General features: G+C 59.3%; 104 protein-coding genes, 7 pseudogenes and 1 other annotated feature (1 of these 112 running past the window's edge). Of the genes and pseudogenes, 74 read left to right on the top strand and 37 right to left on the bottom strand.

Translation table 11 applies throughout. The features are described from left to right. From YUU_RS49755 to YUU_RS0100550, 7 genes are all read left to right on the top strand, one after another. Window positions 1-833 carry the 3' portion of an ABC transporter substrate-binding protein gene (locus YUU_RS49755; protein ID WP_198031669.1) on the top strand. 67 nt of this gene lie to the left of the window's left edge, so the window shows 833 of its 900 coding nt (coding positions 68-900); the start codon falls outside the window, past its left edge; its stop codon occupies window positions 831-833. Between the two features lie 14 nt (window positions 834-847). Next, window positions 848-1,666 (top strand): amino acid ABC transporter ATP-binding protein, encoded by an 819-nt coding sequence (locus YUU_RS49750; RefSeq protein ID WP_051389554.1) that lies wholly within the window; start codon window positions 848-850, stop codon window positions 1,664-1,666. Further along, complete coding sequence (locus YUU_RS0100570; protein WP_051389553.1) at window positions 1,663-2,337, top strand: amino acid ABC transporter permease; 675 nt, start codon at window positions 1,663-1,665, stop codon at window positions 2,335-2,337. The genes YUU_RS49750 and YUU_RS0100570 overlap by 4 nt, the downstream gene beginning before the upstream one ends. Next, a complete protein-coding gene (locus YUU_RS0100565; RefSeq protein WP_027520593.1) occupies window positions 2,334-2,999 on the top strand; it encodes an amino acid ABC transporter permease in 666 nt (221 codons plus the stop codon). Before YUU_RS0100570 ends, YUU_RS0100565 begins: the two co-directional genes overlap by 4 nt. Window positions 3,000-3,001: 2 nt before the next feature. Continuing rightward, window positions 3,002-4,255: an FAD-binding oxidoreductase gene (locus YUU_RS49745; RefSeq protein WP_051389552.1), complete on the top strand. Its 1,254-nt coding sequence runs from the start codon at window positions 3,002-3,004 to the stop codon at window positions 4,253-4,255. A gap of 102 nt (window positions 4,256-4,357) precedes the next feature. Then, entirely contained in the window at window positions 4,358-5,629 is a 1,272-nt protein-coding gene (locus tag YUU_RS0100555; RefSeq protein WP_035660696.1) for an amino acid deaminase, read from the top strand. 12 nt (window positions 5,630-5,641) lie between these two features. After that, window positions 5,642-6,412 (top strand): hypothetical protein, encoded by a 771-nt coding sequence (locus YUU_RS0100550; protein WP_035660693.1) that lies wholly within the window; start codon window positions 5,642-5,644, stop codon window positions 6,410-6,412. A gap of 229 nt (window positions 6,413-6,641) precedes the next feature. Here the strand turns inward: YUU_RS0100550 and YUU_RS0100545 are convergent, their stop codons facing one another. Beyond that, window positions 6,642-7,427 carry an IclR family transcriptional regulator C-terminal domain-containing protein gene (locus YUU_RS0100545; RefSeq protein ID WP_027520590.1) on the bottom strand — a complete coding sequence of 262 codons (786 nt, stop codon included), beginning with the start codon at window positions 7,425-7,427 and terminating at the stop codon, window positions 6,642-6,644. Window positions 7,428-7,543: 116 nt separating this feature from the next. Between YUU_RS0100545 and YUU_RS0100540 the strand changes: the two genes are divergently transcribed. From YUU_RS0100540 to YUU_RS49735, 9 genes are all read left to right on the top strand, one after another. Next, a complete protein-coding gene (locus tag YUU_RS0100540) occupies window positions 7,544-8,773 on the top strand; it encodes an ABC transporter substrate-binding protein (RefSeq protein ID WP_027520589.1) in 1,230 nt (409 codons plus the stop codon). 51 nt (window positions 8,774-8,824) lie between these two features. Next, complete coding sequence (locus tag YUU_RS0100535; RefSeq protein ID WP_027520588.1) at window positions 8,825-9,775, top strand: 3-carboxyethylcatechol 2,3-dioxygenase; 951 nt, start codon at window positions 8,825-8,827, stop codon at window positions 9,773-9,775. 44 nt (window positions 9,776-9,819) lie between these two features. Continuing rightward, a complete protein-coding gene (locus YUU_RS0100530) occupies window positions 9,820-11,631 on the top strand; it encodes an FAD-dependent monooxygenase (RefSeq protein WP_027520587.1) in 1,812 nt (603 codons plus the stop codon). Window positions 11,632-11,653: 22 nt separating this feature from the next. Then, entirely contained in the window at window positions 11,654-12,538 is an 885-nt protein-coding gene (locus tag YUU_RS0100525; RefSeq protein ID WP_027520586.1) for an alpha/beta fold hydrolase, read from the top strand. 1 nt (window position 12,539) lies between these two features. Further along, window positions 12,540-13,325 (top strand): 2-keto-4-pentenoate hydratase, encoded by a 786-nt coding sequence (locus YUU_RS0100520; RefSeq protein WP_027520585.1) that lies wholly within the window; start codon window positions 12,540-12,542, stop codon window positions 13,323-13,325. Window positions 13,326-13,343: 18 nt separating this feature from the next. Further along, window positions 13,344-14,213, top strand: coding sequence for a fumarylacetoacetate hydrolase family protein (locus YUU_RS49740; RefSeq protein ID WP_035660690.1), 870 nt, complete (start codon window positions 13,344-13,346; stop codon window positions 14,211-14,213). Then, entirely contained in the window at window positions 14,183-14,962 is a 780-nt protein-coding gene (locus tag YUU_RS0100510) for an SDR family NAD(P)-dependent oxidoreductase (RefSeq protein WP_245287912.1), read from the top strand. Before YUU_RS49740 ends, YUU_RS0100510 begins: the two co-directional genes overlap by 31 nt. Window positions 14,963-15,251: 289 nt before the next feature. Beyond that, window positions 15,252-16,361, top strand: a complete 1,110-nt coding sequence (locus tag YUU_RS0100505) for an alcohol dehydrogenase catalytic domain-containing protein (protein ID WP_027520583.1) — start codon at window positions 15,252-15,254, stop codon at window positions 16,359-16,361. Window positions 16,362-16,483: 122 nt separating this feature from the next. Then, window positions 16,484-16,912 (top strand): cupin domain-containing protein, encoded by a 429-nt coding sequence (locus tag YUU_RS49735; protein WP_245287910.1) that lies wholly within the window; start codon window positions 16,484-16,486, stop codon window positions 16,910-16,912. A gap of 291 nt (window positions 16,913-17,203) precedes the next feature. Here YUU_RS49735 and YUU_RS0100495 read toward each other — a convergent pair whose 3' ends face one another. Beyond that, window positions 17,204-18,142: a LysR family transcriptional regulator gene (locus tag YUU_RS0100495; protein WP_027520582.1), complete on the bottom strand. Its 939-nt coding sequence runs from the start codon at window positions 18,140-18,142 to the stop codon at window positions 17,204-17,206. A 125-nt stretch (window positions 18,143-18,267) separates the two neighbouring features. On the opposite strand from YUU_RS0100495, the gene YUU_RS49730 reads away from it, so the two are divergent. From YUU_RS49730 to YUU_RS0100480, 3 genes are all read left to right on the top strand, one after another. After that, complete coding sequence (locus YUU_RS49730) at window positions 18,268-19,308, top strand: LLM class flavin-dependent oxidoreductase (RefSeq protein WP_051389549.1); 1,041 nt, start codon at window positions 18,268-18,270, stop codon at window positions 19,306-19,308. Between the two features lie 17 nt (window positions 19,309-19,325). Beyond that, window positions 19,326-20,105, top strand: coding sequence for an alpha/beta fold hydrolase (locus tag YUU_RS0100485; RefSeq protein ID WP_156944022.1), 780 nt, complete (start codon window positions 19,326-19,328; stop codon window positions 20,103-20,105). An 84-nt stretch (window positions 20,106-20,189) separates the two neighbouring features. Beyond that, window positions 20,190-21,161 (top strand): tripartite tricarboxylate transporter substrate binding protein, encoded by a 972-nt coding sequence (locus tag YUU_RS0100480; protein ID WP_027520580.1) that lies wholly within the window; start codon window positions 20,190-20,192, stop codon window positions 21,159-21,161. 220 nt (window positions 21,162-21,381) lie between these two features. Here the strand turns inward: YUU_RS0100480 and YUU_RS49725 are convergent, their stop codons facing one another. Continuing rightward, window positions 21,382-22,047 (bottom strand): TetR/AcrR family transcriptional regulator, encoded by a 666-nt coding sequence (locus YUU_RS49725; RefSeq protein WP_051389548.1) that lies wholly within the window; start codon window positions 22,045-22,047, stop codon window positions 21,382-21,384. Between the two features lie 168 nt (window positions 22,048-22,215). Between YUU_RS49725 and YUU_RS0100465 the strand changes: the two genes are divergently transcribed. The 20 genes and pseudogenes from YUU_RS0100465 (at window position 22,216) to YUU_RS62615 (ending at window position 42,436) form a co-directional block, all read left to right on the top strand. Beyond that, a complete protein-coding gene (locus YUU_RS0100465) occupies window positions 22,216-23,412 on the top strand; it encodes an acyl-CoA dehydrogenase family protein (RefSeq protein ID WP_027520579.1) in 1,197 nt (398 codons plus the stop codon). Between the two features lie 11 nt (window positions 23,413-23,423). Continuing rightward, a complete protein-coding gene (locus YUU_RS49720) occupies window positions 23,424-23,996 on the top strand; it encodes a flavin reductase family protein (protein ID WP_051389547.1) in 573 nt (190 codons plus the stop codon). Window positions 23,997-24,033: 37 nt separating this feature from the next. Then, window positions 24,034-25,311, top strand: coding sequence for an ABC transporter substrate-binding protein (locus YUU_RS0100455; RefSeq protein ID WP_027520578.1), 1,278 nt, complete (start codon window positions 24,034-24,036; stop codon window positions 25,309-25,311). Between the two features lie 48 nt (window positions 25,312-25,359). Continuing rightward, window positions 25,360-26,079 (top strand): ABC transporter ATP-binding protein, encoded by a 720-nt coding sequence (locus YUU_RS0100450; protein WP_027520577.1) that lies wholly within the window; start codon window positions 25,360-25,362, stop codon window positions 26,077-26,079. Then, complete coding sequence (locus YUU_RS0100445; RefSeq protein ID WP_027520576.1) at window positions 26,072-26,776, top strand: ABC transporter ATP-binding protein; 705 nt, start codon at window positions 26,072-26,074, stop codon at window positions 26,774-26,776. The genes YUU_RS0100450 and YUU_RS0100445 overlap by 8 nt, the downstream gene beginning before the upstream one ends. Window positions 26,777-26,779: 3 nt before the next feature. After that, window positions 26,780-27,646 carry a branched-chain amino acid ABC transporter permease gene (locus tag YUU_RS0100440; RefSeq protein WP_027520575.1) on the top strand — a complete coding sequence of 289 codons (867 nt, stop codon included), beginning with the start codon at window positions 26,780-26,782 and terminating at the stop codon, window positions 27,644-27,646. Then, window positions 27,646-28,734, top strand: coding sequence for a branched-chain amino acid ABC transporter permease (locus YUU_RS49715; protein WP_063621644.1), 1,089 nt, complete (start codon window positions 27,646-27,648; stop codon window positions 28,732-28,734). The genes YUU_RS0100440 and YUU_RS49715 overlap by 1 nt, the downstream gene beginning before the upstream one ends. Continuing rightward, window positions 28,679-29,002, top strand: coding sequence for a Dabb family protein (locus tag YUU_RS0100430; protein ID WP_027520574.1), 324 nt, complete (start codon window positions 28,679-28,681; stop codon window positions 29,000-29,002). Before YUU_RS49715 ends, YUU_RS0100430 begins: the two co-directional genes overlap by 56 nt. A 40-nt stretch (window positions 29,003-29,042) precedes the next feature. Continuing rightward, entirely contained in the window at window positions 29,043-29,927 is an 885-nt protein-coding gene (locus YUU_RS0100425; protein WP_027520573.1) for an intradiol ring-cleavage dioxygenase, read from the top strand. Window positions 29,928-30,254: 327 nt separating this feature from the next. Continuing rightward, window positions 30,255-31,469, top strand: coding sequence for an ABC transporter substrate-binding protein (locus YUU_RS0100420; protein ID WP_027520572.1), 1,215 nt, complete (start codon window positions 30,255-30,257; stop codon window positions 31,467-31,469). 15 nt (window positions 31,470-31,484) lie between these two features. Then, entirely contained in the window at window positions 31,485-32,480 is a 996-nt protein-coding gene (locus YUU_RS0100415; protein WP_245287909.1) for a zinc-dependent alcohol dehydrogenase family protein, read from the top strand. A gap of 46 nt (window positions 32,481-32,526) precedes the next feature. Then, window positions 32,527-33,858, top strand: coding sequence for an ABC transporter substrate-binding protein (locus YUU_RS0100410; RefSeq protein WP_035660687.1), 1,332 nt, complete (start codon window positions 32,527-32,529; stop codon window positions 33,856-33,858). A 107-nt stretch (window positions 33,859-33,965) separates the two neighbouring features. Continuing rightward, window positions 33,966-35,762 carry a CocE/NonD family hydrolase gene (locus tag YUU_RS0100405; RefSeq protein ID WP_027520569.1) on the top strand — a complete coding sequence of 599 codons (1,797 nt, stop codon included), beginning with the start codon at window positions 33,966-33,968 and terminating at the stop codon, window positions 35,760-35,762. Window positions 35,763-35,832: 70 nt separating this feature from the next. Continuing rightward, window positions 35,833-36,930 (top strand): NAD(P)-dependent alcohol dehydrogenase, encoded by a 1,098-nt coding sequence (locus tag YUU_RS0100400; protein WP_027520568.1) that lies wholly within the window; start codon window positions 35,833-35,835, stop codon window positions 36,928-36,930. Between the two features lie 132 nt (window positions 36,931-37,062). Continuing rightward, the gene (locus YUU_RS0100395; RefSeq protein ID WP_371260463.1) at window positions 37,063-37,761 is read left to right on the top strand and encodes an ABC transporter ATP-binding protein; all 699 of its coding nucleotides are present in this window, start codon (window positions 37,063-37,065) and stop codon (window positions 37,759-37,761) included. Next, on the top strand, window positions 37,758-38,477 hold the full coding sequence (locus tag YUU_RS0100390; RefSeq protein WP_027520566.1) for an ABC transporter ATP-binding protein: 720 nt from the start codon (window positions 37,758-37,760) through the stop codon (window positions 38,475-38,477). Before YUU_RS0100395 ends, YUU_RS0100390 begins: the two co-directional genes overlap by 4 nt. Then, window positions 38,474-39,379: a branched-chain amino acid ABC transporter permease gene (locus YUU_RS0100385; RefSeq protein ID WP_027520565.1), complete on the top strand. Its 906-nt coding sequence runs from the start codon at window positions 38,474-38,476 to the stop codon at window positions 39,377-39,379. The genes YUU_RS0100390 and YUU_RS0100385 overlap by 4 nt, the downstream gene beginning before the upstream one ends. Further along, a complete protein-coding gene (locus tag YUU_RS49710; protein ID WP_051389546.1) occupies window positions 39,376-40,410 on the top strand; it encodes a branched-chain amino acid ABC transporter permease in 1,035 nt (344 codons plus the stop codon). The genes YUU_RS0100385 and YUU_RS49710 overlap by 4 nt, the downstream gene beginning before the upstream one ends. A gap of 106 nt (window positions 40,411-40,516) precedes the next feature. Further along, window positions 40,517-41,377, top strand: coding sequence for a fumarylacetoacetate hydrolase family protein (locus tag YUU_RS0100375; RefSeq protein WP_027520564.1), 861 nt, complete (start codon window positions 40,517-40,519; stop codon window positions 41,375-41,377). Further along, a pseudogene (locus YUU_RS62615) lies at window positions 41,316-42,436 on the top strand (Bug family tripartite tricarboxylate transporter substrate binding protein). The gene YUU_RS0100375 and the pseudogene YUU_RS62615 overlap by 62 nt, the downstream one beginning before the upstream one ends. A gap of 81 nt (window positions 42,437-42,517) precedes the next feature. Here YUU_RS62615 and YUU_RS0100365 read toward each other — a convergent pair. The 3 genes from YUU_RS0100365 to YUU_RS0100355 form a co-directional block, all read right to left on the bottom strand. Next, window positions 42,518-43,000 (bottom strand): cupin domain-containing protein, encoded by a 483-nt coding sequence (locus tag YUU_RS0100365; RefSeq protein WP_371260456.1) that lies wholly within the window; start codon window positions 42,998-43,000, stop codon window positions 42,518-42,520. A gap of 98 nt (window positions 43,001-43,098) precedes the next feature. After that, window positions 43,099-44,214 carry an alcohol dehydrogenase catalytic domain-containing protein gene (locus tag YUU_RS0100360; protein WP_027520562.1) on the bottom strand — a complete coding sequence of 372 codons (1,116 nt, stop codon included), beginning with the start codon at window positions 44,212-44,214 and terminating at the stop codon, window positions 43,099-43,101. 176 nt (window positions 44,215-44,390) lie between these two features. Then, a complete protein-coding gene (locus YUU_RS0100355) occupies window positions 44,391-45,119 on the bottom strand; it encodes a GntR family transcriptional regulator (protein WP_027520561.1) in 729 nt (242 codons plus the stop codon). Between the two features lie 255 nt (window positions 45,120-45,374). Here YUU_RS0100355 and YUU_RS0100350 point away from each other — a divergent pair, with 255 nt between their 5' ends. From YUU_RS0100350 to YUU_RS55985, 5 genes are read left to right on the top strand one after another with little or no spacing between them, the layout of a single operon-like run. Beyond that, window positions 45,375-46,277, top strand: coding sequence for a VOC family protein (locus YUU_RS0100350; RefSeq protein WP_027520560.1), 903 nt, complete (start codon window positions 45,375-45,377; stop codon window positions 46,275-46,277). Between the two features lie 59 nt (window positions 46,278-46,336). Then, window positions 46,337-47,218 (top strand): alpha/beta hydrolase, encoded by an 882-nt coding sequence (locus tag YUU_RS0100345; RefSeq protein WP_027520559.1) that lies wholly within the window; start codon window positions 46,337-46,339, stop codon window positions 47,216-47,218. A 26-nt stretch (window positions 47,219-47,244) separates the two neighbouring features. After that, the gene (locus tag YUU_RS0100340; protein WP_245287908.1) at window positions 47,245-48,270 is read left to right on the top strand and encodes an Ldh family oxidoreductase; all 1,026 of its coding nucleotides are present in this window, start codon (window positions 47,245-47,247) and stop codon (window positions 48,268-48,270) included. A gap of 58 nt (window positions 48,271-48,328) precedes the next feature. Then, window positions 48,329-49,939, top strand: a complete 1,611-nt coding sequence (locus YUU_RS55750; RefSeq protein ID WP_063621642.1) for a bifunctional 3-(3-hydroxy-phenyl)propionate/3-hydroxycinnamic acid hydroxylase — start codon at window positions 48,329-48,331, stop codon at window positions 49,937-49,939. Between the two features lie 7 nt (window positions 49,940-49,946). Next, window positions 49,947-50,186 carry a DUF1348 family protein gene (locus YUU_RS55985; RefSeq protein ID WP_084801291.1) on the top strand — a complete coding sequence of 80 codons (240 nt, stop codon included), beginning with the start codon at window positions 49,947-49,949 and terminating at the stop codon, window positions 50,184-50,186. 2,057 nt (window positions 50,187-52,243) lie between these two features. Here the strand turns inward: YUU_RS55985 and YUU_RS60960 are convergent. From YUU_RS60960 to YUU_RS0100310, 4 genes and pseudogenes are all read right to left on the bottom strand, one after another. Next, window positions 52,244-52,826 (bottom strand): annotated as a pseudogene (locus YUU_RS60960) (IS630 family transposase); the annotation flags it as partial. An 18-nt stretch (window positions 52,827-52,844) separates the two neighbouring features. Then, window positions 52,845-54,221, bottom strand: coding sequence for an IS110 family transposase (locus tag YUU_RS0100320; RefSeq protein WP_027520557.1), 1,377 nt, complete (start codon window positions 54,219-54,221; stop codon window positions 52,845-52,847). A 215-nt stretch (window positions 54,222-54,436) separates the two neighbouring features. Further along, window positions 54,437-54,802, bottom strand: a pseudogene (locus YUU_RS0100315) (IS630 transposase-related protein); the annotation flags it as partial. A 73-nt stretch (window positions 54,803-54,875) separates the two neighbouring features. Next, complete coding sequence (locus YUU_RS0100310) at window positions 54,876-55,118, bottom strand: hypothetical protein (RefSeq protein ID WP_245287907.1); 243 nt, start codon at window positions 55,116-55,118, stop codon at window positions 54,876-54,878. Window positions 55,119-55,820: 702 nt separating this feature from the next. Between YUU_RS0100310 and YUU_RS0100305 the strand changes: the two genes are divergently transcribed. From YUU_RS0100305 to YUU_RS0100300, 3 genes and pseudogenes are all read left to right on the top strand, one after another. Then, on the top strand, window positions 55,821-56,177 hold the full coding sequence (locus YUU_RS0100305; protein ID WP_027520554.1) for a hypothetical protein: 357 nt from the start codon (window positions 55,821-55,823) through the stop codon (window positions 56,175-56,177). Window positions 56,178-56,282: 105 nt separating this feature from the next. Continuing rightward, window positions 56,283-56,549: pseudogene (locus tag YUU_RS62610) on the top strand (HNH endonuclease); the annotation flags it as partial. A gap of 132 nt (window positions 56,550-56,681) precedes the next feature. Beyond that, window positions 56,682-57,086 (top strand): hypothetical protein, encoded by a 405-nt coding sequence (locus YUU_RS0100300; protein WP_156944020.1) that lies wholly within the window; start codon window positions 56,682-56,684, stop codon window positions 57,084-57,086. Window positions 57,087-57,136: 50 nt separating this feature from the next. Here the strand turns inward: YUU_RS0100300 and YUU_RS0100295 are convergent, their stop codons facing one another. Then, the gene (locus YUU_RS0100295; protein ID WP_027520552.1) at window positions 57,137-57,727 is read right to left on the bottom strand and encodes a hypothetical protein; all 591 of its coding nucleotides are present in this window, start codon (window positions 57,725-57,727) and stop codon (window positions 57,137-57,139) included. 561 nt (window positions 57,728-58,288) lie between these two features. Between YUU_RS0100295 and YUU_RS0100285 the strand changes: the two genes are divergently transcribed. Next, window positions 58,289-59,236: a restriction endonuclease gene (locus YUU_RS0100285; RefSeq protein WP_035660795.1), complete on the top strand. Its 948-nt coding sequence runs from the start codon at window positions 58,289-58,291 to the stop codon at window positions 59,234-59,236. 449 nt (window positions 59,237-59,685) lie between these two features. Here YUU_RS0100285 and YUU_RS0100280 read toward each other — a convergent pair whose 3' ends face one another. Next, window positions 59,686-59,952 (bottom strand): phage major capsid protein, encoded by a 267-nt coding sequence (locus tag YUU_RS0100280; protein ID WP_027520550.1) that lies wholly within the window; start codon window positions 59,950-59,952, stop codon window positions 59,686-59,688. A gap of 128 nt (window positions 59,953-60,080) precedes the next feature. Next, window positions 60,081-60,626, bottom strand: a complete 546-nt coding sequence (locus YUU_RS0100275; RefSeq protein ID WP_027520549.1) for a hypothetical protein — start codon at window positions 60,624-60,626, stop codon at window positions 60,081-60,083. Window positions 60,627-61,059: 433 nt separating this feature from the next. On the opposite strand from YUU_RS0100275, the gene YUU_RS58265 reads away from it, so the two are divergent. Next, complete coding sequence (locus YUU_RS58265) at window positions 61,060-61,956, top strand: hypothetical protein (protein WP_156944019.1); 897 nt, start codon at window positions 61,060-61,062, stop codon at window positions 61,954-61,956. A gap of 5 nt (window positions 61,957-61,961) precedes the next feature. Here the strand turns inward: YUU_RS58265 and YUU_RS0100260 are convergent, their stop codons facing one another. The 4 genes from YUU_RS0100260 to YUU_RS49685 all read right to left on the bottom strand — a co-directional run bounded on the left by YUU_RS0100260 (window position 61,962) and on the right by YUU_RS49685 (window position 65,047). After that, entirely contained in the window at window positions 61,962-62,570 is a 609-nt protein-coding gene (locus YUU_RS0100260; RefSeq protein ID WP_027520546.1) for a recombinase family protein, read from the bottom strand. Between the two features lie 197 nt (window positions 62,571-62,767). After that, window positions 62,768-62,968 carry a hypothetical protein gene (locus YUU_RS58260; RefSeq protein WP_156944018.1) on the bottom strand — a complete coding sequence of 67 codons (201 nt, stop codon included), beginning with the start codon at window positions 62,966-62,968 and terminating at the stop codon, window positions 62,768-62,770. Between the two features lie 106 nt (window positions 62,969-63,074). After that, the gene (locus tag YUU_RS0100255; protein ID WP_027520545.1) at window positions 63,075-63,617 is read right to left on the bottom strand and encodes a hypothetical protein; all 543 of its coding nucleotides are present in this window, start codon (window positions 63,615-63,617) and stop codon (window positions 63,075-63,077) included. Then, a complete protein-coding gene (locus tag YUU_RS49685) occupies window positions 63,614-65,047 on the bottom strand; it encodes a hypothetical protein (protein WP_051389543.1) in 1,434 nt (477 codons plus the stop codon). Before YUU_RS49685 ends, YUU_RS0100255 begins: the two co-directional genes overlap by 4 nt. Window positions 65,048-65,224: 177 nt before the next feature. Between YUU_RS49685 and YUU_RS0100245 the strand changes: the two genes are divergently transcribed. Next, window positions 65,225-65,611: a hypothetical protein gene (locus YUU_RS0100245; protein ID WP_035660683.1), complete on the top strand. Its 387-nt coding sequence runs from the start codon at window positions 65,225-65,227 to the stop codon at window positions 65,609-65,611. Beyond that, window positions 65,611-66,564 (top strand): caspase family protein, encoded by a 954-nt coding sequence (locus YUU_RS0100240; RefSeq protein ID WP_035660680.1) that lies wholly within the window; start codon window positions 65,611-65,613, stop codon window positions 66,562-66,564. Before YUU_RS0100245 ends, YUU_RS0100240 begins: the two co-directional genes overlap by 1 nt. A 64-nt stretch (window positions 66,565-66,628) precedes the next feature. On the opposite strand, the gene YUU_RS0100235 is transcribed toward YUU_RS0100240, so the two are convergent. Both YUU_RS0100235 and YUU_RS49680 read right to left on the bottom strand, forming a co-directional pair. Continuing rightward, window positions 66,629-68,911 (bottom strand): P-loop ATPase, Sll1717 family, encoded by a 2,283-nt coding sequence (locus YUU_RS0100235; protein WP_027520542.1) that lies wholly within the window; start codon window positions 68,909-68,911, stop codon window positions 66,629-66,631. Window positions 68,912-69,142: 231 nt separating this feature from the next. Continuing rightward, complete coding sequence (locus YUU_RS49680) at window positions 69,143-69,553, bottom strand: hypothetical protein (RefSeq protein ID WP_051389542.1); 411 nt, start codon at window positions 69,551-69,553, stop codon at window positions 69,143-69,145. A gap of 123 nt (window positions 69,554-69,676) precedes the next feature. Here YUU_RS49680 and YUU_RS58255 point away from each other — a divergent pair, with 123 nt between their 5' ends. From YUU_RS58255 to YUU_RS49660, 12 genes are all read left to right on the top strand, one after another. After that, window positions 69,677-69,853, top strand: coding sequence for a hypothetical protein (locus tag YUU_RS58255; protein WP_156944017.1), 177 nt, complete (start codon window positions 69,677-69,679; stop codon window positions 69,851-69,853). 164 nt (window positions 69,854-70,017) lie between these two features. Beyond that, complete coding sequence (locus tag YUU_RS55975; protein ID WP_084801290.1) at window positions 70,018-70,839, top strand: C1 family peptidase; 822 nt, start codon at window positions 70,018-70,020, stop codon at window positions 70,837-70,839. Beyond that, complete coding sequence (locus YUU_RS0100215) at window positions 70,836-71,123, top strand: protease inhibitor I42 family protein (protein WP_027520541.1); 288 nt, start codon at window positions 70,836-70,838, stop codon at window positions 71,121-71,123. Before YUU_RS55975 ends, YUU_RS0100215 begins: the two co-directional genes overlap by 4 nt. Window positions 71,124-71,154: 31 nt before the next feature. Continuing rightward, complete coding sequence (locus YUU_RS0100210; protein WP_027520540.1) at window positions 71,155-71,487, top strand: hypothetical protein; 333 nt, start codon at window positions 71,155-71,157, stop codon at window positions 71,485-71,487. Between the two features lies 1 nt (window position 71,488). Next, entirely contained in the window at window positions 71,489-72,475 is a 987-nt protein-coding gene (locus YUU_RS0100205; RefSeq protein ID WP_027520539.1) for an AAA family ATPase, read from the top strand. A 28-nt stretch (window positions 72,476-72,503) separates the two neighbouring features. Then, complete coding sequence (locus YUU_RS0100200; RefSeq protein ID WP_027520538.1) at window positions 72,504-75,005, top strand: S8 family peptidase; 2,502 nt, start codon at window positions 72,504-72,506, stop codon at window positions 75,003-75,005. Between the two features lie 374 nt (window positions 75,006-75,379). Next, the gene (locus YUU_RS54880) at window positions 75,380-77,458 is read left to right on the top strand and encodes a DNA/RNA non-specific endonuclease (RefSeq protein WP_051389540.1); all 2,079 of its coding nucleotides are present in this window, start codon (window positions 75,380-75,382) and stop codon (window positions 77,456-77,458) included. 72 nt (window positions 77,459-77,530) lie between these two features. Then, on the top strand, window positions 77,531-78,241 hold the full coding sequence (locus YUU_RS0100190; protein ID WP_156944016.1) for a hypothetical protein: 711 nt from the start codon (window positions 77,531-77,533) through the stop codon (window positions 78,239-78,241). A gap of 391 nt (window positions 78,242-78,632) precedes the next feature. After that, window positions 78,633-79,676 carry a hypothetical protein gene (locus YUU_RS0100185; protein ID WP_027520536.1) on the top strand — a complete coding sequence of 348 codons (1,044 nt, stop codon included), beginning with the start codon at window positions 78,633-78,635 and terminating at the stop codon, window positions 79,674-79,676. 4 nt (window positions 79,677-79,680) lie between these two features. Further along, window positions 79,681-82,521, top strand: coding sequence for an AAA family ATPase (locus tag YUU_RS0100180; RefSeq protein ID WP_027520535.1), 2,841 nt, complete (start codon window positions 79,681-79,683; stop codon window positions 82,519-82,521). Next, on the top strand, window positions 82,521-83,627 hold the full coding sequence (locus YUU_RS49665; RefSeq protein WP_051389539.1) for a trypsin-like peptidase domain-containing protein: 1,107 nt from the start codon (window positions 82,521-82,523) through the stop codon (window positions 83,625-83,627). The genes YUU_RS0100180 and YUU_RS49665 overlap by 1 nt, the downstream gene beginning before the upstream one ends. Before the next feature lie 45 nt (window positions 83,628-83,672). Beyond that, complete coding sequence (locus YUU_RS49660) at window positions 83,673-84,050, top strand: YidB family protein (protein WP_156944015.1); 378 nt, start codon at window positions 83,673-83,675, stop codon at window positions 84,048-84,050. Between the two features lie 570 nt (window positions 84,051-84,620). Here the strand turns inward: YUU_RS49660 and YUU_RS55970 are convergent. Further along, window positions 84,621-85,238, bottom strand: a complete 618-nt coding sequence (locus tag YUU_RS55970; RefSeq protein ID WP_245287906.1) for a CHAT domain-containing protein — start codon at window positions 85,236-85,238, stop codon at window positions 84,621-84,623. A 179-nt stretch (window positions 85,239-85,417) separates the two neighbouring features. Between YUU_RS55970 and YUU_RS0100155 the strand changes: the two are divergent. Continuing rightward, a pseudogene (locus tag YUU_RS0100155) lies at window positions 85,418-85,663 on the top strand (Ku protein); the annotation flags it as partial. On the opposite strand, the gene YUU_RS55965 reads toward YUU_RS0100155, so the two are convergent. Together YUU_RS55965 and YUU_RS49655 are read right to left on the bottom strand one after the other, a co-directional pair. After that, window positions 85,635-85,862, bottom strand: coding sequence for a hypothetical protein (locus YUU_RS55965; protein ID WP_156944014.1), 228 nt, complete (start codon window positions 85,860-85,862; stop codon window positions 85,635-85,637). The pseudogene YUU_RS0100155 and the gene YUU_RS55965 overlap by 29 nt on opposite strands. Window positions 85,863-85,985: 123 nt before the next feature. Continuing rightward, window positions 85,986-87,218: pseudogene (locus YUU_RS49655) on the bottom strand (IS3 family transposase). Then, window positions 86,818-86,934: a sequence feature (AL1L pseudoknot), on the bottom strand. It overlaps the preceding pseudogene by 117 nt. 370 nt (window positions 87,219-87,588) lie before the next feature. On the opposite strand from YUU_RS49655, the gene YUU_RS0100135 reads away from it, so the two are divergent. Next, complete coding sequence (locus YUU_RS0100135) at window positions 87,589-87,861, top strand: DUF3551 domain-containing protein (protein WP_027520530.1); 273 nt, start codon at window positions 87,589-87,591, stop codon at window positions 87,859-87,861. A 121-nt stretch (window positions 87,862-87,982) separates the two neighbouring features. Here the strand turns inward: YUU_RS0100135 and YUU_RS0100125 are convergent, their stop codons facing one another. The 3 genes and pseudogenes from YUU_RS0100125 to YUU_RS49650 form a co-directional block, all read right to left on the bottom strand. After that, window positions 87,983-88,711, bottom strand: coding sequence for an SGNH/GDSL hydrolase family protein (locus YUU_RS0100125; RefSeq protein ID WP_051389537.1), 729 nt, complete (start codon window positions 88,709-88,711; stop codon window positions 87,983-87,985). Window positions 88,712-89,562: 851 nt separating this feature from the next. Next, window positions 89,563-89,835: a hypothetical protein gene (locus tag YUU_RS0100120; protein ID WP_027520528.1), complete on the bottom strand. Its 273-nt coding sequence runs from the start codon at window positions 89,833-89,835 to the stop codon at window positions 89,563-89,565. Between the two features lie 124 nt (window positions 89,836-89,959). After that, a pseudogene (locus tag YUU_RS49650) lies at window positions 89,960-90,688 on the bottom strand (SOS response-associated peptidase). A gap of 328 nt (window positions 90,689-91,016) precedes the next feature. Here YUU_RS49650 and YUU_RS58250 point away from each other — a divergent pair. Further along, window positions 91,017-91,670 (top strand): hypothetical protein, encoded by a 654-nt coding sequence (locus tag YUU_RS58250; RefSeq protein WP_156944013.1) that lies wholly within the window; start codon window positions 91,017-91,019, stop codon window positions 91,668-91,670. 524 nt (window positions 91,671-92,194) lie between these two features. Here YUU_RS58250 and YUU_RS0100105 read toward each other — a convergent pair. From YUU_RS0100105 to YUU_RS0100090, 4 genes are all read right to left on the bottom strand, one after another. After that, window positions 92,195-93,172, bottom strand: a complete 978-nt coding sequence (locus YUU_RS0100105; protein ID WP_027520527.1) for a caspase family protein — start codon at window positions 93,170-93,172, stop codon at window positions 92,195-92,197. A 10-nt stretch (window positions 93,173-93,182) separates the two neighbouring features. Continuing rightward, window positions 93,183-93,554, bottom strand: coding sequence for a TIR domain-containing protein (locus YUU_RS0100100; protein WP_027520526.1), 372 nt, complete (start codon window positions 93,552-93,554; stop codon window positions 93,183-93,185). A 229-nt stretch (window positions 93,555-93,783) separates the two neighbouring features. Then, on the bottom strand, window positions 93,784-95,565 hold the full coding sequence (locus YUU_RS60030) for a CHAT domain-containing protein (protein ID WP_198031666.1): 1,782 nt from the start codon (window positions 95,563-95,565) through the stop codon (window positions 93,784-93,786). A 194-nt stretch (window positions 95,566-95,759) separates the two neighbouring features. Beyond that, window positions 95,760-97,193: a metallophosphoesterase gene (locus tag YUU_RS0100090; protein ID WP_027520524.1), complete on the bottom strand. Its 1,434-nt coding sequence runs from the start codon at window positions 97,191-97,193 to the stop codon at window positions 95,760-95,762. Window positions 97,194-97,398: 205 nt separating this feature from the next. Here YUU_RS0100090 and YUU_RS0100085 point away from each other — a divergent pair, with 205 nt between their 5' ends. Both YUU_RS0100085 and YUU_RS54875 read left to right on the top strand, forming a co-directional pair. Next, window positions 97,399-98,574 carry a hypothetical protein gene (locus YUU_RS0100085; protein ID WP_156944012.1) on the top strand — a complete coding sequence of 392 codons (1,176 nt, stop codon included), beginning with the start codon at window positions 97,399-97,401 and terminating at the stop codon, window positions 98,572-98,574. A 23-nt stretch (window positions 98,575-98,597) separates the two neighbouring features. Continuing rightward, on the top strand, window positions 98,598-99,962 hold the full coding sequence (locus YUU_RS54875) for a DUF2272 domain-containing protein (RefSeq protein ID WP_051389536.1): 1,365 nt from the start codon (window positions 98,598-98,600) through the stop codon (window positions 99,960-99,962). Window positions 99,963-100,246: 284 nt separating this feature from the next. Here the strand turns inward: YUU_RS54875 and YUU_RS0100075 are convergent, their stop codons facing one another. Then, window positions 100,247-100,774, bottom strand: coding sequence for a Uma2 family endonuclease (locus tag YUU_RS0100075; protein ID WP_256375261.1), 528 nt, complete (start codon window positions 100,772-100,774; stop codon window positions 100,247-100,249). Window positions 100,775-101,064: 290 nt separating this feature from the next. Between YUU_RS0100075 and YUU_RS54870 the strand changes: the two genes are divergently transcribed. From YUU_RS54870 to YUU_RS49630, 3 genes are read left to right on the top strand one after another with little or no spacing between them, the layout of a single operon-like run. After that, the gene (locus tag YUU_RS54870; protein ID WP_051389535.1) at window positions 101,065-101,691 is read left to right on the top strand and encodes an acyl-homoserine-lactone synthase; all 627 of its coding nucleotides are present in this window, start codon (window positions 101,065-101,067) and stop codon (window positions 101,689-101,691) included. 44 nt (window positions 101,692-101,735) lie between these two features. After that, window positions 101,736-101,882, top strand: coding sequence for a hypothetical protein (locus YUU_RS0100065; RefSeq protein WP_198031665.1), 147 nt, complete (start codon window positions 101,736-101,738; stop codon window positions 101,880-101,882). Window positions 101,883-101,912: 30 nt separating this feature from the next. Next, window positions 101,913-102,791: an aminotransferase class III-fold pyridoxal phosphate-dependent enzyme gene (locus YUU_RS49630; RefSeq protein WP_051389534.1), complete on the top strand. Its 879-nt coding sequence runs from the start codon at window positions 101,913-101,915 to the stop codon at window positions 102,789-102,791. Here YUU_RS49630 and YUU_RS0100055 read toward each other — a convergent pair. The 7 genes from YUU_RS0100055 to YUU_RS0100020 form a co-directional block, all read right to left on the bottom strand. Further along, entirely contained in the window at window positions 102,778-103,482 is a 705-nt protein-coding gene (locus YUU_RS0100055) for a LuxR family transcriptional regulator (RefSeq protein WP_198031664.1), read from the bottom strand. The genes YUU_RS49630 and YUU_RS0100055 overlap by 14 nt on opposite strands. Before the next feature lie 23 nt (window positions 103,483-103,505). After that, entirely contained in the window at window positions 103,506-104,240 is a 735-nt protein-coding gene (locus YUU_RS49625; RefSeq protein ID WP_198031663.1) for an alpha/beta fold hydrolase, read from the bottom strand. A 296-nt stretch (window positions 104,241-104,536) separates the two neighbouring features. Next, entirely contained in the window at window positions 104,537-105,682 is a 1,146-nt protein-coding gene (locus YUU_RS58240; RefSeq protein WP_156944010.1) for a DNA-binding protein, read from the bottom strand. A gap of 761 nt (window positions 105,683-106,443) precedes the next feature. Next, complete coding sequence (locus tag YUU_RS0100035; RefSeq protein WP_027520518.1) at window positions 106,444-108,006, bottom strand: AMP-binding protein; 1,563 nt, start codon at window positions 108,004-108,006, stop codon at window positions 106,444-106,446. Between the two features lie 75 nt (window positions 108,007-108,081). Then, window positions 108,082-109,041 carry a nitronate monooxygenase family protein gene (locus tag YUU_RS0100030; RefSeq protein ID WP_245287905.1) on the bottom strand — a complete coding sequence of 320 codons (960 nt, stop codon included), beginning with the start codon at window positions 109,039-109,041 and terminating at the stop codon, window positions 108,082-108,084. A 109-nt stretch (window positions 109,042-109,150) separates the two neighbouring features. Next, window positions 109,151-110,365 carry an ABC transporter substrate-binding protein gene (locus YUU_RS0100025; protein ID WP_027520516.1) on the bottom strand — a complete coding sequence of 405 codons (1,215 nt, stop codon included), beginning with the start codon at window positions 110,363-110,365 and terminating at the stop codon, window positions 109,151-109,153. Window positions 110,366-110,863: 498 nt separating this feature from the next. Then, window positions 110,864-112,270, bottom strand: a complete 1,407-nt coding sequence (locus tag YUU_RS0100020) for a short-chain fatty acyl-CoA regulator family protein (protein WP_027520515.1) — start codon at window positions 112,268-112,270, stop codon at window positions 110,864-110,866. Window positions 112,271-112,392: 122 nt separating this feature from the next. Here YUU_RS0100020 and YUU_RS49620 point away from each other — a divergent pair, with 122 nt between their 5' ends. The 3 genes from YUU_RS49620 to YUU_RS0100005 form a co-directional block, all read left to right on the top strand. Beyond that, window positions 112,393-112,983 (top strand): biotin transporter BioY, encoded by a 591-nt coding sequence (locus YUU_RS49620; protein ID WP_051389583.1) that lies wholly within the window; start codon window positions 112,393-112,395, stop codon window positions 112,981-112,983. Further along, window positions 112,976-114,508 carry an acyl-CoA carboxylase subunit beta gene (locus tag YUU_RS0100010; RefSeq protein WP_027520513.1) on the top strand — a complete coding sequence of 511 codons (1,533 nt, stop codon included), beginning with the start codon at window positions 112,976-112,978 and terminating at the stop codon, window positions 114,506-114,508. Before YUU_RS49620 ends, YUU_RS0100010 begins: the two co-directional genes overlap by 8 nt. Before the next feature lie 7 nt (window positions 114,509-114,515). Further along, window positions 114,516-115,343 (top strand): biotin carboxylase N-terminal domain-containing protein (locus YUU_RS0100005; RefSeq protein WP_027520512.1); only part of this gene is annotated, 828 nt, incomplete at its 3' end.

Here is a 115,343-nt window from a genome sequence, read left to right as displayed (position 1 = left end):
CGGGCGCTCTGACGATTGCCTTCAATGGCGACATGCCGATGTCGAGCCTCCAGGACGGCCAGTTGATCGGCGCGGACGGCGAGATGATCACGGCAATCGCCAAGCAGCTCGGCCTTCGCGTCGCTCCCGCGCTGATGGACTGGGCTGCCACGATCGAGTCGGTCCGAAGCGGGCGGGCAGATCTTGTTCTCGGAAACGTCGGCTGGAGCGCCGCGCGCACCCAGGTCATGCTGCTCACCGACGCGATCTACTACACCGGCAAGTTCACGCTGATGCGCCAGGATACGAAGGTCGGCGATCGGGTTTCGGTCGACGACCTGAAGGGCCGCTCGGTCGGCACCGTCGGCGGCTTCACGATCGTTCCGGAGCTGAAGAAGGTCCCCGGGACTTCGGAGGTCAAGCTGTACGATACGTCGGACGCTTGCGTTCGCGACGTCATTGCTGGACGTCTTGATTTCGCGTTCCTCGACGCGCCGACCGTCGGATACATGATCAAGCAGAATCCCAACTGGGGCCTCAAACTGGTGCCGACACAGGTCTTCCCGGGTTACAAGCTGCTCGGTCAGAAGCAGACCACCATTCTCGGCATGAATCCCGACAATCCCGACCTGTTCGACGCCGTCAATGCCGGCGTCGCCTGGCTTTGGAAAACCGGCCTCAACGGCAAATATCTCAAGGCCAATTCGATGGAGTCGGACGACTACCTGATCCCAATTCCTGCCGAGAACAACCCGCGGATCGGTGTCGATCGCGACGAAAAGGGCGGGCTCGTCGGGAAATGGGCACACACGCCAAAGGACTTCTCAAGCGCTTTTGCGGCCGCAAAGATTTGAACTGGCCTCCGGGAATGACCGCGAACGACCTTCAAGGCCTGGCCAATGCGCCGCCGCTCATCACCGTCAGCAATCTCTGCAAGAGCTTCGGTGGCCAGCCAGCGCTCGACAATGTGAGCCTGACCGTTGCCGCTGGCGAGCGGGTCGCGCTGATCGGATCGAGCGGATCCGGCAAGACGACGCTGCTGCGCTGCGTCGCGCACCTCGAAAAGCCGACCAGCGGCGAGGTGATCGTCGCCGGCCGCCACGTCGGCGATCGCATCGTGGATGGCCGGAAGATCGTGATGTTGGACCGGCAGCTCGCCGAGATCCGGACCGGGATCGGAATGGTGTTCCAGCGATTCAATCTGTTCCCGCATCTGACCGCGCTCGAAAACATCATGCTCGGGCCCCTCAAGGTCCTGCGCATGAAACGCGACGAGATCGAACCGTTCGCGCTGGAGCTCCTGAAGAAGGTCGGCCTCGCCCACAAGGCCGGCGCCTATCCGGAGCACCTTTCCGGCGGACAACAGCAACGCGTGGCGATCGCCCGATCGCTCGCGATGCGTCCCAAGCTCATGTTGTTCGATGAGGCGACATCCGCGCTCGACCCTGAATTGGTCGCCGAAGTCCTGGAAGTCATGCGGCAACTCGCCGCCGAGGGCATGACGATGCTGATCGTCACCCATGAGATGGCTTTCGCGGAGGACGTCGCTGACCGGATCGTTGTGATGGACCACGGCACGATCGTGGACCAGGGGCGGCCAGCGGACCTGATCGCCAATCCTCGTCATCCGAGAACGCTGGCATTGCTGCGGCCGAAGCGTGCGGCCAATTTGCGATCGGCCTCATGAGCGAGTGGACCCGCTCCGCATCGATGATGCCCGAGTTGCTCTCGGCGCTGCTGTCGGGCGCGCTGACGACGATCGAGATCACATTCTTCAGCTTTATCCTGGCAACGGTGATCGGCGCAGCACTCGCGATCGTCCAGTCGTTTCCAGCGACGCTGCCCCGCGCCGTCATCCGCGTCTATGTCGAGGTGATGCGCGGCACGCCGGTCCTCACGCAGCTCTTCGTGCTTTATTTCGGGCTGGCGCAGATCGGCATCAAGCTCGACCCGATTCCGGTCGCGATCCTCGGCTTCGGCATCAATGGCGGCGCGCTTCTGACAGAGGTGTTTCGTGCCGGACTTCAATCGGTCCATGTTGGCCAGAGCGAAGCAGCCTTCATGCTGGGCATGAGCCGGCTCAAAGCGTTGCGCTATGTTTTGCTCCCGCAAGCGATGCGCGTGGTCATTCCGCCGCTTGCCAATTACGGCGTCGGTCTCCTGAAAGAAACGGCCTTGGCGTCCGCCGTCGCGGCTCCGGAGCTGAGCTTCTACGCCCGCAACCTCGTCACGAAGACCTATCTAAGCGGGCCGATCTACGTGATGGCGGCGACCATCTACATCGCCATGAGTTTCCCGCTGTCGCGCCTGGCGCAGCATCTCGAACTGCGCGCGAGCCGCGGAAGGCGCGCGCCATGATCCAGTTGCTCGGGGATTGGCTGCCGCAGCTCCTGCAGGGCGTGCTTTGGACGCTACGGCTGATGGTGCTCTCCTTTGCGCTTGCCGCGGTGCTGGCACTTCCGATCGCGCTGGCGAGACTGTCTGCGAACGGGATGCTGCGCTTGCTCGCGCATCTCTATGTCGAGCTCGTCCGGGGCATGCCGTCGCTGACGCTGCTCTTCCTGATCTATTTCGGGTTGCCCAACTTGGGCATCACGTTGCGGGCGATCGACGCCGCCGTCATCGGCCTCGGCCTGAACGGCGCCGCCTATGTCTCGGAGATCTATCGCGCCGGCATCCTGGCCATCGACAGCGGGCAGCGCGAAGCAGCACAGATGATCGGCATGCGCCATCGCCAGGTGCTGCGCTTCGTCATCCTCCCTCAGGCCGTTCGCGTCGTGCTCGCGCCGCTCGGCAATTTCGCCATTGCACTGCTCAAGGACACGTCGGTCGCCTCGCTGATCTCGGCCCCCGAGATGATGCTGCAGGCCCGAGACCTCACCAGCGAATACTTCATGCCACTGCAGATCTACGTGGCGGTCGGCGTGATGTACCTCCTCATGGCGCTCCCGCTGGCGTCCCTCGTTCGATTCATGGAAAGCCGGCTCGGCGCCGGCTTGCCAAAGGAGAAGGCAGTATAATCATGGAACGGTTCGACGTTATCGTTATCGGCTCGGGTGCTCTCGGTTCGAGCACGGCGTTTCATCTTGCCAGGCTTGGCAGGAAGGTCGCGCTTTTGGACAAGTCCGACATCGCCTCGCAGACCTCTGCACGGGCGGCCGGCCTCAGCGGCCACCTGCGCCAGACCGAAGCGATGACCAAACTCTCCACCTACGCCGTCGGCAAGATCGAGCGCTTTTCCGATGAGACCGGCGAACCGATCGAGTTCTACCAGCCGGGCAGCATGTCCTGCGCCAGGCGTCCTGAGGATGCCGCGCTCATTCGCGAGCGCGTCGCGATGGGCGAGAGGCTCGGGATTTCGGCGGAACTGATTTCGCCCGAGGAGGCGCGAGCCAGGAACCCGTTCCTAGAGACCAAAGGCATCCTTGCGGTCTCTTACATGAAGCGCGACCTGTATCTGGAGCCGGTGCAGTTGCCTCGCGGATATGCCCGCGCAGCCGCCAAGCTCGGCGCGACGTTGATCGCAAATACGCGCGTGATCGAGATCGTGGTCGAGAACGGTGCCGCGACACGAGTCGTAACCGACCGCGGCGAGTTCGCGGCGGGCACGATCGTCGATGCCGCGGGCGGTTGGCTCCGCCTGGTTGCGGCTCTGGCCGGTGCGCAGGCTCCGGTCGTTCCAATGCGCCACCAATTGATGATCACGACGCCGCTCGCCGCGGTGAAGTCCAGCCAACCGGTGACGCGAATTCTCGATGCCAATGTCTATGTTCGTCCCGACAGGGGCGGCCTGATGTTTGGCGGTTATGAGCGCGACCCGATGCCGTACGATCGCGACAAGCTCGCCTCCGACTTCAAGATCGAGGATCTCGAACTTGACCTGACTGTCCTTCGCCGTTTGACCGATAGCGTGAAGGACCAGTTCCCGATCTTCCAGGAGCATCTCGACCTTCAGGTCCACCGCGGCGGCTTGCCGACCATGACGGTCGATGGCGAGCACATTGTCGGCGAGACGCCGGGCGTCCGCGGACTCTATGTGATCGGCGGCTGCAACGTCGGTGGACTGTCAGTCTCGCCGGCGCTTGGCGAGATGCTGTCGGAGTTGATCACCACGGGCGAGACCTCCCTCGATATCTCGCGGATGTCGCCATCCCGCTTTGCGGCCGGCATTCCGGAACAGGAGCTTCAGGAGCGCTGTCGCGAGCGTTACGCCAAATATTACACGTTCCGCATCGGTCAGCCGCCCGTCCGGTCCGCGGCGGCTGCGTCTGCCTGACAATCGCTGATGCAGCCGCGAAGACTTCGTCCCCGAGCTTTGCCTTCTTGCGTATCCGGGCGCCCCGAGGAGAATATCGTCTTGACCAGGAACGTCCCTCTCATGCTCGACGATTGTACCAAGGGCATCCCGGCGGGCACGCTGCCCTTTCCGATCGAGGAGATCGGTAACAAGGGATGGAACGTGCTCGCAGAGGATCTCACATTGCCAGTCGCGGTACTGAAACAGCGCGACATCGAGCACAACAGCGCCTGGATGCAAACCTTCCTGACGGCCGGCGGCGCACATATCGCGCCTCACGGCAAGACGACGATGAGCCCCGAGCTTTTCAATGTCCAGATAGCGGACGGAGCCTGGGGCATTACATTGGCCACGGCCCACCAGGTTCAGGTCGCACGCAAATTCGGCTTTCGCCGGATTTTCCTTGCGAACCAGTTGATCGGAAAGGCTGCCATCGCCGGCGTGCTCAACGAGATCGAGAACGATGCGACGTTCGAATTCTATTGCATCGCAGATTCCGTCGCGAACGTGGCGACACTTGCCCGCGCCGCCACAGAGACCGGCCTCACGCGTCCGCTCAATGTGCTTGTCGAGCTTGGCTATCAGGGCGGCCGGACCGGATGTCGGACGAGCGAGGAGGCCCTCGACGTGGCTCGCGCGATCGCCGCCGCACCCGGTCGGCTGGCGCTCGCCGGTGTCGAGGGTTTCGAAGGCCTGATGCGTGGTGACACCGCAGCCGAATCCAAGGCGATGGTCGATGCTTACCTCAGCCGATTGGTCGATCTGGCCGAAAAGTGCGAAGCGGCAGGCCTGTTTGCTGCGCGCCAGCCGATCATCAGTGCCGGCGGATCGCAATATTACGATGTCGTTGTCGATCAGCTTCGGCAGCGGGACAGGACGTCACGTTTCCTACTGCTGTTACGCAGCGGCTGCTATCTCACCCACGATTCCGGCCTCTATCGACGTGCCTTCGAGCAGCTTCGAGAGCGCAACCCTGCACTCGCGGCGACCCGGGGCGGACTGCGCTCGGCACTGGAAGTCTGGGCCTATGTTCAGTCGCGTCCGGAGGACAAGAAGGCGATCGTCAATTTCGGCAAGCGAGACGCCTCGCATGATGATCCACCGGTCGCGCTGCACTGGTATCGGCCTGGTAGCGACATGCCGGCGCCCCGGCCGATCGGCGAGGGCTACAGCGTTTTGCGCCTCAACGACCAGCACTGTCATCTCGAAATTCCGGCGGATTCGCCGCTTGCCGTCGGCGACATGATCGCCTTCGGCATCTCGCATCCCTGCCTGACCTTCGACAAGTGGCGCGCCCTCTATGTCGTCGACGAGGCCTATCAGGTCGTCTCCGCCATCAGCACCTACTTTTGATCCGAGGACTCCATGCCGTATGACGTGATCACCCGGGCCGACCGGGGCTACCGCTATCTTCCTTCAGTGTTCCAGTATTCGGCCGGCATCCAGGCCCTGGACGGCTTCATCATCCGACGCATCAACTTCGCCAGGTGGATGCCAATGGTCGAGGGCTTCGACTATATCTCGGCGTTCCTGACGTCACGGAGCCTGCCGCTGACCGCTTTTGTCGCGTGCGAGCTGCGTTCGCAGCTCCCTTTCTCGCCGGATGGCTTCAAGGCCTTCAACACGATCTACGCCGACGTGTTACGCAAATGGGGCATCTTCGAAGGCGACAACAACCCGATCGCGCGCAGCAACGTTTGTCCAGAGATTGATCCGCCGAAGGAGAGCGTCTTCTATTCGTTTTCCTATATCGAGCCGAACGACGCGACGACACCGCGGTCGCATCCTTCCTTCGTCATCAGCGGGGGCGCCGAGACGATCTCCGGGCCGGAAAAGCCTGAGGACCGGATCGTTGCTTATCGGGATCTTTCGAAAGACGGCATGAAACGCAAGGTCGTCCGCACCTTCGAAGAGATGTCTGATCGCCTTGCGTCTCTCGGCCTGACCTGGTCCGACACCACCGCAGTCCAGGCCTACACCGTGTTCGACCTTTACCCGCATTTCTTGCCCATCGTCGCCGCCGGCGGGGGCGCGCGGAACGGCTTGACATGGTATCCTTGTCGTCCACCCGTAAGGGATGTCGACTTCGAAATGGATTGCCGCGGTCTCGAAACCCAGACTCTCGTCACGCCTTAGCTTACGGTGTGTTTCGCCATGACATCTGCCGGATAGGCCGAATATTTGTAGCTGAGATCCTGAGATTTCATGTTTATCGCAGCTTAGGAATTGTCGTGGTCGTCAGCGGTGACAGCCGCGTCCGCTTTTGGACCGACGTTGCATGTTCTCTGGGGCTTTTCTCGTTGACCATCGAAAACTGACGTTGCCGGCGCGCGGGGTGCCGGTCGAACGGGTTCATGTCGGCCGGCTAGGAGATCTTTCCGCGCGCTTTATTCGCTGCCGACCACCGGCGTTCGATTTCTTTTACAGCCACCTTCATGCTGGATAGGTACTTCTTGGCAGCAATTTCGGGCGTCATCGACGACGAGAAGAAAATCAGGTTAAGACTGCCAAGAACCGGACCGCCGCCGGAGATTGCCAGTGCGATGGCGCTGATTCCGACTTCTGACCCGCCGACCGACGAGGCGTAGCCATCCCTCTTCGTCTGCAAGACGACGTCTTCGATGAAGTGGCGATCCTTCGCAAGCTCCGCATCTTCTTCGACAAGCGAAGCAGTCAGATCGAGCATCTCACGGCGCAGCGACGGAGCAGACGCGGCCAAGATTGCCTTCCCGAGTGCGCTCCGGACCAAGGACCTTCTGCGGCCGACCATCGAGCGATGAACGGAGAATGGGCTGAATGGATGAGTGCTCTCTCGTATGAGTACCGAGCCAAGTTCGAAGACCCCGAAGTCGCTTGGCCAGGACACCTCATCCAGCAGGCTAAACATTGCTGGCAGCGCAGCCTGACTCGACAGGTCGCGCGATGACACGCCTTCGCTTAGCGAGCGCACTTGGGGCGTCAAGCCAAACAGCGCGTTCGTCTCATCGAACGTCACATAGCCGTCTTCGCGCAAGGTATCGAGCAATCGATAGCACGTCGTCCTGTTGAGCGCGGTCCGTTTCGCGAGCTGGACGACGTTCGATGGTCCGCTCGCGTTAAGCTCCCTGATCAGCGCCACCCCTCGAGAAAGCGCCCTGACGCTACGGTGCATAGTTCCTCCCGCCTCATGTTCGCAGTGCGAACATTTCATAGACTCCAATGGAATCATAGTGCAAACGGCGCCATGCATCTCCCGCACGTCCAAAAAGGCGGCGACGGGAGGAAACAATGGTTCATTCAAGTTTACATTTGGCCGTGACCGCGTGTTTGGCCCTCGCAGTGTCGACGGCGGCACCGGCCGCAGCGCAGACCGCCGACGGGACGCCGAATCTCAGCGGCGGCAAGGTCAAGGTCGGTGTTCTAACCGACATCGCCGGTCCGACGTCGATGGCGAACGGGAAAGGGTCGGTAGTCGCTGCCCAGATGGCCGCAGAAGACTTTGGCGCAGGTCTGAATGTCGAGGTGATTTCAGCCGACCATTCTGGCAAGCCCGACGTCGGCTCGCAGATCGCGGCGCGCTGGTTCGATGTCGACGGCGTCGACGCGATCGCGGATATGCAGGGATCTCCGATCGGCTTCGCCGTGCAGAACATGGCCGCCCAAAAGAGCAAGATCATGCTGCTCTCCGGTTCGACCTCCTCCGATTTCAGCGGCAAGGCCTGCTCGCCGCTCACGGTCCAATGGACCGTCGATACCTACAATCTCGCAAAAGGCGCCGCCAAGTCAGTCATCGAGGCTGGTGGGACGAAGTGGTATTTCCTGACGGTTGATCAGGCCTACGGCCATGCGCTGACGCGCGACACCTCTGAACAGGTAAAGCTCAACGGCGGGCAGGTGGTGGGCAACTCGGTGTTCCCGCCGAACACCTCAGACTTCGCGTCATTCCTGCTCACCGCTTCCAGCGCCGGCGCCAACGTTATCGCGATTGCGGCCTCCAGTGGCGATACGGTCACCGCGCTGAAGCAGGCCGACGAATTCGGACTGAGCGCGAAAACGAAGATCGTTCCGCTGCAGTCGGTGCTGACCGACGTGCACGCGGTGGGCCTGAAGATCGCGCACGATGCCTATGAAGTGTCCCCGTTCTATTGGGACCGGACGCCTGAAACGCGCGCCTGGGCCGAGAAATTCTACGCCAAAGCCAAGCAGATGCCGACCGGCTTCCATGCCGGCGTCTACTCCTCGGTCGCTCACTACCTGAAGGCGGTTAAGGCGACCGGCACCGACGACGCGCCGGCAGTGATGAAGCAGATGGAAAAGGAGCGGGTGCACGACTTCTTCGCCAGCGACGGATATATCCGCGAAGACCGCAAGATGATCCACGACATGTACTTGCTGCAGGTGAAGAAGCCCGGAGAGAACAAGGGCGATTGGGATCTCTACAACGTCGTGCAGACGCTGCCCGGAGAATCCGTCAACCGCCCGCTTTCCGATAGCCCGTGCCCGCTGGTGAAGAAGTAGCCAATCGGCAGCAGTCGCTCACAGGTCAACCAGCGTCGAAGGAATCCGACCATGTCAGTTGCCATCATCTGCGCTTCCCATACTCCGTTGATGTACAAGGGGCCCGCCAGCAATGAGACCGAACAACGTGTTCGGACTGCGTTCGGACGTCTCGGAAGCTTCGTGAAGGAGTTCGCGCCGGACTACATCGTCCAGTTCGCGCCCGATCACTTCAACGGCTTCTTCTACGATCTGATGCCCTCGTTCTGCGTCGGAGCTGGGGCCGTGTCCTTGGGTGACTGGGGAGGCGGGACGGGTCCACTCGATGTTCCGGAGAAGACGGCGCTCGAACTCATCGACCAGGTGCGGGCCGAGGATTTCGACGTCGCGGTGTCCTACCGCATGCCGGTCGATCACGGCTTCGTCCAGTTGTGGGAAGCGATGCTCGGGGACTTCAAGTCGATCCCGATCTTGCCGATCTTCGTGAACGCCGCAGCGCCGCCCGTGCCGACCTATCGCCGCGCTCGCCTACTCGGCGAATCCGTCGGCCGCTTCGCGATGCGCTCCGGCAACCGGGTTCTGTTCGCCGCTTCCGGCGGCCTTTCGCACGATCCACCGCTTCCATCGATCAAGGATGCGCCGCCCGAAATCCGCGAACGGCTGATCAACGGCCGGAATCCGACGGCCGAGGCCAAGGAGGCCCGCGAGAAGCGCGTGCTCGAGGCAGGTGTTCTTGCCGAGGCCGGCAAGGGGCCATGCCAGCCGCTCAATCCGAAGTGGGACGCGGAATTCATGGAGATCCTTCGTAGCGGTCAGATCTGGCGCGCCGACGCGCTCGACACCGGCAAGGTCCGCGAAGTCGCGGGGCGCGGCGCCAACGAGGTACTCGCTTGGGTCGCCGCCTTCGGTGCCTTCTCGACGGGCGGCCACTTCAAGATGGAGCAGGAATTCTACGAAGCCATTCCAGGCTGGATCGCCGGCATGGCGATGATGGCGGCCAAGCAGGCCGACGGCGCTCATTGATCGACTAACCCCGCGCGAATGCGGAAGCATCGCGGAGCAGGCAAATGGCATACGAAACGGACGTGCTCATCATCGGCGCCGGCCCCACAGGCTCGACGACCGCCCTGGCGCTCGCCAATTGCGGCGTTCGCAGTCACATCGTGTCGCGCGGCAACTGGATGGCCGACAGCCCGCGCGCCCACATTACGAACCAGCGCGCCAACGAGGTCTTCCGCGATCTCGGGATCGCGGAAGACGTGGCCCGGTACGCGAGCCCCTGGGAGCTCATGGGCGACACGACCTTCACGACCAGCCTGGCCGGCGCCGAGTTGATCCGGATGCGGACGTGGGGGACCGGCGACGACCGCCGCGGCGATTATCTGCGCGCGAGTCCATGCGGCATGGTCGACATCATCCAGCCGCTGCTTGAGCCAATACTGTTCCAGAAGGCGGCCGAGAAAGGCGCGACCTTCGCGTTCAACACCGAGTACATCCGTCATGAGCAGGATGCGGACGGCGTAACGGCCACGCTGCGCGATCGCCTTGACGGGCGAGAGTTCACTGTCCGTGCGCGGTACATGGTCGGCGCGGACGGCGCGCGCTCGATGGTGGTGGACCATCTGGGCCTGCCGATCGAAGGCCAAATGGCGCGCGCCGGTACCGTCTACACCGTCTTCAACTGTGACCTGACCAAATACAGCAAGCACCGGCCGAGCATCCTGAACTGGATCGTGACGTCGGATGCGAGCTTCGGCGAGATCGGAATGGGACTGCTGCGGGCCGTCCATCCGTGGACCCAGTGGATCGCCGGTTGGGGCTTCGACATCAGCAAGGGCGAGCCGGACCTCTCGCCGGAAGCGATCATTCCGAAGATCAAGGTGCTGATCGGCGATCCGTCCGTCGACATCGACATCGCGCGCACGTCGATCTGGTACGTGAACCAGGCCTACGTGACCCAGTATTCGAAAGGCAGGGTGCATTGCGGCGGCGATGCGGTCCACCGGCACCCGCCGTCCAGCGGATTGGGAAACAACACCTGCGTACAGGATGGCCACAACCTCGGTTGGAAGCTCGCCTACTCGGTGAAAGGCTGGGCCGGACCGAAGCTGCTGGAAAGCTACTCGCAGGAGAGGGCGCCGGTCGGAAAGCAGATCGTGCTGCGAGCCAATCAGTCCCGACTCGACTACGCCCCACTCAACGCGTGCTTCCGCGTCCCGGGAGCCGAGAATCCGGTCGCCGCCGGTATCGCGCGCTTCCGCGACCCGGGACCGGATGGCGTCGCCGCTCGCAAGGCCGCGCAGGCGGCGCTCGATCTGAAGCAGACGGAATTCAACGCGCAGGGCACCGAGATGAACCAGCGTTACGAATCCTCCGCCGTGATTCCAGACGTCGGGGCCAAGCCGGAGGAGTGGCGGCGGGATCGCGGCCTTCACAATCAGCCGACGTCGCGCCCTGGCGCCAAGATTCCGCATGCGTGGCTCGTCGATCGCGAAGGCTTGCGCGTGTCGACCCTCGACGTGACCGGCAAGGGTCTCTTCACCGTCGTGACCGGCCTCGCCGGCGCGGCGTGGAAGGAAGCCGCGCAGCGCCTCGATCTACCATTTCTCCGGGTCGTCGTGACGGGCTCGCCGGAAGCGCAGGACCTCTACTGCGAGTGGCAGCGCATCCGCGAGATCGAAGAAACCGGCGTGCTGCTCGTCCGTCCGGACGGCGTGGTCGCCTGGCGCGACCTGGAAGGCACCGGAGACGTCGGCGAGGCCTACGACCGTCTGAGCGCGGCGATCCGCGCAGTGCTCGATCTGACCGACCTCTCGGCCGTCCCGCGTGGAAAGGCACCGCCCCCTTCGAAGCCGAACGGCACTGCGCTGTTCGCTTGATAAATCAGGAGAGAGATTCCTCATGAGCGACAAGAGACCTACCAACTTCTCCAGCGTCTGGGCCGACCTGAAGGGCGTTTCGTTCAGACAGCACTTCATCGATGCGGGTGGCGTCCGGACCCGCTGCGTCGAGTCCGGTGATCCCTCGAAGCCGCTCGTTCTGGCGCTTCACGGCGTCGGGGGGCATGCCGAGGCCTATTCGCGTAACTTCGGTCCCCACGGGGATGCCGGCTTCTGGTTCGTGGCCATCGACATGCTCGGACACGGTTGGACCGACAAGCCTCCGATCGACTACCAGGTTAAGGATTACGCCGACCACGTGCTCGCCGTCCTGAAGACTCTCGGGCGCGACAGAGCGATGATTAGCGGCGAGTCACTCGGCGGATGGGTCGCGACCTATCTCGCCGTCCATACGCCCGCCGCGGTCGAGAAGCTCGTCCTCAACACTGCCGGCGGTTGGACGGCCCACCCGCACGTGATGGAGCGGTTGAAGACCCTATCCAACGAAGCCGCCTCCGATCCGTCCTGGGAACGCATCAAGACGCGCCTTGAATTCCTGATGTGCGACAAGAGTATGGTATCGGACGATCTGATCGAGACGCGCCGCGCGATCTACGCGCAGTCGGGATTCGCCGACACGATGAAGCGGATCATGTGTCTGCAGGAGATGGAAATCCGCCGGCCCAACATGATCACCGCCGACCAATACCGGTCGATCAAGGCGCCGACCATGGTCGTGTGGACCTCGCACGATCCGACCGCGACTCCCGAGGAGGGGAAGCAGATCGCGGACATGATTCCGGGCTCGAAATTCGTGGTCATGAACCGCTGCGGCCACTGGCCTCAGTTCGAGGATGCCGACGTGTTCAATCGGATCCACATCGACTTTCTGCGAGGAAAGAATTGAAATGACGAAGTTCCCGGAAGACATCGCCGGTATCGCCGCCGCCATCCGTGCGGCCTACGTTACCGCGCCCATCGCGCCGATCCGTACTCGATTGGCTTTCCATGAAGTCGATACGGCGTACGATATTCAGGAAGCGAACACGTCGTACTGGCTGGCGGTGGGACGGCGCATCGTCGGCTGCAAGATCGGACTGACATCGCCCGCCGTTCAGAAGCAGTTGGGTGTCGATCGACCCGACTTCGGAATACTTTTCGCAGATATGCAGGTCCCGGAAGACGAAAGGATCCAGCTCGTCAGGGTCCTACAGCCGCGGATCGAAGCGGAAGTTGCTTTCGAGATCGCCAGCGACATCGACGCGACCGATCCCACTCCCGACGACATCATCCGCGCTACCGCCTTCGTCATGCCGGCCCTCGAGATTGTCGGCAGCCGCATCAAGAACTGGGACATCTCCATCGTCGACACGATCGCCGACAACGCGTCGTCAGCCTTGTTCGTGATCGGAAAGGAAAAACGGAGACTCGAAGGGCTCGATCTCTCTGAGATCACCATGCGAATGACGCGGCGAGGAGAAGTCGTTTCGCAAGGCAAGGGCTCAGCGTGTCTCGACAATCCGCTGAATGCAGTCGCTTGGCTCGCCGGCGAGCTTGGGCGGCGTGGACGCCCGCTGCGCGCCGGTGACGTCGTGCTGTCGGGTGCGCTCGGTCCGATGGTGGCGGTGAACTCGGGAGACGAGTTCGAGGCCAGCATCAGCGCTCTCGGAACTGTTTCGGCGCATTTCGCGTAACAAAAGAAGGAGCACTCAATGAAGCTTGTCCGCTTCGGCAATCTCGGCGCCGAAAAGCCGGGACTCATCGACGATCAGGGGCGCTTGCGCGATCTCTCGAACGTCGTGACCGACCTCACCCCCGCCAACCTGTCGTGTTCAGCGCTGCAAAAGATCGCTGCGATCGCTCCATCCACCCTGCCGCTCGTCGCCGGCGAGCCGCGTCTGGGCGTACCGGTCGCGGGCGTCGGCAAGTTCATCGCGATCGGCTTGAACTACGCCGATCACGCGGCCGAGGCGAATCTTCCGCTGCCGTCCGAGCCCATCGTGTTCCAGAAGGCGATCACCTCGCTCAGCGGCCCGAACGACGACGTCATCCTGCCGAAGGGTTCGAAGAAGTCGGATTGGGAAGTGGAGCTCGGGATCGTGATCGGTGCCCACGCCTCCTACGTCGAGCGCGGCGACGCGCTGGCTCACGTCGCCGGCTACTGCATCGTGAACGACGTCAGCGAGCGCGAGTACCAAATGGAACGCGGCGGCACGTGGGACAAGGGGAAGAGCTGCGACAGCTTCGGGCCCGTCGGTCCGTGGTTGGTGACGACGGACGAGATCGCCGACCCGCAGGCGTTGGAGGTCTGGCTCGACGTCAACGGGCAGCGCATGCAGGCGGGCAACACGCGGACGATGATCTTCGACTGCGCCGAGATCGTCAGCTACGTCAGCCGCTTTATGACCTTGATGCCGGGTGACGTCATCGCGACCGGCACGCCGCCGGGTGTGGGTATGGGCAAGAAGCCCGCGGCGATCTACCTCAAGGCAGGCGACGTCATGACGCTCGGCATCGAGGGGCTCGGCACGCAACGCCAGCGGACGCGCGAGTGGTCTCCTGCGGCGGGGGCGCGGCCGTGACCGTCTATAGCGGAAGGTTCCAAGGACGGACCGCCGTCGTCACCGGTGCGGCGTCCGGCATCGGCCGCGACGTGGCACGTCGCCTGACCGCCGAGGGCGCCCGCGTCTCCATGTGGGACCTGAACGGCTCTGCCCTCGACGCCGCGGCGACGGAGATTGGCGCCGCGCATACTCAAGCCGTCGACATCGCGTCGGAGGACGCGGTCGATGCGGCCATGCACGGCAGCATCGGCGACCTGGGCGGCCGGCTCGACATTCTGGTCGCCAGCGCCGGCATAACGGGGCCAAACGCGGGCGTGAAGGATTATGCGGGAAGTGACTGGCGCAAAGTCTTCGACATCAACGTCAATGGCGCCTTCTACTGCAACCGCGCCGCGGTGCGCGTGATGGAGAAGCGCGGCTACGGCCGCATCGTCAACGTCGCCTCCGTGGCCGGCAAGGAAGGCAATCCGAACGCATCGGCCTACAGCGCGTCCAAGGCGGCCGTGATCGCGCTTACCAAATCGCTAGGCAAGGAAACGGCCTCGACGGATATCCGCGTCAACTGCATTACGCCGGCGGCGATAAAGACGCCGCTCTTCGATCAAATGACTGCCGAACACATCGAGTTCATGCTGTCCAAAATTCCGCTCGGGCGGTTCGGCGCGATCGAAGAGGCGACGTCGCTCGTCTGCTGGCTGGCGAGCGAGGAGTGCTCGTTCAGCACGGGGGCCGTGTTCGATCTCTCGGGCGGGCGAGCGACCTACTAGCCGACGTTTCGGCGTGTTCGCAGCGTGAACAGATTGCGTGAATCCGTTGTGGCCCCGACTGCGTCGTTCGATAGTCATAGCAACAAAAACAAAAGCGCCGCAGAGCGCATGGAGGAAACGATGACCAACAGTAAAACTGAAACCGGTTGACGAGGGAAGCTATCGGCACAGCCGACAGCGCGCTCGAACTTCGCAATAAGAACGACGATCCAGGCGACGACCACGCTGTCGGAGCGCGACGCCCATTGTGTTCTAGCAACCGTCACAGACCATCAAGGAAGGAGACCACATGGCCACAATGAAAGCCGCTCGGCTACATCAAATCGGCACTACCTTTTCGATCGATGAGATAGCAGTTCCGAAACCGCGCCCTAACGACGTTCTGGTTAAAGTGAGAGCGTGCGGCATCATCCCGAACATGAAGAATGTCATGGCGCACTATGCTGAGTGGTTTCCCTTCCTTCCGCTTCCGCCATTGCCGGCCATCTACGGTTTGGACGCATCCGGAGAGGTCGTCGAGGTCGGCACTCAGGTGAAATCCGTCAAGGTCGGAGACCGGGTGTACGTCAATCCCGGCACGTCCTGTGGGTCTTGCCACGCTTGCCGCTGCGGGCAACCCATCAACTGCGACGCCTATACGTTCCTCGGCTATTTCGGCTTCGGTCCGCGCTCGAGCGAAGTCTTCGTCGACTATCCTTACGCGGGGTTCGCCGAATACATGACGGCGCCGGCTTCGTCGCTGGTAAAGCTTCCCTCGTCGGTGTCGTATGAGGCCGCCGCCCGCCTCGGATATCTGGGAACAGCCTACTCCGCGCTGCGCAAGGCGGACGCTCGCGCAGGAACGAGCGTCATCGTCAGCGGTGCGACCGGCACGCTCGGGCTAGGAGCGGTCGTTCTTGCGTTGGGAATGGGCGTCACAAAGATCTTCGGCGTAGCGCGGGACAAGAAGCTGCTCGAACGCTTGCGCGCAATCGCGCCCTCGCGGATCCATGTGCTGTCGGCCGGCGACCGCCCGCTGGATGAGTGGGTGCGCGAGCACACCGACGGCTTGGGAGCCGACATATTCATCGACGCCGTGGGGCCGGGCGCTCCCAGCTCCACGTCGCTCGCGGGCATCAACGCGTTGAGACGTGGCGGACGGATGGTAGACATCGGCGGGATGGCCGAGCCCCTGCCGTTGGAGATGTTCAGGCTGATGTGCTTCCAGATCAGCGTGATCGGCTCGCTCTGGTTCGACGTCGCGGAAGGCCAGGACATGGTCGAGATGGCGGCGGCCGGAACCTTGGATCTCTCCGTCTTCGAGCACGAGCGCTACCCGCTCAAGGACATCTCGAAGGCACTCGAAGCGGTCGATCGCAGGACCGGCGGCTTCAGCAATGTCGTGATCGTCCACGAATAGGGAGGGGAAATCACATGACGCGCCTGATTGTTACCTCACACCGCAATGGGAAATCTTCCGTCGGATCGGAGCAATAGATTCCCGCAAGGCCTTTCGCATCGGTGCCGGGGTTCGATACCACCTTGCTTTGGGGCACGGCCCCGAAACCATCAGTTCCCTGGGATGGAGGCAATGTCGCCGAGGGCCGCAATAGCGTGCTGCCCGACGTCGGCGAGACGCGCCTGATGAAGGTCACCTTTCCCCCGGACTCTGTGATGATGTCGTCCGACTTCGATCCCGCCGCCGCCGGTGCCGAGTACATGTCTCGTCTACCGGGGCTTGCCGAGCGGTTCGAGCCCGAAAGCCCGGGTATGCACACCACCGACAGCGTCGACTATGGCATCCTCCTGGAAGGGGAGATCTCGCTCGAACTGGACGATGGAGAAACGGTCGCACTCAAGGCAGGCGACGTTGTGGTCCAGAACGGCACGCGGCATGCCTGGCGAAATCCGGGCACGAAGCCAGCAACGCTAATCTTCGTTCTTATTGGTGCGCGCCGGTCCAACGCATAGGATTGGATTGCCGATGTGGATCACGCTGCGAGAAGGAGCAGATGGCTTGTCTCGAATCGAATGAAGTACAAAATTCCCTTCGGCGGCTGTGCGAGCGAACTTGCAGCGTCTCTCTAGACACACCGCAATGGCGCTGTGCGCTCTCAGCGTTCGGCCACGGCCGCCGGAGACGATGATATAGCTGTCATCGTCGATCGCGTAGGCGTCTCTTGGCTTGCTTAATTATCATGCCTTCAAGAGACGTCGTGGTCTGCGGAGAACTGAGAATTACTGGATGCTCCGCAAGACTTTCTATAAAATTCTCATTTGTGCCGCCGGCGTTCGATCGATTTCGGATGCAACATTGACGATGATCTCGCGTAGCCACACCACCGCAGGATCCATGTGAAACGACGCCGGCCATTGCAGGGCTTCGCGAAACGCGGGTATAGGCACCGGTGCGCGCAACAGTTTCAGCGGAAAGCTTCGTGCGAAGATCGTTGCGAGCCGGCGGTGCATCGTGGCGATGCGCTCTGTCCCGATCACCATCGCGGCCATCGCCGTGAAGTTTGGTGCAATGACCTCGATCCTACGCCTGTAGCCCAGTTGGACGAGTGCGCGCTCGTCGAAGGAGGGCCCGCGAATGGGCCTGAGCTGAGCCGCGACGTGTCCAAGCCGAAGATAGCGGCTGAGCGAGATAGAGCGCCCGATCTGTTGATTTCCAGTCCAGGCGACGCAGCAAAAATCGTCGGAAAACAGAGGTTGGCTCGGGTGTCCTTCGATCAGGCTTATATCAGGAATAACCACGAAATCGACCTCGCCGCGCTGTAGTTGGTCATCCACTCGGTCGCTGAACGGAAGAATTTCTAAGCAAATGCGGGGGGCAATACGATAGACGTGCTTCATCACGGCATGCATCAACACGATGCTCGCATAATCGGATACGACTAGTCGAAACCGCCGCTCTGAATTCGCCGGATCAAATTTCGGAGGCGAGATCAAATTGGAACGAATTCGCAGCAGGATTTCCCGCGTTGGCTTCTCCAGCGATTGCGCCAAAGGCGTCGGCACCAGCTTGCGCTGTGAGATCGTGAAGATCTCGTCGTTGAAATACTGACGCAGTCGTCCAATGGCGGCGCTCATGGCCGGCTGGCTGAGATGAAGGCGCCGGCTGGCCGCCATGACGCTGCGCTCTTCAAGGATCGCATCGAGCGCGATCAGAAGGTTGAGGTCAAGTCCCTCGAACCGCATGGGATGACATCCAAATGGTGAATATCACAGATTAATACAATCGATTTTTCAAATCTCAAAATCCCATTGAGAATGCCTCTCAAGAAGTAGCCAGCCAACAAGGCTCGCGCGCGGGAGGAACAACCTTGATCAAGCCGTGGATATTCGAGTTCATGCAGGCGCCGGCACCAGGCGAGGGGACGTCGTTGCCCGATGCCGTGAGCGCTGCGTTCAACGAAAGCTACGCGTTTTGGCTCGAGGCCGAGCGGTTGGGATTCGAGGGAATTTTCTTCAGCGAGCATCATTTCGGCCTCTCCTTGAGCCCGTCTCCCAATCTCCTGATCTCGGCAATCGCTCGTCAAACGAACCGGCTCCGTCTCGGGACCATGGGCAACGTCGTTCCCTTCTACGAGCCGTGGCGCCTGTTCGAAGAGCTGGCGATGCTCGACCACCTGACCGGCGGGCGCCTCGAGATCGGCTTCGCGGCAGGCGTACCACAGGAGCTTGCGCGGATCGGCTTGAGCGTGGAAGTGGCGCGCGAGCGATTCAACGAGGCCCTCGACATCATCGATGCGGCTTTGGTGAACCCCGTCGTTAACCACAGCGGAAAGTATTGGAAGCTCGAAAACCTGACCCTGATGCCGGGCGTCTTCCGGCAGCCGTCGCCGCCGAAATGGACGACGGTTGTCAGCACCGGCTCGGCGCAGAAGTCCGCGCAAAGAAGATCCAAAATCTGTACCGGCTTCGAGTCCGTTGCACGCGTCTCGGAAATATTCGACGCATATCGAAACGAGTGCGCCCGGCTGGGATTGCCGGCGAGCCCCGATCAACTCGCCATCCGGCGCAACATCTCGATTTCACGCGATGCCGCTGCGGCTCGGGCGGAATCGGAGGCTGCAAAGGCGATCACCCGGAAAGTTGTGGCCGGCGATCCGCGCGTCGTCGAGCGGTCGTCCTTGTTGCTCGATGTTCCGAAAGCCGGCGCCGGGTTTTCGTTGCATGACGACGACTATATCGCGGGCACACCGTCACAGGTCGCCGAACAGATCATCGAGCAGTGCCGCAGGACCGGCGCGGGTCATCTGCTCGCAATGCTGGGAAGGGCGGCCTCGCCGCAGCGCCGCGAGTTGCTGACCCTATTCAGCGAGGAAGTCATTCCGCAGATGCGCCGTGCGCAGATCGCTTGACCGGCGAGGACATCAACGTGACGTTGGAAACGATCAGGCGCGATATCGACGGCGTCGATACGGTGATCAAAGTCATCGGGCATGGTCCCGCCGTGTTGTCACTCCACGGCGCGGCAACAATCGAGGGACATGAATGGGCCCGCGGTCTGGCTGACAGGTTCCGGGTCTATCTGCCGTTTCACCCCGGCTTCGGTGAAAGCGGGCCTGCGCCTCATGTCTGTGGCATGCAGGACATGGTCGTTCACTATCTGCGGCTCATCGCAGCGCTCGACCTGGACCGGCCGCACCTCGTCGGACACTCGATGGGCGGATGGATGGCGGCGGAAATGGCTGCCGTCGCCGGTGAACGCTTCAACCGTCTGGTGCTCAATGCGCCTGCCGGCCTCAACCACCCTGATTATCCCAGTACCGACGTCAGCAAGCTCGCGCCCCAGGATGTCCCGCTGTACCTGGCTCATCGCAGCGAGATTGCCGCCAGATACTTTCCCGGAGGTTCACTTGCTCCTCCCGCGGAGCAATTCATTGCTGCGAGAGCGAAGGAGGGCGAAGCGCTCGGCAACATTCGCAAGGCTCATGGCATGGGACATCCAAATCTCCGGAGGTGGTTGAGCCGGATTCCCAACGAGACGCTCATCATCTGGGGTGACAAGGACAGGATCGCGCTGGTCGGCCAGGCCGAGCTCTGGGCGAAAGAGATGGCGCACGCGCGCATCCATATCGTGCGCGATGTCGGGCATTTCGCGATGCAGGAGGATCCGACCTGCGTCACGGCGATTGGCGACTTCCTCGCCGGCTGAGGGCGCGGCGGTCATGCGACACGGCAATCCCGGCGACAGATAGGGAGCCAGGAACCTTCCAAAAGCAAACGAGGGAGAGAAATCATGAGGGGCATTGTTATCGCGCTCGCATTTGCAGCGAGCTTGATGTCGACCGCGTTGGCGCAGACACCGCCCTGGCCAACTCGCCCGGTGCGCCTCGTCGTCAACTTTCCGCCGGGAGGCGCGGCCGACCTGCTTGCACGTTTGATCGGCCAGTCGCTCGGCGAGAGTTTTGACCAGCCGGTGATCGTCGAGAACAAGGCCGGCGCCAATGGAAATCTCGGCGGCGAAGCAGTGGCCCGGTCCACACCGGATGGCTACACCCTGCTGATGTCGTCGGGCAGCATGGTCGCGATCAATCCGCACATCTATGCCACCATGCCTTTCGACCCGGCGAAGGATATCGTCCCCGTCGCCGCCGTCGCGCGCGTCCCGTTCTATCTCGTCGTCCGCGCCGACAATCCGGCGCAGGATTTTGGCGCATTCATCGCCGACCTGAAGGCCAATCCGGGCAAGCGCAACTTCGGTTCGCCCGGTGTCGGCAGCTCGCCGCATCTTGCGACCGAACTGCTCAAGAAGATGACCGGCACGGATGCCGTTCACGTGCCCTATCGTGGCGCAGCGCCTGCGCTCAATGATTTGCTTGCCGGCCAGATCGACTTCCTGTTCGACCCCGGCATCGCCATCGAGCATGTAAAAGCCGGCAGGCTGCGCGCCATTGCCATCGGCAGCCCACAACGTGCGCCTCAACTGCCCAATGTGCCGACGTTGGAGGAGCTCGGCCTTGCCGGCTTCGATGCGGACGCGGTCTTCGGCATTTACGCGCCGGCGGGAATACCACGCGATATCGTCACGCGCCTGAACACAGAGGTGAACCGGGCGCTCGCAACTGACGCATTGCAAGAGCGCATCATGGCGGTCGGAAATATCCCCGCGTCCATGTCGTCCGAAGCGTTCGGCGAACGGGCGCGCGATGACTCCAGGCGGTTTGGGACCATCATTCGGGAGCGCGGAATCACCGCCGGCAACAACTAGAGCTGGCCGTCCCCTTCAAAGACTTTGCCGAGGATTGCATGGCCGAATACGACCTCGATGGCTGGAAAGCGCCTGATCTCACCGATCCCGGCGAGCTCAGCTATCACATATTGAAGCGGTGACCCACATGCCGGAGCAACTCACAAACTGCTCTGGCACCGCTGCTCGCGGCGACTTCCGGGACAATTCGTTTCGTCTAAGGACGCCAACTGGCCGGAAGTCACGCACCAGTACGGCGCGCAGGTGGGCGCTCTTTCGGCAAAGCCGGACGAGGACGCGCGGCGAGTTCGATGGCTTCCGCTTCTCCAATTCCGGTCGCGCACAGCAGCCGTACGACAGTCTCCTGGATCACCGACGGCGGAAGATCGCCGTGGGTCACCGCAAGACTGACGCCGACGATAGAGTAGGTCGCCATCTTCCACGTGAGTGGCCCGTCAGCGACCTTGAACCTTCCTGCTTTCGTGGCGTTCTCGAGGTCGCGAATTGCAAAGGGGCCCATGCAACGAAACATTGCGTCCGCAATGACCTCTGCACGATTGAGCAGCTGCTTCCAGCGGATGTCGCCTGTCGCCGCTTCCATGACCGTGCGAACGCCGAAGGCATAGACCTGCGCCGGGTCGGAGAACGTGTCGGTGACCGCCTCGATACGAAGCGCAAGGTTGTGCATGACGCGCTCCATCACGGCGATGGCAAGTTCGTCCTTCGATTTGAAATAGTTGTAGACGGTGCCGGCTCCGACGTCGGCGAAATCGGCGATCTCCTGCATCGTCGCGGCATCAATGCCCTTTTCCGACATGACGCGGTAGCCCGCATCCACCAGCGCTTCGCGATTGCGAAGCTGGCGCTGGGCGACGCGCCCCTTTGGCTTTTCCCTCAGCAAGTCCAAGAAAAATCTCCTTTAGACTCAAAGGAATATGGCGGTATTCCCCTCGAAAGTCAATTTCGAGCAACGTTCGAATTCGAATTTCAGACGATTAAGAGCAAGAATCATGATTGACACATGTTCAAAACTGAATGACATTCATTTTAAACATATGTCTTTGGGAGGACGATCATGAACATGCACTCGCCTGCGCGAATGGCCGAGGCTGACGTAAAGCGCATTGCCGAAGGTCTGCTTCCCGAATTACGCACACGCGCACTTCTCGCCGAGGAGATGCGAAAGGTGCCCGCCGAAAACATCGAGCTCCTCAAGAAGAGCGGTCTGCTGCAGACGATCCAGGCTGCGGTGTGCGGTGGACAAGAGCTCAGCATGCGCGCGCATGTCGACGTCATCTCCACAATTGCGCAAGGCTGTAACGCGACGGCCTGGGTGCTCGGCGTCTATCAGGCGCACAGCTGGATGCTTGGTCACTTCAACGAGCAAGCGCAGCGTGATGTCTACGGCGATACCGGCGAGCAGGCCGTTGCGGCCGTGATCGGGCCGCGCGGCAGGGCGACCCGTAAGGCTGATGGCAGCTATGTTATGAGCGGATTCTGGCCGTTCGCGTCCGGCAACGCTGCGGCGGACTGGCTGCTCCTCGGCAGCGAGATTTTCGACGACCAGGGAAACAAACTTGACGAAGGCGACCTGCTTGTCCCCAAGCGCGAACTTGAAGTGCTGGACGACTGGTTCGTTGCTGGCCTGCAGGGCACAGGAAGTTGCTCAGTCAAATGCACCAACCTTGCAATTCCATCGCATCGCTTCCTGTCATTGACCGCGCTGCTGGAAAACCAGACGACGCCCTACACCGATCCGAACGCGCCGAACGTGTTCAAGTCGCAGGCGGGGCCAGTTCTGGGCCTCTGCATTGCCAGCGGAGCGACTGGCGTTGCGAGGGCTGCGCTGGAGGAATTCCTGAAAGTCGTGCCGGGCAAGAAGGTCATGTATACGGCCCACATTTCGCACGAATGGCAACCGCTTCAGCGCGTCCTCGGCGAAGCCGCCTCGAAGATCCACGCTGCCGAGCTCGTGCTCTATCGCATTGCCGACGACATCGACGAATACGCGAAGCGCGGCGAGAAGATGCCGATGAGTGTCCGCGGCCGCATCCGCATGGACATTGCGCTCGTGCCAAAGCTTTGCCGTGACGCGATCTTTGATCTCCTCACGATCGGCGGCGCTTCGGGCCTTTCTCTGAGGAGCCCGATTCAGCGGGCAGCGCGTAATCTTCAGGCAACCTGCATGCACGGCTTCCTGCTCTATGACTCCGGTGCGGAAATCTACGGCAAGATCTTGCTGGGCCTCGATCCCGGCACCCCTGTGATCTGAAGGAAACAACCATGCCCTTGCAGCATCCCGCAGTCGACGTCCGCGAGTTGCAGCCGGTGGCCAGTCAGCACTTCGTCCAGGCGATGGGACAGCACGTCTCGTCGGTCTGCGTGATCACGACGTCGTATGGCGGACGTGACTTCGGACTCACGGCAACGGCCGTCAGCTCGGTATGCGCTTCGCCGCCGCGCCTTCTGGTTTGCGTCAACAAGACCGGCATGACGCAGGACAAGATCGCAGCTGCCGGCGTGTTTTGCGTCAATGTGCTCACCGAGGAACAGGAGCAGATCGCCAAGGGCTTCGCAGGCATGCTCGGAAAGGACTTCGACAAGTTCTCCCTCGGCGCCTGGTCGACCCTTGCGACCGGTAGCCCCGTGCTGAACGGAGCATCTGCGTCGTTTGATTGCAAACTCGTCAGCGATCTCGATCAATTTTCCCACTCCATCTTCATAGGCGAGGTGGTGGGCGTCTCCACGTATTCCGGACAGGACGCGCTGCTCTACGGCGCGCGTCGCTTCCGGGCGCTGCGGAAGGTGTTCAGCGCCGCCAATTCGGCTGATCTGGAAGGCCTTCACTTCTGGTGAAGGAAACAAAAACTGAAAAATGCGTAGGGAGGGAAAAATGACAAAACGGACCGGAATCAATCGACGTAAAGTCATCAAAGGGGCGTCGGCACTCCTGGCCATGCCGGCGCTGTTCAAAGTCACTCAGGCATCGGCGCAGACGCCGGTCTTCAAGATCGGATACGTTTCGCCGCAAACCGGTCCGCTCGCAGGCTTCGCAGAGGCGGACGGCTACATCCTGAGTGGAGTGAGAAAGGCCCTTGCCGGAATTAAGAGCAACGGCAAGCCGGTCGACGTCACGATCGTCGCGAAGGACTCTCAGTCGAGCTCGAACCGTGCGGCCGAAGTTGCAACCGAGCTGATCGAGAAGGACAAGGTCAATCTGCTGCTCGCGACCGGGGCGCCTGACAATACCAATCCGGTAGCCGATCAGGCCGAGCTGAGTGAGGTGCCGTGCGTTACCTCGATTTCTCCCTGGCAGCCCTATTTCTTTGGCCGCAATGGCGATCCCGCCAAGGGCTTCAAGTGGACGTATCACTTCTTCTGGGGCCTCGAGGACGTGATTGCGAACTATCTCGGCGTTTGGAAGCAGACCGGATTGAAGCCTGGAAAGATTGGTGGGCTCTTTCCTAACGATGCCGATGGCAACGCCTGGGGAGATAAGGAGCGCGGCTTTGCTAAGCCGCTCGCGGCTGCCGGCTATTCGATTGTCGACCCCGGTCGCTATCAGGTCATAAACAACGATTTCACGGCCCAGATCACGGCCTTCAAGGAGGCCGGATGCGAGATCGTGACCGGCAACATGATCCCGCCGGATTTCGCCACGTTCTGGTCGCAAGCAGCACAGCAGGGCTTCAAGCCGAAGGTCGTCACGATCGGCAAGGCACTTCTTTTCCCGTCCGTGATCGAATCTCTCGGCGATCGCGGCGACGGTCTGACGACCGAAATCTGGTGGTCGCCCAGCCATCCGTTCACGTCGAGCCTCACCGGAGAGTCGGCCAAGGTCATTGCCGACGGATTTACCACGGCCAGCGGCAAGCAATGGACACAGCCGATCGGCTTTAACCACGCTCTGTTCGAAGTGGCCGCTGACGTGATCAAGCGGACGGCCGACCTCTCGGACTCTAACGCGGTGCTCGACGCCATCGTCAAGACCAACCTCAATACTGTGGTCGGTCCGATCGCCTGGAAGGGGCAACCCGTCAAAAATGTCGTTCGCACCCCGCTCGTCGGTGGTCAGTGGCAGAAGATCAACGGCCGTAGCGAGCTGATCATCACCTACAACGGCGAGGCGCCCCAGATCCCTGTGGGCGGCAAGCTCAAGTTAATCGGTTAATCCTGCAAACAATGGGCGGCGGGCGAAGAGCCCGCCGGATCATCGTCGATGGCGCTGCTTTCGATCAAAAATCTCTGCAAGCGATTTGGTGCGCTGGTCGTCACCGATGACCTCTCTTTCGACGTGAACGAAGGGGAGATCATCGGTATTCTCGGTCCGAATGGGGCAGGGAAGACTACGCTCTTCAACCTGATCGCGGGGACCATCCGCTCAGACGCGGGCGAAATCCTGTTCAACGGCACAAACGTCGCCGGGACGGGCGTCGCCGAGCGTTGCAGGCTCGGCATCTCGCGATCGTTCCAGGTGCCGCATCCGTTCGCCGGCATGTCGGTCTTTGAGAACGTGCTGGTTGGGGCAACTTTCGGCCGGTCGGGCGATGACCGCTTCGAGTATGCTCTTCGAGCGCTCGACGTCGCCGGGCTGAAGCAAAAGGCCAATCTTCTGGCCGGATCGCTTCCCTTGCTTGATCGAAAGCGCCTGGAGATGGCCCGCGCGCTGGCGACTGAACCTCGCCTTCTCTTGCTGGACGAAATCGCCGGCGGCCTGACGGAGCGCGAATGTCACGAGCTTCTCTCGGCTATCCGCGACGTCCATTCGGCAGGTGTCACGATCGTCTGGATCGAACACGTCGTTCACGCCTTGCTGTCGGTTGCCGAACGGCTGGTCGTCATGAATTTCGGAAGGCTGATCGCCGACGGCAAGCCGGATGACGTGATGAAGAGCCGGGAGGTGAAGTCCATCTACCTCGGGGAGGACGTCAATGTCTGACGTCCTGCTGGAAATCAGGGATCTCGATGCTTTCTATGGCGATGCGCAAGCCCTGTTTTTGCTGTCGCTGGCATTGAAGCGAGGTGAGATGCTCGCGCTGATCGGTGCAAACGGTGCTGGAAAGAGCACCTTGCTCAAGTCGATTGCCGGTCTGGTCGCGAACAAGCGGGGCGAGATCAAGTTCCAGGGGCGGAGCATTGTGCGACGCCATGCCTTCGAAATCGTGGCGGAGGGGATCGCCTTGGTCCCCGAGGGACGAAAGCTGTTCACGTCGCTCTCGGTCGAGGAAAATCTCCGGCTCGGCGGCAAGGTGCGGCGGTCCGGAAACTGGAGCCTCGATGCGATCTACGAGTTGTTTCCGGTACTGAAAGACAAGCGGAACGTGCCGGCAACCCTGCTGTCTGGTGGCCAGCAGCAGATGGTCGCAATAGGCCGCGCATTGATGTCGAACCCGGAACTGCTGTTGATCGATGAGTTGAGCCTCGGCCTCGCGCCGCTCGTCATCAAGGACATCTACGATCTGTTGCCGAAGATCGTCCAGAACGGGCTCTCGGCAATCCTGGTCGAGCAGGACGTGACACGCGCGCTTCGTGTGGCAAGCCGGTTCATGTGCATTCTCGAAGGCCGCGTCTCGCTGGAGGGAAAGCCTGCCGACTTTAGTCGCGATCAAGTCACTGCAGCCTATTTCGGGACCTGAACGATGGATTGGGTCAACGGCATCGTGCAGGGCGTGCTCGTCGGCGGGCTGTTTGCTCTGTTCGCCACAGGGCTGTCGCTCATCTTCGGCGTGATGCGTATCGTGAACATTGCGCATGGCGATATGATCATCGCGTGCGCCTATCTCGCCTTCACGATCATACAATTGTCCGGTCTGCATCCGCTCGTCAGCCTGCTGATCGTCATCCCGATCGCGAGCCTTGTTGGCTATCTGCTGCAGACCGCCATCCTCAACCGGACGCTCGGCAAGGATATCCTGCCACCGCTGCTCGTTACGTTCGGGCTGTCGATCATCGTTCAAAACGGGCTGCTCGAGGTCTATAGCGCCGATAGCCGCAGACTCGCTGCAGGCCCGATCGAAACAGGAAGCTTCCCCTTGGCCCGCGGGATCGACATCGGATACCTGCCGCTCCTGACATTTTTGACGGCGGTCGTCGTCGTTGCCGGTCTCCAGTTCGTGTTCTACCGGACCGAGATTGGTCGGTCCTTTCGCGCAGTGTCCGACGATCCGGAGACGTCGCAGCTGATGGGTCTGGACAACCGCAAGGTCTACGGTCTTGCCATGGCACTCTGCCTCGCCGTGGTCGCGATCGCCGGCGTGTTCCTGGCGACCCGATCGAACTTCGATCCCTTCATGGGGCCCAGCCGACTGATCTTCGGTTTCGAGGCGGTGATCATCGGCGGCCTTGGAAATCTGTGGGGTACGCTGGTCGGCGGTGTCATCCTAGGTGTCGCGCAGGCGATCGGTGCGCAGATCGATCCGGGATGGCAACTGCTGGCCGGACACATCGCATTCCTCGTCATCCTCGCCATCAGGCCTGAGGGCCTGTTTCCAAGGGGGGCGCGGTGATGCAAGAGGTGACCCGCGCAACGGCGGCAAGCCGTTTCGCTCTCGCTAGTGCCATTGTGCTCGTGATGGTGCTTGCCGCCGCTCCCTATTGGGGATCGACAGCCAGCCTGCGCTTGCTCGGCGAGATCATGGTGTATCTTGCTCTCGCAAGTCTCTGGAATTTGCTCGCTGGCTTCACGGGGCTCGTCTCGATCGGACAGCAGGCCTATGTCGGCTTCGGCGGCTACATGCTGTTCACGATCTGCATCTCTCTTGGATGGAACCCGCTTTATGCAATCCCGATCGCGGCTCTCGTCGCCGCGCCGATATCTGCGCTGGTGGCCGTGCTCGTCTTTCGGCTGAACGGCGCCTATTTCGCGATCGGTACCTGGGTCGTTGCCGAGGTGTTTCGTCTGGGGTTCGCACAAATGTCGTCGCTGGGCGGAGGATCCGGGCTCAGTCTGCCGATTACGGTGATGAGGGAGATGGCGAGCACCAAAGCTGAGCGGGAGGCCCTGATCTATTGGGCTGCGCTTTTACTCGGTACCGGCTCGATTACGATCGTCTATCTCCTGCTTCGCTCCCGAATCGGACTGGCCCTCACTGCGATCCGCGACAGCGAAGTTGCGTCGTCTAGCCTCGGTGTGTCCATCACGCGCGTGAAGCTGCTGGTCTATGTCGCTGTCGCCGCCGCGACCGCGATGGTCGGCGCTCTCGTCTTTATGCAGAAATTGCGAATTGCACCTAACGCTGCGTTCAGTGTGACCGACTGGACTGCCTTCGTCATCTTCATGGTGGTCATTGGGGGTATCGGAACGATCGAGGGGCCGATCATCGGGACACTGCTCTACTTCGTCCTGCGGCAATTCTTGGCGGACTTCGGCTCCATCTACCTCATCGTGCTCGGTGGCTTGGCCATCTTGGTCATGATGGTCGCCCCACAGGGAATTTGGGGCTTCGTAGCCAATCGCTGGGGTCTATCGCTGTTCCCAGTCGGATATCGCGTGAAGTTGCAGGCCATGCCTGCATACAACAATGGGAAGGAAAACGAGTATGTCGGGCGCAATCAGGCACATCGTGATGTGGCGGCTGCGCGGCGAAACCGCTGACGAGCGGACTGCCGCGCGGACCAAAGTCAAAACCCTGTTCGAGGGTCTAAGGGGGCTTATCGACGGGCTCACCCATATTGAAGTCGGCGTTGATGTCAGCGATGTCGACTATGCCTGCGACGTCGTCCTGTTTTCTGAGTTTCGGGACAGCACCGCGCTCCAGGCGTATGCGACCCATCCCGAGCATCTGCGGGTGCGCGAGGCACTCGGTGACCTGCGCATAGGCCGCTTTCAAGTCGATTATCCAATCAAGCAAGCCGGCATCTGACCGGTTAATTTCGTGCGAGAGCAGAGTTGACGGAGGTCTCATGCGTAACTTCAACGAGAACACCATCACGGATGCCGTATTGGAGCGCATCAAAGGTGCGTCCGATCCCCGGATCAAACAGGTGAGCGAGGCGCTGGTCCGCCATCTGCACGCCTTCGTGCGTGAAATCCGCCCGACACAGAAGGAGTGGGAATTCGGTATCGAATTTCTGACCCGGACCGGCCATATGTGCGACGACAAGCGGCAGGAGTTCATTCTGTTGTCGGATACGCTTGGCGTCTCCATGCTGGTTGACGCAATCAACCATCCGACCTCGGAAGGCGCAACCGAGACGACGGTCCTGGGCCCGTTCTTCGTTCAAGCGGCGCCCGAGAAGCAGAATGGCGACGACATCTCGGGGATCATGGAGGGCGATCCTCTCCTTGTCACCGGCTCGGTCGCGACCGTCGACGGCCGGCCGCTTCCAGGTGCCGTGGTGGATGTCTGGCACTCTGACGACGACGGCTATTATGACGTTCAACAGCTCGACAAGATCGGCGACCTCGCCATGCGCGCGCGCTTCCGGGCTGACGACAAGGGGCGCTTTCACTTCTGGTCCATCAAGCCGGCGCCTTATCCGATCCCTCACGACGGCCCGGTCGGGGACATGCTGGAAGCGCAGGGGCGGCATCCCTGGCGTCCGGCCCACGTGCATTTCATGATTTCTGCTCCTGGCTTCGAGCAGCTCGTGACGCACGTTTTCGTGGCCGGCGACAAGTATCTCGACTCCGACGTGGTATTCGGCGTGAAAGACAGCTTGATCCGTACATTCGAGCGATGTCCGCCCGGCAAGGCCCAGGACGGCCGCGCGACGGACAAGGAGTACTTTCATCTCAACTATCATTTCGGGCTTAAGCAGATGCCAAATGGCGCTCGCCGTGTCTGATCAGGACGACCGACGAGAGAGAGAAGGTGAGCACCGGCAGTCGCGCTGATCGGCCTCACCAAATGCAGTCTACTCGAATATCGCTACGGATGGGCGTGACTGCTCAGCCGCGGAAGGCGCTGTCGCGCGATCAATAAGCGAATGTCCGTACGGATTTTGCGACTGGCAAAAACAGCGCTTGCAATGATTTCGTAAATATAATTAGTTTTCGAAAATCGGTCCTGGGACGATCCGTCTCGCGGACTGACTCGAGGTCGCGGTGCTGACGAGTGTCGGTCGCTGGTCGAACTGAAACCGACATCGGGAATATCGAGGGAGAAACACTTCATGCGAACGTTCGCCGCCGCGGCATTGACCGGTTTAGCTTTGGCTACCCAGATCGCTGCCGCGCACGCGCAGATTTCCGACGACGTGGTCAAGATCGGCGTCTTGACGGACATGTCGGGCGTCTATTCCGACTCCACCGGCAAGGGCTCACTGGTCGCGGTCCAGATGGCCGTCGGCGACTACGGTGGGAAGGTGGCGGGAAGGCCGATCGAAGTCATCTCGGCCGATCACCTCAACAAGCCCGATGTCGGCATGAACATCGCGCGCAATTGGTATGACAACGAGAAGGTGGATTCGATCTTCGACGTCCCAACCTCATCGGTCGCGCTACCGATCTCGGCCTTAACGCGTGAGAAGAACAGGATTCATATCAACTCCGGCGGAGGCAGTTCTGACATCACCGGTGTGGCCTGCTCTCCGAACACGGTGCACTGGACGTTCGATACCTATGCCGCCGCAAACGTCGCAGGAAAGGCGATGGTGGCGCGTGGGGAAGACACGTGGTTTTTTGTCACGGCGGACTACGCATTTGGGCAAGCGCTTGAGCGTGACACCGCCAACGTCGTGAAGTCGAGCGGGGGCAAGGTGCTCGGAGCCGTGCGGCACCCGCTCAATACGCCAGACTTCTCGTCCTTCCTGCTTCAGGCGCAAGCGTCAAAAGCTAAGGTAATTGGGCTCGCGAATGGCGGCTCCGATACCACGAACTCTCTGAAGCAGGCGGTCGAATTCGGCATTACGCAAGGTGGGCAGAAGATCATCGCGCTGTTGCAAGAGATCAACGACACCCACGCTCTCGGGGTCAAGGCCGCGCAGGGGCTCATCGTGTCGGGTGGCTTCTACTGGGACACGGATGACGGCACGCGCGCCTTCTCGAAGCGGTTCTTCGAGAAGGTCGGTCACATGCCGACCATGATGCAGGCAGGGCTCTATTCCGCGACCATGCATTACCTCAAGGCGATCGAGGCGACCGGTTCTGACGAGGCGACGAAGGTGATGGAGAAGATGCGAGCAACTCCGATCAACGACTTCTTTGCCAGGAACGGCCACATCCGCATCGACGGCCGAATGGTCCACGACATGTATCTGTACGAAGTCAAGAAGCCGAACGAATCGAAGGGCGAGTGGGATCTCTACAACGTCATTGCGACCGTTCCCGGCGACGAGGCGTTCCGTCCGTTGGCCGACGGCGGGTGCCCGCTCGTGAAGCAGAACTGAGTGCGGATGGCGCGAATGATGAAACAGGTCCTTGTTCATAAGCCAGGCGGGCCGGAAAGCCTGGACTATGTCGATGCACCAATTCCGTCGCCGGGACCGGGGCAGGTCCAGATCCGTGCAGAGGCCTACGGTGTCGGTCATCCCGACGTGCTCATTCGGACTGGCGTCTACAAATGGATGCCACCACTTCCTGCAAACCCCGGCAACGAGCTTGCCGGTAGGATCACTGCGGTCGGCGCTGGGGTAACCGAAGTCTCTGTCGGGACGAAGGTGCTGCTAACCGCGCGAGACCTCAGCATGCGCGGAGGATGCTACGCGGAATACGTCGTGGTGCCTGCGGACGCCGTGCATGTTCTTCCGGAAGATGTCGATGTCGAGACCGCCGTGTGTCTTACAAACTACCAGGCGGCGCATGCGCTGTTGCAGGAATGCCTGCATCCGAGAGCACCCAAGACCCTGCTTGTCGTCGGGGCAGCCGGTGGCGTCGGGACCGCACTCGTGCAGCTTGGCAAACGTGCCGGCATGACCGTGATCGGTACGGTAAGCACCGACGAGAAAGCGGCGTTCGCGCGGTCGAACGGCGCCGATCACGTCATCTTCTATCGCCGCGAAGACGTCGTAGCCCGCACGAAAGGGCTCGCGGGTGAGCGGGGTGTTGGGCTCGTTCTGGATCATGTCAGCGGACCCGAGTTCACGAGCTATCTGGGCGTCCTGGGCAAATGGGGCACGCTTGTTACCTACAACGCGTTTGCCGGCCTGCCCGAGGAGAACCTGATCCGCGCCATGCGAGGTCACATGGGCGTGTGTCCGTCCGTGCGGTGCTTCTCGTTTCACATCTATGACGATGACCGGGACGGTAGGCGTGCACTGATGACTGAGATGATTGGGGCGCTTGCCCGGGGCGAGATCAAGCCAGTCGTCGCGGCGAGATTTGCGCTGTCCGATGTGCGAAGCGCCCACGCTCTGCTCGACAGTGGAGGAGGGCTCGGAAAGATCATCATGAAGCCGTGAGACAGAAAGCCGAAGAACCAAAATTGTCAGGAGGGGAGAAACGTCCATGTCAGAACGATCACGTCAGAATAACTCAATCCGCAGCTCCGGAATCTCGCGGCGCAGCCTCTTGGTCGGCGCGTCGGCCGGTGCTGCGATGCTGCCGGCCGTTGGCGTGCGGAGAGCCTGGGCCGCAGATTCCGAAGCCGTGATCCGCATTGGCTTCGTAAGCCCGCGTACAGGCAATCTGGGCTTTTTCGGTCAGTGCGACGGCTATGTCCTCGACGAATGCCGGAAGGCGCTCGCATCGGGATGGAAGGTCGGTGACAAGACATATCGGGTCGAGATTATCGATCGCGATTCCCAGTCGGATCCGGCGCGTGCGGCTCAACTGGCAAAGGGGCTGATCTCGAACGAGAAAGTTGACCTGATGCTGGTGACCTCGACGCCCGAGGTGGTCAATCCCGTCGCCGATGCCTGCGAAGCAGCTGGCGTTCCGTGTCTGTCGACCGTGATGCCTTGGGAAGCCTGGTACTTCGGGCGCGGCGCAAAGCCTGGCCAGCCGTCTCCTTTCAAGTGGACGTATCACTTCAGCTTCGGCGGTGCTCAGTTCTCCGGAGCTTACATCAGCCGTTGGAAGATGATCCCGACAAACATGAAAGTCGGTGTCATGTATCCGAATGATGCGGATGGAAACGCCGTGCGGGGATTTCTGCCCGAGGCTTTTACCAAGGCCGGCTTCACCGTCATCGATCCGGGTCCGTTTGAAGACGGAACCACGGACTATTCGGCGCAGATTGCGCTGTTCAAGCGAGAGCGCTGCGAAATCATCAACGCGCTCGTACTGCCGCCGGACTTTGCGACCTTCTTGCGTCAGGCGGCCCAGCAGGGACTGACCAAGACCACCAAGATCATGGAAGCGGCCAAAGCGGCGGGCTCGCCAGTCGAGATCGAGGCGCTCGGTGCGTTGGGGATCAACGTATCGAACGTGGCGCCCTGGAATCCGGCGTTCCCGTACACGTCCCCTGTCACCAAATTGACGTCGCAGCAGATGGCGGACGGGTACGAGAAGGCGTCAAGCAAGCAGGTGACCATGCAGCTTGGCAGCAGCATGGCGGTCTTCGACGCCGGCCTGGAGGCGGTGAGATCAGCTGGAAATCCGCTCGACAAGGCCGCCCTGGCGAAGGCGATCAGCACGCTGAAGGCAACGACCACCGTTGGCGTCGTCGACTTCAACACGGGACCCATGCCGAACGTGATTGCGACGACGCCGCTCGTCGGGTCCCAGTTCCAGAAAGCCACGGCTGGCAGCAAGTTCAAGATCGCTCACGTCATCTGCGAGCACTCGAACGATCCAAACGTGCCGATCACCGGTGAGCAAATCGTCTACAACGGATGAGCATGCAGCGCTGGTGGCGCCTCAGGCGCCACCAGTCTCGCTGCGCGAAAAAAGATGACCCGTCGGGGAGTTCGCGCTCCCTGCACCAAGAAACTGAGGCATAGGCAATGACGGCCCCCGAAAAGATGTTTCCTTCCGGCAATCAGCCGCCGAGTGACTACGATCGTCCCGCGGACTTCAAGGCGCTGGTCTGCGACAAGGACGTGCAGGTCGCGATGCGCGACGGCGTCAATTTGGCGGTGGACATTTATCGGCCCGACGCGCCTGGCCCGTTTCCTGTACTGCTGGCTTTTGGAGTTCATTCAAAGGAATTCCAGGGTGATGAGTATCCCAAGACGTTTCCTCCTCAACCGTCCTGGTCGTCGCTCTGGATGGGGCACATGGAAGCCGGAGACACCGAGTATTTCGTCACGCGTGGCTACATCCACGTCGTGGCGCAGCCGCGGGGCTGGCTGAAATCCGGCGACGGTGGCTCGAGGGAATGGGACAGCTTCGATCTGATCGAATGGATCGCGAAGCAACCTTGGTGCGCCGACGGCAACGTTGGCATGATCGGAATCGGAGCCTTCGCGTCCGAGCAGTATCATGCCGCCCGCCAACAGCCGCCTCATTTGAAAGCCATCTTCCCGTATGATCCTCGCGGGGCATATGGCGTGCTGGGAGGTTTTCGCGAGGAATATCCGGGCGGCCTGATCCATTCCTTCCGATACGTCGGCGATCACGTCAGTACGATGCACACCGCTCGCGGCGCGCCAGGTCCGCTTTCGCCCGAACGCGAAGAGAACTGGCGGCTCGCGCTCCAGAATCCCGACTACAAGATGTATCCGTTCATACACAACGTGCTCGTGCAGAAGGGACAGACCTTTCCGCGATTCTTTGACACGCTGATCGATCCGTATGACTCAGAGGATGTCGTCAAGAAAGCCGAGGACGACTTCGAGAAGATCAACGTTCCGACGCATACCGGTGCTGCGTGGTACGGCTACACCTACAAGACGCACCTTTGCGGTGCCCAAACCTACTTCCAGAAGATCAAGGCGCCGAAGCGACTGACCCTGAATGGGCCAGCCCATCTCGATAGGCCGTTGCGCGCGCTCCGCGGTGATATGCTCCGTTGGTATGATCATTGGCTTCGCGACGTTGATACTGGCGTAATGGAAGAGCCTCCCGTCCGCTACTTCGTGAGCGGAGCGAACGAGTGGCGGAGCGGACAGGATTGGCCACTTCCCGAGACACAATGGACGAAGCTGTATCTCAACAGTTGGGAGCGCCTGACGGCCGAACCGTTCAAGTCGTCGAGCGTCGACGACTATATTCCGCCGGATCTCTTCGTTCAGATGCCGCCGACCCAGACGAACCGGATCGAGAAGCTCAGATTCCTTTCGGATCCGTTGCCGCATGATGTGTTGATCGCCGGGCCTAGCGTACTCAATCTGTTTGCCTCGATCGATCAGGACGACACCAACTGGATCATCAGCCTGAGAGATGTCGGCCCCGACCCGCACGTCCGAACGGCGCGGGAAGGCGAGCGCGAGATACGCGCCGATTTGCCGTCGCGCGAATTGACGCGAGGCTGGCTGAAGGCGTCGCATCGCGCGCTTGATCCGAGCCGGTCGAAGCCGTGGAAGCCCTGGCATCGGCTGACGCGTGAAGCGCAACGGCCGGTCGTGCCGGGCGAGATCAGCGAATACAACATCGAGCTTCTGTCGACTGCGAATTTATTTCGACGTGGTCATCGGATCTGCATTGAGATCGCCTGCCTTGATCTGGGAAGCGGCGTACTCGGCGCAACAAACGTCGAATACATCCCCTACCATTTGTGCAGGAGCACGCCGGTTCTTCATCGCATCTATCACGATCCGAAGCATCCGTCGCACGTGCTACTTCCGGTGATTCCGACGTGACGCGTCCAACGACACGTTGCGAACGCAATGCCTGCTTGAAAGTTACTGGGTCAAAAATGGAGTTCGGGACGTGAAAATCGAAGCCGCCGTCGCACGGTCGAAATTCGGGTCGCTGACGCTTGAAGCTCTCGAACTCGAGGAGCCGCGCGATGACGAAGTCCGTGTGCGGATGGTCGCGACGGGTGTCTGTCACACGGACGTCGCCGTGCGCGACGGCACCATCGTGCCCATGCCGCAACCGATGGTTCTCGGCCATGAGGGTGCAGGCATCGTGGAGAAGGTCGGCAAGAGCGTCGTCAAGGTGAAGGTCGGCGACCGTGTCATCCTGAGCGGAGATTCTTGCGGACATTGCCCCAGCTGCCAGGACAGTCTGCCCTGCTATTGTTATGAATTCTTTCCGCGAAACTTCGGTGGAGGACGGCTGGACGGAACCACGCCGCTCTCCAGGAGTGGAGAGAAGGTGCATACGTTCATGGGGCAGGGCTCATTTGCCAGCCACGCAGTCTGCCACGACCGCAACGTCGTCAAGGTCCGGGACAATGCGCCCCTGGAATTGTTGGGGCCGCTCGGATGCGGAGTCATCACCGGCGCTGGAGGCGTGATCAACTCGCTGAAGGTGGGGGTCGGCAAATCGATCGCTGTGTTTGGAACGGGATCGGTCGGCCTGAGTGCCATTATGGCTGCCAAGCTGATCGGCGCCGGCAAGATCATCGCGATCGACGTCCGCGATGAGCGGCTCGACCTGGCGCGGGAGCTTGGTGCCACGCATTGCATCAACGCGACGAAGCAGTCTGTTCCGGAGGCGATCAGCGCCATCTGCAGCGGCGGCGTCGATTTTACGTTTGAGACCACAGCCTCGATGTCGGTGCTGCGTCAGGCGATCGATGTGCTGGCCTTGCGGGGGACTTGCGGCTTCGTCGGCGGAGCGCCAGAGGATTCCGAGCTGACGTTCGTCACGTCTCACGTGATGAACGGCGGTCGGACGATCAGGGGCATCATTCTGGGAGATACTAATCCCGATGAATTCCTGCCGAAGCTCATCGAGCTACAGGCCCTAGGGCGCTTTCCGATCGAGAAGCTGATCACGTTCTACAAGTTCAAGGACGTCAATCAGGCCATTGAGGACTCGCTCGCAGGCCGGTGCGTGAAGCCCGTGCTGCTGTTCTGAAGCACACGAGCAACTCCGCTAGGAGAGGAGACGACTGCGTTGCTAGGCACGGTAGAGTCAGGGGAAGGGCGGCTTCCCGGACCGCAAATAGGCGCGGCCCACACGGAAGGCATCGTCCTGTCCGCGGAGGGCATCGTCAAGCGGTTCGGGGCCCTGACCGTGCTTGATAATGTCGCGTTCGCATTGTCCAGAGGTGAGGCTGTCGGCGTCGTCGGCCCCAACGGAGCGGGCAAGACGACATTGCTCAGCGTGTTGATGGGCGCGCTGGAGCCGACTGCCGGCTCTGTGCACTATCTCGGTCAGAACGTGACTCGATTGCCGGCGGCTGAGCGCTGCCGGGTCGGAATTGCGCGCACGCATCAGGTCCCAAAATCATTCAGCGGTATGACAGTTTTCGAGAATGCCCTGGTAGCTGCACAGCATGGTGGCGGCCACCGGGCCTCAGAAGCCTATGATCGGGTGGTCGAGACCTTGCGCCTCACCGGCATGCTCCGCGTGGCCAATCGCCGCGCGGAAACGCTGGGGTTGCTCGACCGCAAGCGGCTGGAGCTTGCCCGGGCGGTAGCAACCGATCCGAAAGTCTTGCTGCTCGATGAAATCGGCGGTGGGCTGACGGATGGGGAAGCCGGCGAGTTGGTCAGCACCATCAAGGTTCTCCGGGAACGTGGCATCGCCTTGGTGTGGATTGAGCACATCGTTCACGTGCTTGTTCAGGTAACCGAGAGGCTCGTATGCTTGGACAGCGGCAAGATCGTTGCTGACGGGAAACCTCGAGACGTGATGAAGCATCCCGACGTCGTGCGGGCCTATCTCGGGAGCGCAGTCGGATGACATTGCTGTCGGTCAGAGAACTCGAAGTTCGCCATGGTCTCTTGCGCGCCGTGCGCGGCGTATCGTTTGATGTTGCCCAGGGTGAGACCGTTGCCTTCGTTGGCGCCAACGGCGCCGGCAAGACGACCTTGCTGCGTGCGATTGCCGGCGCGCACCTCCCGCAGGCCGGCCGAATCAGCTTTGCGGGCGAGGATGTAACATCAGCGCCGTCGTATCGGAGGGCGCGTGCGGGAATTGCGCTCGTTCCGGAGGGCCGCCGGCTGTTTGGCGAGCTGTCTGTGACCGAGAATCTGCTTCTCGGTCTCTCTGCCGGCAATCGAGGTGCCTGGAACCTGGACGCAGTTCTGGAAGCCCTGCCGCAGCTCCAGCCGATCCGCCATGCGTTAGCTCGGAATCTTTCGGGCGGGCAACAGCAGGCCGTCGCCATCGGCCGCGCGCTGATGACGAACCCCAAGCTCCTGCTGCTCGATGAGATTTCCCTGGGGCTGTCGCCGGTCGCGGTTGATCTCGTCTATGCGGCGATCGCCAAGCTGATCGCGGCAGGCACGACGATCATCTTGGTCGAGCAGAAGCTCGATCGTGCGATGTCCGTCGCGGATCGGATGATCTGCATGCTGGAGGGGAGCGTTGTTCTCGAGGGAAAGACGAGCCAATTGACGCGAGACCAGATCACCGATGCCTATTTCGGCCTCGGCCAGGTAGGAGCGCATTCATGATCTGGGTTGAACAGATATTCCAGGGAATATTGCTTGGCGGGTACTACGCGCTGATTGCGTGCGGTCTTTCGTTCATGTTCAGCGTGATGGGGTTGGTCAATCTCGCACATGGCAGCTTTGCCATGCTCGCTGCCTTTGGGTTTTGGGCTCTGGCCGAATATGCCGGCCTGCCACCGACGATTGGCTGGACGGCGGTGTTCCCCGCAATGGCGCTTCTTGGTGTAGCGTTACAGCGTCTGGTTCTCGACCGGTCGGCTCGCTCGGGCTTTCTGATACCTGTCTTGGCGACCTTCGGTCTTTCGATCTGCATCGATAATCTCCTCTTCCAACAGTTTGGCGCCGATACGCGATCGCTGGCGCCGTTCATCGGGGATCTCTCCTACGATTCCTGGGAATTGGCCGATGGCGTGTTCGTGGGAAAGCTGGCCGTGTACATCTTCCTCGCCGCGGTCGGGCTATTGGGAGGCCTGCAGCTGTTCCTGTCGCGCACCCAGCTCGGTCGTGCAATTCGAGCGACTGCCATTGATAGGGATACGGTCGGCCTCCTAGGGATCGACGCGAACTGGATCAATATTTGCGCGACGGCGATCGCAATGGTGACGGTCAGCATCGCCGGGGCGGCCCTGGGCATGCGCGCCACGTTCGATCCATACGCGGGCACGCCGCAACTGATCTTCGCCTTCGAGGCTGCCGTAATCGGTGGCACCGGATCCCTTTGGGGCACGCTTCTGGGCGGCCTGACGCTCGGTATCGCTCAGAGCGTCGGCGCTCAAATCAGTCCGCAGGGATTTCTGATCGCAGGCCATGCGACGTTCCTGGTCGTCTTGGTCGCACGGACCTCGCTTGATCGCATCGCAGACGTCTGGCGCATCTTCAGCTTCGTTAGGACCAAGGCATCATGACAGACTCCGGACTTGTGGTGGCGCGGTGGACGCCGACGTCGGTAACGTTCACGGTCGCGGGCGTGGGGCTCCTGCTGGCCTTGTCATTTCTGCCGACCGTCGCCAGCCCGGCCACGCTCGACAGGATGACCACATTGTTTATCTATGTGATCCTCGCTGCGACCTGGAATGCACTTGCGGGCTATGGCGGTCTGGTTTCCATTGGCCAGCAGGCTTTTTTTGGTCTTGGCGCCTATGTCACGATTCGTCTTTCGAACGCCGGGGTTAACGTCTACACCGCTGTGGTCGTGGCTCCGCTGATTGTTGCTCTCTTTTCTTTGCCGCTGTCGTTGCCCATGCTGCGGCTGAAGACTAGCGAATTCGCGGTCGGTATGTGGGTCGTGGCTGAGCTGATCCATTTGCTCGTGAACCTTGATCCCTTGATCCAAGGTGAGACGGGCATCTCGCTGATCGCTCTCAATGCCTATACGGTTGACCAGCGGAACGCTTTGACGTTCTGGATCGCGCTTGCGGCAGTTGCGGCAGTTCTCGCCATCTTGTTCGTGTTGCTTCGATCCGCAACCGGAGCCGGCCTGCAGGCGATCAGAGACAACGAGGAAGCGGCGAATTCGGTCGGGGTGCGTGTCGTGACCGTCAAGCGCATCGTGTTCGTGTTCGCGGCCGCCGGCGCTGCAATCGCCGGTTCGCTCTGGCTTGCGACCGCGATTTCATTTCAGCCCAAGACCTATTTTAGCGCACAATGGACGTCTTACATGATCTTCATGGTGCTCGTCGGAGGGCTCGGCACCTTCGAAGGTGCTATCATCGGCGCCGTGATTTTTTACGCGATCGAGGCGGCCTTCGGGAGCATGGGCGTGTGGTACATGATCGGACTTGGCGCAGTTGCGCTGCTATTTTCGTTGTTCCTGCCAAGCGGGTTGTACGGAATCTTCGGAGCGCGAACGGGCGTGCAACTTCTCCCTGTTGGGTACTGGTTAAGGGACACCAAGTCGGAACCTGCAGTCGGTCAAGGAAAGGCTGCCGAAGCCTGAGCTGAGGCGTGATGGCTTAAGCCGCGATCAACAAACGACTTGCGCTCCGCCTAGATTTCGAAAATATTATAAATATCGAAATTTATGCCGAGGGGAATGGGAGCAGATGAGGTTGTTGTCATTCTCGACTGATGCCGGGGAGAGCTGGGGGGCGGTCGTCGGCGGTGAGGTTGTCGATCTGGGGCGAGCGCTGCCGCAATACCCGGCTCTTGCAGACTTCATAGGGAGCGAGGATTTCAAACGTCGCGATGAGCTGGTTGCAGCAGTTAGGCCGTCCTCGCGCTTGGCAGAAATCAGTTTTCTGCCGGTGATACCGCGTCCGGAGAAGATCGTTTGCGCCGTCAGAAACTACCTTGATCACCATCATGAGGCCGTGGCGACCGGTTTGAAGCGTGAGATCACGGAGTTTCCACCAATCTTTCTCCGAGTATGGCGTTCACAGGTGGGACACAACGCACCGGTCGTGCGGCCGATGGTGTCAGATAACCTCGACTGGGAGGGGGAACTCGCCGTCGTGATCGGCAGGGGCGGGCGTCATATCGCGGAGGATCGCGCTCTCGATCATGTCGCCGGCTACTCGATCTTCAACGACGTTAGTGTCCGGGATTGGCAACGCCACGCGCAGCAGATTGCGTCTGGCAAGAATTTTGTCGGAACTGGCCCGTTCGGCCCCTGGCTAGTGACGCCGGACGAGATCGGTGATCCGACCAAGCTCAAGCTTGAAACCCGCGTCAATGGCAAGATCGAGCAATCGTCCGATACGTCGATGCTGATTTTCTCGATCCCTCGATTGATCAACTACTGCTCGACGATATTCGATCTTGTCCCGGGCGATGTGATTGCGACGGGAACGCCAGCGGGTGTCGGCTTCGCGCGCAAGCCGCCGGTCTTCCTAAAGCCCGGCGATGTCGTGGAAGTCGAGATCGAGAATATCGGGGTGCTGCGCAATCCCGTCGTTCAAGAGTGACGGGCGCCCAGTCTTCCGCACGGAAGGTCGGCTCGATTGCCTAGAAAAAGAGACGGAAATGGTTGTGCGACTTCGTCGACATCGATGTGCGTCATCCCTGGCTCTAGGGATGCTTTGCCTCTTGGCCCTGGCGATACCGACGTCCGCTGCGGAAATCTACCCAAATCGGCCAATTCGACTACTTCACGGTTTCGCGGCGGGGGGAGCTGCTGACGCGCTTGCGCGGATCGTCTCAGACGCGCTCATGAAGCGATTGGGGCAACCGATCGTGATCGAAGCAAAGCCTGGCGCGGGCGGCAATATCAGCGCGGCGATGGTCGCGAATGCCGATCCAAATGGCTACACGATCGGGTTGGTGACCGGTGGGCATGCGATCTCGGGCGCACTGTACAAGTCGCTCGCCTTCAGCCCTACGGACAGCTTCGAGATGGTTTCGACGCTGGTTTATTACTCCTTTGTCATCGCTGTGCGTTCAGACTCGCCTGTGAAGACTTTGCCCGAGTTGATTGCTCTTGCGAAGAGCAAGCCGAGCGAAGTCAGCTTTGGCTCGACGGGGTTTGGTACTACTCAGCATCTTGCGGGCGAGCTCCTCAATACGTCCGCCGGCACAAAAATGCTCCACGTGCCATATCGCGGAGATTCCGCGGCTGTCACGGCATTACTCGGAGGAGAAGTGCCGGTGATATTTGGGACAACGGTCCTCTCGCAAGTCAGATAGAGGGCGGGACCGTTCGCGGGCTGGCCGTAACGTCGCCCTCGCGAACGGCGCTACTTCCGAATGTGCCGTCGGCAGACGAAGCCGGACTGAGGGGGTATGATGTCAGGACCTGGGCCGGAATTGTTGCTCCCAAGGGAACGCTGCCCGAGATCGTCGCCAAGCTAAATGCCGAGATCGTTGCGGTGTTGGCGGATCCCGCCGTAAAGGCAGCGTTTGAGACAGCCATCGGTGGCGAAGCTCGAAGCAGCACCCCGGGCGAAATGCGCCAACTCGTTCAGAGCGAGATTGCAAAGCGGTCGAAGGTTGTAGACGACGCAAAGATTGAGCGCATCGACAGATAAGAGCGGCGTCTCGGTAAGTCGGTCGGCGGGACTTCGCCGGCACTCGTCGGCGATGTCGTTGCCTACGTGACGAGACTAGCTTCAACTCGCGCCAAGCAAGATGAATGCGAGCGTGGCGGGCTTGTTTCCCTTGTTGCGCCAGCCGTGGCGGGCGGCTTGCTGAACCACTGTATCGCGCGACCTCAGGTGGACGGTCTCACCATCGTCGAGCTCAAGCCAAATCTCGCCGTCGAGGACGATGGCGTAGTCGACCGTGGGCGTGGTGTGCATTCCTGGATTGTCCATCTCGAAGTGATCCGCAATACCGGGGGTCGCCACGAGATGTTCGGGGCCAGCCTTGGTCGGATCGAAATCGGGAGACATCATCACGCTGTCCGGAGGGAATGTCACGATGATGAAGGTCGATCCTCCCGCGCGCGGCAGCAGGCTTGCGCCGGCCACTCCCATCGGGTCGCTGGTGGCTGCCGAGAGTGAGGGTGTCCCGGCTGACATCCAGATGGGCGCGCTATTGAAGCCGGGAGTGTGCTTGAGCGCAATTTCGCGCGGCGAGGGGCCGTCGCTCATGACCACGGACTTTCCACTCGCATTCTTCCCCGTGACGACGCGTCTGACGGTCATGCTGCTCTCTCCTCAGCTCTTGGAAATTGGATGTGATGTTGAAGTCAGGGATAGATGACGAAGTTGGAAAAGCCGCCATGCCGCGCGGCAATGCCCGATATGGCCTGATTGACTTCCGCGAGCGGGTACCCTTGCGTCTTGAACATGGAGAGGTCCACGGCGCCGGCGCCGACCAGATCGGCCATCTCCTGGCCTTCCTCGGTGGTGAACCAGAGCGAGCCGCAGAGACGCTGATAGTGATCCATCAACCAGTGGACATCGATCGGGATCTCTCCCATCACGGCGCCGATGTTGACGGCAATACCGCCACGCCGCAGGCTCGCGAGCCCTTGCAGGAACGTCTCGTGCTTGGCGCCGGGGCCCAGGCAGTCGATGAAGGCGTCGGCTCCCTCGCCATGCGTATGCTTCATCACGAAGTCGGTGACGTTGCCGTCATCGATCGAAAAGACCTCGATGCGTGAGGGAGCAAGCGATTTGATCTCCTCCAGCAGCTTGCGGTCGCGCCCGGTGCCTAGGATCTTCTTGACGCCCATCGCCGGTCCAAAAATGGCTGCGCCGATGCCGAGTGTGCCGCTGATGCCATTGACCAGGATGGTATCACCAGGTCCGGCGTTGACCTTCTTCAAGGCCGAGTAATTCGTGCCGAGATAGCCAAGGCGCGCGGCTTGTTCGTAGCTCATATTGTCCGGGATGCTCACGATCGCCGAGGCCGGGGCAACCATGTATTCGCCAAGGCCTCCGCTCGGGTATTGTGCGAAGGTCGGCATCGCATCCTCGCTGAAGCCGAAATAGCCCTGGAAAGCGTAGTGCTTGCAGGAGATGGCATCGCCCCTGCGGCAATGACGGCATGTCCCGCATGAGCGACCCGGGTTGACGTAGACGCGATCGCCGGGCTTCAGCGCGTGAACCTGCCGTCCCACCGCGACGATCTCACCGGCCGGATCGAGACCGAACACGGCCGGAAGCGGCGGCTGCGGCATGTGGGGAAACCATGTCGGCCAATTGGCAAGGATGTTCCCGAGATTGGGAACGATGCCGCAAGCCCTGACGCGCACGAGGACGTCGAGGTCACCCGGCTTGGGCGTCGGCAGATTCTCGAGCTTCAGTTCGCCGCCAACCTTGTGCAGCCGCGCTGCGGTCATGGTTTCAGATACTGCCATGGCTTCCTCCGTCGAATATTGGACGGCGAGCGCGAGGCTTGGCCGTTTCGGAGACCATCGTGGAAAAATTTCGAAAACGCAATATATTTTCGTAATTACATTTTGGCGCATGGTTGCGGGCCGCGATCTTGATCGCAGCCACGAGACCAGTCGAAGAACAGGGAGATGATCTCGGCTTATGCCGAAACGCGGACAGCCCGGCTACGCGGTTCTTCGTCGGGAGCTTCGAAGAGATGGCCTGCGTATTTGACGACGTTGGCGGTCGTCTCGCGGATATGGCGTTCGATCAGTTTTCCGGCTTTGGTCGGATCACGCGCGATGACCGCTTCCATGATCATCTTGTGCTCGACGTCCTTCGCTCGCCACTTGGTGCGGAACTGGGATGACATCCGCCGATAACGATGTGCCCGCTCGAACAACTTCTGCCGGATCTCGAGCAAATTCGGGGACTGGCACGCGACGACGAGCGAGAAGTGGAAGTCGCCGTGCAGCTTGGTCCATTCTTCCGAGAGGTAATACTTGAGGCCGAGCCGCTCCTGGAGGCGATCCATACGATGGAACGCGCCAATGATGGTGGCCTCCCAGGCGTCGTCGCCGCGCTTGATCGCAAGGGTCAGACATTCACGCTCGATCAGAACCCGCACGTCGGTCAGGTCGTTCAGGTCGTCGATCGAAACCGGCGCCACGATGAAGCCGCGCTGGTCTTCTGCGACAACCAGCCCTTCGGCGACGAGACGCGAAAGTGCCTCCCGCAGTGTCGAGAAGCTCACTTCATACATCTCGCGCAGCGACTCGAACTTGAGCTTCATGCCCGGTTTGAGCGTGCAATTGATGATATCGGCTCGCATCCGATGCAGCACATCGGCAGCGCGCGTTTCACCTGCTGGCTTGAGCTTCTCGGGCATCCCGGACGGTCCTGACGAATTGCATAACGAAGTCAGTATGATAGATTTTCGAAAATAGATCAAACGATAGACAGGCCACGCGGCCAGATATCAACGCCGAAGCACATGCACCCGAATATGTGGCGAAGGTTGCTAAAGGATACCGGCGCGGCCTTTGGATAAAATTTCGAAAATAATTTATTTTATCGAAAATAGTTGATGGCTGCTCTCGGATAGGATACCTGACGTCCAATGGGAGAAGCTTGGGAGGCCCACATGCCACCGATTGTGCACGCCGTCGGACACGTCAAGATCAACACCACGGCAACCGACGCCGTCGTGCGGGACGCCACGGAGATCCTTGGCCTGCACGTGACGCATTCCGACGCGCGCGAGACCTGGCTGAGTTCGAACGGTCGCGCCGCGGAATTGGTGCTGCTGCGCTCGGACGAGAACTCGGCTCACACCATCGGGCTGGAGGTTTTGACCACCGACGCTTTGCGCGAGGTCGAATCCCGCATCGAGAGCGCCGGGTGCCGCATCCTGTCGCGCCAGCCGAGCCTTTCCTGCTTCGCCGCCGGTGTCTCGTTTGCGACGCCGGAGGGTTTGCGCTTCGAGGTCCACACGCCTGCGCACGACAACATCTATGGTCGTCGCTATCCGACCCACGGCGTCGGGCCGACCCGCATGGATCATCTCAACCTGACCTCACCGGATCCCGTTGCCACATGTCGGCAACTCGAGGCCATTGGCGGGCTTCGCGTCTCGGAGCGGATGGCCGACGACAGCCTGACCTGGATGTATGGTGGCAATCGCCAGCATCACATCATTGGCGTCGTGCGCGGCAAGGTCGGCTTGCATCATTACTCGTTCGAGTTCAGGGATTTCACCGATTATCTCAAGCTTGGCGACCTGCTCGATCGCTTCGACAAGCAGATGCTGTGGGGGCCGGGCCGCCACCGCCCCGGTGACAACACCTACGCCTATTACACGGATGCCAGCGGCGCCATGATCGAGTGTTCCGGCTCGATGGCGCTCATTGCAGACGATGCAACCTTCAAGCCCAACACGATCACCAATCTCGAGCGACCGGGCAATGTGCGCGCGATGAATGTCTGGGGCACGCCGTCGCCGCTGGAATGGCGCCAGTTTCACTTCCCGTTCGCTGCCGTCAATTGATGCTGGCATTCCGCCGGCATGCGACGGGCCGTTTAAAGACCATACCAGAGACATGAATCATGCAAGAGAAGCTCTCGTTCCATTCTGACGGCCTCAAGCTTTCCGCCGTGCTGCATGTGCCCGAGGGGCGAAAGCCCGGCCAGCGGCTCCCAGCCTTCATTGTGCTGCACGGATTTGTCGGGTCCAAGGACGAGTCGCACGCTGAAATTCAGGCCAATTTGCTCGAGCAAATGGGCTATGCCGCCCTTCGTTTCGATTTTCGTTGTTGTGGAGAGAGTGAAGGCGAGCGCGCACAGGTGCGTTGCTTTGACCAGGTGGCAGACACCAAGAATGCGCTGACGTTTCTGGCCCAGCGCGAAGAGATTGATCCGAAGCGGATCGGCGTCGTCGGGCACAGCTTCGGTGCGGCGGTTGCGGTCTACACGGCCGGTGTGGACGATCGCTTCGCTTGTGTCATCTCGTCGTGCGGTTGGGGGAACGGTGAACGCAAGTTCCGTGGTCAGCATCCTACCCCGGAGGCATGGGCCAAGTTCACGTCGCTGCTGGAGCAGGGGAAGAAACAGAAGCAGGAAACCGGCAAGAGCATGTGGATCTCACGCTTCGATGCGGTCCCGATTCCGGAGCATCTGCGCAAGAACCTCTCGCCCAAGGCGATCATGGAGATACCGGTCGAAACCGCCTGGAGCATGTACAATTTCCGCGCCGATGAGGTGGTCGGGAACATTGCCCCCCGTCCGATCCTGTTTCTGCACACCGCTAACGATACCATTACTCCGACGGAGCAGTCCCTCCGCATGTTTGAAAGGGCAGGGCAACCGGCAGAGCTGGTCCTGATCACCGGCACGTCGCACTTTCCGCTCGCCAAGGAAGATGCGCCCCGCACGAAAGCCATTCTCAAGGGCTGGCTCGACAAGTTTTTTCCGACCCCCCTCGGTGCCTGAGGATGGCGGGCGCTTCGGATACCAGCGTGATCGGCGAAGCCGACTTAAGGAAATTTGCGACGGGCCTGCTTCACGCGGGTGGTCTTACAGCGGATCATGCCGAACAGACGGCTGCGATGCTTGTCTGGGCCAATACGCGAGGCGCGGACTCGCACGGGGTCCTGCGCATTCCCCGCTATGTCGAGATGATCGAACTCGGCCTGATCAATCCCGCTGCCTCGCCGACACAAGTTTTTGCGAAGGGAGCGGTTGCCGTGGTCGACGCGCAAAACGCACCTGGCGCTGTGGGAATGAATATTGCTGCGCGTTCTGCCGGCGAGCTCGCGAGAGCTCACGGTCTAGGTTGGTGCGCGGTTCGTTCCATCACGCACGCAGGAGCGATCGGGTACTATGCGCAACAGGTCGCGCAAGCGGGCTTGATCGGGATCGCGATGACTGCCTCCAAGCCGCTCATGATCTATCATGGATCTCGCGCAGATGGGGTGTCGACAAATCCAATCGCGATCGCTGCGCCGACCAGCGATCCGCAACTTCCTTTCCTCCTGGACATGTCAACAGCGGCTGTTGCGATCGGAAAAGTCATGGCGGCAAAGGATGCTGGCCGGTCGCTGTCTCCGGGATGGGCAGTCGATGAGCATGGCATGGAAACCTCCGATCCGCGAAAGGTCAAATCAGTCCTGCCGATGGCCGGTCCGAAGGGGTCCGGGCTTTCTCTAATGATCGAAGTCCTCGCAAGCGTGCTCGTTGGGAATCCGCTGATTTCCGTCGCACTCTCACAGGATGGCGATCCTGGTGGAAACGGTCTCGTCGCCGCGCTCGACCCAGCGGCGTTTGGGAGCGACTTCACCGCGGACGTCGATAGGCTGCGCAGCGCAATCAAGGGCTTGCCGCCTGCGGAAGGGGTCGATGAGGTCTATCTGCCGGGCGAACGCGGTTTCGAAGAGAGCAGGAAGCGTTTTCGGGACGGTATTCCGATCGCGCAAGGCACGCTCAAACGGCTGTTGGCGCTCGCCAGCAAACTCAATGTGCCGGCCCCAGCAGGTGTCGGTTAATTCATCGGGGAAGCGCGCTGAATTCCTTTGGCGCGTGCTATCGAGGGCGGAGACAGGAATGTCCGAAATTGTCGATGTCGCTGTTGTCGGCTTGGGGCCGGTCGGCGCCGTTCTTTCGGCATTGTTGGGACGGCAAGGTATCTCAACCATCGTTCTAGACAAAGCCGATGATATTTTTGCGCTGCCCCGCGCAATATCTTTCGATCACGAAGTTATGCGGATTGTACAGAACCTCGGTCTGGCTGAGGACGTTCATCCCTATGTCGTCGCATATCCCCGGACCGAATACCGCGGTGTCGGCGGCAAGCTGATCGCCTGCTATGAGTCCCTGCCGCCACCCTATCCGCAGGGATGGCAGCCGGGATTCATGTTCAAGCAACCGCCTTTCGAGCGAGCTCTTCGCCAGGCGCTCGCCGAGATTCGCTGCGTAGACATTCAACTTGGCACTGCACTGGAGAATCTCACGCAACACGGCGATCATGTTGAGCTGGCTATTCTGGATCGAGGAGGAGAGCGGCAGAAACTGCGAGCTCGCTATGTCGTTGGATGCGACGGCGGCGGGAGTCTCGTCCGCAAGCTGATTGGCGGTGCTCTTGAGTCGCTCGATTTTGACGAGCCGTGGCTTGTGGTGGACGTCCTCGTCAACGAAAGCGGGGTCGCCAAGTTGCCGCAAGGGATCGTTCAATACTGCGATCCGCAGCGCCCGACGACGTATGTCGTGGGATCCGGCAATCACCGCCGCTGGGAGTTCATGCTGCTTCCTGGTGAAACCGCGGAGGAGATGAACCGTGAGGAGACCATCTGGCGCCTGCTCGGGCGATGGATGACACCTGAGGACGGTGAGCTTTGGCGCGCCGCTACGTACGTGTTCCATGCGTTGGTCGCCAACGAGTGGCGCCGTGATCGCGTGCTTCTGGCTGGAGATGCCGCACACATGACCCCCCCTTTTATGGCCCAGGGGATGTGCCAGGGAATCCGGGATGCGGCGAATCTCGCATGGAAGCTCGAATTGGTGCTCAGAGAGAGGTCGACCGCCGCGCTCCTCGACAGCTATCAGCACGAGCGGCGTCCGCATGTCAGGACCACGACGGAAACCGCCAAGATGCTCGGCCGCATCATCTGTGAGCTCGATCCGGAAAAAGCGGCACAACGTGACGCACAGATGCTGAGCGAGAAGGGCGATCCGCCAGCGGTCCAGTATCGCCAAAGCCTCATTCCGGGCCTGGTTCACGGAGCGCTTTGCTCGGAGCAGGGACCTCCGGTGGGCGCGCGCTTTCCTCAGCCACGAATCGCCAGCGAGTTCGGCATTACATTGCTAGACGATCAGTTCGGGAATTCGTTCCGCCTGATCATGGCGCCAAGCGCCGACTTGCATCATATCCCCGTCGAACTATGCCAAAAGCTGGGTGCAATCGAGGGCAAAATACTTTGCCTGGCCGAAGGGGAGCGCTCTTGCCAGCGCGGACCCGGAGCATGGACGATTGTTGAAACCGACGGTCTGCTCGGCGCCTGGATGCGCGATCATAAACTAATTGCCGCTTTGGTCCGTCCAGACCACTACGTATTCGCCATCGCGAGACAGGTGTCCGACTTAGACGCGATGAGCGCATCGCTCGATTTGCATTTTTCAGCGAGCGAGGCACCGTTAGCTACCACCGCGATGGCGTAGCCGACCGCTGGCGGCCGGCCACTCTAGGCTGGGGTCTCGATGGCTGCGCTATGAATTTCATGACGACAGCGGCACCTGGTTTCGGTCCTACGGCAACGAGCTTTGGGAGTTTGATGCGCGCGGCCTGATGCGCCGCCGCGTCGCCAGCATAAACTACGCCCGGATCCGTGAGGCCGATCGCAAGTACCACTGGCCGTTGGGGCGAAGGCCGGACGACTATCCGTCGCTGAGTGACCTCGGGCTGTAGGCGCGCTCTGGTCGAGCGCCTCTACCCTGAAAATCGAGTTTACGCGGATCCGGAAAAGCGGCGTTGACTTGAACCCCCGACCTATCCACTGCATGGTTGCGCATAGCGATACCCTATTTTCCGGCCGTAGCTCAAATGGTGGGTTTTGGCCCAGGCAGGGCGAAAATGATCGATCGTTCAACGGGAGTTGACTGACACTCTCTCCGCCACGCTTCGCTACAACTCACCCCTGGATCCGATTGTTCGAATCTACCGTCAAACTACCGAAGAATTTCGCGATACTGCGTGAATTCTTCGCACAAGCCGTAGTTCTTCGCCGTCGGTTCGGAGGATGCTTTCGCTAGAGACTACATGCCGTCATGAGTAAGCCGCTCGCCGCCAAGATGGCGGGGAAGTGACCTCGCCAGATCGAACAACAGGCAACGTCCCGCTGCCGACGGGCGGTGGGACCGTTGCAGCGTCGCGGTGGCAGCTAGCGAAGCGGACTTTCCATACGCGCCGCCGGGTTCGCCGACCCGGCGATCAGCAAGCTGAAAGCCGCCTAGGTAGATCACGCCAAGCGCGAATACCGCGGTTCAGAGATTCCGAAATCGAACCTGCCGTCGCTGCTTGGGGGTTAGCGCACGCGCAATCGTGCTTACGCGTCATCTGCTCAATTCATTCGGAATAACGAAATTCGCCGCGAACGGTTGTTCTCCCAACTACCGACAAAAATACCGACAACTCGCACGGCTGGACCGAATTTTTACGCATGTTTTCAATGCGCCGCAAAAATTTTCCCGAAAATCTGGAATCGAACCATTGGCTTAAGTTATTGTTATTATTGATGTTTTCATCTTGGTGCCCCTGGCCGATAATCGCTTAATACCATAACAATTTGAATTCAAAGTGGTTTTTATCATCGATTGCTGCCAATACCAACAGAAATACCAACAAGATGACGCGCGGTGTCAGCTGGTAAAAATAAAGCAGCAGACTCCACGGTAGCGGGCACGCCCCATGCCGTTCCGGCCTCCACAATCGCCCGACGGGAATCGAACCGGCCTCTGAATCGAACTCCCGTCGGGATCAACCGAACACTATATCGCAGGTCAAGGAAGGATCTTGTTCATGCGTACCCCATCCATCGTTCCCCGACGGTGTTGGGCGAGACACTTACCTCGTGCGGGACGACTTCGGGGGGCGACTCGGCTCGCGTTTGACGCGAGAGACCGACGCCGAAAAGCTGATCGCGCGATGCCGATTTTCTTATCGCGGTCAGCAATGACCGTCGGAGGCGGTCTCTCAGTAGTGAGCGCGTTGCTTGACCAAGCGAGGCCGCGCCAACGGTGAACGTCCCGTAACCGGCGTTCTCGCCAATGCTGTATGTTTCGAATCGAGGAAGAGGAAAGTCGGTCGGCGGAGCCACGAACGAAAGAATGGGGAAACGGAAGCGCAGACGTCTCGCTGCCAAGGAATGCTTCCTTGCAAGAAACCACGACACTACTTCCATGCTGGCAACCTCGGCCTGCAGAAAGGTGAATATATTTTGCCGCCGTCGGTGAGCGGCGGACCGCAAAATGGCGATGTTTCGCCAGATGTGCGTCGGGACGATCGCGTCTACGTGGTGAAGCTATTCGACCAAGCGGCAATTTGGGCAGCTCACCACGAATATCCGCGAATCTATTAAGTTGAACTCGAGGGCGTCGTCGAAGATGATCCTGACGTGCCAGGGACCGCTTTCCAGTGTGAAAAAGCACGCATCGTCAACGTTCACAAGATTCCGCCGGAAATGCTTTTGGCCGCGAGGAAAAGGCTACTTCTATGATCGGTCAGCTTGCAACGATCCTCACGAGAAAACCAGTCGGGTCGCCGCCGATTGATAGACTGCGCAAATGCTTCTTCGAAGGGGCCATCGAGAGGAAGGCGCATTGAGGAAATCATAGCTCTCGATCCGTGACGGGTCTACCGGAGACGCGCGCTTGCGGCCGCGAGCTGCCAACCATTTGAAGAACTTCGCTTCGACGAGGTGCGCCGGCTGTCTCGCCGCGCAGATTGGGGGCTAAAGCGTGATGGCATTAAGTTCGATAGCCTGAATTTTCGAGGTAGTTCGCGCATTCCTCGGAGGTGAAGGCATCGAGTGCGTGGTCGATTGCGGCGCAGACCGCGTCGACGGTTCGTGCGGCAGCTTTGCGGAGCAGGTGCTTGAGCTTGGCAAAAACCTGTTCGATCGGGTTCAGGTCGGGTGAGTGTTTTGGCAGGAAGAAGAGTTTGGCGCCGACCGAACGGATGAGCTGGCGAACTGCTTTGCTCCTGTGGCTGCCGAGGTTATCCAAGACGACGATATCGCCGGGTCGAAGGACGGGCAGAAGAACCTTCTCGACATAGGTGCGAAAGCTCACGCCGTCGATCGGCCCTCGATGAACCATGGCGCATCGATCCGGTCATGGCGCAGGGCCGCCAGGAAGGTCATGGTCTTCCAGCGACCGTGGGGAACCTTGGCGTGAAGTCTGCTCCCGTGCGGCGCCCATCCCCGCAAGGGCGCGCCATATCGGTCCTGGTCCAGGTCTCGTCGATGAAGACCAGCCGCTCAGCTTCGACGCGACCTTGATACTTTGTCCACTGGGCTCGCCGCCGCGCGACCTCGGGTCGATCGCGTTCGCCAGTCGCCACGCTTTCCTAAGAAACGGCGATGCCGGGGATTGGGCCGGCGGGCTGGAGCACGAAGCCGAAGGCCTTCGCTCGCCGACGCAGATTGTCAATGACCCGCGCGCGGTATCGCGTCTCGTGGGAGGACGCGCCAGGGTCTACATAGTTCATTCCGTGTTGCACCGCGTTATAGAACAGCACTGCGATCTTGCGCGCCGTGGCGGTCACAGCTTTGGCCTTGCCGATGCGCGCCGAGAGCCGTCTGTAGAAGGCGCCCAGCGCGGTATCGGTTCGTCCCACAGTTGCCGCAGCAAGCCGCAGAAGCGCGGCGGCCCGACTCCCCGAGCGGCGTGTGCGCGCAGAGAGCACTTTGCCACCGGAGATCTTATTGCTCGGCGCCAAGCAGAGCCAGGACGTAAAGTGCTTTGCGCTCGGCCAAGTGGAGAGGTCGTCGCCGCACTCGGCGATGAGCTTTAGCGCGAGGAAGGGGCCGAGACCGTTGATCTGGGTAAGGTCTTTGCCGAGTAGCTTGAAGAGCGCTGCACGGACATCAAAGAGCAATGAATTCTGTTGATGGGATCTATTCTGACGTGCTGCAGGCAATTGACCTCCTTCGCGACCACGACGGACGCTGAGTTCTTTCAACACAGCCTCGATCCGAGCGTCGCAGGCAAATGCCTTTTGTTGGTACGTGTCGTAGAGAGCGAGTGCCTGTTCGAGGATGAACAGGTGCTCAATGCGGTAGTTACCTGCCAGCGCTTTCTCGATCGTCTCGACAGTGGCGTGGCAACGCCGATCCCGCATGCGCGCCAGCACTGCCGGATCGCGCTCGCCGGCAAGGATTGCGCGGATAATCGGTAGCCCGGTCGAACCGGTAATATCGGTGACGACGTGATGGAGCTGCACGTTCATTTCAGTTAACGCCTTCTGCATGTGTTGGATATGAGATGCCCCATACTCCAGCAGGCGCTCACGTTGACGCAGGTAGGCACGCAATTCGGCGATCTGACCTTTGGGCCGAAAGCTTGCGCGCAACAAACCGAAGGAGTGAAGCCGCTGCAGCCACTGCGCATCACTGACATTGGTCTTGCGTCCGGGCACGTGCTTGGCATCGCGCGCATTGACCAGGAACACCGCAAAGCCACGAGCGTCGAGGAGCTCAAAGATCGGGATCCAATAGACGCTGGTTGACTCCATGACGACCGTGTCGACGCCGCATTCTGCAAACCAGTCAACCAGCCTGTGCAGATCAGTTGTGAAGGTACCGAAGCTGCGTACCGGCTCAGGCGTGCGATCTGCATTCACGGCGGCCATATGCATCGTGGCCCCGACGTCGATCGCGGCCGCATTTGGATGCACCACCGACATCGTGCAGCGGTCGTTGTTCTTCGATTTTTTCCGACCCATTGCCAATCCTCCGTTGGGAACGGAAGGGCTGGGCTGCGCTGATGATCAATTTCCTGAACGGGATCGCCTGACGGCGTCACCCCTCTCACGTGCGCAACAACCCATGGACCATGTTTTTTTGCGGGCTAACTCGCACCAAAAAGCTGTCGGCCGCTCCCTTCCGTCACGAGGATAGACATCAGCCGTTTCTACGCCCACAGGCGGACGCTGTCCGAGATGGTTTTTTTGAAGCTGAGCTTCTCGGCATGCACGAAGTCCCACACCGAGTGGTAGTCGACCTTCAGGCCGCGACTGGCAAGCTCGGCAACGAGACCGCGTATGGTGAAATCGCCGTCCCTGATCCGCTGCGACAGCCAGACTGCGTGATCTCCCGAAACCGCCTTCGGCTTGTGACCGCCCATCTGGCCAGGCTCAACGCTGCCGGTCTCCTCGACCCGCTGCATCCAGCCGATCGCAGTGCTGATCGCGACCCCAAACTGTTTGGCGGCCCGATTGCGCGACATCCCGCCCTCGATCGCGGACACGACACGCTTACGGAGATCCAGAGAATAAGGCTTGCCCATCCCATGCTGGCCTCCAATCCAGCCAGCATGGAGAATCAGAAATACACTGATTTGGGAATCCCAAATCGATTCAACCTAACCCCATCCCGCTTTAGCTTGCTCTCGTTTCGACCCTCGGCAGCGAAGCGTGATATTCATCCACGCTATCGAGGTCGATGAGGGTCTTGCCTCCCATCTTGTATGCCCTGATCCTCTCGTGGGCGATCAACTCATAAGCCTTCGTCTTTCCGAATTTGCCATAGCGGCAACCGTCCTTGAACTCGACGAGCCGGCGCCGCTTGTTGTTATCATTGTCAACCATGGTTCCTGCATATGCTTCGATGATCTCCGCCACAATCGGATCAAGCCCCGCTGAGCGAGATGAGCATTTCCATAGCGCGACGTTGTCGACGCCGGCTTACCAAAAAGGCCCTGCTTTCGTGGTAGCTGACGAGGTTCCTGCTGATCTGTTTCGCCACCTGCGCGTAGCCCAACCGTCCGGGATGCATTGATCTATATCGCCTACGGTGCCGAACAAAAGGCTCTCTGATGCCGCCGCTAATTCCTGCGGACTGTAGAGTGCAAATCGGACGGATCGGAAGCGCTGTTGGCAAGGTACCGTTCCCGCGCTCATTTGGCGCCGTTTGCAAGTCCGGTATACAAGCGCCACTCAAGCTCATAATCTTGAGGTCGTCGGTTCAAATCCAACTCCCGCAACCAACGAAAATGATTTCGCACGAGTTATATCGCATTGCGTTCGATGGCCTCTGGCCGAGCATAGTTTCCGCGCGCAGCCCATCCCTCGATAGTGATCGGCTTGTATTTCCGTCAGCACGTCGCTTTTTTTGCATTGGCTGGACTGCTGCAATTCTTGACCTGAAATCTGGTGCCGTGTGGGTGAAGCGAAGCGCAAAAAGGAAACCGTTCTAAACGGTCCGTGTCCGTGCTGTTCGGCAAAGGCCGCGCGCCACTGTTGCTTTAATGGCGGCGATTGGCACAAGGTCCCCGCTGTTATTGGGCTGAAACCCATCTCCACCCGAATTTTGTTTCGGAGTTCATGGCGATTTTGAACACGGTTGTGACCGCGACACAGTCCGTAGCGATTATCGTAACACATTCCGCCTATGTCGTGCGCGAGGTGCCTAGCCAAAGAGTGCGAATTTTCTCTCTGGACGATCGTACGATTGCTATCGATAAGCCCCGGCTGCAAACATTTGGAGCGAGCATTGACAGCATCTCCCAATTCGTCTTCGCGGACACAAGCATATCGCACCAATATCAGGAGACCCTGCAAACTTGGCTCGACTCGCTCGGGCCCGGGATCTCGATCGAGGCGATCATTGAACAGTTCGGCAATCAGATGAATAGCGAGACGCTTTCCTACGTAGCGCGTCTCATTCGAAACCGTCCATAATGATAAGGATAGAAGCGCCCGGGGCGGCAAGCGACGACGCTCATTTGCAGAAACTCTGCGGTAAGCAGCCGTGGTCACCCCATTACGCTTTGTGTCGAGCTGCCTATGCGGGGTATCGCAGCCACAAAAGGCAACCCATGGCACGTTTCCCGAACGGCCTTCGTCCCTGACGTAAGCGAACAGCAAACGGCTCTCTATGAGTCGCAGTCAAGCTCGCAACGGATCGTAAAGATCCGCCAGATGCAGTTGAAGAGCTGTCCAAGGTGCGGGGCCTCGGTGACCGGAACTGTGGATCACTATCTCCCTAAAGAAGACTTTCCAGAGTTCTCGGTGATGGCCGCAAATCTAGTGCCTGCCTGCTCTCACTGTAACTCAGGTAAGAAAGGTAGAACGTTTCGAGGCGCGTCTCCGAATGAAAGATTCCTCCATCCGTACTTCGATAAGCTGGCCGATCAACCCTTGTGGCTGACGCGCATAATTCCACCCTACGAAGCCGCACCGATCTTGCTCGACGTCGTCCGCGCGCAGCTCGGCTGCAGTCTGGTGACCAACCAGTCCAGACTCGACGAGGAGAGGCTTGCACTGGCGCTCGCCGTGGGCGCCGCCGAACGACGCATTTTTTTCTCCTACCCACGCGTCGACCTCGATCAATCGCGTCCGCGTGTTCCCTCGTTCCACGCGCTGGAAGCTGTGAGGTCGGCCGAAGGCAGGATGCCCCGATTTCGCGGAACTCACGCGCCGAGCCGAGACAGTGGCTGCGAGCCGGCTCGGTTGGCCGGCACCGGACGATCCGAACGAATGCCCCAGAGCCTCGTCCACACGCGCAAGCTCGATCTGGTGCGCGTGACAGTGGAAATCCTGCAAGACGCCCCGAAAAAACGCACGATATCGGCGCGGCTGCAGATCTAATATTGCTGCGATGAAAGGGGTGTTGCGTTCAGCACGTAGGCTGACGAGCGTCACTTGCAGGCAAATTCCAGGTCATCAAGATCGCGCGGTTCTTCTTTGTTGTTTTCCTTCGCGTTCACGAATTTCATACTCACACGCGGCGGGACTGCGAAGTCTACATCGAGAAAGGCCGTTCCCAATTTCATGTTGCTCTGAATGCGCTTCGCAGTCACCGCGCTGGAGATCAGAGCGGACACCAACACGCTATTGCTCGGAGCCTTCGCGACTATAGCACTCACCTTCTGCGGGTCGGTATTGCCGTTGGACTTCAGCCGCAGTCGCGCCTTTGGGGGAAGGCCCCAAGTCACTTTGAACGTGCTGACCTCATAGCCCATCTGTTCAAGTAGAGGCAAAGCGTCCCCAACCTGTTGAGTAAACGAGTTGAACTCTGCCATCAGTTTCCCGGATGGATCGGACAGGTCGGGAAGCGACAGGTCCGGCATTGACGGCAAGGAGACCGCCGGCATCGAGGGCATCATCTCCCGGGCCGATTTGGTGAAGCTCTCCAGTTTGCCGGGGGCGTTGTCTTCAGCCTGAACGGGTATGGCGACAAAAACCAAGTTGGCTGCAAGCAGAGCAAACGCTGTGGAAATAATTTGCATTGAAAGACCCCGGACCCTTTTGGTCGAATAGAATGTCAACCTGGAGATGCGCGCAATAGGCGCGGGCCTAAAGTCTGGATTGCTAATTTGCCGAGCCTGTTTTGGCTGCGGAAGAAGTAGGGCTTGGAAATGGCTGACGTTTGGAGTGCTGCGTCGGGTGGATAGCGACGTCGTTTGTCGGCCAGCCTTTCAGGCAATTCTTCGATTTGCGTCGGGAGGTGATCCACAAGAGTGTATTGTAAGCGAATGTTAGCGCTGCGCAGAAAACGAAGGCCGACAGTACGGTTGAGCAACTCGACCTGAGCGAGGAAGAGTTAAAGCGATTGGGCGAGGCCCAAGACACATTTCGATCTTGCGGCTAGGATGCGCGCATTTGCACTCAATGAGCCCTTCGCTGTTCGCCCTGTCAGTCTGTGGAGATTTGATCCGATGACGGCCAGCACCGCGCTGCTGGCGGTCTCAAATATGCTGCACCGCTTTGGCGGGGCCGCGCCGCAGCGAAGAGCCAGCTAGAGCAGGTGCTTCGCTTCCGGGCCGATGCGCTTAATGTTGGAAGCAACAATGTTTGATGCGATCAGAGAAGGTATTGGAAAGTGGCTTGTCGCCCGCTTTGCTTCAGCCATAAAGCATACGACGCGCGCGGAAGGCCGGGCAGTCGCCGTGCGGTGGCTTAGCGAGTCTCGCGCTGTCATCGCGAGTGATCTGAGTCCAACGGAAAAGTTGAAGAAATTGAATGCGCTCGTCAATTCGCGGACAGCAATCGTTGCGATTGCAAAGAGCGTTTCGGAAACGGTTTCAAACTACCGCAACTCCGATCTTCCATTATCCATGAAGATCGCGCTTCCTGCAACTTTGGCAGCTATGCCCTTATTTGGGGGGCATGCTGCTGGTATAGCAGCGTTCGGCGGCGCGCTCGGCGTACCCGTTCTGTTGCTGATCTTTGTCGGTACGGCAGGAATCACTTCGATAATCGAAGCGGTCGTGAGCAGTCCCGAGGCGCGTCCCCACATTGTCGAAATAATTGACGCTATAGTGCAGGACGAACGCTTGCGCCGCGCTAGTGCCGAGATGAAGGCTGCGATGAAAGAGCAGCCGATGGACCCCACTCGCTTTGCGGTGCCGCCTGAAGATTTGGCGCTTCGTGCTTATTTGCTCACTATGGACCCGTTTCAATTTGAGCGTCACACGATGAGTTTTTTCGACGCGGCGGGCCTCGAGTCGTGGACGACACGGAAATCGAATGATTTCGGAGTCGATGGCTTTGCCATTCACCCGGACGGCTTGATTATTGTTCAGTGCAAGCGGAACGCAAAAGAGAACAGGGTGGGGCGACCAACTATCCAGCAGTTCAAGGGTGTCATTGAAGAGCATTGCGCCCTTCGCGGGTACGTCGTAACGACATCTTCTTTCACTGACGAAGCGATCGAGTCGGCGGGGCGTTCGGAGAAGATTGGGTTGGTCGATATGGACGCATTAGTGCGCTGGCATGCGGACTCGCCGACATTTTGAGAGCATCGGAAGGGAAGTAAAAAGTGCATTGGCTATTATTGATTGTTGCGCTCGTTCTCTGGGTCGCCATGACGAAGAGCTTCCAAACAGGGGTTGATTTGCCTAGCCGAAGCGCTCTGAGGAGCATCCGTCGTCGGGCGCGAAAGGCGGGCAAGGACGAATGGCAGGCTGTATCCGATAGCATTGCCCGCAAGCAGAAGAGACAGCGGAAATCGCCTCCGGGTCTTTTTGGGTAGCTCAGGGCGGTCGCTTTCACTCGGGACAGAAGTTGCCGCCTTCCTGTAAGCTGCCCGGCAAAGCCTTGAAAATAAGGTTCAAAATGGGGAGCGTTCGTAGCGCTGACTCGTACTGGCGCTGCCGCTGCCGCTCGTTAATGCTAATGGTAAGAATAGATACCTGTCGACGACCATATGAGGAGCGCTGATGCGTCTGTTGTTTAGCCAGCGCTATCACCGGGCGATCGAACAGGCGGCGCTCGTCGTTGATATTCCTGACGCCGCTCGTCGGAAAGTCTGAGCATGGCTATACGCTAACAACTCCTCCCTCGGCATTCGGCGTGACACGTCGCAAATCGGAATGCCGCTGTTCGGGTTGAGGATGCCTTGCGGCATGCCGACGCCGGAGCCGATCATGATGGCCTTGCTGATGGTGTTGCGGAAGGCCTGCGAGGTCTTGCGCATGATCCAGCCCTCGATGTCGAAGGATGCATCCTGCAAGAGGTCCGACCGGCGCAGAGAACATAGCGAAGGGTCTCGACCTTCACCTCAAGTTCGCCGAGACCTTCCTGCAAATCCGGCTGCGGGTTGTTGCTGAAGCAGCTTGTTTCGCAGGTCCAACCCGCGTCCTACATTCTGACGTTGTCGATGAAGAACTTTAAGCTGCCGCTGCTCGCGTTCTCCTGCGCCATCAGACCGGCGACGTCGGTCGGATCGATCAGGCAAGACAGAACGCGATCGGACCACTGCGGTTGCAGGATATAGCTGTTGGTGCCGAACGCGAACGAGGTCAGGCTCTTGCGTTCGGTCGTATCGATGTTGTTGATGTTGCCATGCCGAAACAGCTTGCGCATGGCCTTGTTGGCATTGAGCGCTTCATCGACCTCGACCGGCGACGGAATGTAGAGCGGGCCAGTGCCGTCGTTCTTCGGCTGATTGAGGTCGTGCTTGAGAATGCAGAGATCGGTCGCGTGCCTGCGCTCGTCGCCGTCCTCATGGTGGGTCGCAGAGGGACGGCCGAACCTGCGAAACATGTTGTTGAGCGCGTGTTCGAGTCCGCCGAACTTTGCGTCGATCTCCTCGAACTTCTTGCTGTTGATGCCGCCGCTGTTCGCCAGATCGGCGCGGGCCGCCTTCAGTTCGGCGATCAGGTCGCCAAGATTCTCGATGCCCATTGATGGGCCTCCTCATCGTGCCGCTTGCGGGCGGCGGTACAACCTCCTTTCAGGTCATGACGAGGGGAGATTACCGCAGTTCTTCAGGCCTCGCAAAACCCAAACGGGCCTCGCCATAGATGCAACGAGACCCGCTCTGTCATGCCCTGAAAGGATGCGAAGCATGCTCGCACCGGCCGATGTTAGTCGATCAGCGCAGGCTAAGGGCCAGAGTCACGCGCGAGGCTCCGGGTTTTTTGTGCGCGTGATCTTTGTTGACCATGGTCAACATGACGGGATTCATCGTCGCCCGAACTACCGAAGGATGTGCCACCAGAGCCGGAGAATGAGCAGGGCTGGATTTCGAAGACGGTCGCGATCACGGGAGCCGGGCCGGTCTTATCGACCATGGTCAACATGCTCCGGCAGCGCGGGCCCGTTGGGAAAGATTCGCTTGAAGATCGCCTCGCCGATGATCGTGGCCCGCGTGGCGAGCGCTGGCGTGTCGGGACTTGTGTTTGGTGTTGCCGAAATTGTTGTGGGGCTGCGCCGGTTACGCGGGTTGAGATTTATCACTCCGGAATCCGCCGATCACCCAGCCCACGGCAATACCCAGCAACAGCAACGCGAGAGGCGGCATGATGGTGATAAGCCAAGCTTGCAGGGCTTGATCTTGTGTCCTGTAGCCTGTGTCGACCTTTTCGAGGATGAGTTCGCGAATGTTGCTCGGTTCGACTTGCTTGCTCGACCTTGCTTCTTCTCGGTGAAGTTCGCCATCCAATACCTGCATCAGTTGATCGCGCGTCTTGGAGGTATCGAGGGTGAACCGCTGGCCGGTGGGGGTCTCAAACTCAAACGTCGCCTTATGCCACAGCCCTTGGTATGTTTCCGGGTTCCAGACCATCACAGCCAAGCCGACCCACAATGCCGAAATAACAAGCCAAGCTCTAAAAAAACCGCGTCCCCACCGCACCGCGCCCTCCTTCCTACAAGCAACAGCCGAATCTGGAATAGCCGCAAGAGCGAACCTGAAGCAACGCCAAATCCCTTCCACTACTCAATCTTTCCCCTAAAGGCGGGGTCAGGCCAGGATGCGCGACGAAACAAAATCCGCCGGGATGAAACCATTTTCCGGCTTCCACGAAGGCATGGTGAAACCTCCGGCCACTACGAGAGGCCCAACGGGACAACGACAGGGCACACTGTCATGGCGGATCGGCGCGGCTTGAAAGTGATCGGCTTCATCTTCGCAACCTTCACCATCGCGGTGATGCTCGTCACCACCGTGGTGGTGGCGAAGAGCTATGCCGACGGCGGCGTCTCTACGCTGGCGAGCCTCGACAGCCGCTAGACCGATCAGGCCAGTATCCGCTGCACCGTGCCGGTGCCGATGCCGAGCGTCTTGGCGATCTTCATCTTGCCCATGCCCTGCGCGCGAAGCGCCTTCACCTTGGTGGCAATGACCGCCTTGGTGGTGCCCCAGCGCTCCGCATCCTTGGTGCTGCCACGGCCGAGCCGGGTGCCCTTGGCCTTGGTGCGGGCCAGACCGGCATTGACCCGCTCGCGGATCATCTCGCGTTCGAACTCGGCGAACACCGAGCACATGCCGAACATGGCCCGGCCGCTCGGACTCGTGGTGTCGAGATGTTGCTGATGAACGTAGAGGTCGCAGCCTGCGGCTCTGAGGTCCTCGATGAAGGCGACCAGATGCTGCAAGCTGCGGCCCAGCCGGTCAATCGCCCACGCCGCCACCATGTCGATTTGGCGGGCGGTGACGGCCTTGAGCATGGCGTCGAACGCCGGGCGCTTGTCGCGGCCCTTGGCTCCACTGATGCCGTGGTCTTCGTAGACCTCGACCACAGTCCATCCGGCGCGTTTGGTCACCGCCATCAGTTCACGGCGCTGGTTGTCGGTGTTCTGGTCGCGCGTCGAAACGCGGAGATAGATCGCAACACGCTTGGTCATGAGGTCCTCCTGCTCCGGAGGTAGGTCAGTATATACCGGAAATAAAAGTGATTAGTATAGGTTAATTTTGGGAAATCAAATGGGGAGGGGGGCCCAGCCCGCCGAGCGAGTTTTCACGCCCTCGCGCAGAACCCCCGGCCTGATTGGGCTGCGGCCAAACTATACCTGAAACACATGGTTTGGGTATGAGTGTTCTCTCACCGCGCAGCAACTGAAACCATTGAGGTTTCTGGAGAAGCTACAGATAGGTTTTCGGTATAGGAGGGCAGCGCGTTCAAATCGAAGATGCGGCCTAAAAATTCGGCTTCGGCAAGACGGCCGGACCAAGCCGAGCCGCGCAACTTTAATTCATCGAAGATGTTTCGGCGTGTAATTTCGGATATAGCTGTTTTCGACATGGCACCTGGAGATCACGAAGGGCAAGGTACTGCAGCGAGTTAGGCAAGCTAATCCGTGCTTGCAATGATGATATAGTGCCGAGAGCGGTAACCAGTCCATGTCGCTTCAGTGGGGTCGCTGATACACGACCAGGCTCTCGATCATCTTCCGTAGATCTTTCGCCCTAGCCTCGCGGTACTTGGCATGGACGCTAAGCGTAAAGAGGATGGCAACTTCGGCCGTGATGCCGGTCAGGTAAGTGGTATCGTAATTGTGCGCCTCCGAATCGCGCAGAATGCCCTCGACCCATTCCGATCCAGCGATAGTACGGCGCCCGACCGAAACGAGTTCCGCATGGCCATCTCTGCCGACTGCCGGCATGGGCGTCCGTAGATGCTCCTCGTACTTCACAAGTGTATCATCGGCCGATCGGTACTTCATTGTCATGATGACGATCGCATCCGATGGTTCGCTAAGGCGGCAAACGTATTCGGTGACTTCTCTCGTGCAAGACCAGCCGGCGGGCATCTCGAAGGAGAATGCTGCCGTCGCAAAACGCACCGCCGGGGTCGGAACGAGTAGCCAAGCGGCTCCGATGCCCAGTCCGCAGATCATCAAGGCCGTGAGCGACAGTCCAACAAGGAATGCTCTGAAGAACGAACCTCTCACCGTCGTGTCCCGCCCGCTGATGCTCCGATGATCTCGGCAACCTGACGGAAGCGTTCACCCAATCCCTGAGCTTCGGCATCTTCGGCCCGAATTGCCGAGAATAGCGCCTGCGCTCTTGCGGTCGCCTCCGACGAGGCCGCGGACTCTCCGCGCAGGCGATGGATCTCCGACTTAAGAGAGACGGACGTGATGTAGTCGAGCCGGGCGGAGAGATCGGCGCCGCGGTCCAGCGCGATCTGCCCTAATTCATTCGCGGCGTCGACCGCTTTGATCGCTTCCTCGGTTCTCTGTTTCTCGGCGAGTGATACGGCTGCAGCCTGGAGCGTCTGTGCCGCAAACTCAGGCAAGTCCCTCTCGGTGACGAGTGCTTTCGTAAATTCGTGCGACTTAGCCATAAAGAAAGCGAGCGCGTCATTCTCCTTACCGAGCGGCCTATCGTCGATAAAGCGCTGAAGTGCAGCTTTTCCGGCCACAAGCACGGCAAGCGCATCGTCGGGCGAGCCGGTCTTGGCGAACTGCTCTTGGGCGAGGCGAATTGCCGAAACGATCAACTCCGCCGCTTGGGCGCTCTCTCCAAGCCGCTCGCGACTTTCCGCGCGTTCGACCGAACACAGAACGCGAGCGTTGGTCCGCGGCGTCGCCGTGCTGTCTTGGAGAGAATCCAGAAGGTCGCATGTCGATGCGAGTAACTGACTGCGTGCCTCACTCACCGGAAGCGAATTTGAGATCGATTGGATGACCCTGTCGGTCGCGAACAAGCTGCGCGAGAGGGCGTCCAACGCGCGGTTCCTGCTCTCGAAGGCAAAAATGGCCAAGCCGGCAACGGCGACGACTAGGGCGATTGCACTGCCGGCGGTCAACCCCAGCTTTACCTGCTGACGGCGCTCCTCTTCTCGGCGCAGCGTCGGCATATCATCGATGCCGAAGCCAAGAAGAGGAGCGAGCAACTTGACTGTTTCGTCCGAGAGCCTTGCGGCTTTCGCGGGGTTCAGGAAGGAAAGAGCGCTGAGACCTCTCAGGTCAATGATCTCGATGTTCGGATAACGGCCCGCCAAGTCGCCGGGAAGGATATTGCCGGGGGTATCCTTCCCGAGAACCGCAAAGATATTTCCTGCATTGGGGCCGCCCTCGAAGGCGTCGATCTCTCGCCGGATCCAGTCATTGCGGTCCGCGCCACGATCGACGGCATCTGGCGTTGCAACGACGATCAGATACCTCGATGCGAGGAGCGCCGGTAAGGTAACTTTTTCGAAAAAGTCGTTGGTTGCTTGTTCGTAGATCGTATCGAGGTAGATTTTGAGATTGCCTGGTTGTCTCGACTTTAGCGAACGCGGCGCGCGGAAATCTTGAAGTAGTCTGCGCAGGCGCCGGGCGAACAAGTTCCCGTCGGACCTCCGATAAGAAATAAAAGCATCAAAGGTAGTCGCCATGGGATGTCCCCTGACAGACCAGAAATCGGCGGCCGCTCCCTCCAGAATGCAACGCGAACGTATGCGGCAGCAACCCGGGGAGTTTCCCAGTAGCCCAGTTTTTCCAAGACTGCAAAATGCCGATGTACGAGGGTCGAAGGGCAGGCCGGTGTCCTTGGAATACATACAGGAGAGAAGGTGGCTAGCACGAAAAGGGTCTTCACCGCGTTCGCGATCGAAGATGAGAAGCTGCGCGTCATGCTGGTCGGCCAGCGGCTCCATACCGACACTCCGTTCGAATGGACCGATATGTCGGTGAAGGAGCCTTGGAGCTCCGAATGGAAGACCAAGTGCCGTACGAGGATAAAAGGATGTGATGGGGTGATCGGCATCATCACGCCGAATACGCCGAAGGCAAGCGGACAGCTCTGGGAGCTCAAGTGCGCCTACGAAGAAAAGAGGCCGGTGCTGCTCATACGCCGGAGCGCGGATAGGCCGCTGTCAGCAGTTCCTGAGGAAATTCGCGGCAGGCCAGTAGTAGCGTGGTCCTGGCCCACTATCGAGACATTCATAAAGAAGCTCTGATGCGGGCACAAAATAAGGCAACCGTCATTGGCATCGACCATTACGATGACAAGCCACTTTCCGGCTGTGAGGCCGATGCAACGGCCGTCCGAGATGCGATTGCGAAGAACGCCGACGGCTCGCCTAATTTCAAGGTGAATCTCTTACTTGCCTCGAAGAGGCAGGTGACCAAGGCGGGCGTAGTCGGAGCATTTAGGGAAACGTTCTCCTCCAAGGATGCCAGCATCGCACTCTTCTACTTCGCCGGCCACGGAAGTTTGACTTCGGACGGCGGATTTCTGGAAACGCAGGATGCTGCAGAAAACGACGAGGGTGTCCCCATGGCGCAGCTGATAGCCGCAGCGAACGCCTCGCCGGCTTCGGAACGCGTTATTATCCTAGATTGCTGCCACTCCGGTTCAGTGGACCTACTGTTCGGCTCCGCAGCCTCCATCCCAATCGCCGAAGGCGTGTCGATCCTGGCGGCATGCCGCGCGGAGCAGAACGCTATCGAGACGAGCGGACGAGGGGATTTCACCAGGCTAATCTGCGATGCGCTGGCCGGCGGAGCTGCCGACGTCCGCGGGATCGTGAACGTAGCGAGCTTATATACGTATGTCGACGAGGTCATGTCGATCAAGCAACGTCCGATGTTTAAGGCCAACATTTCGAAGCTCGTTGCCATTAAACGGGCCACCGCAGCGATATCCGACGAGAAGTTGCGAAACCTCACCAAATACTTTCCGTCCGCGGACTACGTCTATCGCCTTGATCCCTCCTACGAGCCCACCGCTGAGCCGCATGATCCCGAGCACGAGGCGATCTTCGGTGACCTTCAAAGATTTCGCGGCGCTCGGCTTCTCGTCCCGAACGGCGAAGATCATCTGTACTGGGCTGCGATTAACAGGAAGTCCTGCAGTCTCACACCTCTCGGGAAGTTTTATTGGGAGCAGGTAAGGGCGGGTGACATCTGACAGCGCCGGTGTCACGCCGCTGGGCGGCTAGCCGTCCGGAAGTCGCAAGCTTCTAAATCCATCGTCAGCCCCCGGCCGCATCATGCTTATCGATGTCAGACCACGAGAAGTTCATGACAGGTTCATCGACATTCGGTAGCAGGTTCAGCTTTTCGATGAACATTGGATGGATGACGATCCAAGCCGACTTTCCGAGGTCCTTCTCGTCAAAATCCAGGGCTTCCGGATAGATGTGATAGAAAAGGTCCCTCATTTTGTGGCGGTTGCCGACGTCCAATCGCCTGCGTCTCACCCCGAAAAAGCCGAGCTCGTATAGCATCGCGAGCTTGGCCTGGTCACTGACCTCAGTCTGCCGATGCATGAAGGTAAATGGCAAGTGTGAAAGCCTCTCGATGACAGCATCATACTCGAGTTGCTGGTTTCCGTTTTGGAAGAGCCTGATGATCTGATCTATGTTGGTGATGTGCTCGCGCATTTCACCGAGCCATTCGTGCTCTATGATGAGATTATTCGTTCGCGCGATGACCATTCCCAACACCGATGGCATAGTATTCCGTCTCAGCCGCCTGTTGTCCTTCAGTACTGCCAGAAGCTCGGCGTAATGGATGAGGATATCGCGGGGACGCCACAAGGTGTGGCGCAGGACCTCCAGGAAAAGATCGAACTCGAATGCTTTCCCGCTCACGTGCACGTTCACCGACACATTGAGCTCCGGCGCGAATATTTCCATTCCTTCCTTGAGACGCTTCTGTGGGTTTGCGCCCTCGTCCTTGAGGTCCTCCGTGTCAAAACGTCCTGCGACTTCGATGCGCTTGCGCAATAGACTGACCAGTTCAATGCCGCTCCAACGCAATTCTCGCGTCGGGGCAGCCAAAACGGAGTCGCGACGATCGAGTTGGACCTCCAGAAAACGATCTTTGGGGACGGCAGCAACGATCGTGAGTGACCGAAGTCTGCCCAGCGTCCTGCGTCCAGCGCGTCCGGAAGGCCTCTTGATCGCCTCGATAACTTCGATCAGTGCTGTCAGCCAATCGACTTCGGTCTTTACGACCACCTGACGGTTGGCTTCACTCGCTTGGCGGGCATCATTGCGCGCGCGCTGAAACTCGGAGTCGAAGCCGTCGAGGCAAAGTAGGTGGCTGTGTGAGGCAATCGACGTGAGATTTGCCTGCAGCTGCCGCGATCCGTCCGAAATCCATTCAAGGAGACTGTCGATATCCAGGTTTCTCTGAAGAAATGAATCGAAGCGGGCGCGCGAATCGCTCGGCGCGCGCTCGACAGTCTGCCGAATGAATTCAGATACCAGTCCAGATGTTGCGGTGAATTCGGCTGCCCTGCCCTCCGTGGGCCGCACCTGCAGAAGCTCTTCAGCTTCTCTACGAACGAGGACTTCCGCTGCGGGAAGCAAGTGTCTCTCGGCTCTTAGCAGCTCGAGATAGATAAAGGCGGACCACAGTAGTGAAAAAGCCTCATACTTGTTTCTGTGAAGGTAGACGAAATCTCCGCTCGCTTTTTGGCTATATTCGGTTAGACCGACGCCATGCACGTCCCATCGATCGACGACTAGTTCGATAGGCGCTGCGAATGCCTGATTCTTCTCCATGATGCTTATGAGCGTCGTCTTGCCCACACCTTTTCGGCCGATGAGCAGGTAATCCTCCTGGCTGGCCACTCGGAGGAACTGGCGAGTCTTGACGAACAGATCTTCACGAAAGCGTTCGTAAGTCTCCCGCTCGTGCTTTTGCAGTTTGAAAAAGGCGATATCAAAATCATGGTACGATTGTCGTCGGCGCTCTTCGCCGACCGTGATCTGTTGCAATGCAAGGAGACGATCGGCAATCAGCTTGATCGCTCCGGCGACATGCTTTGTCGATGCTGCCGTTAGGCGCCGACCCTGATCCGTGTGGTACGTATAGAATTTTGACAAATCGATAGATCGTTCCCTAGATTCGAAATGCGCGGGGAGTGCTGTTTCAAAAGTCCCCTTCCACACGATTTTAATGGCCAGGATATGATTCCGTCCTGACCACTCGTCATTGCGACGCACATAGATCTGGAATTCTCGCGAAACCCCGCTCTGAAGTTCGCGCATGTCGATCCGACGCTTGTATTCTGGAGTGCCGACTATGATTATCGCCTCCGCGTGCTCTAGCGCGGACTCGTGGGCGGCAACGGTCTCGCCTAGCGGCAATTCGTGGGACGAGAGGTATTGCACGTTGTCGCGCGTCAGCTTCTTGAGCTCCTCGAGTAGGACAGTCAGCTCTTCCGCGTTTCCATCCGCAACGCAGAATGATATGAAGCATCGTACCGTCTTCGCCGTCGGCCGTCTCGCCATCGAGTCACTCATCCAGGTATCCCGCCTCCTTGGAGGCGGATGACTTCGGAAATACAACGGACGGCATGGCAACCAATGGCTGGCCGTTCGAGATAGGTCCGCACTACATCGCTCAAACGGGCACAGCCTGACTTTACCCCCAACAAGGGACAACCTCGGGACAACCCTAGGTCCTGATCACAGCAGGCCGGGGTGGTCAGAACCACAGCGGAGAAGCGCAAAGGCTCACGGCCGGAGCTCCCTTCACCGGTCCGCTGCGCGGGGGAAGCGGGCCCTTTGCAGGGGGGCAGCCAAGGTGAAGATCATGCGCGATTTGAAGGCAGCCGGGCTCTGCGCGATTAGTATATGGCGGAGCGGGCGCGAATCCGGAGCGAAGGTCGGTGCGTTCAGAGCACAGTGCTGCGGACGCCATGTCCACGTCGGCACATTCAGCCCCCAGCGACGGGCGAGATGTTCGCCGACCGCGCCCAGCCACGCATCCTGAAGCGGGTCGCCTGTGAAATTCGGCGCTTCATCGAGCCGCCGTTGCTGCTGCGGCTTGTTCGGGTGGTCGAGATAGAACGCGTCCAGAAATTCGTCGAGAGCATGCCCGAACGACTTGCGTCCGGAGACCGCATCGTCGGCGACCTCCTGCAAGGATTGCGGGCGGCTCATCGTGGTCGTCTCCTTGTGATCGCTTCGATCGCCTCGGGATCAAATTTGCTTAGCGACACGGTCCATTCATATCACGAGTAATTGGCGAAAGTTCGGGCCGCCGTAGATTGGTTAACGGGCTCGATGACTAAAAATGGCGACCGCCGCGGCGAACCCGTTGGGTTGGATGCGGCAGGGCGTGACTTTGCGGATGGCCTTTATCTGGCGAAGGCGGAAGGCTGTGAGGCCTTCATCAGCTTTGGCGAGGATTTCGCCAATGCCGCCAACGCCCTCGGCGGCATCAAGGTGAGAGCGCCCTGACAGTCCGGTGCTGCAGCCACTGCCGCCTCTGACTGTCAGATCCGAAGCAAAAACCCGCCGCTACCGGACCGGCCTTCTGCTGCGCCCGCTGGACTTCCGGCCTCGGACGATCGATTCTTATGTGGTAGCCACGGAAGGCTAGGCATTTTGCGGGGAAGCGGACTATGGAATTTAGCGATCTGGAGAGATCTCTTCAGACAAGCTCGGCAGCTTGGCGAGCCCGGCGCACGCCGCTATTCGATCTCGATCCGAAGCGCCGGCGCGTTGCCGGCATCCCGGAAGTCGCCGTGGATGAGGCGTTGCGGGCAGCTTCTGGAAGGCTGCTGGCACCTCGTTCCAGTCGGGCGGCGGCGCCGCGCACCTGGGACTGGCGAACTCGAGAACCCTCCATCCTTTCGGATGTCAGAGACCAGTCAGTATGCAACTCGTGTTCGGCATTCGCAATTTGTGCAGCCATGGAAGCACGCCTTCGGCTTCACGAGGGAGAAGCTGGATCGATCGACCTTTCAGAGGCGGATCTTTTCTTCTGTGGAGGAGGGCGCTGCGAGGACGGAATGTGGCTCGATTCTGCGCTTTCAAGGGCCCAGCGGGTGGGAGTCGGTATCGAGGCGGACTTTCCGTATGATCCCGGCGCGACCCAATGCGTTCCTACCCGACCGGCTGTGAGGGTAGCAGGCTTCAGCTATATCGTGGATCCAAAGGATCGGAGGTTATCAATCACCGAGGACGGGCCGGTCGTGGCGGTGATGAGAGTTTTCGAAGATTTCCTAGCCTACGATGCGGGCGTGTACGAGCACGTCGCCGGCGAAAATGAGGGGCTGCATGCCGTGGTGATCGTCGGTTATGACGACGACCAGAGTTTTTGGATCGTTCGGAACAGCTGGGGGCCGGATGCGGGGGAAGGCGGCTGTTTTCGGATTCGATACGGTCAATGCGAAATTGACACGAGGCCATTTGTAGCAATCGAGGCCGAGAGGACTACATGAGCAATCCCGAGAACGCGCGGGATTCAACGATCTCCGGCGTTCGTCGCGGAGAGGAATTCGAAGTGGTCCTCCCCAACTTCGCTACGGCCGGGTTTCAGTGGAAACCGGATTTCGAGCAGGCCCGGTTTATTTTGGTCGGCCTCGAACGACGGGGAGAAGGTCGACATGAAGTCGTATTTCGCTTCCGGGCGCTCGGAGCCGACGGAAAAATTCAGTTCATGCTCGCCCGGCCAGGGAAAGAGCCTCGCGAAACGAGAACCTACAACGTGATTGTCGGGCCTTGACCTTTGTTGCAGATTTTGCAAAAAATGCAAAATGGGTATGATTAACAATCTCCAAACGGAAGCGCAACGGCAGCTTGCCGGTCGAGTCCTGTTCTACAAGGCGCGACGAGGGTTGTCGTTGCAGAAATTGGCCGCCGAACTTGCGTGGAACTACACTACGCTTCATCGCGTACTAAAAGAGAAGACGGGCATGCGGCCGCATCAAGAGGAGCGGCTGCAGGAGTTTCTCGCTCGGCAGGACTTAACGGTCCGTCAGGAGGAACTTGCTAGGTTGATCACCCAGTTGGGGCCGGAAGAGGTCGATGCGGCGTCGCAGATTTTGCATATTATGCAAAATATGCGGGTGGGGCGTGAACGGAACTGAAATGGCAACCGTACAACAGATCGTCGCCCTTATCAGAAGCCACGCACGCGGCGATCGCGAGCGTTTCGCTCGTATAGCCGAGCAGATGGCCGAGACGGCCGCCGGCCGAGGGCAGGAAAAAATCGCTGCCGAAATCCGGGCGCTGCTACGCGAGGCCGACGCGTCGGCGGGACCCGTTGCCAAATCGCGCGATCCGATTCCGATGCTCCGCCCTCGCGGCGAGCTCGTGGGCGTCATGTCGGTAGCGAATCCGGATGTACGTCTGTCCGATATGGTCCTGGATGATCACCTATTGGCGCGACTACGCAAGATCGTGAAAGAGCAGTGCGAGCGGTCGAAGCTTGAGGCTCGCGGTCTGCAACCCCGCCGCAAGTTCCTTCTGGTGGGGCCGCCAGGGACCGGGAAGACGATGAGCACGGCTGCGGTGGCCACCGAGCTGGGCCTACCACTTTTCACGATTCTGCTGGACGGCCTGATCACGAAGTACATGGGCGAGACAGCCTCCAAACTGCGCTTGGTTTTCGACGCCATGTCGGAGCGTCGTGCGGTCTATCTCTTCGACGAAGTGGATGCTCTCGCGACGAGCAGAGCGACAGACAACGACGTCGGCGAGGCGCGGCGGATTCTCAATTCTTTCCTGCAGTTTCTCGATGAGGATCGCAGCACGAGCCTCGTCTTCGCTGCGACAAACCACCCGGAGCTCCTGGACAGGGCCATATTCCGGCGTTTCAATGCGTCGCTCCACTTCGAGCTTCCCGGTCCACCGCTCGTTCGTCCGTTGGTAGAGTCCGTGCTGTCAAACTTCGACCTCGATCGAATCGATTGGGCTGCCGTAACTTCGGGGGCAGCCAATCTGAGCCAGGCAGAGATAGTGCGGGCCGCCGACGACGCTGCCCGTGATGCCGTTCTGGATCACGATAACGTTGTGGACACCGAACTGCTCCTTGCTTCGCTGGCCGACAGCCATAGGGTCAGGCCGTTGACTTGACCGGGCGGACCTTGCCCAATGCGGCCGCATGGCCACGATTCGACGATATCCTCACCTTTTCATCGATCTGTCCGCTTATCAGATCCCGTTCGCGGCGCCGACTGGCCGCGGCGGTGATGAACATCCGCCGCCTGTAAAAAGCAGACCACAACATTATCAAAGATTCGCGCAGACCTTCGAGAGTGCAGTCGCGACCAAGAGGGCAGCGCTCAGCCAGTCAGCAAACGATTCGGAAGACGCGCAGATCCACTTAAGCGTAACGGCGAGATCGGACATCGGCGTTGTGGCCGAAGTAACGAAGGATGCATATCAGAAACCGCAGGGTGTGCTCCAGCTTCTATCGATCAAGGGACGCGGTCGGCGTCAGAGGGCCAACCTCCTGCTCACCCTCTCCAAGGCCGACACACTTCGCAATCGTGCTGCTGCATACGCGGAATGGGACGGTGACGGGAGAAGACCTGCGAACTTCTTTTTCTTTGAGAGCATCGATCGATTCTTTCCAACCAAACTGGAAGACCTCTGGCTCGACGCGCCCGAGCTTCTGCCAGAGGTCGGAAAAGTGGCGGAGTGGGAAATTTGGGTGAAGCCGGAAGCTTCGCAGAAGCTCCGCAACTCCGCGAGACTATTCGGCGTTCGCTTCGATCAGGGAGAGGTCGAATTTTCCCGCGTCCGCGTTCTTCGCGGCCATGCGCGACGCGAAGACTTGCAGAGATTGATCGATGGCTCCGGGGCGGTAATGGAATTGCGCGCCTGCTCCAGTCTCACACTCGATGTGCTGGACATGGGACACAATGCGCGCAGGGAGCTGAACGCCGCGATCGCATCGAGGATGCGGGCACCTGGCGCTGATGCCGCGCGCATCAGTATCCTCGATACCGGCGTTGATCACAGCCATCCGATGCTCTCATCTGCGCTACCGGAGTCGCGTTGCCATTCGCTTGCCGAACAGTGGCCTGTGAACGGGTGGGACCCTCACGGCACGCTCGTGGCTGGTATAGCCTTATACCCCAAGCTAGCGAACATTCTCGACGGTCGTGAATCCATCAAGCCAGAGAACGGACTTGAATCCGTGACCGTGTTGCGACCGCCGAATGGACAGCGATTCCCGCGCGAGGCTACGGGCGAGATCGCCGCGGCGGTTGAAGTCCTGGAGGCCTCTGAGGATGCGAAACGGGTATATTGTCTTGCATTCACGAGCCCAACTGGGTCCGACGATGGGACGCCATCCACGCTGTCTGCGTCCGTCGATCAGCTGGCATGGGGCAAAGACGCCGAACCACGCCTATTCTGCGTTGCTGCGGGCAACATCCTCGATGAACCGTTGATGATGTCCGGTTACGTCAACCGAAATGAAGAATCGGGCATCACTTGTCCGGGCCAAGCCCTCAACGCTCTTACGGTAGGAGGGTGCACTTTCGTCGACGAGCATCCAGGCGGCGGCGACCTTCTCTGTGCCGCGGGCGATCTATCGCCGACGAGCAAAACGAGCTGGTCATGGGCAAACAAGCGCGCGATCAAGCCCGATGTTGTCTTCGAAGCCGGTAATCACGAAGTGGACCGTGACACCGGCGAAACGAGGCTCTTGCAAGAACTCGGCGTGCTGACGACTAATAAACACCCGTCCAGGCGTTTCGGCATCTTGGCCGAGACAAGCGCTGCGACCGCCGCAATCTCGGGAATGGCTGGACGCTTGAGTACTCGGTATCCTCAATATTGGCCGGAGACTATTCGCGGCCTGATCGTTCACTCGACCGACTGGACGCCCGCCATGCTCGAGCGAACGGCGGATGCTAACAAGCAGCTCCAACGGGATCGTCTTGTCGCGCTCTACGGCTACGGGGTACCCGACGAGGACCGCGCTCGTCAGAGCGCCTCGGATGCGTTGACTCTCATAGCGCAAGATCAGTTTGCGCCATTCTCCTTCGAGAACGGCAGGACGGTCGCGACGCAATTGGCCTATCACGAACTGCCATGGCCCGCGCGAATCCTTCGAGAAATGGGGAAGACGCAAGTCGAGCTGCGGGTGACATTATCCTATTTCATTGAGCCGGATCTCGCAGCGGCCGCGGCTGGCCGCTGGTCGAGATACGCTTCGCATCGGCTGGGATTCGACGTTCGCGGTCCGGAGGACAATGAGCTCGATGTCTTGATGCGGCGTAACCGGGCCCTACGGTCGCGAAGGACGAGCAGTCCACCCGAACGATCCGAGGACGGCTGGGCTCTCGGATCGCAGCTCCGGGAACGGGGAACGATTCATCATGACAGGTTTAGTGGAGCAGCTGTCGACGTCGCACGCCAGAACGGAATCCGTATCACGCCGAAGAAAGGTTGGTGGACGGACGATCTCTGGAAAGGCCAGTATGCAGGCGTACCCGTTCGATATTCCCTCATCGTCAGCATCAGGTCTCCCGGGATTACACAGGATATCTATCAAGCAGCGGTGACCGAAATGGCTTCGATGTCGCGTCAACGCAATCGCACCCTCATCGAGCTTGCTGTTCGGCCGACGACCAGCCTACGTCGAAAGTGATGCAGTCTTCCTCTGGCTGTCCTTCAGCTGCCGTGGCGGGAAGGACTCCTGTCGAAGAGCCTATGCGATAAACAGTATCCGGACGGCACGGCGCGCCGATACCTGTTATTTGAGGTATTCCGGGCCGGGAATGATTTGCGATCGCTAAGTGCTTAGAACATCTCGCTCATCCGTCCGCCTTCCTCGTCAACGACACCGACGGTTCTCTGACCCGCAAGCGCATGGTCGCGGCCGGCGTGCGGCTTCGTTCGTTTCCGAATGCCCTGCAACTAGGATTCTCCCTGGGATGGTATTGCTTGGAGTGGCTTCTCCGAAGCGCAACCTTTGATACCTTACGGGGCAGATGGTGCGGGTGCAGGACTCGGAGATCTGAGATGTCGAAGGAAGAACGGCTGCGGCGGCTGCAGAATTTCACCTCTTGGGTTCATGACAGCGATCCCAAGCTGGCTGAAGAAACCAGAGACTTCGTGTTCACGGAAGGCAAAGCGCCTACGCCGACAGGGGATGCCCTCGAAGACCAGATCGTGAACGAGAGTATAATCCTTAAGCGTACTCGCCCAGTTCTTGCGATCAAAAATAACCAGGCGGAGCTCATATTCCTCGACGCGCTCGACAGCGGCATCTGGAAGGAGCGATTGACCAAGGCGGAAGGTCTGATCAAAAGCGCAGCTCAAGCTGTCGGTCGTATCGACCTCGAGAACGCTGGATTGGATTGGGTGGGCACAGGTTGGCTCGTGCACGACGAGATTGTCGTAACCAATCGTCACGTGGCGAACGAATTCGTCGCTCGGAAAGGCCAAGGCTTTACATTCAAGATGGGCCTAGGTGCGGAAATCGGCGCATCGCTCGATTTCCTTCAGGAGATAGGCAATCCCAACACGCTGGTGTTCCGGCTCACTCGAGTTCTTCACGTCGTACCACCTGGTGGTCCCGATATCGCGTTCTTCGAGGTCGAGCGTGAAAGCGGTAGCCGGACCCTAGCGCAGCCTATCCGCCTCGCGGCCGCTCCGGCCCTGTGCGATAGCGTTGGTCTGATCGGCTTTCCCGCTTATGACAGCAGAATTCCAGACAAGGTCCTAATGGACCAGCTGTTCGACAACACCTACGACAAGAAGAGACTTGCACCGGGAGCCGTTACGCGTCTTGAGGATCTCAGACTATTTCATAATTGTACGTCGGCCGGCGGCAACTCCGGCTCTGCCCTCATCGATCTGATTTCGGGCGAAGCCGTCGGACTTCATTTTAGCGGCACATTCCTGGCGACGAACTACGCGGTCCGGTCCGACGTGGTCCGAACAGTTCTTGATGAGGTGCGTAGTGGTCGGATCAGCGCACCGGCCCCCGCTTCTCGCGGGAGCAGTGCACTGCCAAGCGCTCCTCGGTCGCGCCAACGCCCATCGAGGCGGGTCCTCGCCTCGGAGATCGTGGCAGAGGGAGACGGTCGGGAGGTCAGCGTAACGTTTCCGCTCACCGTAAAGGTCTCTATCGGGAACGCGATGGGAAATCGTGCGCCTGCGAGATTCGATCTGCAGGATGTTGAGGCAGGGGGAGAGGATGACATCGAGGACGTTGAGGAGGCGGTCGCCTCCGACTACCGCGACCGCAAAGGTTATGATGCTCATTTCCTCTCAGAGGACGGTGAGAAGCGCGTGGTGGAACTGCCCGAGGTCGTCCGCAACGCTCGCGACGTTCTGACGTTCGACGGGACCGATGGCAAAGAGACTTTGCTCAAGTACGAACATTTCTGCGTAGTCATGAGCCGCAGCCGTCGCATGTGCTTCTTTAGCGCTGTGAACATCGACGGCAACAAGTCCAGGAAGAGTGCTCGCGTAGCTTGGAAATGGGATCCTCGCATTCCGCGCGAACAGCAGATCATGCATGAATGCTACGGCAATCCGCCCAAGTTCAGTAGGGGCCATATGACTCGTCGCGAAGACCCGGGTTGGGGCACGCCAACCGAAGCCAAGCGCGGCAACGAAGATTCTATGCATGTCACCAATACATCTCCGCAGATGCAGGCGTTCAACTCGCCCATTTGGCTCGCGCTCGAGGACTACGCGCTTCAGCATGCGCGGGAGGACAAAATGCGCATTTCGGTCTTCACGGGGCCCTACCTGCATACAAGAGATCAACCCATGTACGGCGTGCAAATACCTACTGCCTTTTGGAAGATCATTGCCTTTGTTCACGATCGTACCGGAAGACTATGTGCAACCGGTTACGAGATGGATCAGCAAGCTCAATTGGAAGATGAGGCAGAAGAGTTCGTCTTTGGCCGTTTCACGTCACCGCAACTGAAAATCGCGACCCAGGTGTCTATCCGTTCAATTGAGGCGAGAAGCGGCCTGCACTTCGGTCGTCTGGCGAGCCTCGATCCCTTAGCGGGCGGCGAGGAGAGCCTCTCGGGGGAGAGAGTGCCGCTGATGACACTCGGACAGATCAGATTTGTCTGAGGGATTTGAAAGGGGCTCGCGCTCGAAAGATTCCGCCCGCACACTTCGAAGGCCACCGCTCGGGGTCCGATCATGCTGCGGCGCGCGCGCAAGCATTCCTTCGGTCCGGCTTCTTTAGCTTGTTTGTTAGGTATTTTTGCCATGGCAGAAGACAAATCGCTGACCGCAATTGAGCGCTACTGCTCAATTATTGACGAGATAAAATTCCGCATACAGTGGATAAAAAAGATAATACACGCTGAAATCTCCATTGCAGAGACGATAGGCCGAGATGCTGGCTTCTTAGAACTTCGAATGATCTGCGAACTTATCGCTTTTGGCTGTCTTATTGCGCATGGCGACATAAAGGAGACTAGAAGCGGAAAGTTCACCGGCAAGTACCAAGCGGATTTTTTCGTCAAGGCGCTTTCGGCGCTGCATCCAGATTTCTATCCCAAACCAATGCTTCCCGCGCCAGGGCAAGAACCAATCCCAACGCGGGTTTGCGCGATACTCCGAAGTCCTGCACCACGCACTTCAGGCTTTCTAACAAAATCAGAGCTTACGACGCTTTATCATGCGTGCGGCGAGCGGATGCACCGCGGTTACCTGCGCGACATACTCAACCACAAGAGGATTGAAGGTGAATTTTCGATGATAGGAAAGTCCGTCGATAAAATCGTTCGTCTTCTCGACTACCATCGCATAACTCTGATCAGCGGAGAGGAGATTTGGTGCGCTGCGGCCGGAGGGCCGAATAATGAAGCCTTTGCGGCGCAGGTGAGCGCGCCGCGACGGGTGTAGCAATAGGCCCGCATCTCCAGTCGGAACGGCCATCCTTCAATCTCTGTTGGCCGGGAGCGCGAGACCTCGCCAGAGCAGGGTGGGACCAGCTCCATCCGTGCCTCACCCGAGCAGTCTAGGCTCGTCTAAAGGGCTGAATGGCTTATATAACTGGGGAGTTTACTAGCTGATCGGCGGGGCAGGGTGTGACACAGCTGGGAGAGGGATCCGAATAGCTGGGCCCAAAGTGGCCGAAATCGTCTGAAGCTGTCAGAATGGGTAGCAATGGCCCAAACTTGCACGTGGACCGCGGCCGCGCCATCGGGCGCTCTGTCGCTCGCCCGCAGAGAGTTGGGAGCGGCCTCATGAGCTCGCAATTTGTCGCTTTCTCCAGCTGTCGGGTTTCCTGTCGATGTTAACGAGCGATGACTATATCTTAGTAGAGACCAAGCTGATCGAGCTGGTCACACCGCAGGCATCGCCCCGTCAATTTGTGGCCGCCAACCTACCAGAGTGGATTGCGGCCCGGCTTACTGAAGGATTGCCGCCTGTCTTGCTGGTGCAGGCTGCACTCAGGCTTTGTGAGGAAGATGGCTACAACGCCTCGCCACCTTCCATGTGCACGTTCCTGCTGAACTGCTTCCCACTAAGGCCGGAATTTAAGGCAATCTGCGACAAGATCAGGACTCCTCCGCCTGCTCTGCCGCCGCCGGCGGATCCATTCGATGCGATCATGCTCTCGAACAAGCTACCCTTCTTGGGCAGGTTGGCGGTTAGAGCGCACCTTAGAGCGCTTATGCAAAACTCGCCGCCTCGTCCTGTGGTGGTGATCAAAGGTCTGGGGGGAGCGGGAAAGACCTACACCACCGAACTCATCAACCATATCTGCCGGACGCATACCGACATCGTTCCGTGCCATATCGAGGTGCCCAAGGATCAAGGAATTTCAGTCGGACCCGCGGACTTGGCCCGAGATATCGTGCTCCAGCTGGGCGGCGACGTTGATAAAATGCCGGCGCAGCAGACCAACGCCGACCGGTGGGCCCAGGAATTGGCCATTTGGATCGTGAATACGGCCCAAAAGTCCGGCTTCAAGCATTGGATAGTGCTCGATGGCTTCAATAAGGCCGAGCTGCGACGTGATACGCTACCCCTCATTGTCAAACTTTCCCTTCAACTCACCAGAGGGATGGCAAGTCGGTCCCACAGACTTATCTTAACGGACTTCGACCACACAAGCTTGCCCATTATCCCTGGTAACATTGCTATTGAGACTATCCCTGGGCTCGGTAAGGCGGCCGTCGCCGAGTTCGTGACCCAACTTCTCGCGGCGGCAGGACGCCAGGAAGACGCTCCAGCGATGATTGCGGGAGTGACCGAGGACTTCGCGGATCCCATTCAGGACCTTCGGGAACTGGGCGGACGTTTAAACGACCTGATCGAATTGATAGGGTGACCGCATGGCCGCGCCGCTCTCCACTGGAGACTTACTTGCCGAACTCAGGCGCAGAACTGCGGCTCGCGAGAGCCTCTCCCTGGACGAGTCCAGCTACTTCTACCTGCTGGCGGCTTCGGTTCTTCATGTCTTCAATCCGGCCCAGCTCAAGCCCTGGCTTCCTCTTGCCAAGCCGGTCGATCCCCTGAAGGCTCTTCTGGACTCCACGGTGCCCGCAGTGGGATGGCGTCACTTGGCGCTTCGGACACTGAAAGTCGAGGAACGGCGATCGGCTCTCAGATTCCTTTGGAATTTGGGCGGACGACAAATGATGAAGTCAGTTCTCACGATCAATTCAACCGTTGTCCGCACACAGGTGCAGACGGTATTAGAGAGATGGATCAACGGAGACCATTTCGATCTCGCCTCGATGAACTACGACGAACTCATCGGGCTCGGACAGGTCTACGACTGGGGCATCGGCGATTTCGGAGGTTTGCCCGAGAGGGACAAATTCGAAGAAGCACTGCGGCGCAGATCGGCTGTTTCTGTGTTCGAGCACTTGGTGGATGCAGAGTTTACCGGGCGGGATCGCGAGCTTCAGGTTTTGCGCGACTATGTTGGGGTAGTTTCGCCCTCGATTTGGCAACGCTTGAGGAGTTTCTACGGCTTGGAGTCGAAGCCGCCACTTGTTCTTTGGGGACCGGGGGGCGTAGGCAAGACCGCACTCGTCGGCAAGTTTCTTCTCGAGCACGTTGACGCGCCGGAAAGCGGTTGGTTTCCATTTGCGTATCTTCCGTTTGATTCCGAATCTCTCGATATCCAACAACCGTTCACAATCCTGATCGCAGCGTGTGATCAGCTAACCGCGCAGATCGAAGGAGGATCCGGTCCGAACAATACCGCCTCCGCCGCCGTGTCCAGCTTCAAAAGGTTAGTCGAAGTTTACAGGGATGAACGCGCGCAATTGCAGGAGCGCGCCAACCGAGGCGGCAGGTTGCGCGGTGCTCAAAGAGCGGCTACGGAGCAGTCCCTCTATATCGCCTTTGCTAATTTGCTGAATCGGATCGGCAAGGCCGCCAGTTCGCAACAGTCCGCATCGAACGTGCCTGTGCTATTGGTCTTCGATACGTTCGAAGAAGTCTACTATCGTTTGCGCGAAGATCTGCTTGGCTTTTGGCGCATGCTCGAAACAATTCAGGCGAACTTCCCAGCGCTTCGCGTCATCATCGCGGGAAGGGGACGCCCCAATCCTTTCACCGTCAATCGGCAAGCACCGATCGAATGCCCGCTCGATGATCTTAGTTCGAGTGATGCCGTTCACCTGCTCACCATTCTTGATGTGCCCCAGCCCGATGCTGTCGCGATTTATAGGCAAATCGGAGGTAGTCCGCTGATGTTACGCTTGGCGGCGCGCGTAGCCCAAAGCGAAAAGACCAGCGGCGGAATTCAAGACCTTGAGACCAAGAAGTACTGGCTCTTCAACGTCGCTCCCCAGGTGATCAGGGGCAAGCTCTATCAGAGAGTGCTAGACCATATTCATGATCCCGATATCAAGACGCTTGCGCATCCCGGGATGATCCTCCGGCGCGTTACCAAAGAAATCATCCGGGATGTTCTGGCGCCTGTGTGTGGCCTTGGTCATATCTCGGACGAGCGGGCCGATAGCCTTTTCGAGGGTTTACAGCGCGAGCATGCTCTCGTCAGCCTCGAGCAGGATGACGCTCTCCGGTATCGTGAAGAGGTTCGTCATCCCACGCTTTTGCTGATGATGGAGGATCGTCCGGCCCTCGTGCGCGAACTGCAGGAAGCGATCATTACATTTTACGAAATGAGACCTCCATCACTCTCCGAGCGCGCCGAGGAGATCTATCATCGGTTGATGTTGAAGCAAGACGAGCGGTGGTTACAGGGGCGATGGCTGCCTGGTATCGACCGGTATTTGAACTCGGCAATCGATGAGGTCGGCGCCGAGCAGCAGATCTGGCTGGCCCAAAGGATGAGCATCGAACTCCCGTCGGAGACGTACGTGCGCGCTGATCTCGCCAGCTGGGAGCGGTTGATCGGACGTAGGGCACTCGAGACATTGCGCGTCGGCGACGCTCTGGCTGCTCTTGCAATCCTAGGAGAACGCAAGGAACGGACGCCTGAAAGCCCGCTTTTCGCTATGGAAGCGCGAGCGCACCTGGCGTTAGGCCATTACGAGGAGGCGGCGCGGCTTCTGGATTCCGCTCTCGATGATTATCCTGCCATGGGCAACCGCGGGCGGCTCGCCGAAATTTTATGGTTCAGATCGCAGGCTGCTTGGCAAATGGGCGAAGCCTCGACGAGCGGCTTTCTAGATCAACTGATCGACGTTTGCGAAACTCTAACCAGCAGCCTATCCGTCGTTCAGGCTCTTGCCCAAAAGCTTGAGGTTTTGGGTGAAAAGAATGCGGGCGACTTGCGGGAGCGTTTGGCTGCCAAGCTCATGACCCTACCGCTCGCCGAGATTGACAAAGAGCAGTCCCTCGTCAGGTTCGCGCTCGTTCAACTCGGAGAGAATTATCCGCGCACCGTCACAAGCTTGATCTCGCCACTTTCGTCCGAGGTTATGCGCCGTCTGAAATCCACGAAACTCGACCCGGTCGAGCTTGGAAAGCTGGTCGGGTTGCTCCCAGACTCCAATAGAGCGCTCTTATCAAATCCGTCTGACGCGGCCGACGTGTTTGCTGCAGCCAGCACGCAGCCAACTCCCGGCTCGGTACGTGTGATCATCGAACTTCTGGCTTCGGAAAGGGCGACCTTGGCCGGGGCAGACCTTGCAGGTCTCGAACCATATCGAGAGCCGTGGGAATTTGCGTCGCTGAGCGAGGCCATGTCCTGATGCCATACCTAAGCAACGAAGAAATCATCCAAGTCTCGCAAAAACTACTCGAACTTCTCGGGTACAGCCCTCAAGTCCGTTCGGATTTACTCGACGGAATTCCTGCCGTCGTGACGGGGATGTTTCAGACGGCTACCCAGCCGCTTCTGTCGGCTCGACTTGATATTCGCAGCCTGAACGACATCGATCGCTTGGAAGACGGTTCGGTTCCGTTGAAGGTTTTCCTCGGCAACGCGACGTCTCTGCTGATAGGCCGACCGGATGCCGAACCCCTCAGGAAAGCGCTCCATAAGGTAGAAACGATCTCCACCGGCGCGCCCGTCATAGACGCCACGGGTTTTCCCGAGCTCGAAGAAGTCGTGGTGCACCGAGATGACATGGTGCCGTATCTCTTCATGACGGCGGGAGTCACCGCCGGCAAGGCCGTCGCGAAGTTGTCTGTGAAGCGCCATATGGGCGGGCACCCGCAGACGGATGCTGCGGGAAATCCCGTTTTATTTCTCGGCAGCGGCTGGCTGATCGCACCCAATCTCCTTCTGACCAACCATCACGTGATTAAAGCCCGCGAGGCTGGTGAAGCTGCAGCATCCGAACAGGACTTCGGATTGCAAGCCTTGGCGACGACCGCGACGTTCGATTACGACTTCGAAAGCGCGCAGGGTAATCCCATGGACGTCAAGGAGCTGGTCGCCTGGGACAAAACATTGGACTACGCGCTGTTGAGGCTAAATGGCGATGGCAGGCAAGCCCTGAACGTTGGCGGTCCGATCACCTTTTCAGGTCCGGACGAGGATCGACCAGCATTGAACATTATCCAGCATCCTGACGGCAAACCAAAGAAGTTCGCGATCCGGAACAACCTGTTAACACAAGCGACTGATACTCAGCTTCGGTATTTCACCGACACGATGGCAGGGTCTTCCGGATCGCCTATCCTCGACGATCGCTGGAACGCGGTAGGATTGCATCGGGGCGCAACGCCGGTCACCGGTGTGAACTTCAATGGAAAGCCGGTGGCCTACGTTAACGTGGGTACGCAAATCAGTTCGATCATAAGTGATCTTCGGAAGAGGTATTCAGGTAAGGTGCATGAGTTGAACATCTAGCGTTCGACGGCGTTCCATCCTACCTTGCGGTTCGAGAGGATCGACATGCGGCCATTTGATAATTTCGGAAATGTCTTCATTGGACTGGCCGGGCAAGTCGCGGCCAGTGGTCTGCCGGAGCTTTTGGGCGCGGCATTGAAGAGGTCGTCTATCGGCAACCTTCAGACGGTCGTCGATCGACTATCATCGAGCGGCTTTGCAGACCGCGTCTTCTCCTGGGCGGACAATCAATCCAAACCCTCGATCTCCCCCGGCGAAGTCGCAGAGGCTTTGGGCCCTGAAAACGTCGCGAGCTTAGCGGACTCTTTGGGCGTTCCAAAGGAATCCGCGTTGAATCTATTGGCTGACAAGCTGCCGACGGCGGTCGGCGAAGCGACAAAGCACGGCGAGATCACCGTCCATCGTGTTCGCGCTGCTGGCTGATGCGCGCTTATGTTGGTTGAGCGCGACCTCGTTGGGTGTCCCTGCTGCGCCACCGAAGGTCTATCGTCCAAACTTGTTGTTCGTACGCAAGCGCGAACTCCCCGGATGTATCCGCTTCATCGGACGACAGCAGGACCTTGCCGTTCTTGAACGTGAATTCGAAGCCCTACGTGCATCGTTGATCATTTTGTACGGATCAACCCTTATCCGCGTGCACCGCAAGCGCAACCTCCCTTTCCACCAAGGGGAGCGGATTCTTGTCCATCCAGGACAACAGGAAGTGGTTCTCGTCACTCGCCTTTGCATTCGACAGCTTCCTATCCGGGTAAGATCTCAGCACCCACGTATATGAAAGGCGCCCAATAGTGGGGTTCCTCGAAAGGCCGACCATTTTGATCTGACGCCGCGTACCGCCTGAAAGCATCATGTGCTAGACGATTACTTTTGTCTTCGCTGTCAATCGCAGCCATCGAAATCTCCTCGAAAACTTCCGCAATATCGACATTGCGTGCAGAACGGAGCCATCGCTGCGCCTTCCCCAAAGCGACCGAGGCCGGAACTCCGGATCGCCTATGCAATTTGCCGATCCATCAAAAGCATCGTCGATTCGTCTTCTACACTCCAAAGGGTGCTTATGACCGCTGGTGCTCCTGCCTGAAGAAAGGCGATCGGCAAACCAAGATACTCGGTCTCGAGGTTTGTCGAACTCACAAGCCCAGTTTGGCATGCCGACAGAATAACCAAGTGACATTTGCTCAAATCGAGGTCTTTGATTACCTGGGCAGCCGTAAGCTGCGTACCTCGCGCAAGGGTCAACTCTGACTCGAGAGGATCTTCTAATGAAGAAAATCCATGGCAGGCAAAATGCAAATACGAATGCTCGGAAACCGCATGCACCACAGCATCACTTGTCGCGGCACGTCCGCGCAAACATTCGCTGATATCGAATGTCCCCTTTGCCATCTCTATCTCCAAACCCGCGAACGGGAGGTTCTCAGACGGGTCTTGAACAGCAAGCAAAGATGACCGGGGCAGCCCACGCCGAATTAATCGCTCCTCGCAAAGGTGAAGTAACTCGCTGCCCGGAGCGTACCGAATGCTGTATTGATCGAGAAATGCGGCGCGCCCTTGTTTGGTCCAGACGGTGGCAGTATGCGGTCCTAGAACTTCCAATGGGGTACCGAGCACTAAGATTGTTGACCCTGCCGCAAGTTCGCAGTCTGCCAACTTATCAATTAGATTAGTCTATGTGATGTGAAGCAATGTAAGACAGATACTGAGCAAACGTCTCGGGTTCCATATGGACCGCTTGATCAACCTGACCTGCCACTGATTTTTCATCCGGCGGCGTTTAGAGTCTCGGAGTTGGTCTTGTCGGCATGCTGCTGCGCTATCCCTATGAGGTGCGCGGCGAGCACGAGTATTTCGACGAGATCCAGGACGTCAAAGTCACCAAAGACATGCTCGACCTCGCCAAGCGCATCGTCAACCAGAAGGCCGGTCAGTTCGAGCCCGAGAAGTTCGAGGATCAGTATGAGACCGCGCTCATCGACCTCATCAAACGGAAGCGGGCCGGCAAGCCCATCACGCCGAAGGAGCGGCCGCGCGGAGAGCAAGGCTGAGAGTCTTCTGTCGCAGGGAGCCCTCGGAGCGTTTCATCAGCTTCGAGAGTTTGGTCACTGGAGTGCGGGCCTTGGAATGTGCCTTGAGCAGCTTGACATCTTCCTTGGTGTACTCTTTGCGCTTGTTCTTCACTTGTTTGGCCACTTGATCTTCTCCAGCTTCATCGAGGTGCCGGCTTAAGGTGATCATGCGAATCCGTCAAGCGCTCGCTCCATTGCTAGGTGACTACGGTTTTCCTTTGCCCAGAACTTGTGCCGTCCCGCCTGATAGGACTGAACCGCCCCGGGTTTGCCGGAGGCCATTTGGTTTAAGTTACGCCGCCATGGCGGGTTGTTCCAGCATGGCGTAGTAGCGTTGCTCGGCTTCGGCCGGCGGTATGTTGCCGATGGACTCCAGAAGCCTTCGGTTGTTGAACCAATCGACCCATTCCAGGGTCGCGAACTCGACCGCCTCGAAGCTGCGCCACGGCCCGCGTCGGTGGATCACCTCAGCCTTGTAGAGACCGTTGATGGTTTCGGCGAGGGCGTTGTCATAGGAATCTCCGACACTGCCGACCGAAGGCTCCACGCCGGCTTCGGCCAGGCGCTCGGTGTATTTGATTGAGACGTATTGGCTGCCCCTGTCGTTGTGGTGCACGAGCCCGCCGCGGTGGACCGGCCGTCGATCATGCAGGGCCTGCTCCAACGCATCGAGCACGAAGCCTGCGTGCGCCGTACGCGAAGCCCGCCAGCCCACGATCCTGCGGGCATAGGCGTCGATGACGAAGGCGACGTAAACGAAGCCGGTCCAGGTCGCGACATAGGTGAAGTCGGAGAGCCACAGGACGTTCGGCCTCGGCGCCTTGAACTGGCGGTTGACGTGATCCAGCGGGCATGGCGCGGCCTTGTCGCTGGCCGTGGTTTTGACGGGCTTGCCGCGGACGACCCCTTGCAGGCCCCAAGTCCCGCATCAGCCGCGACACTGTGCAACGGGCAACATCGAAGCCTTCGCGCTTGAGCTGGCGCCAGACCTTGCGCACGCCATAGACGGAGAAGTTCTGATCGAACACTCGCCGAACCTCGATCTTCAGGGCTGCATCCTGCCTGGCGCGGGCCGACAGCCTGGCCGGATCGCGCCGCTTGGCGACATGGGCGTGGTAGGTCGAGGGGGCGATCGGCAAGACCTTGCAGATCGGCTCGACCCCATGCGCCCCACGATGATCGTCGATGAAGGTGATCATGGCTTGGACCGGCGGTCGAGCTCCGCCATCGCAAAATACGCGCTTGCCTTGCGCAGGATCTCGTTGGCCTGCCGAAGCTCGCGGTTCTCCCGTTCGAGGGCCTTCAGCTTCTCGGCCATGTCGGTCGGAGCGCCGGCCCGCTGCCCGCTGTCGATCTCGGCCTTCCTGACCCAGTCATGCAGCGTCTGCGGCGTGCAGCCAATCTTGGCGGCAATCGATGTCACCGCCGCCCAGCGAGAGGGGTGCTCGTTCGCGTGATCCAGAACCATCCGTACCGCTCGGGCCCGGACCTCGGGTGAAAACTTGTTCGTCGTCTTGCTCGTCATGGCTCCATCCTCTCAGGAGTTGGAGCCTCCGGCAAACCCGGCGCGGTTCAGACCGATCGCGGCGTGTTGACCCCAGTCCCTCAAGGCCACGTTGCATGCGGCGCGGAATAGATCAGGCCCAAGCTCGCCTGCTCGAACGGGTCAACCAAGATACCTTCGCTCCAAGTTCGCCTTCCGCATCGACAAGGGCAGCTTGCGAGGGCATTCGGTTCCGGGATGACCTTCCGGGACACCGTCGAAACGCCTTGCTCCGGATCGGTTGGGGCCATCCGCAAATTATGGAGATTCTGCACAGTCGCCACGAGTGCGGTTTTGCTCTATGGGAAACAGCGTGACGTCATGACGTCGCCATCGATTCGAGGAATTTTCGATGCGCACACCGTTCTTGACCCTCATCGCGATCGCCGCATTGCAGTCTGCCGCACCGGCCGAGGCCCAGACCTTCGATCCGCGCTATCCGGTTTGCATGCACGTCTATACTAGTGGCGGATTCGGCGGCGACTATTACGACTGCTCGTTTGCCTCGATCCCGCAGTGTCGCGCCTCGGCCTCCGGCCGCGCCGCAAACTGCGACGTCAATCCATACCACGCCTTCAACGCGCCGCCGCCGGCGCGCCACAGTCGTTACAATCGGGTGGATTAGAGCATGATCCGGAAAACTGCGGGGCGGTTTTCCGAAAAGATCACGGTCAAACAATAACCTAAAGCGCGATGATGATTCACCCGAATCTCATCGCGCTTTAGCTCCTTCCGCCAGCGCGCGGTCATGCCGCCGGCGCAGACTCGGCCCTGCTCACGGCGTCGATGATGATGTCCTTCAGCACCCAGGCGAGCCGCTGCGTGGTCCAATCGCTATCATGCAGCCTGTCGGTATCCTCGGGATCGACCATGCGATCGAACGACACGCGTTCGACCTCGTGCCAGCCCTTCATTAGGGTGAAGCGGCCGAACAAGTTAACGCCCGCCTCGCGTGCGATCTGACCGATTGCTTCTACCATCTGATTGGCCTTGTCGACCTTGGCCGGCGTCAGCACTGCCGGCACATATTGCAGATCCATCAGGATGACATCAGCCTTGCCGCCGTCGCGCAGCATGGCAAGCCCGTCGCGGATGGCGGCGATCGTCTCGGCGAAGCTCGGCGGCGGTGGAACGTTGTCTGGCTTCTGCCACACGGCGTTGGTGCCGACCTGCCAGATCACCAGGCTCGGTTGTTCGGCAATGACGTCGCGCTTCATCCGATCGCGCTCGAGCGGCGCCTCCTGGCCGCCGATGCCGCGGCCGATCACGTTGATGATGGGCTTCGCATAATGCTTGCGAAGCAGCGCTTCCAGTCGGTAGGGCAAGGCCACGATGTCGCCTTCACCGGCGATCGTTGATGAGCCGAGCGCAACCACCTTGGCCGGTGCCTCGCCTTGCAGGCTGCGCGCAAAATTGGTGAGCGCGTGCTCGAAAGGCGGTGGCAGGACTGGGATGGTGGAAGGGTTTCTCTCCACGGGGCGGCTCCTGCTGCGGCCGAAGCAACGTCAGGTAGATCTAGGATATCCCGCTTTGACGACAACGCCTAGGGCAGTGGCCAGCACTCATCTTGAAGCAGCCGTTTTCCGATAGGCCTCGACCATCACAGGAGTGATGTCACTCGGATAGCAGAGCGGCGCAGAGCCGCCCGGCCGCGAGTAGGCGCTTCTCCCGCCGCATGATCGACCATTACGCATCAGGTCATCCGGACAAGCGCAGGGCCTGCCAGTTGCGTGATACTGGTCTCGGCTCGCCTTGATATTGCTGCGATGGCCGCTGCGGTCAGGACAACTTCAACCTTCCGCTTGGTATCGCCTTGCTGAGGCGCGGGCTCTTGGGGCGTTTTGGGAGGTGTGGTGATGGCGCCACTCGGTCCGGGCGGAACAGTTTTGGAGACCTGCGGCTGGGAGACGTCGCTCGGGATCGCTGTCAGTGCGAGCCGCTTTGCAGCGGGCTTGGGTACCTGTGCTGCAGTCACAGGCGGCGTGTTAAGAGTCCGCCCATCCGGACGGCCCATGGAGTAGGCTCCAAAGGCTGTAAGGCCCAGAAGAACGATGACAATCCCGCCCCGCATAGTGGGCATCCAAGCGAAGGCTGAGTGACCGCGCAAGCTGTGAACCTGGCATTCTACATCTTCGGAAGGGGCACCCCCGTATTTTACCGGGGGCGCGGTGCTAGTGTTGGAGGCGACCCCGTTTGCTGCGCACGTTCGGGTTATCGCGCTGTTCGACAGACGCATTCTTGCCAGGGCGCCGTCGAAACGCCTTGTTCCGGATCGGTTGAGGCAATCCGCACATCATAGAGGTTCGCCGTCGGCTCGTCATAGCCCTTAGACAACATCCTCGGGCGGACACTCTGGGCACGCATCGCCGATCGAATCCAGGACCTCGCCGATCGCGACCGCTGCGGCCTCCGGAGAAACCCCGGCCGGCGGATTCCGATGCGCGATATCGAACGCGCGGTCACGAGCGTGCGGGTCGGCACGATCCTGCAGCCAAGCGTGCTCCTCGCATTCGCGGATGGCGCCGGCGTCCTGAAGCACGGAGATCGCCCAGCCCCTCAGCGTCCTGATTGCGGGTCGCCTTTCCTTGAACATCAGCATCGAGATCGCTCCTGCCAGGACGAATCCTCGCCGCCCGTTGTCCGTTCCGGCTGCTAACACAGACCAGGGATTCCGAATCGTCATACCTGCGGCTTGTCCACCTGTTCCGCCGGCCTATGCACAGCTAGGCGACCAGCGCCGGATCTTCCTTTTCCCCAGTCGCGATGAATTTGAGCGCACCATCCGGAAGTGGGCGCTGCAGTGACTTGGCCTCATCCCAGGGCGCTCGCATCCAGACGTCGTGCTCCTCGGCGTTCGTCAGGATCACTGGCATCGCCTTTGGATGCACGCGCTTGACCTCGGCGTTGGGATCGCAGGTCAGGAAGCCGTAGACGTCGGTGGTGACTTCGCCTTCCTTGACCTTGCGCACACTCGTCCAGTTCGTCCAGAGGCCGGCGAAGGCGAGTAGCGGGCGCGTATCGTCGTGCACAAACCAGACGGGCGCCTTTTGGCCATCGGTTATGTCGTACTCGCTGAAAGACGTGAACGGGACCAGGCAGCGATGCTCGGGGCCGAGCCACGGTTTCCAATGGCCACTCTTGACGTTCCGAATGTTGGTGGTGCCGCTGTCCGGCTCGAGCCGGAGCAATTCCTTAAATTCGGCCGTTTTGCCCTTGGACTAGAGTTTTTGTGCCCGCTTCTTGGCAGCTTCGAACAGGACGCTCTGAGACGATGGCATGCCCCATCGCGCCATGACGATCTCCCGCCCTTCGGCGGCGTTTCGGACGATGGGCGCCTGGTAATCCGGAAAGATGCCGGGCATGCTCGGCAAGTTGCCGACGCGACTGTTGAGCGCACTGAACAGCCGTCGGATGGCGTCCACGTTCTTCGTCATCGAGTAAAGATTGCACATCTTGAGTCCTCGGGCGGCGCTTGGCGCGCGCGCTGCACCAACTGCAACAAGGTAGAGCCGCAAGATCGACGTCCAGCTTGGTCCCGCAGCGGGCATTCGATTTCAAGTCAAGCGCGTCGGATGATGTTTACCCAGCGTAACGTGCGCTGCAAGCGGTGTCTGCTCCCTGGGGCGAGTCCTAGTTTTCGACTCCGTGTCGCCTGTGTAGGTTGGACGCTTACTGCATCAGATTCGGGTCACAGTTGGAGCAATGATAGTGAGACTTGAAAGTTGGCTGACCGCCCTAGTTTGCCTATTAGTTACCGCTGGACTCGCAGTCGGAGCCATCGTGACTCAAGGCGAGGGACCGGATGACAGCTTCCTTAAGGCAGTTTGGCAGCAGTTAGATAACGTGGGCATCGATGTAGTGTTAGGAAAGGCCTCGGATCTCGCGGCGTCAGGCGTGCCAAGGCTGGCGTCGTTGAAAGGTTATGCACCAAAGGAAAAAGATTGGGGAAGCTTCACGAAGGAAGCGTGGCCGTACGCTTTTGCACAAGGACGTTCCGGCGTGCTCTTCGCCTACCGTCCGAGCGCAGTGCCCAAACGATTGGCCACTAAAAAAGCCGCTTGCGGTCGTCCTAAGCTATCCCTGGATGAAGGTTGCCGGTTCGTGAGGAATTGGCTGGCGGCAGCCCCGGAGAACCGAGTTTTTCTAGCGTTTACCAACGAAGATTTCGAATCTGCTTCGAAAGCAAAACTAGCTCTGGAGAAAGCGGGCTACGTCGTGTTTGTGTTTCTGAAAGGCAAGAACGAAAAGCCTTGGGCCAGTCCGGCTTTGGTCGGCGAGGTCTTCGCACAGGCAACTCACAGACTTGTACTGGATACTCTGAGCGCGAGAGGGAGTGCCGGCGTACGCTTCGAAAGCTTATGCTGTGAGCCTTATCTCGCACCATCCTACCCTGAAACAGCACTCTCGAAGGCCCTCGCTGGACAGAGCAAATGAACCGGCGGGACCAAGCCCATGACCGGTCGCGCTGCTGACAGGTTTTTTCGAGCAGGTGTGCGTGACCTCAATCAGTGAGATCTTGCAAGCTCATAAATTGGCTGTTGAGTCTTCTCCAGGAGTCCGCAACGTCGGCCATCTCCGATGCTTCGGAAAGGTGCACGATAGAACGCGGCATTGTCGTTCAAGACTATTCGATTGATCCTAGATTGTATCTCGTCGTCTATTCAGATTTCTGGCCGCCCGCCATGCCAAACGCTTGTATGATTGTTGGAAGATAGCGTCGGACTTGGTTCCGATCGCTTTCCTTTTCGGCCTCGCTCAATTTTGAATAAGGGCGGGCGATCTGTTCCTCCCAGCGCGCGACCAGATCCGCAGGGATGATCAAAGAGCCGTTCGGAGCTCGAATACAATGGTCATGCACGTAACGCTGCCAGTGGGCCCACCGTTCGTGCTCGATGTTCGCGAGAGCTTCGATGAGTTGCTCGAGCTCAGGCGAGGATAGCTGACCAGACTTTCGCAAACTAGATCAATCCCTTCCTTGCGAGTCGTCGATAGTGTTCACCCAATGCAGTAAGCCGAAGCGTCTTGCTTTGCATGGCCGCGTGCCACATGTGCGGCGCCCCCTCAGGAACGACCAATCCATTGCGATTATACTTTTGCAGGATCGCGAACACCACGGTGTTTTCCAGGTTCGGCGGCGGCACATCCGGCGGCAGAGGCTGGGGCCGCTCGGGTTCGTAAGTCGGGTCAAGCTGGAACTGCGAGCCGGCGTCGGGGAAGAACTCCGAGATTCGACGAAGGTCCGACAACTGCAGAGGAGGCTGCACTTTTCGCAGTGACACGAAGCGCTTGACGTTCGTCTTGAATACCGGCCGCTGGGCCCATGGGCCGAGTGATTGATCGATGTGGGCATAAACCCCGCCAGGTGTCACGTCTCCCACCAGATTTGCTGCGGCCCCACCGAGAGCATCGACGAGAAGGCTAGTGAATACGCCGCCCTCGTCATTCTCCTCGGCATACTGTTCCGCCGTCGAGGCGGTGAGTATCGTGACCCCGTCGCTGATTTCGGACACTTTCGCGTTGGTTGGGCTGTCGCCTGCGATTCCGCTGTGGCAACAATCCAATATGATGACCTTGTTCTGGATATGAGACTTCGTGGCCAGCGTCATGATCTCGGCGAGCGGGACACCATCGTCGCCGGTTTCGCAATCACTTGCGCAGAGGTATCCGCCAGTAATATCGAGATGTCCGTGGCCGGCAAAATATAGGAGAGCTATCTCCCCGTCGCCGGCAAAAAGCTCACGAATAAGTTCCTTGAGCTCTTGTCGCTTGACCGCATCGCGCGGGGCTGTTCCCGATTTCAGATTGACGCCGAAGTTGACGGACCCATCGGCGTGTCTCTCAAGCATGGCCTTCACGCTATGGGCATCGTCTACCGCCCCATAAAGCGGTGTGATGGATTCGTAGTAATCGATGCCGACGACAAGAGCTTTTCTCATGGGTAGTCTCTCAAAGCGAATCGATGAAGGCTTTGATGTTGTCCCAAGTCCACACGACAGTATTGACGCCATCGAGCTTCGTGCGGTCGTCGGTATAAGCCCAGACGCCACGCAGCGGAACTTTCTCTTCTTTGGCGCATTGGATTTCCCACCTCTGACCACTCGAAGTTTGCGAATCCTTGCTAATCAGCGCAATGACACCATCCGAGCGACGAATTCTGGTTCGGACGCGATCCTTCCATTCCTTATCATAGGGCTCCTTGACTGACATGTCGACGTAGTCGAATGGCGTCTTGGTGTTCAGGGCCTGGCCCTTCAGCAAGTCACGCTGTTTAACGTCTTCCATCGCGAAAGCGACGAAAATGGTCTTCTTATCGGCCATGTATCATCTCCAGTAAAACGTAGACTGCTGTTGTGGCCCTCGGGCCCGCCAGGAGCTTTGCTCGACGAATAAATAGGGCTGCATCTCCAACCGAACAACAACGTGTCGCGAGAACCTAGGGTAATCCCGAGGGTCGCGATCATGGCCGTTGCCGCGACGCCAGGGCCGTTCCGCCCGTGCGAATAGTGCGCGGGCAGAACCAGCCAGATTCTATATAAGTAGATTGTGTTCAGCGCGAAACGGTTGCGAAGGGATCGCCGTAGAAACAATACGCTGCATACGTATCGCGCCCGCTTCCGTCCTTGTATGCCTCGGCCCGTATCGCCGAGAAGATCTTGGCCAGCGGCATTTCAGGAGTGTTCTTCAACGCTTCGTAGAAAGACGTCGCTACTTTATTCGCGACGGAATCTTCGACGCTCCAAAGGGGCGCAATGACCGCGGTAGCTCCGAGCTTGATGAAGGATGCGACGAATCCTCCGAGGCCGACCAACGACGGGACCGTCTGCCCTACCTTGCAGGCATTGAGGAAGACCACCGGTCGCTTAGCCCTGAAAAGCTTAGCGAGGCCTGACATTCCAAGTAATGCCGTCGATGACAACGTCCGCCCGCCTTCAAGGGCGATGGTCTGAATTCCACTCCCGTCGTCGTCGCCGTGGCAGATAAAATGCACCAAAGTCCTCGCTTCGGTGCCGAGCCTGGATTGTATTGTTGCGAAGTCGGCTGGTTCGATCTTGTCGCCGGAATACCGCGCAAGCACCATCGCGGCTTCATTATCAGAAAAGGCGAGCTTGCAGCTTCCCGGGTACGCGGGAGCAACGACGAAGCAGTCCCGCAGTTGTATCTTGCTTGAGGGGGCGATGACCCTTGTATCCGTCCATCGCCCGACTTGAAACTCGACGCCGAGCGCCGGGCGTTCTTCGTAGTCGGTGCCGTTCTTCCACCGGGTCGGGATCATGAGCTCCCAAGGAACATAAGGCTCGGCGGTGACAATTGCGATCGTTTTGATCGCAATTCCTGCATCGATCAGATCCCAGAAGGCTTTTTGAAACAATCTGGGAGAGCCCTCGAACAAAACGTTGCCGGCGCCCTTCAGTTCTGCGATCAGCGCGGTTCCGTCGGGCTGGGCGGTGAACTTTTTCATAAAGCCGGCGATGAGATCGCGGGTCACGTTTGGCAAATTCCAGGGGCATGTCTGCCGTTCCCGAAATTCCTCAAGGTGACGAGTTTGTACCGAGCAAAGATAGGATCGACCATCATTCGCGTCGGCGGCAACTATCGTGACGACCAGATCGGGAGTCTCGGCCTCGGTCCCACTAACTTCGATGCATCCAGGCGGCGGAGCCGGTGTTACCGCCCAAGGGTCGGGCTGAGGAGGCTCGGAAGGGGGGATGGCACCACTTGCTTTAGTAGTCACGCCCGAAATGGACACAGTTCGCGTAACTCGGCCACACGGTCGCGAATTCACATAGAAAATGGCTGCGATGAAGGGCTGACCCGTTACCTTATCTGGTTTGTCGACTACCGTCAGCGCGAACCGTCCAATGTCGAGGCGGTCAGTCGAAACGTCCAACTTGAACGATGTCGTCGCACGCTCTTCGAGTACGAAATGATCGCTTGTGGCGAGCGTCATCTCTATTCGCGTGCCTGCGACTGCCTTGATCGGTTCGGAAGATTCTCCTTCCGAAGGGGCCAGCTCGTCCAGATAGACCTTGGCGAAAAATCGACTTCCTTCGCGGAGCGAGCCCGCCTCCTCGAGCTCCAAATGTGGCGTGCGCTCCACCAAATCGGGAGCGGGTGCATCGACTAGAGGATTGGCGATCGGTCCAAAGTCATGGCCTCGAGGGTTTTCGTGGGATGCGGTCCTCCTGCGGCCGCTTTTGCCAGTGCCTCGACCGCGCCTACGCATACCTAAAATACCCGGCTCCGGCAGGTCTCTCTGAGGAGAGCCCTCCTCGATCTCGATCCTCTCGGCATCGAGTGCCTCGCGAAGTCGTTCGACTTTCAGGTCCATTGCGGGGGTCAAGGGCTCGAGCGCCTCGAGTATTCGGATCAGCAATGGCCTCACCCGTTCGCGCCAAGTAACGTTTTGAAGGAGGGGTTCAAGTTCCTCCAATGCCTCCCCGAACTTGCGGCTATCCAGCAATTTTCGCCCACGGAGATATCGTTGTTCGAACGAGCTCCGCTCCGGTCGATCGGCTCCTGGCATTAAGCGTCCCTCGGCTCGATGCGTTCTTCATGGCAGGCATAGCCGTCTTCGTCGACGTATGTCGCCTTGAATTGTTTATCTTCGATATCAATCACGGAGAACCCCATATACGCCCAGTGCTCGAGCCCGTTTTCAATGTATCTCCGGTCTTCGTATGTCGCCGGCGGTGGGTAGGCGTCGTTTTCGCCGTGGGTCATATACACGGGGACGCCGCCATGCCCGACCAGGCGCGCATATTCGAGATCGGCGTGGGGCTCGTGAAGAATACATCTGTGCTCGTGGCCCCAAATGGCTCCAAATATCCTATTGTCGGAGAGCAGCGCGCCCAGCTTCTCCCGCAGGGTCTCGCCAACATCTGGTGCGTCCTCGTAGGCGCTGAAGAATTGGTGGTGCGTGAGAAGAACAGCTCTCTGGCTGTTCCTGGCAAGCGTGTCCGCTAGCCATACCGCCTGGGGGTCTTTCAGGCCGTTGTCATCGTAAGCGGTGTCGAGGCCGATGAATTGCCAATTCGCGTTTGCAAGTCGGAAGAAACTCGAGTTTGCCTGTTTGGCAAAGCGAGGATCCGCGAGCAGGGTGCCAAAATAGGCGTGCCCGCCGGAGTACATGTCGTGATTCCCGTTCAACGACCATGAGCCGACCCTATCGTGTTCCTCGATATAGACCGGCCAATACGGCAGGAAGCGCTTTTCGTACTCGTATTTGAAACCCGAATAGTACACGTCGCCGAGATGGATGACGTGACATTCGGTGCCGTTCTGGAGGCATTCTTCGACGTATTTGCGCATCTGGCCCGCGACCTTCTGCGCTCGCGGAAGTCCGCTACCCCAGTCGCCGACCATGACTAACCGACAACGATTTGCCATTGTGTGTGTCGGAGCTGGCGTTGGGTTGAACGGATGCGGGTTTCGGAACTTGGAAATTCCCATCGCTACCAGCGAGCTGACCCAACCCGGGTCGGTAATTGAGAACTTGTCGAATACGCGTCGCCTGGCCGGGGGCAGGCCCTCCTCAAGCGAGCGATCGGTCACCCGGGGCTCCGGGTCATCGTCGCGGCGCTGCGCTTGCTCTTGCTGTGGCGGTAAATGATCGGGGCTTTCCGGATCATCAAAGTATTCTTGGAGTGCGCTCTGGGTGATACTAATGACGGGATCGCTGCTGATGAAACATTTGTCGTCGAGAGACGATTCCGTCGTCCCCCCTCGTCGCTGCGGCGGGGTATCAAACCCGGCCGGACCGGAAGACGTGGCTTTTTCATCTTCTAGGGCTGCATCGAATTCCGCAGAAGCCTGCTCGTATTCTTGGGGATCTATCGGAAGATCATGGTCTCCGCTCGGGGCGCCGCCGCGCCTCTCGGTGGAGCGGCGATTAAGCTCCTGCGAGATAACCTCCATCTGCGCGAGCACGAACTCGCGATTTAGCAATTCCCTAATCATCCTTCCCTCCAGCAATTCGGGCAAGTTGGGTGAGCGTGCGATATTGCTTCGATACACCAAAACCTAGGTCATTCCCGCAGATCGGGCCCAGCAGCTTCCTGCGAATGAACCTACCACCGCCTATGGCGATCCTAGGCTCAGCGGACGGCCGTCCTTACCTAGTGAACATCCTAGGCGTGCACTTTTATATCATAAGGCAGTCTCTGTGGTTGATGCCTGGTGGCTTTCGCCGGGCTTTGACCTGCCGGCGGAATCCATGGGCTTCTGGTCCAAGACGGCCAAGATCGCGGATCGATCCAACCCGGTCGAAATGGCCCGCAGTTCGATGCGCGAGCTATCGGAACGGGGCCTCGACATTCCGGCGCAAGTCGCCACGCCGATCTTTGAGGCGGAACGCGCAGGCAGTCTCGAGAACGCCAGTCCAGAGCTAAAACATCGGTTTTGGACGGCCTACGGCACGCTGAACTCGAAGATCAAATCGCCGGAAGATGCGAAAAACTACTATAGGCGGTTTTTCTACGGCATCCTCTCCGCACTGCTGGCCCTCCAGCTCTACTATTCGGCGTTCGTCTCGGCCCAAAAAGGGCTCGTCGAGACGGCCAAGGAATTTCAAGCACCGGAAATCGCGGCGGTCATACCAGCAGACTCCGTCAAGGCCGCTGCGAGATCGGATGAACTCAAGGCCAAGCAGCAGAGCTATCTCGACGTAACTAACTATCTGATGGGCTTTCCACGTAGGCTCGCCGACTCGCTCATCATCATCGGCATGGAGACGCACAACGGGCGGGGTGCTAAAAAGCCGGAGATCGTCGCACAGGTCGAATTGGAGCTGGCCACCTCTTTTGTCGGCGGATTCCTGCTGCCCGTTCTGTACGGAATGTTGGGGGCTATCGCCTTTGTCCTGAGGCGGCTTTCCGATGAGAACACGGCAGCCGTTACAGCACGTGCTCTCAAGAGCAGATACTCGTTACGGGTACCAATTGGAGCACTTTCGGGATTGGCGGCCGGATGGTTGCTCCAGCCCGCAGGATCCGTCACCGCGTCGCTCTCTCCCTTCGCTCTAGCCTTCGTCGCGGGATATAGCGCGGATCTCGTCTTCACTGCTATGGATCGCATCGTGGCGGCCTTCACCAGCCCGCAGCCAGCGGCGTCCAGTCCACCTTCTCCTTCAGGTACGCCGGAGCAGACCGCACAATCACCATCGGTGCAATCGATCCCGACCGACCGGCCGAATCTAACTCCTGTCACGAACGACGGCAGCGACAGCCAACGGCTGATCTCTGGGCACACGCCGCTGTCGTCGGGCACCCCTCAAACGCCGGCCCCTGGAGAGGGGCGAACCCCGCCGAGTTCGAGAGCCCAAGCCAATTTGGACGTTTGATGCTTCTCTAAGGAGACTTCACTATGCCAATCACATTTGCACAAATTCAGTCCTTGTCCTCCCGGATTAACGATGAATACGCGGCTGCCTTTCACGCGCCTGGATTCAACGACGTTCTTTCAAGATACAACATTCTCGATAACGGGCTCAGGACCGCGCATTTCTTCGCACAAATGCTGGAAGAGACTGGTGGCTTCAAGATCCAGACTGAGAGCCTATGGTATTCACCATCCCGGTTGATGGCGGTTTGGCCGCGCCGCTTTCCGACCCTCGAGATTGCGGAGCAATACGCGCACAACGAGGAAAAGCTCGGAAACTACGTCTACGGGGGACGACTCGGAAACGTCAATCCAGGCGACGGTTTCCGCTATCGTGGACGGGGATTGCTGCAGATCACAGGTCGAAACGCGTACGCGAAGTACGGAAACCAGCTTGGGATCGATCTCGAAGGGAACCCCGACCTGGCATTTCATCGCGATCACTGCCTCGCAATCGCCGCCGCGGAGTGGGCAGCTAGCGGTCATCATGGCAGGTCGTGCAATGAACTCGCTGATGCAGACGATCTCGTCGACGTCACTTATGCTATCAATGGAGGGCAGACGGGAACTGATGACCGGCGCCACTGGTTGAGGAAGACCAAGGCGTTATGGGCAAGTCCAGCGATGGCCGCCGCATCAGAGATGTTGTCCAGTAGGGCGAGTGCCAATCTCGATGTAGCACATGTCTCGGAGGAGTTGCCGGCGGTTGCGCCAGCAGCTGCCCCGGGCGCTGGAGCGCCAAGCGGCTTCGGCCTTCGTGCCGCGGCCACCGCGCTGGCCGAATGGCGCAAATTCGGCGAGCAGACCTACGATATCGCAGGACACGCCACTCGGGTCGGACACAAGGAGGGGGAGGATCCTTATTATCGTTACGTTGGCGAATATTGGAAATACGGCGTCAACAACGATACGCTTACGGGACGCGATCACAGTGTTCCGTGGTCGGCCGCATTCATCTCTTGGGTGATGCGAAGCGCGGGAGCAGGCGATCGCTTCCACTACAGTCCGCAGCACTCCGTCTACATCTTCCGGGCAATCAAAGACCTTCTGCTAGGCAAGCCACAGGCCGGTTACTACTGCTACCAATTGCGGGAGTGGAAGCCGCAAGTGGGAGATCTCGTCTGCTGGGCACGGCGCGAAGGAATTGACTATGAGCATCAGAACGGCGGTGATTATCCCGGACATTGCGACGTCATCGTGGAAGTTGGGGCCAACGAAGTGCAGGTGGTCGGCGGCAACGTCGGTGACTCGGTGACCAAGCGTCCTCTGGGACTCAACGACGGAGGCTTTCTACGAGCCGTCAATCAGGGTGGCGAGAACCTCTTCGGTATCATGCGGTGCAGGCTCTGAGGCCGACCTCGCAACTTGCGCGGTGCGGAAATCACGCAGGCCAGCATCGCGCTTTCGCGACCATTCGTTTTTGTGGCCTGTGACATCGCTTTCATGTGGAAGCCGACAGCTACATCGGTGCTTTCGAATGCCTTCTTGGAGCTCAGTTGAAGAGCTCAATCAGCTGCCCACGCAACATGCGATTGAGAAATGGATCCTTCCGCGATCGGAGGCATAGACCGCGCGCAAGCCCGCGAGTGAGATCGAGGACGGGCTTTCGGGGCGCTACAAGCTGGAACGATAAGCTAGAGTTTTGGAGTGTGATCGTTCGTGAGTACTACAAGGCGAGGTCTCGGCCGCAGATCGAGGGTATCGTACACGTGATCCAGCGTGATCGACGCGCCTATGGATGGGATCGGGATCGCAACCCCGAAATCTTCGATTGATTCATCGGTCCAGGTTCCGTCGGATTGCCGCCTGTGAACCTTGACGAGGACTAATTCCGATTCGATCTGCATCACCGTATCGACGGATTGCAGCCTCTGATACTCCCGCAATTTATCGCCGAAGTTGACGAACGAAGTGCCCGGCGACGTGATTTCCACGATGACCGTCGGCTTCGACGCCATCTTCGCCGAAGGGTCGGGCGGCCCGCAGTCCACGACAACATCTGGATATCGAACCGTATCGCGGTCGGTTTGAACCGCAGTATCGCTGGATGTCATGCGGCACCCCTTTTTCTTTCCATCCGGGGCGATGGCGACCAAAACGTTGCTGCAGATGACGTTGTGACCTTCATTGGCGGCAGGCATGGCATAGGCCACACCGTTGATGAGCTCATACGCTCATCGGCCCCCGAAATGGCCTCGAAGAATTCGTCGACCGCGAGTTTTGGTTGAGAGACGACTTCCATAGACATCATCCGGGTAACATTGCCGATCATTCTGCCACATCTGAACCACTATATTCGAGAAGTCGGACATGGTCCTGTTTTCATCTTTGAAAATGCGCTTTGTCGTTTCCCGTCTATTTGTTGCAATTTTGAGCGCATATTAGGGAGTCTCCCAGTACACGACATCGGCCGGATTTGCTCGGATGTTAGCCTACATCGGAGCGACATCGCATGATCGAGGCGTTTTCCGTGGCAACAGCTCATCATTTTCAGGATGCTTTGGCGTCCCAGGCCCGACTGAGATACGAGGTCTTTGTCAGAAGGAGGAAGCTGGATCACGCGTCTTGGGGCGGACTTGAGTTCGACGAATTCGATACGCCGGCCGCGACGTATCTGGTTTGGCGTGACCAGGAAGGGGTGGTGAGGGGATTGGCCCGGCTACTGCGTACGACCAGACCGTACATGCTGCGAAGCTATTGGCCGCATTTGGTGGAAGACGGTGATACCCCGGTATCTCCAAAGATCTTCGAAGTTACCCGAGTGTGTGTCGACAAATCGGTCAAACCCGTGATCCGGCAGACGATCTTTCCGGAGCTTCTATGCGCGATCCAGGAGTTCCTACTGCTCAACCAAGGTACGGGTATGATAGGGGTTACCCGCCAGCATCTGCTCGCACATTTCATACGATCTGGCATCCGGTGGTTGGGGCCTGCGCATCTGATCGAAGGTGAGATGGAGCGCGCCTTCTTGGTGCCGACACCGTGCATACGTCCTATCTGGCATTGCGATAAACTTGGCATCGGAACCGACGTCCTTGCTCTCGGTCCCGAGACGTCGTCGGAAAGGACCGCCGCATGAGGGAGACCTCCAGCGGGGCGAACGACGATAATACGGCGCGCAACATGGCGGACGCGCTCACCTATCTTGGGCGAGTTGCGCGCGACGCTGGATACGATTCGGTGGTCGCGGACATCCTGTCGCTGCGCGATAAATTGAACTTGATCGCAACAGCGGAAGAGGCAAACCGGATCAAGAGGGCGAACGCATGAAAGCGAAGGCACGATCTCTCGACCTCGACCATGTCGACTTTCTTGCGGAGCATGAATCGGAAGTTCGCTCCTATTGTCGTCGACTGCCAGCCCTTCTGGCGTCCCGGACTTTTGAACGGAATAACCCGGCTGCCTTACGACGGTTACTTCGGAGCTGGTCTTGCCGAGATCGAGCGTTTCGAGAGGATGGCCGGGGATCCCTCCGGTGGCATCGATCCCGTTGCTGCTATCATCGTCGAGACCGTTCAGGGTGAGGGTGGCCTGAATGTCGCATCGACGGAATGGCTGATCGGTCTCGCAGATGCGGCCAAGCGTCTCGGCGCTTTGTTGATCGTCGATGAGATACAGACGGGTTGCGGCCGCACGGGCCCGTTCTTCAGTTTTGAGCGCGCTGGGCTCCAACCTGACATCGTGTGCCTTGCTAAATCAATCGGCGGTTACGGGCTTCCGATGTCGTTGCTGTTATTGCAACCAGAGCATGATGTGTGGTCGCCGGGCGAACACAACGGAACGTTCCGCGGGAACTCGCTTGCTTTCGTCACGGCTGCGGCCGCCCTTGATCTTTGGACCAACGACTTCGTCGCAGGTGTCGAAAGGCGTTCTCTGTTATTGGCGGATTGGGGCCGCTCAATGTCCGTCCGATATCCCGATCGTCTCTCCGCGATGGGCATTGGTATGATGCGTGGATTGGAATTCGCGCAATCGGCGGAAGCCGCCCACGTAGCCGAGTGCGCGGCCCGAGACCGTATCGTGATCGAGTGCTGCGGGCCCCGCGACGAGGTCCTGAAGATCATGGCACCGCTCAATATCGAGCTTGATCTCTTCTCATCGGCATTGGAACGGCTGGGCCGAACCATCGACGCGGTCTTTGAATCCAAAAAAAGCCCTTCAGCATTCAGAGCGAAATGATGCCGTCCTTGATCCCCATGATCACGGCGGTAATTCGATTGCCGGCACCGAGCTTCTTCATCGTATTGCCAACATGGAACTCGACGGTCTTCTGGGAAATGCCCAGGATCTCGCCGATCTCCCAGTTGGTCTTTCCTTCCTTACACCACTTGAGACATTCAATTTCCTGGTTGGTCAGGGTTGCTGCCTCCCGATTTTTCCTGTCGACCAGCTCGCAGTATTTCAGCCAATACTGGACGCAGACCATGTAGACGTAAGCCGACTTGTCGACTTCCGGACTTCCTTTCTCGCGAAAACTAAGACTAATCAGATCGGTTTCGCGGGCGGGACCGCGCATCGGAATGGTGATGCCGGAATGAACACACAACTCTCGACATTGCTCGAAGAAGTTTCGTTGGGTTCGGCTGATCTGGTTCGGAGCGCAAGCATCGGACCAGCGGAACGGCCAACGTGCGGTTTGCACGTGCTGCACGACTGGGTCGATTCTGTCCCACTGCATAGTCCGATAGGTCTTGAGATAGCCCCGTGGAAACTCGCTCCACGGGATCGAAACGAGACGCTTGTGCTGCGTTCGCGCGAAGACCGCGTTTTCAAATCCTGCGTCGCGCATCGTTGCGAGGAATAGATCCTTCAGCTCGATGTCGGTATTTGCTTCCTGAGATCTCTCAATGAATTCCTCTACAGTGACCATGGTGCCCCCAAGCTCCATTGGAATTAGCCGACGTACTTCAAAAATTCCCTCATATGCCCGTTGAAGGTGGCCGGCACTTGCCAATGTGGTGCGTGTCCGGCGTCGATCAAAACGGGTCTTCCCTTCCAGATGTTTCGGTACCTGAGCGCTTCGACGTAATCGATCCTCAAGAATGGATCCCGCGCGCCCTGAAGGATCGCCAGGGGACGGTCATCAGTGCCGACCGTTTCCACAGCATCCGCACCGACGCCCGCCATGCCGTTTCGAACCATCCAGTATCGCGCATTGCCGTCAGTTTCAGCGGCTACTTTCAGGTGGTCTTGCGAAGCGCGATTGGCTCCCATCATGGCACGGACATATCGCTGGCAGTCGTCGGAGGAGAACCTGCGGCGTCCGGCCAGAGCGGTCGACGGCGTCCATCGGAAGCCGGCGCCCACCCCTTCGGGATTCAGGCGTACCGGAGGAGTGCCAGTCAGCGCCAGAGACCGGACCTCGCGATACTGAGCGAGCATCTCTAGCCCGATATGGCCGCCGAGCGACCATCCGATCACGTGGTACGATCGATAGCCAAGTCTGGTCATGAGTCCGTGAAGCAGCGCCGCATAGCCGGGGAAGCTGTAGGTTCTTTGAGGTGTCCGCGACCAGTCAGATTCGCCGTGACCCGGAAGATCAGGGGCGACAACACCGAAGCCCGCATCTTCGAGCGCCCAAAACTGTCGAGCAAAGATCTCCTTCGAGGAAGAATTGCCGTGGATCAAAAGGACTCCAACGGCGCCGGGAGAGCCTTCCAGGACGCCTAGACGCAGGCCACCGATCGCACGCCTACGGGAGTGCATGGATGACTGCCAAGCGAAATGGGACCTGCGCTTGCGCAGGACCAACAATGATCTTCAAAGAACGAACTCACACAACCCTGAGCGACACTAAACTGAGTATGCCCGTATTGATGCACCAACGACTTTGCCGGTCAATAGTTTAATGGCTGCAGTTGCATGGATGTCTTAGAGTGGTTCGTACGTTTCGTACATAACGGTTACGCCGCGTATTGGTGAGGTCACGAGAACTGCTGTCTCGCGACCTTCGCAGGATCGAGGCCGGTCCATTGGTAAACGCCGCGCCCGATCGATTTGACAACCGGCGGCTTGGCATTCTTTGCGCGCAAAAGTCGAAGGCGTAGCCAGTCCTTGCCGTAACGTTCGAGCTCGGCGCCGCAAGCGGCACTCAACTCGGCTTCCGTGAATCCACGCCCGAGCTGTGCGATCGCATGGACGATGCGCCACCACAAATCCTGACTTTGCCAGCGGTGCGTCGCAATTCGCGTCTTCTTGTGTATTCTTTGCTTCTTCCGAATTGGTTCGTCTTTGAACCAAAACCCATATTTGCGCTCAAAGGTGATTTTCGACCCTGCGAGCTCCTTCCGTAGGTCACGGACGATGTGCTGCTTGATTCCGGGCCTCAGACTCGGCGCGAGCGCGTTGTACAACGCGGGCCCTCTCAGCCGATCACCTTTGGCGCGCAAGATAGTTGCCACCGCTTTCGCCAGCCGTTCGTTGCGCGCACCTTTCCAATCAGCTTCACCAACCGCGACCCGTACAGGTTTCGTAGGAGGAGCAACAAGGGTGATGGGCGGTGCGGAACGTCGAGCAGGTTGAGGCCGCTTGCCCTTTGCCTTTTCGCGCTGACCCGGCGTGAGTGGCCGAGGAATGTCGCTGAAAAGGGGGTAGCGAGAATCCTTCTTCCGCGAGCGGCGCCCAACTGCGACGTTGCTGGACGAGACGATAGGGCGATCCTGAACCGTGTCGTTGGGAGAAGCTGAGCCGAGGCGACCACGATCCGGCGACACGATCGTATCGGATTGAGCGACCGGCAGCGCCACCCCCTTATCCAAGAGAAGATTGGCCATGAGCCAGAGTCTGGCCGCCGCATCCTCGACGGCGGTGACGAACGACGCCGGCATCGAGCTCATGATCGCACGTCTCGATGCTTTCCATTCGTTTAAGGGCTTCGTTACGCCATTCGCAGATCCTTTCACGCGCGTCCGCACTTCGCCGTAATTGAATCCTTCAATCGTTCCTGTCTCGAGAAACGGCTTGTCCGCTTCACGGCAAACCCTCGCGCGCAGATCCGACTTCGCCAACGCCATCGTTCCCAAGCTGGAGAATCCCTCCACGCTAAAGGATTCGGGTTTCGGAGCGGTCAACGTCCAAGATCGTAGCGGCCCCCACGAACCGGCCGAACTCGCCCGAACTTGGATCACGCCGCTCGGAAAGGCCTGTAAAAATAGGAGTCCGCGCAAACGAGTCTTCTGCATATCAACCCGATCATGGAGTGGCGTATCAGCGGTGCGTCGGCGGCAAAAAAAGCGGCCCTTGCCATCCAGCCAACCGCAGCCGAACCGACGGCAAAATTGTTGGTGCCGGCGTTCACCGCCTGCGGTGTCGGGCCACTTGATTGATTGTGGCTGCGCACGGAATTATCGACGATGAGTAGGGCTCCATCGCTTGCCTCGAATTTCCCATCCCGAACGATTGTGACAAGCCAGATGTCGACGCGCAGGAATTCGACCGGCGGATCACTACCGCGGTTCGGTCGGCCGCCAATGCTGGTGTTTTTCTGCCCCTGAACTGGCCGTGCGCTTCGGGCTGAACCGCTTCGAGCAGCGTCTGCTTACTTTGGGGGATCGTTTTAGCGACCTCACATCTGTCGATAGTGTTGAACCTGTATTTTTCTGGCACGTCCTCTTAGCCGCCCAGCGGTACGTGGACCGATCAACCCGACTGACTTGGGTTCGATGGTGCGCGAGAAGTGTACGCGTGATCTGCGGATGGGTGGCGGAGACATGCGTTTGGAATGATATCTGATCGGAACGCGTGGGCGCGGGGCGAATATCTCGCTGCGGTGTCAATGCGTCAGATTGGGGTGAAACATGGCGCCGGTTGGACCCCCGTGTTGCTGAGCGGGCTAACCGACCATGCGATCGCGTCCTGTCCAGAAGTTCGCTCGTAGAATCTTCTTGTCGACTTTTCCGACGCCGGTCATCGGCAACTGTTTGACAAACTGGACTTGCTTCGGCGCATGAGCAGAGCCCTTGCGTGATTTGACCAGGTTGATCAACTCGTCCGGACTGGGGTTTGAGCCTTCGCGCGGAACGATGATCGCGGTGACTGCCTCTCCCCACTTTTCGTCGGGAATGCCCACCACCGCGACCATCGCGACATCTGAATGCTCCGACAGGACGTCTTCAATCTCACGTGGGAAGATGTTGAAACCACCGGAAACGATCATGTCCTTCTTGCGATCAAGGATGAACATGTAACCACGCTCGTCTTGGCGAGCGATGTCGCCGGTATGCAGCCAGCCGTTTTTCAGCGTTTCGGCCGTGACGTGGGGCTGTTTCCAGTATTCCGCCATCACATGCGGTGCTCGAACGCAGATTTCGCCCGCTTCGCCCGTTGCCACCTCTTGATTGTGGTCGTCAAGAATCTTGACGTCGCACGATGATATCGGGAAGCCGCAGGACAAAAATAGCTCCGGCGTCTTCGGATCGTGATCGGCTTTTCGCAGCACCGAAACAGGATAGCACTCGGTCTGGCCATAAAGCTGAGAGAAGACAGGTCCGATCCGCTCGATGCCTTCGGCCAGGCGGCTCGTGGACATCGCGGATGCGCCATATAGCAACAGCTCCAGTGATGAAAGGTCGGTTCTAGAAAGCGCGGGATGATCGAGTAGCACATAGATCATGGTTGGCACGAAGAGTGTGAAGTTGATACGCTCACGCTGTATCGTCAGCAGCACAGCTTCCGGATCGAATCCTTTCAGCAAGTGAACGGTGCCGCCAGTCATCAATGTCGGAAGGACCTTGGTTCCTGCGACATGGCTGATCGGAGCGACGGCAAGATACCGAGCTGCCTCCGGAATCTCGAAGTCGGCCAGGATCGCGCCGGCAAAGCCGCCATATTGGCGGTGGTATCGAAGCGCTCCCTTCGATCTCCCTGTGGTCCCGCCCGTGTAGTTGAGAATTGCGATGTCGTCGGGTCCGGCGAAGCTGCGCGGGGTTACGTGTCCGACGGCTTCGATGGCCTTCAGCAGATCGGTACCGTATTGAGCGCGACCTACGGTAAACACCGCTTTCAGCCCGGCGGCGCTCGCCGCGAGCTCGCCGCCTCGATCGTGGAACGCAGCGGAGTCAACTACCAGTATCGCGGACTCTGAGTCCTCAAGCTGAAATAGTTGATCTTGAAGGGAGCCGAGCGGGTGCAGCCAAGTAATGCCCAACCTGGCGAGCTGCGCCGCGACGCCCGCGCACCACATGTCTGCCCGGTTGGCGGTCAGGAGTGCGACGCGCGATCCTGGAGGCAGATTCATCTGCATAAAGACGCTCTGCATGCGTCCGATCAGGTCGAAAGCGCCTCGATAGCTCAGTGTCCCCTCCGGCCAGCTAAAGGCTGTTCGGGAGGGGTAGCGTGCGAGCGCCCGCAGGGTTTGCGCGCAGACCGTAGGGAAAGCGTGGAGTGACATGTCCACCTCGTCTTGGTTGTTTCTTTTCTGGCCCTGCTCATCCAAGGAAGCTGGGCGAAGTCTTCGTTTGCGGGGCGCGGATCATCGCGCCTGGCCGGCGCCGCGGAATTCCGTGATGGTCTGCGCGATCAAATCATCAACGGACAGGATATTTCTGACTCCGGAAGTTGAATGCCCGCCGCTCCAGATGTCCCGCCACCTCTTCGGTCGAGCTTCCAGCGCGGCGATGTCGATGTCGTTGCCGATTTCGATCGAACCGTGTGATGGCAGGTTGTCCGGATCGAGGCCCGCTGCTTCGATCGACGGCCTCAGCATGTTGGTCTGCAATCCCGTGAACGCGGTAGTCAGAAGGATATCGTCCGCAGAGCTCTCTACGAGCATCTGCTTGTGTCTCTGATCAGCCATGCTCTCGCGAGTCGCGATGAACTTCGTTCCCATGTAAGCGAGATCACAGCCCAGTGCCTGCGCCGCTCGCAGAGCGACACCGTCGCTAATGCCGCCGGCGAGCACGATCACACCGTCGAAAAACGTGCGGACCGCGCGGACGAACGCGAACGGATTGAGCCAGCCGGTCTGGCCGCCAGCCCCCGCCGTCAACAGCACGAGACCGTCGACGCCTGCTTCTGCTGCTCGTTCTGCGTGCCGAATGGACGCCACATCGGCGAGAACCAACGCACCCGCGTCCTGGAGCGGCTGCAGTATCGGTTTAGGGGACCCGACCGATGTGATGACCATCTCCGGCTGGTGCTTAAGGACAACCTGCAGATCGTCTGCGAGGCGAGCATTGGACTTATGGACGATCAGATTTGGGCAGACCGGCGCATGTCGTCTCCCGGCCTCGCAGTCGTGGCGGTGCAGGCGTTCGTTGATCCGGGTTAGCCAGTCATCGAGCTCGTCGGCGCTGCGGCAACTCACAGTTGGAAATGAACCGATCACGCCGTTTCGGCTGGCCGCGACGACAAGCTCAATGCCCGAGACGAGAAACATCGGGGCCGCGATCAACGGCAAGGCTAGGCGATCTTGGAACGGTGCCAGTTGCATCGACGAGTCCACCTTCTCTCCTAACGATCGCATTTGGTAAGTAGCCATCTGAGAACGGAGGGTAGTCAAAAGCCGCACGGACATCCAAATCCGTGCGGCTCGGATGCGCCTAGTTGGTCAACTTGCCTTCGATGATCGGACCAAAAGTGACCCAATTGTCTCCTTCAAACTTCATCAACTGCATCTGTTCGATCGGGAAATGATCGGTAGGCGACGTGTTGAGAGTGATTCCGGGTAGCAAAGTCGAGGGTGCGAAACCATTCAGGCTTTCTGAGACCTTCATGATGTTCTCCCGGGTCAGATTTTCTCCCGCCTGCTCGAGAATATATTGGAGTGTTTGAAGGGCTGCATAGGAGTAGGTAACGAGACTGCTATTGCGGTCCGCATCAGGTGCGTACTTCTGCAAGAAGCGTTCGCATTCCTGAATGCCAGGGTCGTCCTTCCAACGAGGGTCCGTCGGGTCTTTGTAATATCCTGCGCTGATGATGCCTTGCGCGTAGTTGAGGCCGGCCGGTTTGATCACCGCTCCCACGGAGCTCGAAACATTGTTGAGGATATGGATAGGCTTCCAATCCAGCTCGCCCATCTTTCGAAGCGCCATCGCGGCAAACTTGGGTTGGCTCAGATTGAGCAGCAAATCTGCTCCTGACGCCCTCAGCTTGACGATCTGCGAATCGATCGTGGGGTCGCTAAAGTCGTAGGTCGCCTCAGCGACGATCATCGAGGTTTTGTCGCCGAGCCCATCCTTGACACCTTTGTATATGTCCTTGCCGTACTCGTCGTTGGCAACGAGGACGGCCACCTTCGCGGTGGGATGCTCCTTTACAATCCATTTTGCGTAGATTCGCCCTTCCGATTGATAGGATGCATTGAAGGGCATCGTCCACGGAAACGCTTTCGGATCCTCGCCGAACCTCGTGCCCCCGGTGGCGAGCATGAGCTGCGGCACCTTCTTCTGGTTCATGTACTTCATGATGGCAAGATTCGGGGGAACGCCGAGCGTCTGGTAGAGGAACAGAACTTCGTCGCTTTCAACCAGCTTGCGAGCCTGCTCGACCGTCTTCGGCGGGCTGTAGGCGTCGTCATACGAGATCCAATTGATCTTCCGTCCGTGGATTCCGCCCTTTTCGTTGATCATCGTCACGTAGGCAGAAGCGATCTTTCCCACGATGGCGTAGGCGGAAGCGGGCCCGCTATAGGGCAGGATATTTCCGATCTTAATCTCGGTGTCGCTCGCGCCCGCGCCGTATTGCTTCTGGGCCATTGCTTGGTGCGAACCAATTGTGATGCCGGCGGCGACGGCAAAAAGTATCAAACCACGCATATTCAGCGCTCCTCCTGTCTTGTTTTTGCTTGATCGTTTGGACGCCTAGACGTCCCGTAGCTCTCTCAAAGTGGCGTCGTTGCCACATTTGAGTTCGGCATCAAAGTTTTCTTCTGTTGCAACAATTATGATGCGATATCAGATGCTTGCATCTTTTTTACAACAGGAAAAAATTATGACATTGACGTCATGTTACTAGAGTTTGGCTTATGGTCAAGCCCACGCTGCCCATACGCGTGCGCTCTCAACTCGCTCCTAAAAGCCGGCGTGCCTGCGCCAAGCTCGGTGGCGGCGAGGCGAGAAGTGCATCGAGGCGTAGCATGCGAGAGGCAAGCTGACGCGGCCGCACCCGCATGATCTGGACGGCCAAGATGTCCTACGCGCGAGAAAGTTCGCTCCGCCCCCAACGTTCTCGCAAGCCTCTGGCGCCAACCCGAATTGAGGCTTCTAGGTTTCGCTTTGAGTCGCACGCAGAGGTCAGCAGTCGATACTCAGGACTCAGGAAATCTCATATGGCAGAACGTTTCGCCGATTGCGGTGGACAGTCAACCTGCTTTTCAATGGAGGAACGGCGCGTTGCGCACAATCCGCACGTTCGCAGATGCGGCAGGAGATTCCGATCGGATCGTAAGCGCCCTTGCTTGTCAGATCGAGCCCATCGGCATACACGAAATCTCGTGCGTAGGAGATTTCACATCCGAGGGCGATAGCATAGCGCGGCCGCAGCGTTCCGAAGCCACCGTGGCCTTTAGCCAGTTCGGTCGCAACGCAGAGAAAGCGCACGCCGTCCGGTGTCTCGGCGAGCTGCCGAATGATGCGGCTCGGTGACTCGAACGCTTGATGCACGTTCCACAGCGGACACGCTGCGCCATAGCGCGCGAACTGCAATTTTGCCGCGCTATGACGTTTTGTGATATTTCCCGCGCGGTCGACACGTGCGAAGAAAACCGGCACGCCCTTTTGACCCGGCCGCTGTAAGGTAGAGAGCCGGTGGGCAATTTGCTCCAGGCTCGCGCCGAAACGGGCGGCGATCAGGTCAAGGTCGTGGCGCAGTTCTTTCGCAGTTGCGAGGAATGCCTGATAGGGCAGGATCAGCGCTCCCGCAAAATAGTTCCGCAGGCCGGCCTTGCATACTTCGCGCGCGTCAGCGGTGCGGAATTCGGCACGCTTCGCAATCTTTTCAATCTGGTCTTCCTGTTCAAGCGCGGCGATCTGAAACGCCATTTGAAAGCTGCGTGTCGCGGCCGGCAGATATGGGCTCAAGAAGAGAGTTCGCGATGCCGTGTCGAAGCGCCTCAAAAAGCTGTCGCCAGGATCCGTTCTCCGGATCAGCACGCCGTACTGGTTCTCTAAATGCTTTGCGAGCGCTGCGTTTGCGTCGCTGTTGGCGATGTCGAGCTCAAGTGCCAGACTCTCGGCTGAGACGTCGAGATCGTGAACGTAATTGTCGATGAAGTGAAAGAAATCGCGAACCTCCTCATAGGGGGTTGGTTCGGTGCTCCAACTGCCGATGTGGTCGTCCAGGCTTGCGAGTTGTTCGCTGTTACGCCGGTAGGCCTGATGGCAACTGAGCAGCGCCTGCGCAAAGCTAGGTGCGTTCTGAACGACGAGCTTCAGTTCCTGGAGGCTGGGGGAGTGGGGGGAGAAAACGGGATCGGCCAATGCTTCCGATAGCATTGCGATGAGCCGATCGCTGTCGTTCGTCGATATGGAACTGAGGTCTATCCCAAACCGCTCGGCCAGAAGAACCAAAACCGAGGCCGAGACCGATCGCTGGTTGTTCTCGATCTGGTTTATATAACTAACTGAAATACCTAATCTTTCCGCGAATGCCGTCTGGGTCAGCTTCGCCGCTTCGCGGACCTCGCGAACCCTTCGCCCGATATAGAGCTTGCCAGTCGACATTTTTGCAACTTCGCAATTTACGTTTTGCAAATTTGTATCATGTGCAGTTGTGCCTCTTCAAGCCTTTCGCGGAGGCGCTTTGCCACGTACGGAGACCGCTCCGTTCTCTAATCGAGTGTATGATGACGATTTACAATCCTGGCGTGCTCAGCAGCGCACCGCGCCGCATTAGCTTCGACTTGGCGATGATCGTAAGCGCTTCGCTGCTCATTGCCGTCTCAGCGAAGGTTCAGGTCCCGTTCTTTCCGGTGCCAATGACCATGCAGACCATCGTGGTCTTCGGCATCAGCCTAACCCTCGGTCCGATCCGAGGCAGTTTTGCCGTACTCGCCTATCTTTTCGAGGGCATTGCAGGGTTTCCTGTCTTTGCCGGCTCTCCCGAAAAGGGCATCGGTCTCGCCTACATTCTGGGACCGACGGGTGGCTACCTGCTCGCTTGTCTCCCGGCAGCGCTGTTGGCTGGTTACCTCGCTGAGCGTGATCGGAATGGCTCATTCCTGTCGATCGTAGCGAGCGCCGGGGTCTTCCTGGCAACTATTTATGTTTCGGGTCTCCTATGGCTTGGGATCGTCATCGGCTTCGATGCACCACTGCTTCGGCTCGGCTTCTTTCCATTCATCACCGCTGACTTGCTGAAAGTGACTGCAGTCGCCCTCGCATTCCACTTCTCACGAGGTTGGACGAACAACGGGCGAGGCCAAGCCGATGCTTGAAGTGATCGAAATGCTCGAAGACCGGCGTACCGGAGCCAAGTTCGGCGGCGGGGAGAAGCGCATCGAGGCTCAGCACGCCCGCGGCAAGCTCACTGCGCGCGAGCGCATCGAACTCCTGCTCGACAAGGGATCGTTCGAGGAGTTCGACATGTTCGTCGAGCACCGCTCCACCGAGTTCGGGATGGAGAAGACCAAGATCCCCGGCGACGGCGTCGTCACCGGCTGGGGCACCGTCAACGGCCGCAAGACGTTTGTCTTCGCCAAGGATTTTACCGTGTTTGGCGGGTCTCTCTCCGAAACGCACGCGCTGAAAATTACAAAACTTCAGGACATGGCGATGAAGGCGCGGGCGCCCATCATCGGCCTCTACGACGCGGGCGGCGCTCGCATCCAGGAAGGCGTCGCGGCGCTCGCCGGCTATTCCTACGTATTCCGCCGCAACGTGCTCGCCTCGGGCGTGATCCCGCAGATCTCCGTCATCATGGGCCCCTGCGCGGGCGGCGATGTCTATTCGCCGGCGATGACCGACTTCATCTTCATGGTGAAGAACACCAGCTACATGTTCGTCACCGGCCCCGACGTGGTGAAGACCGTGACCAACGAGGTCGTCACCGCCGAAGAGCTCGGCGGCGCCTCGGTGCACACCACGCGCTCCTCGATCGCGGACGGCGCCTTCGAGAACGACGTCGAGACGCTGCTGCAGATGCGTCGCCTGATCGACTTCCTGCCGTCCAACAACACCGACGGCGTGCCGGAATGGCCGAGCTTCGATGACATCGGCCGCGTCGACACGTCCCTGGATACGCTGATCCCCGACAATCCGAACAAGCCCTACGATATGAAGGAGCTGATCCTGAAGGTCGTGGACGAGGGCGACTTCTTCGAGATCGCGGAGAGCTTTGCCAAGAACATCGTCACCGGCTTTGGCCGCATCGCGGGCCGCACCGTCGGCTTCGTCGCCAACCAGCCGATGGTGCTGGCGGGCGTGCTCGACAGCGATGCCTCGCGCAAGGCCGCGCGCTTCGTTCGTTTTTGTGATGCCTTCAACATCCCGATCGTCACCTTCGTCGACGTGCCGGGCTTCCTGCCCGGCTCGAGCCAAGAATATGGCGGCCTGATCAAGCACGGCGCGAAACTGCTGTTCGCCTACTCGCAATGCACGGTGCCGCTGGTGACCATCATCACCCGCAAGGCCTATGGCGGCGCCTTCGACGTCATGGCGTCCAAGGAGATCGGCGCCGACATGAACTACGCCTGGCCGACCGCCCAGATCGCGGTGATGGGCGCCAGGGGCGCGGTCGAGATCATCTTCCGCAGCGATATCGGCGACCCCGACAAGATCGCCGCGCGCACCAAGGAATACGAAGACCGCTTCCTGTCCCCGTTCATTGCGGCCGAGCGTGGCTACATCGACGACGTCATCATGCCGCACTCGACCCGCAAGCGCATTGCGCGGGCGTTGGCGATGCTCAGGGATAAGAAGGTGGAAACGCCGGCGAAGAAGCACGACAATTTGCCGTTGTGAGATAGCAATGTTCAAACGCATTCTGATCGCCAACCGCGGCGAAATCGCCTGCCGGGTCATCAAGACTGCCCGCCGGATGGGGATTGAGACGGTTGCGGTCTATTCCGAGGCCGACCGCGATGCCCTGCATGTCGAGATGGCCGACGAGGCGGTCCTGATCGGGGCGCCGGCCGCGGCCGAGAGCTATCTGGTGATCGAGAAGATCGTCGAGGCCTGCCGCAAGACGGGCGCGCAGGCCGTGCATCCCGGCTACGGCTTCCTGTCCGAGCGCGAGGCGTTTCCGCGCGCGCTGGAGGCGGCCAGCATCGTGTTCATCGGCCCGAACCCCGGCGCGATCGCGGCGATGGGCGACAAGATCGAATCCAAGAAGGCGGCCGCCAAGGCCGAGGTCTCGACCGTGCCCGGCTATCTCGGCGTCATCGAGGACGACAAGCACGCGGTGCGCATTGCCGACGAGATCGGCTACCCCGTGATGATCAAGGCCTCCGCCGGCGGCGGCGGCAAGGGCATGCGCATCGCGCATTCGAAGAGCGAGGTCGCCGAAGGCTTCAATCTGGCGAAAGCCGAAGCCAAGGCGTCGTTCGGCGACGACCGCGTCTTCGTCGAAAAATTCATCGTCGATCCCCGCCACATCGAGATCCAGGTGCTGGGCGACAAGCATGGCAATGTCATCTATCTCGGCGAGCGCGAATGCTCGATCCAGCGCCGCAACCAGAAGGTCATCGAGGAGGCGCCGTCGCCGCTGCTCGACGAGACCACCCGCCGCAAGATGGGCGAGCAGGCGGTCGCGCTGGCGAAGGCCGTGAACTATGATTCCGCCGGCACCGTCGAATTC

The sequence above is a fragment of the Bradyrhizobium sp. Ec3.3 genome (assembly GCF_000472925.1).
In the GTDB taxonomy this organism is placed as follows: Bacteria; Pseudomonadota; Alphaproteobacteria; order Rhizobiales; family Xanthobacteraceae; genus Bradyrhizobium.
Note: the sequence above shows the minus strand (reverse complement) of the source record. Positions and strands in the feature narration are given on the sequence as shown.

Excerpts from the sequence above, each read along its gene's own strand:
- YUU_RS49750 (WP_051389554.1), top strand. The coding sequence starts at position 848 with ATGACCGCGAACGACCTTCAAGGCCTGGCCAATGCGCCGCCGCTCATC.
- YUU_RS0100570 (WP_051389553.1), top strand. The coding sequence starts at position 1,663 with ATGAGCGAGTGGACCCGCTCCGCATCGATGATGCCCGAGTTGCTCTCG.
- YUU_RS0100565 (WP_027520593.1), top strand. The coding sequence starts at position 2,334 with ATGATCCAGTTGCTCGGGGATTGGCTGCCGCAGCTCCTGCAGGGCGTG.
- YUU_RS49745 (WP_051389552.1), top strand. The coding sequence starts at position 3,002 with ATGGAACGGTTCGACGTTATCGTTATCGGCTCGGGTGCTCTCGGTTCG.
- YUU_RS0100555 (WP_035660696.1), top strand. The coding sequence starts at position 4,358 with ATGCTCGACGATTGTACCAAGGGCATCCCGGCGGGCACGCTGCCCTTT.
- YUU_RS0100550 (WP_035660693.1), top strand. The coding sequence starts at position 5,642 with ATGCCGTATGACGTGATCACCCGGGCCGACCGGGGCTACCGCTATCTT.
- YUU_RS0100545 (WP_027520590.1), bottom strand. The coding sequence starts at position 7,427 with ATGCACCGTAGCGTCAGGGCGCTTTCTCGAGGGGTGGCGCTGATCAGG.
- YUU_RS0100540 (WP_027520589.1), top strand. The coding sequence starts at position 7,544 with ATGGTTCATTCAAGTTTACATTTGGCCGTGACCGCGTGTTTGGCCCTC.
- YUU_RS0100535 (WP_027520588.1), top strand. The coding sequence starts at position 8,825 with ATGTCAGTTGCCATCATCTGCGCTTCCCATACTCCGTTGATGTACAAG.
- YUU_RS0100530 (WP_027520587.1), top strand. The coding sequence starts at position 9,820 with ATGGCATACGAAACGGACGTGCTCATCATCGGCGCCGGCCCCACAGGC.
- YUU_RS0100525 (WP_027520586.1), top strand. The coding sequence starts at position 11,654 with ATGAGCGACAAGAGACCTACCAACTTCTCCAGCGTCTGGGCCGACCTG.
- YUU_RS0100520 (WP_027520585.1), top strand. The coding sequence starts at position 12,540 with ATGACGAAGTTCCCGGAAGACATCGCCGGTATCGCCGCCGCCATCCGT.
- YUU_RS49740 (WP_035660690.1), top strand. The coding sequence starts at position 13,344 with ATGAAGCTTGTCCGCTTCGGCAATCTCGGCGCCGAAAAGCCGGGACTC.
- YUU_RS0100505 (WP_027520583.1), top strand. The coding sequence starts at position 15,252 with ATGGCCACAATGAAAGCCGCTCGGCTACATCAAATCGGCACTACCTTT.
- YUU_RS0100495 (WP_027520582.1), bottom strand. The coding sequence starts at position 18,142 with ATGCGGTTCGAGGGACTTGACCTCAACCTTCTGATCGCGCTCGATGCG.
- YUU_RS0100480 (WP_027520580.1), top strand. The coding sequence starts at position 20,190 with ATGAGGGGCATTGTTATCGCGCTCGCATTTGCAGCGAGCTTGATGTCG.
- YUU_RS0100465 (WP_027520579.1), top strand. The coding sequence starts at position 22,216 with ATGAACATGCACTCGCCTGCGCGAATGGCCGAGGCTGACGTAAAGCGC.
- YUU_RS49720 (WP_051389547.1), top strand. The coding sequence starts at position 23,424 with ATGCCCTTGCAGCATCCCGCAGTCGACGTCCGCGAGTTGCAGCCGGTG.
- YUU_RS0100455 (WP_027520578.1), top strand. The coding sequence starts at position 24,034 with ATGACAAAACGGACCGGAATCAATCGACGTAAAGTCATCAAAGGGGCG.
- YUU_RS0100450 (WP_027520577.1), top strand. The coding sequence starts at position 25,360 with ATGGCGCTGCTTTCGATCAAAAATCTCTGCAAGCGATTTGGTGCGCTG.
- YUU_RS0100445 (WP_027520576.1), top strand. The coding sequence starts at position 26,072 with ATGTCTGACGTCCTGCTGGAAATCAGGGATCTCGATGCTTTCTATGGC.
- YUU_RS0100440 (WP_027520575.1), top strand. The coding sequence starts at position 26,780 with ATGGATTGGGTCAACGGCATCGTGCAGGGCGTGCTCGTCGGCGGGCTG.
- YUU_RS49715 (WP_063621644.1), top strand. The coding sequence starts at position 27,646 with ATGCAAGAGGTGACCCGCGCAACGGCGGCAAGCCGTTTCGCTCTCGCT.
- YUU_RS0100430 (WP_027520574.1), top strand. The coding sequence starts at position 28,679 with ATGTCGGGCGCAATCAGGCACATCGTGATGTGGCGGCTGCGCGGCGAA.
- YUU_RS0100425 (WP_027520573.1), top strand. The coding sequence starts at position 29,043 with ATGCGTAACTTCAACGAGAACACCATCACGGATGCCGTATTGGAGCGC.
- YUU_RS0100420 (WP_027520572.1), top strand. The coding sequence starts at position 30,255 with ATGCGAACGTTCGCCGCCGCGGCATTGACCGGTTTAGCTTTGGCTACC.
- YUU_RS0100415 (WP_245287909.1), top strand. The coding sequence starts at position 31,485 with ATGATGAAACAGGTCCTTGTTCATAAGCCAGGCGGGCCGGAAAGCCTG.
- YUU_RS0100410 (WP_035660687.1), top strand. The coding sequence starts at position 32,527 with ATGTCAGAACGATCACGTCAGAATAACTCAATCCGCAGCTCCGGAATC.
- YUU_RS0100405 (WP_027520569.1), top strand. The coding sequence starts at position 33,966 with ATGACGGCCCCCGAAAAGATGTTTCCTTCCGGCAATCAGCCGCCGAGT.
- YUU_RS0100390 (WP_027520566.1), top strand. The coding sequence starts at position 37,758 with ATGACATTGCTGTCGGTCAGAGAACTCGAAGTTCGCCATGGTCTCTTG.
- YUU_RS0100385 (WP_027520565.1), top strand. The coding sequence starts at position 38,474 with ATGATCTGGGTTGAACAGATATTCCAGGGAATATTGCTTGGCGGGTAC.
- YUU_RS49710 (WP_051389546.1), top strand. The coding sequence starts at position 39,376 with ATGACAGACTCCGGACTTGTGGTGGCGCGGTGGACGCCGACGTCGGTA.
- YUU_RS0100375 (WP_027520564.1), top strand. The coding sequence starts at position 40,517 with ATGAGGTTGTTGTCATTCTCGACTGATGCCGGGGAGAGCTGGGGGGCG.
- YUU_RS0100365 (WP_371260456.1), bottom strand. The coding sequence starts at position 43,000 with ATGAGCGACGGCCCCTCGCCGCGCGAAATTGCGCTCAAGCACACTCCC.
- YUU_RS0100360 (WP_027520562.1), bottom strand. The coding sequence starts at position 44,214 with ATGGCAGTATCTGAAACCATGACCGCAGCGCGGCTGCACAAGGTTGGC.
- YUU_RS0100355 (WP_027520561.1), bottom strand. The coding sequence starts at position 45,119 with ATGCCCGAGAAGCTCAAGCCAGCAGGTGAAACGCGCGCTGCCGATGTG.
- YUU_RS0100350 (WP_027520560.1), top strand. The coding sequence starts at position 45,375 with ATGCCACCGATTGTGCACGCCGTCGGACACGTCAAGATCAACACCACG.
- YUU_RS0100345 (WP_027520559.1), top strand. The coding sequence starts at position 46,337 with ATGCAAGAGAAGCTCTCGTTCCATTCTGACGGCCTCAAGCTTTCCGCC.
- YUU_RS55750 (WP_063621642.1), top strand. The coding sequence starts at position 48,329 with ATGTCCGAAATTGTCGATGTCGCTGTTGTCGGCTTGGGGCCGGTCGGC.
- YUU_RS0100320 (WP_027520557.1), bottom strand. The coding sequence starts at position 54,221 with ATGGGTCGGAAAAAATCGAAGAACAACGACCGCTGCACGATGTCGGTG.
- YUU_RS0100305 (WP_027520554.1), top strand. The coding sequence starts at position 55,821 with ATGGCGATTTTGAACACGGTTGTGACCGCGACACAGTCCGTAGCGATT.
- YUU_RS0100295 (WP_027520552.1), bottom strand. The coding sequence starts at position 57,727 with ATGCAAATTATTTCCACAGCGTTTGCTCTGCTTGCAGCCAACTTGGTT.
- YUU_RS0100285 (WP_035660795.1), top strand. The coding sequence starts at position 58,289 with ATGTTTGATGCGATCAGAGAAGGTATTGGAAAGTGGCTTGTCGCCCGC.
- YUU_RS0100275 (WP_027520549.1), bottom strand. The coding sequence starts at position 60,626 with ATGGGCATCGAGAATCTTGGCGACCTGATCGCCGAACTGAAGGCGGCC.
- YUU_RS0100260 (WP_027520546.1), bottom strand. The coding sequence starts at position 62,570 with ATGACCAAGCGTGTTGCGATCTATCTCCGCGTTTCGACGCGCGACCAG.
- YUU_RS58260 (WP_156944018.1), bottom strand. The coding sequence starts at position 62,968 with ATGTCGAAAACAGCTATATCCGAAATTACACGCCGAAACATCTTCGAT.
- YUU_RS49685 (WP_051389543.1), bottom strand. The coding sequence starts at position 65,047 with ATGGCGACTACCTTTGATGCTTTTATTTCTTATCGGAGGTCCGACGGG.
- YUU_RS0100240 (WP_035660680.1), top strand. The coding sequence starts at position 65,611 with ATGCGGGCACAAAATAAGGCAACCGTCATTGGCATCGACCATTACGAT.
- YUU_RS0100235 (WP_027520542.1), bottom strand. The coding sequence starts at position 68,911 with ATGAGTGACTCGATGGCGAGACGGCCGACGGCGAAGACGGTACGATGC.
- YUU_RS49680 (WP_051389542.1), bottom strand. The coding sequence starts at position 69,553 with ATGAGCCGCCCGCAATCCTTGCAGGAGGTCGCCGACGATGCGGTCTCC.
- YUU_RS58255 (WP_156944017.1), top strand. The coding sequence starts at position 69,677 with ATGACTAAAAATGGCGACCGCCGCGGCGAACCCGTTGGGTTGGATGCG.
- YUU_RS55975 (WP_084801290.1), top strand. The coding sequence starts at position 70,018 with ATGGAATTTAGCGATCTGGAGAGATCTCTTCAGACAAGCTCGGCAGCT.
- YUU_RS0100215 (WP_027520541.1), top strand. The coding sequence starts at position 70,836 with ATGAGCAATCCCGAGAACGCGCGGGATTCAACGATCTCCGGCGTTCGT.
- YUU_RS0100210 (WP_027520540.1), top strand. The coding sequence starts at position 71,155 with ATGGGTATGATTAACAATCTCCAAACGGAAGCGCAACGGCAGCTTGCC.
- YUU_RS0100205 (WP_027520539.1), top strand. The coding sequence starts at position 71,489 with ATGGCAACCGTACAACAGATCGTCGCCCTTATCAGAAGCCACGCACGC.
- YUU_RS0100200 (WP_027520538.1), top strand. The coding sequence starts at position 72,504 with ATGGCCACGATTCGACGATATCCTCACCTTTTCATCGATCTGTCCGCT.
- YUU_RS54880 (WP_051389540.1), top strand. The coding sequence starts at position 75,380 with ATGTCGAAGGAAGAACGGCTGCGGCGGCTGCAGAATTTCACCTCTTGG.
- YUU_RS0100190 (WP_156944016.1), top strand. The coding sequence starts at position 77,531 with ATGCTGCGGCGCGCGCGCAAGCATTCCTTCGGTCCGGCTTCTTTAGCT.
- YUU_RS0100185 (WP_027520536.1), top strand. The coding sequence starts at position 78,633 with ATGTTAACGAGCGATGACTATATCTTAGTAGAGACCAAGCTGATCGAG.
- YUU_RS0100180 (WP_027520535.1), top strand. The coding sequence starts at position 79,681 with ATGGCCGCGCCGCTCTCCACTGGAGACTTACTTGCCGAACTCAGGCGC.
- YUU_RS49665 (WP_051389539.1), top strand. The coding sequence starts at position 82,521 with ATGCCATACCTAAGCAACGAAGAAATCATCCAAGTCTCGCAAAAACTA.
- YUU_RS49660 (WP_156944015.1), top strand. The coding sequence starts at position 83,673 with ATGCGGCCATTTGATAATTTCGGAAATGTCTTCATTGGACTGGCCGGG.
- YUU_RS55965 (WP_156944014.1), bottom strand. The coding sequence starts at position 85,862 with ATGATCACCTTAAGCCGGCACCTCGATGAAGCTGGAGAAGATCAAGTG.
- YUU_RS0100135 (WP_027520530.1), top strand. The coding sequence starts at position 87,589 with ATGCGCACACCGTTCTTGACCCTCATCGCGATCGCCGCATTGCAGTCT.
- YUU_RS0100120 (WP_027520528.1), bottom strand. The coding sequence starts at position 89,835 with ATGCTGATGTTCAAGGAAAGGCGACCCGCAATCAGGACGCTGAGGGGC.
- YUU_RS0100105 (WP_027520527.1), bottom strand. The coding sequence starts at position 93,172 with ATGAGAAAAGCTCTTGTCGTCGGCATCGATTACTACGAATCCATCACA.
- YUU_RS0100100 (WP_027520526.1), bottom strand. The coding sequence starts at position 93,554 with ATGGCCGATAAGAAGACCATTTTCGTCGCTTTCGCGATGGAAGACGTT.
- YUU_RS60030 (WP_198031666.1), bottom strand. The coding sequence starts at position 95,565 with ATGGACCTGAAAGTCGAACGACTTCGCGAGGCACTCGATGCCGAGAGG.
- YUU_RS0100090 (WP_027520524.1), bottom strand. The coding sequence starts at position 97,193 with ATGATTAGGGAATTGCTAAATCGCGAGTTCGTGCTCGCGCAGATGGAG.
- YUU_RS54875 (WP_051389536.1), top strand. The coding sequence starts at position 98,598 with ATGCCAATCACATTTGCACAAATTCAGTCCTTGTCCTCCCGGATTAAC.
- YUU_RS54870 (WP_051389535.1), top strand. The coding sequence starts at position 101,065 with ATGATCGAGGCGTTTTCCGTGGCAACAGCTCATCATTTTCAGGATGCT.
- YUU_RS0100065 (WP_198031665.1), top strand. The coding sequence starts at position 101,736 with ATGGCGGACGCGCTCACCTATCTTGGGCGAGTTGCGCGCGACGCTGGA.
- YUU_RS49630 (WP_051389534.1), top strand. The coding sequence starts at position 101,913 with ATGTCGACTTTCTTGCGGAGCATGAATCGGAAGTTCGCTCCTATTGTC.
- YUU_RS0100055 (WP_198031664.1), bottom strand. The coding sequence starts at position 103,482 with ATGGTCACTGTAGAGGAATTCATTGAGAGATCTCAGGAAGCAAATACC.
- YUU_RS0100030 (WP_245287905.1), bottom strand. The coding sequence starts at position 109,041 with ATGCAACTGGCACCGTTCCAAGATCGCCTAGCCTTGCCGTTGATCGCG.
- YUU_RS0100025 (WP_027520516.1), bottom strand. The coding sequence starts at position 110,365 with ATGCGTGGTTTGATACTTTTTGCCGTCGCCGCCGGCATCACAATTGGT.
- YUU_RS0100020 (WP_027520515.1), bottom strand. The coding sequence starts at position 112,270 with ATGTCGACTGGCAAGCTCTATATCGGGCGAAGGGTTCGCGAGGTCCGC.
- YUU_RS49620 (WP_051389583.1), top strand. The coding sequence starts at position 112,393 with ATGACGATTTACAATCCTGGCGTGCTCAGCAGCGCACCGCGCCGCATT.
- YUU_RS0100010 (WP_027520513.1), top strand. The coding sequence starts at position 112,976 with ATGCTTGAAGTGATCGAAATGCTCGAAGACCGGCGTACCGGAGCCAAG.